The organism is Micromonospora sp. NPDC002389 (assembly GCF_040296095.1).
Taxonomy (GTDB): domain Bacteria; phylum Actinomycetota; class Actinomycetes; order Mycobacteriales; family Micromonosporaceae; genus Micromonospora.
In genome coordinates, this window is record NZ_JBEOWP010000003.1 from 108209 (window position 1) to 222097 (window position 113889).

Consider the following 113889-nt stretch of genomic DNA (forward strand, 5'->3'; position numbering starts at 1 on the left):
CCGGCCGCCCCCCGCCGGGGGGGGGTGCTGCCTGTTGGCGGGCCCCCCCGCCCCCCCCCGCGCGGCGGCGTCCGCCCCCCCCCCGATTCCGCCCGTTCCGGCCGGGTCGCCAGGTTCCTCAGCGGACACCCACCGCCACCGGGACGTCGGGGGTCACGGTGGTCGGCCGCCCGGGCAGCAGGGCGCCGACGGCCAGCAGGAGGACGATCGCGGCGGCAAGGAACCAGTACACGCCGTGCAGACCGGTGAGCGGATCGCCTGCGGTGTCCAGGACGAACGCCACGACCGCGACGCCTACCGAGCCACCGAACTGGTTGAGCATGTACAGCACCGAACTGCCCTGCGGCACCAGTGGCGGCGGCAACGTGCGGTACAGCGCCCCCATCGCGGGTGGGCCGACGAATCCCAGCCCGACACCGATGGCCAGCCCGGCCAGGACGATCCAGACCTCGTGCGTACGTATGTCGACCCTGGTCAGCGCGAATGCCGGCAGGACGGCAAGGAATCCACCGGCCAGCGCGAGGTTGCGGGAACCGATGCGGTCGCTGACCCGTCCGGCCAGTGGCGCGGCGAGTGCGCCGCCGATACCGAGCGGGGCGACCAGCAACCCGGCCGCGAGCGCGCCGTGCCCGCCCGCCTGCTGGAAGTACAGCGGGAGGACGACCAGCGACGCGTACATCGTGACCCCGCTCAGCGCCATCACCGTGACGCTCGCCGCGAACCCACCTCTCGTGAACAACCGCAGGTCGACGAGAGGGTGATCGCGACGCAGCGCATGGACCACGTAGCCGCCCACCAACAGGACACCGGCGGTCAGCGGCACCAGTGCCGCCCAGGTGACGAAGTCGGCGCGGTCGGCTGCCTGGGAGAGCGTCAGGAGTAGACCGGCGAAGCCCGGGCCGAGCAGCATCACGCCGACGACGTCGAGTCGGGTCGCCGTGCCCTGCGGTGGGTCGGTGGGCATCACGGCGCGGGCGAGCGCGATCGCGAGCACGCCGACGGGCACGCTGAGCAGGAACATCCACTGCCAGCCGAGGCCCTGCACCACGACGCCGCCGAGCACCGGGCCGAGCACCGGGCCGAGCGAGAGCACTGCGGCCATCAGACCCATCACCCGTCCGGCGCGCCGCGGGCCGGCGGTGCGGGCGAGCAGGGTCAGCACGAGCGGGTCGAGGATCCCCGCGCCGACGCCCTGTAGCACCCGGAAGGCGATCAGGCTTCCCGCGTTCCAGGCCAGCCCGCAGGCGAGCGACGCGAGCACGAACAGGCCGAGACCGGCGAGCCACATGCGTCTCCCGCCGAACCGGTCACCGGCCCAACCGGTCACCGGGATGGTCACCGTGACGGCGAGCAGAAACCCGGTGGACACCCACCCGATCACGCCCAGTGAGGTGTCGAATTCCCTGGCCAGCCGGTCGATTCCGACGGCCACCATGGTGCTGTTGAGGATGCCCAGCGCTCCGCCGAGCAGGATCACTCCGACCAGCCGCCGCTGCGCGGCGTCCAGCCGATCATCCCCCGTCGTCATACTCATGAGGCTGTTCTACCAGACTCAGAAGTCTAGTTCGATAGCCGCGCGGGTATGCTCTCGACGTGAGTGGAGCCGTCGCGGCGCGTGGCCGCATCGACAAGCGGCAGGCGATCCTGGACGCGGCGTTCCTCGTGTTCGCCAGGGAGGGCTACGCCAGGGCCGGGGTGGACGTGATCGCGGCCGAGGCCGGCGTGGCCAAGGCGACGGTCTACAGCCACTTCGGTGACAAGGAGACGCTGCTGCGCGAGGCCATCGCCGCCTCCGCCGACCAGGCCCTGACCCAGAACCTCGCTGTCGTCGACCGGCTCACCGTACGCGGCGACGACCTGCGCGACACTCTGGAGGACGTGGGCTTCCGGCTGCTCCAGTGTTACTGCGCCGATCGATCCTGGGCCCTGCGCCGACTGCTCTCCGCCGAGATCAACCAGTTCCCCGACCTGCTCGACATCGTGCACTCCCGGGCGGCGGGCCGGGTCACCGAAGCCCTGGCCGACCGACTCGCCCGGCTGTCCGTCGCCGGTCACCTGCACACGCCGGATCCCGTGCTGGCCGCCGAACAGTTCGTCGCGCTGCTCACGGGCTCGATGGACGCACGGGCCGGCCTCGGCACCCGGCGGATTCCCCACGCCGAGCTGCGCGCCGTGTCGAGGGCGGCGGTGGACACCTTCCTCAAGGCGTTCGCGCCGACTCCGAGGCAGTAGACCGGGGGAGACCACCGGCCGTCGCGGCCTGTTCTCCGCCGGACGGTGCCGTTTGTGCCTGGGCAATGGCGCCTCCCGCGGCCGCCTACGCCTAACGGGTTCGGGCGCTGTCGAGCTGACGGCACGGACGGATCGGGCGACCGGCGGGTCCGTGCAATCCACGCAGGGTTTGCACATCGTGCAAACCCTGCGTTTTGTGCGGTCCTGGCGGCTCGTGAGGGGCCTGCTGCGGTGCCGAAGGCATCCCTGCTGTCCCCTGGTCTTCCTGTTGTCACTGGTCGTCCCTGCTGTCGCTTTCGTCGCTGCTCGGCGCGGTGCTGCGTCGTCGGCTGGCGCGGCGAGCGCGGGGCGGCCTGTCGTCCCCGACGCCGGTCCGCGCGGCGGGATGCTGGCCCGGGCCATCCACGACCCGGTGCAGGCACCGGGACAGGAGGTCCCAGCAGAGAAGGTCCGGCGACAGCAGGGACGGTTCAGCTCGACAGCGGCTCGCAGGGCAGGCAGGGAGCCCACCGAGGTGGGCGCGACCAGCGAAAATCATCACACCTAGCTTCCTAGGATGCCCTAGCGGATGTGCACGGCACCACCGCTTCGCGAACCGTTTCAGATCATCGGGTGAGGGGACACGACCGTGAGGAGCGCAGCGGATCGCTGCGCCGCCGAGGCAGGCAGGGAGGCGACATGAGCTTCACCGACAAGGCGAAGAACAAGGTCGAGGAACTGAGCGGCGCCGCCAAGGAGCGCGTCGGCGACATGACCGACAACGAGCGCATGCGTGCCGAGGGCGCCAGCGAGCGGTCCGAGGCCCGTACCCGTCAGGCCGGTGAGAAGGTCAAGGACGCCGGCCGCGACGCCAAGGACGCATTCACCAAGAAGTGACCGTACGTACGCCGAAGCGGGCCGCCGGATTGTTCCGGTGGCCCGCTTCGCGGCGTGGCGTGGGTCGGTGGAGGAGGTACCGACCGGGCTACGCCGGGTCCGGTCAGTCGTCGCGGTGGGTCTGCCACCACTGCTGGCCGGCCTCCGGCAGGGTGTCGATCGGGTCGTAGTACGCGTACCGCTTGTTGAGGGCCTCCAGGTCGGCGGACTCGATGGAGGTGCGGTAGTTCTTCGTCCAGTAGGAGATGCCGCGTTCGCGGTCGTACTCGGTGACCATGTGCACCCAGCGCTTGCCGACGAAGGGCACGTCGCAGACGATCCGGGGGGTGGCGTAGCCGGGCAGGTAGCCCATGATGTCGTGCTGGAGCTGCTGGGCGTGCCAGACCGGGACCCGCCAGTGCTCGGCGTTGGGGATCATGTCGCACATGTAGAAGTAGTACGGCAGGATGCCCGCCTCGCCCTGGAGCGCGAAGCAGAGGTCGAGCAGGTCGGTGGTGCTGGCGTTGACGCCGCGCATCAGCACGCCCTGGTTGCGCACGTCGCGTACGCCGACGTCGAGGGCGGTCTGGGTGGCCTTGGCGACCAGTGGGGTGAGCGACTGGGCGTGGTTGACGTGGGTGTGGATGGCCAGGTTGACGCCCCGTCGGGCGGCGGTGCGGGCGACCCGCTCCAGCCCCTCCACGACGTCGGGCTGCAACCAGTGCTGGGGCAGGCCCATGAGCGCCTTGGTGGCGAGCCGGATGTCGCGGATGGTCTCGATCTCCAGCAGGCGCATCAGGTACGACTCGAGGTTGCGCCACGGGACGTTGGCCACGTCGCCGCCGGAGACCACGACGTCGCGTACGCCGGGGTGGGCCTTGAGGTAGGTGATGTGGGCGTCGTACCGGTCGACGGGCTTGAGGGTGAGTTTGAGCTTGTCGACGGCGGGGGTGGAGTTGCCGACCAGGTCCATGCGGGTGCAGTGCCCGCAGTACTGGGGGCAGGTGGAGAGCAGTTCGGCGAGGACCTTGGTGGGGTAGCGGTGGGTGAGGCCCTCGGCGACCCACATGTCGTGTTCGTGCAGTGAGTCGCGGGTGGCGTACGGGTGGGAGGGCCAGTCGGTGCGGCGGTCCGAGGCGACGGGGATCATGTATCGCCGGATCGGGTCGGCCAGCAGCGTCTCGGTGGTGGGTGGGGCGTCCGGCACCATGGTGTTGATCATTTGGGGTGGTACGAGCATGGACATGGTGGCCAGGGCGCGTTGGTCGGCTTCGAGGTCGGCGTAGAAGTGCTCGTCGACGGTGTCGCCGAGCAGGGTGCGGAGTTGCTTGATGTTCTTGACGCAGTTGACGCGCTGCCACTGGGCGCTTTCCCACTGGTCGCGGGTGACGTGACGCCAGCCGGGGAAGCGGGTCCAGTCGGGTTCGACGAGGCGGTGGCGGCGGTATTCGTAGGGCTGGCCGGTCAGTGCGGTGGTGGGGGCCGGCTCGGGTGTTGCCGGGGTGGAGTGCACCGGCGGTTGGGTCTGGGTCACGGCCCCTCCTGCGGGTGTGTCGGTGGTCGTCCGACCTGGGTGTCGGTCGGTCCGGGTTCGTCAGCGGACCGAAGGTTACTGGAAAATATTCGGTACAGGAATTATTCTGCCGGAAGTTTTCCCGTCATGCGAGTTGATGTCGGGGCTTCGGGCGGTCGGACAGGGAGGTTGGCGTGACGTCACCAGTAGGTCTGCACCGGGTCGTGGAACCGGCGGGGGTGCTGCCGCAGGCGGCCTGGCGGTTGGACGCGCGGTCGGAGATCGGCCCGAACGAGGTGCGGATCTCGGTCGAGCGGCTGAACCTGGACGCGGCGAGTTTCCGCCAGCTGCGGGACAAGCACGGTGGTGACGGGGACGCGGTACGCGCCGAGGTGCTGGACATCATCGCGACGCGCGGCAAGATGCAGAACCCGGTGACCGGGTCGGGCGGGATGTTGATCGGCACGGTGGCGCAGGCGGGTCGGCGTTCGCCGTTGGGGTTCAAGGCCGGCGAGCGGGTGGCGACCCTGGTGTCGTTGACGCTGACGCCGCTGGTGATCACCGACGGGTTGGCGCGGTGGGACGGGCTCAGCGAGCAGGTGCCGTGTGAGGGGTGGGCGATCCTGTTCGCCCGGTCGATCGCGGCGGTGCTGCCGGAGGACCTTGATCCGCAGTTGTCGTTGGCGGTGCTGGACGTGTGTGGGGCTCCGGCGTTGACCGAGCGGGTGGTGCGGCGGTACGTGGCGGAGCGGCCGGCGGGCTTCGGGCCGGTCACCGTGGCGGTGGTCGGTGGTGCGGGCAAGAGCGGTTCGTTGTCGTTGGCGGCGGCGCGGCGGGCGGGTGCGGGTCGTACGGTCGGGGTGGTGCCGGTGGTCGCGGAGCGCGACGCGTTGGTGGCGGCGGGCCTGGCCGACGAGGTGGTGGTGGCCGACGCGCGGGATCCGGTGGGGTTGTCGGTGGCGGTGACGTCGGCGTTGGGGGTGCCGGCGGACGTGACGGTGGTCTGCGTGGACGTGCCGGGGTGTGAGCACGGTGCGGTGTTGGCGACCGCGGACGGTGGCACGGTGGTGTTCTTCTCGATGGCGACGAGTTTCGCGGCGGCGGCGTTGGGCGCGGAGGGTCTGGCGGCGGACGTGACGATGCTGGTGGGTAACGGGTACGTGCCGGGGCACGCGGAGTTGGCGTTGGGGCTGCTGCGTGACGTGCCGGGGGTGCGTGGGCTCTTCGAGGCCCGGCTGGCGGCAGACTGAGGTCATGACGATGAACCCCTCGACGTTGTATCGGGCCGGCGTGTTGCACTGCCCGGCGGATCCCTCCGCGACGGCCCTGTTGGTGCGGGACGGGCGGATCGTCTGGTTGGGGGCCGGGGCGGACGCGCCGGCTGCGGACCGGGTGGTGGATCTGGGTGGGGCGTTGGTGACGCCGGCGTTCGTGGACGCGCACGTGCACGTGAGTGACACCGGGTTGGCGTTGTCGGGGCTGGATCTGTCCGGGGTGCGCTCGGCGGAGGAGTTGCTGGCGGCGGTGGCGGCGTTCGCGGCGGGGTTGCCGGCGGACGCGGTGGTGTTGGGGCACGGGTGGGACGAGTCGACGTGGTCGGTGCCGGTGCCGCCGGATGCGGTGGAGGTGGATCGGGCGGCCGGTGGGCGGCGGGTGTACCTGTCGCAGGCGTCGATCCATTCGGCGCTGGTGTCGTCGGCGTTGTTGGCGGCGTGTCCGGAGGCGGTGGCGGCGCCGGGGTTCGACGCGTCGGGGTGGTTGCGGCGGGACGCGCATCACGTGGTGCGGGCGGTGGCGAGGGGGTCGGTGTCGCGGGCGCAGCGGGTGGCGGCGCAGCGGGTGGCGTTGCGGCATGCGGCGTCGTTGGGGATCGCGGCGGTGCACGAGTGCGGTGGGCCGGAGATCTCGGACGAGGAGGACTTCACGGGCCTGTTGGCGCTGTCGGGTGCGGGGGTGCCGGAGGTGTACGGGTACTGGGGTGAGTTGGGTGGTGCGGTGCGGGCGCGGGAGTTGGGTGCGGTGGGTGCGGGTGGGGATCTGTTCGCGGACGGGGCGTTGGGGTCGCGGACGGCGCACGTGTCGGCGGCGTACGTGGACGGGGAGGGGTGTGGTCACGGGTATCTGACGGCGGAGCAGGTTCGTGATCATTTGTTGGACTGTGCGGCGCAGGGGATGCAGGGCGGGTTCCATGCGATCGGGGATGCGGCGATCGCGACGGTGTTGGCGGGGTTCGCGGGGGCGGCGGAGAAGTTGGGGACGGAGCGGGTGCGTGCGGCGCGGCATCGGATCGAGCACGCGGAGATCGTGGATCGGCGGTTGATCGCGGGGTTCGTGGAGTTCGGGGTGGTGGCGTCGATGCAGCCGGCGTTCGACCGGTTGTGGGGTGGCGCGGGTCGGATGTACGAGGCGCGGTTGGGGTTGGCGCGGTCGTTGGCGTCGAATCCGATGGGGGCGATGCACGGGGTGGGGGTGGCGTTGGCGTTCGGGTCGGATTCGCCGGTGACGCCGTTGGATCCGTGGGGGTCGGTGCGGGCGGCGGTGGCGCATCACAACCCGGTGCAGCGGATGAGTGTGCGGGCGGCGTTCGCGGCGCATACGCGGGGTGGTTGGCGGGCGGTGCATCGGGACAGTGAGGGGGTGTTGGCGTTGGGGGCGCCGGCGACGTTCGCGGTGTGGTCGTCGCCGGCGGGGGTGGCGCGGGGGTTGCCGGTGTTGGAGGCCGAGGATCCGCAGGTGCGGGGGGTGCAGGATCCGACGCCGTTGCCGGTGTGCCGGGCGACGGTGTTGCGCGGTGAGGTGATCTACGAGGAAGGGTCGTCGTGACGCAGGTGAGTGGGTTCTCGGGCGGGAAGCTGGATCTGGATCCGGTGGTGGTGGCGCGGGCGCGGGAGTTGGCGCGGCGGGTCGGGCAGCCGGTGGTGGAGTTGGCGCGGGGGCACACCACGGTGTCGGTGGAGCGTGCGGTGTTGCGGTTGGCCGGGGTGGCGGGTGCCGATCCGGACGGTATTCCGTGGGTGAACCGGTTGGTGGATGCGGTGGTGGCGGATGTGGGGTTGGGGCACGGGGTGGCGGTGCCGGTGTTCGAGGCGTTGGCGCGCGAGGAGATCTCGGATGTGACGTTGCTGGCGCAGAAGGCGGCTGCGGGTGCGGTGCGGTTCGTGGTGCCGTCGGGGAAGTCGGCGTCGGTGGCGCGGCGGGCGGCGCGGCGGGCGGTGGCGGCGGGGGTGCGGCGTATCGATCGGCGTCGGGCGGAGCGGGATCGGTTGGTGCGGCGGTTCGGGGATCCGGTGCGGCGGCCGTGGGTGTATCTGATCGTGGCGACGGGGGACATCTACGAGGACATTCCGCAGGCGCAGGCGGCGGCGCGGGCGGGTGCGGATGTGATCGCGGTGATCCGGTCGACGGGGCAGTCGTTGTTGGACTACGTGCCGGAGGGGGCGACCCGGGAGGGGTTCGCGGGGACGTACGCGACGCAGGAGAACTTCCGGTTGATGCGGGCGGCGTTGGACGAGTCGTCGCGGGAGTTGGGCCGGTATGTGCGGTTGACGAATTACGCGTCGGGGTTGTGCATGCCGGAGATGGCGACGCTTGCGGGTCTGGAGCGGCTGGACATGATGCTCAACGATTCGATGTACGGGATTCTGTTCCGGGATATCAATCCGATCCGGACGTTCGTGGACCAGCGGTTCTCGCGGCAGGTGCACGCGCGGGCGGGGATCATCATCAACACCGGTGAGGACAACTACCTGACCACGGCGGATGCGGTGGACGAGGCGCACACGGTGACGGTGTCGCAGTTGCTGAACGAGTACTTCGCGCACGAGGCGGGGTTGGCGGACTGGCAGTTGGGGCTGGGGCACGCGTTCGAGATCAATCCGGAGGTGCCGGAGTCGTTCCGGTTGGAGTTGGCGCACGCGTTGTTGGCGCGGGAGTTGTTCCCGGATGCGCCGTTGAAGTGGATGCCGCCGACGAAGCACATGACCGGTGACGTGTTCCGGGGCAATCTGCTGGACGGGTTCTTCAACCTCGTGGGTGCCATGACGGGGCAGGGGATCCTGCTGGTGGGGATGATGACGGAGGCGGTGGTGACGCCGTGGTTGTCGGACCGGGACATCGCCCTGCAGAACGTGCGGTACGTGTTGGGTGCCGCCGGTGGGTTGCACGAGGACTTCGTGCCGGCGCCGGGTGGGTTCATCCAGCAGCGGGCGCACCACGTGCTGGGTGAGGCGGTGGCGTTGTTGGAGCGCATCGGTGAGCGGTCGTTGTTGACGGCGATCGCCGAGGGCACGTTCGGGATCATGAAGCGGCCGGCGGATCGGGGTAAGGGGCTGGAGGGGGTGGCGGCGCACGAGGCCGACTACTACAACCCGGCGACGGAGATCCTGGAGGCGGTGGCGTGAGCGGGGCGCAGGGTCCGGTGGTGCGGCCGTACGGGGACACCACGGGTGACGGCATGGTGCAGGTGTCGTTCACGTTGCCGGTGCCGCACGACAAGCGGGCCGAGGGTGCGGCGATCCAGTTGGCGAACCGGATGGGGATGGATCCGGCGCTGTTGGTGCACGCGAAGCAGATGGGTGACGGGTTCACGTTCTTCGTGGTGTACGGGCGGGTGAACCATCTGGTGGACCTGTCGGCGGTGCAGGTGGTGGAGCGGGACTTTCCGCTGCTGTCGGCCAAGGAGGTCAACGCGGTGGTGAAGCGGCGGTTGCGGCGGAAGTTGTCGGTGGTGGGGGCGTGTATCGGCACGGACGCGCACACGGTGGGCATCGACGCGATCCTGAACGTGAAGGGGATCGCGGGGGAGAAGGGCCTGGAGTACTACCGGGAGTTGTCGGTGACGAACCTGGGTGCGCAGGTGAGTGTGCCGGAGTTGGTGGAGGCGGCGCGGGCGGCGCGGGCGGATGCGGTGTTGGTGTCGCAGGTGGTGACGCAGCGGGACGCGCATCTGCACAACACGCGGGAGATGTCGGCGGCGTTCCGGGAGGCGATGCCGGCGGGGCGGCGGCCGTTGCTGATCGTGGGTGGGCCGCGGTTCGACGAGTCGCAGGCCGCCGAGTTGGGCGTGGATCGGATCTTCGGTCGCGGCACCACGCCGGGTGAGGTGGCGTCGTTTCTGGTGCACGCGTTGGTGACGGGTCGGAAGGTGGGGGCGGCATGACGGATCCTCGGGTGGGGTTGACGGTGACGCATCGGCGGTATGTGCCGTACGCGCACGCGCATTACGCGGGGAACCTGGTCGACGGGGCGTACGCGTTGGGGTTGTTCGGTGACGTGGCCACGGAGGTGTGTATCCGCACGGACGGGGACGAGGGGTTGTTCGCGTCGTACTCGGATGTGCAGTTCCGGGCGCCGATGAAGGCCGGTGACGTGCTGGAGGTGGTGGCGACGGTGACGCGGGTGGGTACCCGTAGCCGCACGTTGGACTTCGAGGCGCGGGTGGTGTGTCGGGGGCGGCCGGATCGGGGTGAGTCGGCGGCGGAGGTGTTGGAGGTGCCGGTGGTGGCGGTGTCGGCGACCGGCACGGTGGTCGTGCCCGCGCCGGTATGAGTGTCGCGGTCTGCGCCGACGTCGGGTCGACGTTCACGAAGGTGGCGGTGGTCGACCTGGCCGGCGGCGGGTTGGTCGCGGCGGCGTCGGTGCCGACGACGGTGGGTACGGACGTGGTGCACGGCTTGGACGCGGCGGTGGCGGCGGCCGGGGTGGGTGCGCGGCGGGAGGTGCCGTGGTTCGTGTGTTCGTCGGCCGGTGGTGGGCTGCGGTTGGCGGTGGTGGGGTACGAGCCGTTGGTGACCGCGCAGGCGGGCCGGCGGGTGGGGTTGTCGGCGGGGGCCGATGTGGTGCACGTGTCCGCCGGCCGGTTGGGGCGGGCGGAGCTGGCCGGGTTGCGGGCGGCGCGGCCGGACGTGGTGTTGCTGGTGGGTGGCACTGACGGTGGGGACGCCGAGACGCTGACCCACAACGCGACGCGGTTGGCGCGGGCGCGGTGGCGGGTGCCGGTGGTATTGGCGGGCAACGTCGACGTGCGCGAGGAGTTGGCGGCGGTGTTGGCCGGGGCGGGGGTGCCGGTGACGGTGGCCGACAACGTGTTGCCGCGTATCGGGGTGTTGTCGCCGGTGTCGGCGCGGTCGGCGATCCGGCAGGTGTTCCTGCGGCACGTGATCGGCGGTAAGCGGTTGTCGCGGGGGTCGCGGTTCGCGCGGCTGGTGCGGGCGGCGACGCCGGACGCGGTGCTGACCGGGGTGGAGGTGTTGGCGGAGGCGGCCGGTGGCGATCTGGTGGTGGTGGACGTGGGGGGTGCCACCACGGACGTGTACTCGGTGTTGACTCCGGACGAGCGGGCCGACGGGCCGGGTCGGGAGGTGGCCGGGGCGTTGTGGCGGGCGCGGACGGTGGAGGGGGATCTGGGGATGCGGTGGAGCGCGCCGGGGGTGGTGCGGGCCGCCGTGGAGGAGCGGCTGGTGGCCGACGGCGAGCGGGACGCGTTGGTGGCTGCGGCGGCGGTGCGGGCCGCCGATCCGGGTTTCCTGCCGGTGGACGCGGCGGGGCGGGTGTGGGACGGCCGGTTGGCGGCGTTGGCGGCGACGGTGGCGGTGCGGCGGCACGCCCGGGGTGTGGGGACCGGTGAGCGGGCCGGTCGGGACCTGCGGGACGTGCGGTTGCTGGTGGGTTCGGGTGGGGTGTTGCGGCATGCCCGCGACGGTGAGGTGACGCCGGTGTGGCAGGCGGTGTTGGGGGATCACGCGGGTGGGTGGGCGGTGCCGAGGGCGGCGCGGGCGGTGGTGGACTCGGACTACGTGTTGGCGGCGGCGGGGTTGTTGGCGGCGGAGCATCCGGGGGCGGCGCGGGCCCTGGTGGGGCCGCTGACCTCGGCGTGACCGGTGTCGGGTCGGTTTCGGACGGTGACGGTGAGCGCGACACGCCGTGCCGGTGCGGCGACTCGTCGGGGGTGGGTTGACAAGGCCGGGGGTGCGCCACGTACCGTCTTTGAGTCCTACCACGGGAAGCGGCTGTTGTTCGCTTCGTCCCTTCGTCCGCTGGCCGAGCGACGGTTTGTCGCGGCGGCCAGGTCCAGCGGGCGGGGGTCGGCGGGGCGGCGCGAACCGGCCGCGGTTACCGGTGTACGGGCAGGGTGGGGTGCACGGCCAGTAGACAACGGCCCGACGGGGACAGCCAGTCACCGTCCGGTCGGTCCGAAGGTCGGGGTGCCTCATTCCCGCCGCACCGGCTGGGAAGGGCCTGGGAGCATCGGGGCGCGGCGTATGCCGCGCCCCGATTTCGTGTGCTCAGTCGGCGGCGGGTCGGGCCCGCACGTGCAGTCGTTCGCCCTGCGGGCCGTAGAGGTTGAGGACTTCGGCGGGGGTCGGGTCGGGGTTGGCGACGGAGTGCGGCACCCGGGTGTCGAACTCGGCGACCTCTCCGGGGTGCAGGATCAGGTCGTTGTCGCCCAGGCGCAGCCGGATGCGGCCGGAGAGCACGTACAGCCATTCGTAGCCCTCGTGGGACGCCGGTTGCGGGTCGGTGGGGGTGTGCGGCGGCAGGATCTGCTTGAACGCCTGGACGCCGCCGGGGCGGCGGGTCAGCGGCAGGAACGTCATGCCGTGGCGGACGATCGGTCGGGGACGCACCCGGGGGTCGCCGACGGCGGGTGCGCCGACGAGTTCGTCCAGGGGCACCTGGTGGGCGCGGGCCAGCGGCAGGAGCAGTTCCAGGGTGGGGCGGCGGTGGCCGGATTCGAGTCGGGACAGGGTGCTGACGGAGATGCCGGTGGTGTCGGCGAGTTCGCTCAGGGTGGTGCCGCGGTGTTTGCGCAGGGCCCGGAGCCGGGGGCCGACCTCCGCGAGCACCGTCGCCTCGTCGTTTGCCATAACAGCAACATTACTTGTCGTTTCGACGGGTGGGGTGCAGCGTGGGTGCCGGAGCAGGTCACGAGGGGGTACGCATGGACGACGGATACGACGTGGTGGTGGTCGGCGGCGGCGCGGCCGGGCTGGCCGGGGCGCTGGCCCTGGCGCGGGCGCGCCGCTCGGTGCTGGTGGTGGACGCCGGAGCGCCCCGCAACGCCCCCGCCGACCGGGTGCACAACTATCTGGGTCGGGAGGGTACGCCGCCGGCGGAGTTGACGGCGACCGGTCGTGCCGAGGTCACCGGGCACGGAGGGCACGTCGTGGACGGGCGGGTCGAGGCGGTGACCCGCGACCGGGACGACTTCGTGGTGACCGTCGACGGCGACCGGCGGGTCCGGGCGCGGCGGCTGCTGGTCACCACCGGCCTGGTCGACGAGTTGCCGCCGGTGCCGGGGTTGGCGCAGCGGTGGGGCCGGGACGTGCTGCACTGCCCGTACTGCCACGGGTGGGAGGTGCGGGACCGGCGCATCGGGGTGTTGGCGACCGGGCCGCTGGCGGTGCACCAGGCGCTGCTGTGGCGGCAGTGGAGCCCGCACGTGCTGGTGCTGACGCACGAGGGGCCGACGCCGGACGCCGAGCAGGCCGAGCGGTTGGCCGCCCGCGACGTCGGGGTGGTGCCGGGTGAGGTGACGGGCGTGACGGTGACCGATGACCGGCTCACCGGAGTACGGCTGGCCTCCGGGGAGGTCGTGGCGCTGGACGCGCTGGTGGTGGCGACGGGGATGACCGCCCGGTCGGCGCTGCTGACCTCGCTCGGTCTGGTCCCGGAGGACGTGGAGATGTCCGGGCACGTGATCGGCCGGCGCATCGCGGCCGACGCGACCGGCGCCACCGCCGTGCCGGGGGTGTGGGTGGCCGGCAACGTCACCGACGTGGCCGCGCAGGTGATCCGGGCCGCCGGGGCGGGCCTGACGGCCGGGGCGGCGATCAACGCCGACCTGGTCGAGGAGGACACCCGGCGTGCCGTGGACGCGCGTCGCCGGCAGCGGGAGGAGATGTTCACCGAGGCGGCCTGGGAGGAGCGGTACCGGTCCCGGACGTCGATGTGGAGCGGCCGACCCAACCCGCAGCTCGTCGCCGAGGTGGCGGGCACCACGCCGGGCCGGGCGCTGGACGTGGGCAGCGGCGAGGGCGCCGACGCGGTGTGGCTGGCCGAACAGGGCTGGCAGGTGACCGGCGTGGACATCTCCGCGACCGCCTTGGAGCGGGCCGCCGGGCACGCGCGGGACGCCGGTGACCAGGTGGCCGCCCGCATCGAGTTCACGCACGCGGACCTGCTGAGCTGGTCGCCGCCGCCGGGCGCGTACGACCTGGTGTCGGCGCAGTTCATGCAGCTTCCGCCGGAAGCGCGGCGGGAGATGTTCGCGCGGCTGGCCGAGGCGGTGGCCCCGGGCGGGCGGCTGCTGATCGTCGGACACGATCCGGGTGACACGCACGTCGGCGGTCACCGCGCCCGCTACCCGGAGATGATGTTCACCGCCGAGCAGGTCGCCGCGGACCTGGACCCGCAGCGGTTCGAGGTGCTGGTGACGCAGAGCCGCCCCCGGTCGGCGGTGCACGACGGCCGGGACGTGGTCATTCACGACGCGGTGCTGGTGGCCCGTCGCCGCTGAGGCACCCCTCGCGGCCGCCGCAGCGGCGGGAGCAGGGCGCGCGGTCATCGGCGGCGACGAGGCCGGTGACCGCGTCGGCGTCGGGGGCCGCCGGGCGGGTAGCCTTCGGCGCGTGACCCCGCCTGACGCCCCCGTGACGACTGCGGACCGCGCCGACACCGTCCGGCCCACCGCCTTCCGGCCCGACGGTACGCCCCAGCCGCTGCCTCTGCCGGTGGCGGTGGTGATGGCGGTGGCCGCCGGGTTGGCGCTGCTGGTGGCGTTCCCGCCGTACGGGTGGTGGCCGTTGGCGCCGGTCGGGGTGGCGCTGCTGGCCGCCGCGACGCACCGGCGGCGGCTGCGGGCCGGCGCGGGTCTGGGTTTCCTGACCGGGCTGGCGCTGTTCGCGCCGCTGCTGTCCTGGACGAACCTGCACACCGGCTACCTGCCGTGGGTGCTGCTGTCGCTGTTGCAGGCCGGCTACCTGGCGCTGCTGGGCCTGGGCACCGCGTGGGTGTCGCCGCTGGCCGACCGGTACCCGACGGGGTGGCCGGCGCTGACCGGTGTGCTGTGGGTGGGGCAGGAGGCGCTGCGGGACCGCACCCCGTTCGGGGGGTTCCCGTGGGGGCGGCTGGCGTTCGGCCAGGACGGCTCCCCGCTGCTGGGGTTGGCCGCCGTCGGCGGTGCCCCGCTGGTGACGTTCGCCGTCGCCACGGCCGGTGGGCTGCTGGTGGCCGGCGTGTGGTGGACGGTGCGGGCCTGGCGCGACGCCACCGGCACCGGTCGGTGGCGTCCGGCCGCCGGATGCGCGGCGGCGCTGGTGCTGCTGTTCGGTGGGGGGCTGCTGGTGCCGGTGAGCACCGTGGCCACCGGTGACACGGTGACCGTGGCGATCGTGCAGGGCAACGTGCCGCGTCTCGGGTTGGACTTCAACGCCCAACGGCAGGCGGTGCTGAACAACCACGTGAACGCCACCGTCGCCCTGGCCGGTGAGGTGGCCGCCGGTACCCGGGCCCGACCGGACCTGGTGGTGTGGCCGGAGAACTCCAGCGACATCGACCCGCTGCGCAACCAGTCGGCCAACATCCGCATCTCCGAGGCCGCCGACGCGATCGGCGTACCGATCCTGGTCGGCGCAGTGCTGACCGGCCCCGAGCAGGGGCAGGTGCGCAACGCGGGGCTGCTGTGGCGTCCGGGCAGCGGCCCCGACCTGGAGCAGCTCTACATCAAGCGGCATCCGGTGCCGTTCGCCGAGTACGTGCCGCTGCGCCGTATCGCCCGGATGGTCAGCGACCAGGTCGACCGGGTCCGCGCCGACTTCGTGGCCGGCACCGAACCGGGGTTGGTGCGGACCCCGGCGGCCGTGCTCGGCGACGTGATCTGCTTCGAGGTGGCCTACGACGGGCTGGTGCGCGACACCGTGGTCGGTGGGGCGCAGCTGCTGGTCGTGCAGACCAACAACGCCACCTTCGACGAGGCCGAGGCCCGCCAGCAGTTGGCGATGGTCCGGTTGCGGGCGGTCGAGCACGGTCGGCCCGCGTTGATGGCCTCCACGGTCGGAGTGTCCGGGTTCGTCTCCCCGGACGGGCGGGTAAGCGACGCCACCGGGTTCAACACCCAGGCGGTCGTGGTGCGTGAGCTGCGGCTGACCGAGGGGCGCACCCCCGCCACCCGGGTCGGGGTGCTGCCCGAGGTGGTGCTGGCCGGGCTGTCCGTGGCCGCGTTGGTCGGGGCGGCCCTGGTGCGGCGCCGGTGGGGCGGCCGAACCGGATGACCGGCGGCTGCCCGGAGAGGGGCAGCGGTGATGCGCAGGACAGACATCCGCCCGGCCGCGACCGGGGTACCCGGCGTGGGTCGGGTGCTGGTGGTCATCCCGACCTACAACGAGGCCGACAACGTCGGCGCGATCGTGCGGCGGGTCCGTGACGCCGCGCCGCAGGTGGAGATCCTCGTCGCCGACGACAACAGCCCCGACGGCACCGGCCGCATCGCCGACGGTCTGGCCCGCGGCGATGCGCACGTGCACGTGCTGCACCGGGAGGGTAAGCAGGGCCTCGGTGCGGCGTACCTGGCGGGTTTCGCGTGGGCGCGCCAGCGCGGCTACGACGCGGTGGTGGAGATGGACGCCGACGGCTCGCACGCCCCGGAGGACCTGCCGGCGCTGCTGGCCGCCGCCCGCCACGCCGACGTGGTGATCGGGTCGCGGTGGACCCGGGGCGCCCGGGTGCTGAACTGGCCGCTGCGGCGGCTGCTGCTGTCGCGGTGCGGCAACCTGTACGCGCGGCTGGCGCTGGGCATGCCGGTGGCCGACGCCACCGGCGGCTACCGGGTGTACCGGGCGGGTGTGCTCGACGCGGTGGACCTGGAGTCGGTGTGTTCGCAGGGGTACTCGTTCCAGGTGGAGCTGTCCCGGTTGGCGCACCGCGCCGGGGCGCGCATCGTCGAGGTGCCGATCACGTTCGCCGAGCGGGAACGCGGCGACAGCAAGATGAGTCCGCTGATCGTGGCCGAGGCGCTGTGGCGCATCACCGGCTGGGCGGTACGCGACCGGCGTAGCGCGGTGCGGCAGGGTTGGCAGGCGGCGACGGTGGGGCGGGCCCGCTGGCCATGAGCCGGAGCGTGTCATGCTTGACGGACGGGACGGCTGCGCCCCGCCGGGCGCGCCGTCCGAAGACGAGCGCCGTGAGGCGGATGGGGTGAGATGCGCCGGACAGTGAAGTTCGTACCGTTGGCCCTGCTGGTGTCCCTGGCAGCGGAACTGGCCGTGTTCGTGGTGGTGGGCCGGGCGATCGGCTTCGGCGCGGCGACGCTGCTGGTGTTCGCGGCCTCGCTGCTGGGACTGGTCCTGCTACGCCGCGAGGGGATCCGGGCCTGGCGGGGCTTCCGGGACGCGGCGCAGTCCGGCCGGCCCCCCGGCGGCCAGGTCACCGACGGGCTGATCGGGCTGCTCGGCGCGCTGCTGCTGGCCACCCCGGGCCTGGTCAGCGGCGTGGTGGGGGTAGTGCTACTGGTGCCGCCGGTGCGCCGGATCGCCCGTGGCGGCATCCAACGTTCCGCCGAGCGCCGGGTGTCGTCGATGACCGCCGGTGACCTGTTCGGGCCACGCCGGGTGCATGTCTACCGGGGTGCACCGCAGCAGCCGGCCGGCGAGCAGCCCGCCCCCGCGCCGCAGACCCCGCCGCAACAGCAGCAGCCGGTGACGCCGGTGGTCGACGACGGCCGCGCCATCGAGGGCGAGATCGTCGAGCCGCGCTGAGCGCGACCCGCACGCACGACGGCGCCCCGGGAGATCATCTCCCGGGGCGCCGGTGGTGACTGCTCAGGCGCGACCGCGGCGGGTGCGGACCTCCTGGAGCCGCTCGGCGAGGATGTCCTCCAGCTCGGCGATCGAGCGCCGCTCCAGCAGCATGTCCCAGTGCGTACGCGGCGGCTTGGCCTTCTTCTGCTCCGGCTCGCTGCCGTCGACCAGCCGGGCCACGCTGCCGTCGAACTTGCACTCCCAGGTGGTGGGCACCTCGGCGTCGACGGCGAACGGCACCTCGAACTGGTGACCCTTGGCGCACAGGTACTCGCGGGTCTGCCGCGGCGCGAGCTCCGTGTTGCGATCGGATTCGTAGCTGACCGCGCCCAGTCGGCTACCGCGCAGCATACGCTCGCCCATGATCGACTTCCCCTCTGTGGTGGTGCTGGTCCTATCGGTGTAACGGTCCGCCGTCGCCGCGCCATTCCCCGTGGCCGCGTCGTGACGTCCCGCAGCACGGCGGGTACGGGTCAAGGGTAGCGGGCCGCAGCGCGTACCCGGTCGGGTCCGCCCGCCGGGTCGTCTCGGCGGACCGTCGCCGCCAGCGGGAATCGTAGCCGTCGCGCGCACCAGGCCGGGGCCGGTGGGCAGCGGCGCGCCGTGATCAACCGGCCCGGGGCGTGGGCGGCAGGGGCAGCGGCAGCCCGGGCAGGCCGTCGATGCTGGTGGCGACGTCGTCCTTGCCCGCGAAGTAGGCGTCCAACGACGCGTCGTCCTCCCGGGCGAACCGGCGGCCGTGCAGGTCCCGGTCGGCGTCGTAGGTCATCAGCGGCACCGCGAACCCGCAGGTGTCGCGGATCAGCCGGGCGTGCACCACGATGATCGCCCGCAGCCCGTGGTCGGCGCTGTCGATGTCCGGGAAGCGGGCCAGCAGCCCCGGGAAGCGGGGGTCGTCGCGGAACACCGGCTCGCCCCGCCCGTGGACCCGCACGATCGACGGCGGACCGGAGAAGGCACACCACATCAGCGTGATCCGGCCGTTCTCCCGCAGGTGGGCGATGGTCTCGGCGTTGCTGCCGGCGAAGTCGAGGTAGGCCACGGTCAGCTCGTCGAGCACCACCAGGCACCCGCGCAGGCCCTTCGGCGACAGGTTGACCGTGCCGTCGCCGGCCAGCGGCGCGGTCGCGGTGAAGAACATCGGCTGGGCCTCGATGAAGTCCCGCAGCCGGCCGTCGATGCGCGCGTACGTCTTCCCCATGCGCCCATCATCGGCGAGTCCCCGCCCACCCCGCCGCCCCCGTCCCAGCCCTCGACACCACACCCCCACGCGCACCACACCCCCACGCGCGACAGCACACCCGGGTCAGCTCGACAGGCGTCGAGGACGGCACCGACAGCAGGAGGTTCCACCTGCCCCGCCGCCCCGCCGAGCGGCAACGGCCCCGGGACCGGCGTGTTGATCAAGAGGTTTCGGCGGGGATCTCCTCGGCATCCGCGCCCAAACCTCTTGATCAACAGGGGAGGTGCGGGCGGCGGGAGGGGTCAGCGTGAGTGGGGGTCAGGAGGTGGCGCGGCGGGTCAGGGCGGTGGCCAGGTCCGCCACTTGGGCGGCCAACTGGGCCACCCGCTGCCGGGCGTCGTCCCGGTCGGTCTCGGCGGCGCGCAGCCGTACCGTCACATCGTCGAGCCCCCGCTCGGCGGTGCTCGCGGCGGTGCGGGCGGCGGCCAGGTCGGCGCGCAGCGTGCTGACGTCGGCGAGCGCGGCGGCCAGGTCCCCGGCCGCCTGCCGGGCCACCGCCTGGGCCCGGTCCCGGTCGGCGGCGGCCTGGGTGCGGGTCCGCTCGATCTCGGACTGCACCGCCGCCACCTCCGCCTGGGCCGCCGCCACCTGGGCCCGGTCCCGGTCGGCGCTCGCGCGGGCCTGTGCCGCCTCGGTGCGGGCCTGGTCGGCGTCGGCGCGGGCCTGGACGAGGTGGGTCTGGGCCTGATCAGCGGCGGCCCGCGCCCGATCGGCCTCGGTCCGCAGCCGCTCGGCCTCGGCGCCGGCCTCGCCGAGGGCGCGGGCGGCGCGTTCGGCATCGGCGCGGGCGGTGTCCCGCTCGGCGGTGAGGTCGGTGACCCGGCGGTGGGCGGTGTCCAGGTCGGCCCGCAGGGTGACCGCCTGCGCGCGGGCGGCGTCCCGGTCCGCCTCGGCCTGCGCCCGCAGCGCCTCGGCGGCCACCGCCGCGCGCTGTGCCTCGTCGCGGGCCGACTCGGCGGCGGTGGCCCGCTGGTCGGCGGCGGTGGCCCGGGCGGCGGACTCGGTGGCCTCGACGCGGGCGGTCTCCCGGTCGGCGGCGGCGGACTCGGCCGCCCGGCGGTCCCGTTCGGCGCGGGCGGCGGCGTGCTCGGCGGCCCGCACCGCCTCGTCCCGCTCCGCCTGCGCCGCCGCCACCTCGCCGGCGGTCTCCGCGCGGACCTGCGCCACCTGGCGCTGCACCCCGGACGGGGACAACTCGGCGTGCAGGGCCTCGGTCAACGTCTCGACGATCTGGTCGAGCCGGTCCACCGCCTCCCAGGTGCGGGCCACCTGCCCGGGCAGGCCCGGGGCGTTGCGGTGACGCATCCGGCTGTTGCGGGAGGCCCGCTGGCAGGCGCCGTCGTTGTCCCGGCAGTACCGGAACGGGCGGCCCGCGCCGACGCGCTGCGGCACGTCGCGGCCGCAGTGGGCGCAGGGGCGGGTGTCGGCGGTGGGGGCGGGCTGGACGTCCATCGAACGGGCAGTCTAGTGAGCCGCGCCCGACCGCCCCGCCGGACCGTCACCGCACCGACGCCGGACCGCCGTAGGACGCCGTGTCGACCACCGGAGGGGCGGTGCTGTCCCGCACCGTCAGCCGGGGCTCCAGCAGCGTCGTCTCCGGCACCGGCTCCTCGGCCAGCTTGCGCATCAGCAGCGCCACCGCCTGCCGGCCGATCTCCTCGGCGGGCACCGGCACCGAGGTGAGCCGGGGACCGGCGTGCTCGGCGAACTGGTCCGGGCAGACCGCCACCATCGACACGTCGTGCGGCACCCGTCGCCCCAACCCGGCCAGCGCCGCCTGCACCGCACCGACGGCCGCCTCGTTCTGCACCACCAGGCCGGACAGGTCGGGATACCGGGCGAACAGCTCCACCACCCGGCGGCGGACGTCGGTCGCGTTCTCCTCGCACGGCATCGTCACCGCCTCGACGCCGTGCCGGGCCGCCGCCTCCGCCACACCCGCCCGGGTGCGGTGCGCGAACCCGGTGCCCCGGTCGTAGACGGCGGCTGGCGCGCCCAGCAGCGCCACCCGCCGGTGCCCGAGACCGGCCAGGTGCTCCACGCACACCTGGCCGGCCCGGTGGAAGTCCAGGTCCACACAGCTCAGACCGGCGGTGTCGGCGGGTACGCCGATCAGGACGCTGGGCCGACCCAGTCCCCGCAGCAGCGGCACCCGTACGTCGTGCAGCTCCACGTCCATCACCAGCACCCCGTCGACCAGCGCCCCGGCGGCGACCCGACGCAGCCCCTCCGGGCCCTCGTCGGAGGTCACCAGCAGCACGTCGTGGTCGTGGCGGCGGGCCGAGGTCACCACCGCCGTGGCGAACTGCATCACCACCGGCACCTGGATGCCCGAGCGCAGCGGCAGCACCAGGGCGATCACGTTGGAGCGGCGGCTGGCCAGGGCCCGCGCCCCGGCGTTCGGGTGGTAGCCGAGCACCCGGATGCTGGCCAGCACCCGGTTACGGGTCAGCTCCGAGATGGCCCGTTTGCCGCTGAGCACGTACGACACGGTGCTCACCGCGACACCCGCGTGCCGGGCCACGTCGGCGATGGTGGGCTGACCCGACGCGACCCGACCGCGCCGGCTCACCGGGCCCCGCTCGCGCTGTGCAGCCGCGCCGCCCGGGCCGCCGTGTCACCGCGTACCGCCAGCGCGCCGATCAGCCGGACGTCGGTGGCGGAGCGGCCGACCAGCACGCTGTGGGTGGCGTCCTCCACCACGAGAGCGCCGCGATCGGCGTCCCACCAGCCCAGCTCGCCGGTGTGCAGGCGCAGCGTGACGGTCCGGCTCTCCCCGGGGGCCAGGGTGATCCGGGCGAAGTCGCGCAGTTGTCGCAACGGCTGCTTGACCCGGGAACGGCGCTGCCGCGTGTAGAGCTGCACCACCTCCACGCCGGGCCGCGAGCCGCTGTTGGTGACGTCCACGCTCACCTCGACGGTGTCGCCGACCGTCGCGGTGTCGGTGCTCAGCCGCAGGTCGGCGTAGTCGAAGTCGGCGTAGGACAGGCCGTGCCCGAACGGGTACAGCGGCTCGCCCCGGAAGTACAGGTAGGTGGCGTCGGCGCCGATCACGTCGTAGTCGAGCAGGTCCGGCAGGTCGGCGGTGTCGGCGTACCAGGTCTGGGTGAGCCGGCCGGCCGGGTCGGCGTCGCCGAGCAGCACGTCGGCCAGGGCCCGGCCGTGTTCCTGACCGCCGTGGGCGGACCAGAGCACCGCCGGCAGGTGCTGCTGCGCCCACCCGATCGCGTACGGGTAGCTGCTGGTCACCACCAGCACCGTCCGCGGATTGGCGGCGTGCACGGCACGCAGCATGGCCTCCTGCCGCGCGGGCAGGGCCAGGTCCACCCGGTCCTCGGTCTCGCGGCCGTTGACCATCGGGTGGTTGCCCAACGCCACCACCGCCACGTCGGCGTCGGCGGCCAGCGCGGCGGCCTCGGCCGCGCCGTCGATCACCAGGTCGATGCCGAAGGCGGTGGCGGCCTGCCGGTCGTCGCCGTCGACCCGCAGCCGCCCCTGGTCGTCGACGGTGACGTACCGGTCGGTGGCCAGGTGCCGCAGCAGCACGGTGCCGGCGGGCAGCGGGTCGAACTGGAACGTCTCGCGCACCACCCAGCCGCCCGGGCCGGGCCGGTCGTTGCGCAGGGCGCCGTCGTCGTCGACGCCGACGTGCCGGCCGTTGCCGACGGCCCGCAGCGCCACCGTGTCGCGCCCCCAGTCGAACACGTCGAACCGGGTGGCGTCGGCGCTGACGGTCAGCGGACCGCCGTCGGCGGTGTCCGGGCAGCCCACGTACCGATCCCCGACCCGCAGCACGACGCGGTCGGTGCCCGGGTGCGTGGTGACCTGCGGCAGCCGCCCGGTCAGCCCCTGGTAGGTGGTGACCGCGTACGGCAGGGTGCCGCTGTACCAGTCCTCGTGGACGGCGTCGGCCAGCGGACCGAGCACGGCGACCCGGGTACCGGCGGGCAGCGGCAGCAGGCCGGTGTTGCGCAGCAGCACCACGGAGTCGCGGGCGGCCTGCCGGGCCAGGTCGCGGTGGGCCGGGCAGTCGACGACGTCGGCGGGAGTCGCGGCGTACGGGTCGTCGTGTGGCGGGTCCAGGTCACCCAGGCGCAGCCGCACGGACAGGATGCGCCGTACCGCCCGGTCCACGTCGGACGCGGAGATCAGGCCCCGGTCGAGTGCCTCGGTCAACCACCGTCGGGTGGGGGCGCTGTCGGTGTGGTTCTCGGTGAAGCTGTCGATTCCGGCGCGCAGCGCGGCGGCGAACCCGTGGACGTGGTCGGGTGTCTGGCCCTGCACCTCGGTGAGGTTGCCGATTGCGCCCGCGTCACCGACCACCAGCAGCTCGTCCGACGCCCACCCGCGCAGTTCGCCGTCGATCAGTGGGCTCAGGTGCGCCGGCACCCCGTCGACCAGGTTGTACGACGCCATCGCGCCGAAGGCCGCACCGGCGGCGATCGGGGCGCGGAAGGCGGGCAGCTCGTACTCGTGCAGCACCCGGGGCGGCAGGTCGCTGGAGGTGGCGGCCCGGTCGGTCTCGTTGTTGTAGCCGAGGAAGTGCTTGACCGTGGGGGCGGTCCGCAGCCGCTCGGGATGGTCGCCGCACAGCCCCTGCGCGTACGCGGTGGCGAGTCGGCCGGTCAGCCACGGGTCCTCCGACCAGCCCTCCTCGTTGCGGCCCCAGCGCGGGTCGCGCAGCGGGTTGACCACGGGGGCCCAGACGTTGAGGCCGACGCGGTCCGGGTCGGCGTGGTTCTTGGCGCGTACCTCGGTGCCGACGGCCGCGCCGACGGCCCGGATCAGATCCGGGTCCCAACTGCTGGCCAGGCCGATGACCTGGGGAAACACGGTGGCCGGGCCGAGCCAGGCGACGCCGTGCAGCGCTTCGGTGCCGGTCTTGAACGCGGGCAGGCCGAGCCGGGGGACGGGGGCCTGCCACTGGTGCAGCAGGCCGATCTTCTCCGGCAGGGTGAGCCGGGCCAACAGGTCATCGATCCGGTCCCGGGATGCGGGCAGGGTGCGGTCGGTCATGGTGGATCGCCTTCCAGTGCCCGGCGCGCCGGAGGTCGAAGCGCTTCGACGGCGGATGGCCGAGCGGCATCGCAGGTGACGGTGGGGTAACGGTCGTCGGCCCCGGACGCAGGTGAAGCGCTTCGACGAACCGCGGAAAGCAAGCCGCCCCGGGTGCCCGAGCGGAGCGGCTCGCTTCGAGGTTGGCACCATCGACCGATCCGGTCAAGACTCGGGACACGGTGCCCAGGTCAGCGGGTCGGCAAGCGTCCCGCCTCGACGGCGGCCAGGGCCGCGGTGGCGCCGCCGAGCGCCGCGGCGGTGTCCAGGGTGGAGGCGTCGAGTCGTACGCCGCCGGCGCCGGGGGCGTGGGCCCGCGCGGCGAGCTCGGAGCGGGCCGCCGGCAGCAGCCAGGGCGCCAGGGTGGCGAAGTGGTCGCCGAGCACCACCGCCTCCGGGTTGAGCAGGTCGGCCAGGACGGCCACGCCACGGCCGAGGTGCCGGCCGGTCTCGGCCAGGCCGTTGCAGACCGTGGGGTCGTCCTGGCGAGCCAGCGCCACGATCCGGGTCAGCTCGGGCAGATAGTCGGTGACCGGGCCGTCGGCCTCGGCGTCGGGCAGCAGCCGGCGGACCACGGCGGGCAGCCCCACCAGTGTGGTCAGGCAGCCCCGGCCGCCGCAGTCGCAGGGCGGCCCGGCCGGGTCCACGGGCAGGTGGCCGATGCCGCCGGCGAAGCCGCGTCCGCCGCGCAGCAGCCGGCCGGCGGCGATGATGCCGGCGCCGACGGTGATGCCGCCGGCCAGGTGCACCAGGTCGGCGGTGCCCGCGTACGCGCCGTGGCGCTGCTCGGCCAGGGCCGCGAGGTTGGCGACGGTCTCCACGCCGACGGTGAAGGCCGGTTCGCGCAGGGCGGCGCGCAGGTCGGCGGCGACCGGCACGTCCCGCCAGCCGAGGGCGTCGGCCAACGGGACCGCCCCGGCGGGGTCGACCAGCCCGGGCACCCCGACGGTGAGGCCGAGCATGGTGCGGCCCTGCGCGGTGACCCGCCCGATCGCGCGGCGGGCCAGGGCGGTCAGCGCGCGCAGGGTCTCGGCGGGGGAGACCGTGTCGGCGGCGAAGGCCCGCCGCCAGGTGAGCAGCCGGTTGCCGCCGAGGTCGATGGCGACCGCGACCAGTTCGTCGGCGCCGAGTTGCAGGCCGAGGGCGGCGTACGGTTCGCCGTCGAGCACCAGCATGGTGGCGGGGCGACCGACCCGGTTCTCGGTGAGGCCGGTCTCGCGGACCAGCCGCTGGTCGATCAGCTCGGCGACGAGGCTGGAGACGGTGGCCTTGTTCAGGCCGGTGCGGGCGGCGATGTCGGCGCGGGAGCAGGGGGCGTGCAGGCGGACGTGCCGCAGGACCACCGCGCGGTTGGCGACCCGCACGTCACCGAGGTCGGTCGGCTGCGGTTCGTTCTGGATGCTGATCACGATCTGCCCGCTCCCTGCGCCGGTGTCGTGGCGCGCGCGTCCATCATCGCGTACCGCGGTGGCGGGACCGACCACGCCGTCCGGGCCGCCGGCACGCCCTGTCTTGTGGGACGGGATAGCCGTCGATTAGTTTGTTCGGCTAGAACCCCAACTAATCCTAGCCGGAGTCCTCCGCTCCGCAAACCGTTATCGACGACGAAGGGAGTGCGCCGTGACACCTTCCCCGCGCACATCCACCGACCGCCGCACCATGCTGCGGCTGATCGGCCTCGGCGCCGCCGCGACCGTGGGCGGCGGCGCCCTGGCCGGTTGCAGCAAGGAGGCCGGCAGCCAGGGCAGCGCCACCAGCGCCGACGCCATCAAGGCGGTGCTGCCCACCTACCAGCGGGTCGAGCTGCTCAAGCCGGACATCCCCGGCGAGGGCCCGATCCCGGACGGCTACCTCAGCTACCCCCGCGAACTCGTCGACGCGGTCACCGAGCAGCCCGGCCGGGGCGGCCCGCCGATCCAGACGATGAGCCCGTGGTGGGGCCCGACGCCGCCGCCGCTGGGCCGCAACTCCTACCTCGCCGCGGTCAACGGCAAGCTCGGCGTCGAGGTCAACCCCAGCCTGCAGGACGGCCTGACCTACGCCGACAAACTCAACGCCATGCTCGGCGCCCGCGACGTGCCGGAGCTGCTGTCCGCGCCGAACTGGGAGGTGGACAAGGTCGCCCGGTTCTCCGACGCGGTCAAGGCGTTGTTCACCGACCTGACCGACCACCTGCAGGGCGACAACGCGGCGAAGTACCCGTACCTGGCGGCGCTGCCCAGCGGCGCCTGGGAGTACTCGGTCTGGGGCGGGCGGCTCTACGCCGTGCCGTTCCCCACCGACGGGCCGTTCGCGTGGGCCATGTTCTACCGCAAGGATCTGCTCGACGCCGCGGGGCTGGCCGCCCCGGCCAGCCCCGACGAGCTGTACGAGTTCGGCAAGAAGGCCACCGACCCGGCCAAGGGCGTGTGGGCCTTCGGCAGCGTCTTCGAGATGGTGCAGCAGTACTTCGGCTGCCACGAGCGCTGGCGCAAGATGCCCGACGGCGGCCTGCAACACAAGTTCGAGGACCCGGCCTTCGAGGCGGCGCTGGAGTTCACCGCCCGGCTGTTCGCCGAGGGCCTGGTGCACCCGGACACGGTGGCCAGCAAGGGCGCCGACGAGAAGCAGCTCTTCAACTCCGGCAAGATCCTGATGTACCGCGACGGCCTCGGCGCCTGGCAGGGCATGCAGAGCGAACGGGTCAAGGAACTGCCCACCTTCAACATGCAGCCGCTGCCGGTCTTCGGCGCGCCGGGCGCCCAACCGGTCATCTGGGGCAGCGAGAAGCCGATCTTCTACACCTTCCTCAAGAAGGACCTGCCCGCCGAGCGCGTCGACGAGCTGCTGCGGGTGCTCAACTGGTGTGCCGCCCCGTTCGGTAGCCGGGAGTTCGAGCTGCGCGAGTACGGCGTGGAGGGACAGCACTTCACCCGGGGCTCCGACGGCACGCCGACGCTGACCGAGCGGGGACGTACCGAGCTGGGCGCGCAGTACACCCACATCGGCGGTCGGGTGCCGGTCAAGGTACGCAGCGGCGACACGCCCAACTTCGTGCAGGACTACCTGGGCTACTACCGCAACAACATCGCCTCGATCGAGAAGGACCTGTTCGCCGGGATCAAACTGGAACTGCCGGCGAACTGGTCGAAGATCATCCAGCCGACCGACGACAAGATCCGCGACATCCTGCGCGGCCGACGCCCGGTCAGCGACCTGGCCCAGGTACGCAAGGAGTTCCTCGACACCGGCGGCGAGGAGGGCCGCGCGTTCCACGAGAAGGCGCTCGCCGACAACGGCCGATGAACGCCCCCGGCACCGTCGAGGAGCGACCACCCGCCGGGCGTACGCCGCGGCGTCCCCGGCGCGGTGGGCGGCGCAGCCTGCGGGCCCGGCTGCGCCGCGACTGGCCGCTGCTGGCGATGGCCGCTCCGGCGGCCCTGCTGCTGCTGGTCTTCCACTACCTGCCCACGCTGGGCAACGTCATCGCCTTCCAGGACTACAACCCGTTCGTCGGCGACGACCCGCTGGACGCGTTCCTCAACAGCGAGTGGATCGGCTTCGGCAACTTCGAGGCCCTCTTCCGCGACCCGCTGTTCTGGGACGCGGTCCGCAACACGCTGAGCATCACCGCCTTCCAGTTGGTGTTCTTCTTCCCGCTGCCGATCCTGCTGGCGCTCATCCTCAACAGCGTGGTCTCCGGGCGGCTGCGCGGCTTCGTGCAGAGCGTCGTCTATCTGCCGCACTTCTTCAGCTGGGTGCTGGTGGTGACGTTCTTCGTGCAGATGTTCGGCGGTGCCGGACTGCTGGCCCAGGAGATGCGCCAGGCCGGTATGCAGCCCTGGGAGATCATGACCAACCCGGACACGTTCATCGTGCTGGTCACCGCCGAGGCGGTCTGGAAGGACCTCGGGTGGGGCGCGATCGTCTTCCTGGCCGCGCTCTCCGCGATCGACCAGAACCTGTACGAGGCGGCGGCCGCCGACGGGGCCGGGCGGTGGCGGCGGCTGTGGCACATCACCCTGCCCGGCCTGCGTCCGGTGATCGTGCTGCTGCTCATCATGCGGCTCGGCGACGCGCTCTCGGTCGGCTTCGAGCAGTTCATCCTGCAACGTGAGGCGGTCGGCCGGGAGGCCGCCGAAGTGCTCGACACCTTCGTCTACTACCAGGCGATCAGTACCCAGCAGTGGGGACTCGGCGCCGCGGCGGGCCTGTTCAAGGCGGTGGTCGGCCTGGCGCTGATCATCACCGCGAACAAGGTCGCGCACCGGCTCGGCGAGCAGGGGGTGTACGCGAAATCATGACCGCGCAGCTCAGTGGTGCCGGGCCGGTGCCCGCGGCACCGAGAACGGCGGGCCCACCCGCGCCACCGCCTCGGCGACGTCCCGCCGGTCGTCCGGTGTGGGCGGGCCGCCCCTCGACGTCCCTGACCATCGGCAAGGGGGTCGTGCTCACGCTGCTGGTCGCGGCGGTGCTGGTGCCGCTCTGGGCGGTGCTGGTCACCAGCCTCGCCTCGCGCGGCACCATCGACGACGCCGGCGGCATGGTGATCATCCCCCGGGAGATCGACCCGTCGGCGTACATCACCATCTTCAGCGGCGGCGACGTCACCCAGGCGGTGTGGATCAGCACCCTGGTCACCGTGCTCGGCACCACGGTCAGCCTGCTGCTCACCGTCCTGGCCGCGTACGGGCTGTCCCGGCCGGGCTCGGTGGGCCACCGTGGGCTGCTGTTCTACTTCCTGCTGACGTTCCTGATCTTCCCGGGGCTGGTGCCGAGCTATCTGGTGGTGACCGGGCTGGGCCTCAAGGACAGCATCTGGTCGCTGATCCTGCCCAGCGCGATCAGCGTGTTCAACCTGGTGGTGATCCGCGCGTTCTTCATGAACGTACCGGCCGAACTGCTCGACAGCGCCCGCATCGACGGCGCGGGGGAGCTGCGCATCCTCACCCGGATCGTGCTGCCGCTGTCCAAGGCGGTGATCGCCGTGGTCGGTCTCTTCTACGCGGTCGGCTACTGGAACGCGTACTTCAACGCGGTGCTCTACATCGACTCCAACGACAAGTTCCCGATCCAGCGGGTGTTGCAGAGCTACATCCTGGCCGGACAGTCACCGAACGTCTCCGGTGCGTCGGTGAGCCTGCCCGGCGTGACGGCGTACCCGCCGACGCTCGCCGTCAAGATGGCCGTGGTGATCGTGACGGTCATCCCCGCCGTGATCATCTATCCGTTCGTGCAGCGGCACTTCACCAAGGGTGTCATCACCGGTGCGGTGAAGGGCTGACCGGGCGCGGTGCGGCGTCGCCCGGCAGGGGCCGGACCCACCCGGGTCCGGCCCCGTCCCGCGTGACGCCCGACTCCGTCCAGCCGGGCGCCACGCGCGACGGTCGGCCCTAGGCGGGGAACAACCCCGCGAAGGGCACGACGGTCACCGCCGCACCGTTGAGCAGTGACCGGGCCGGCAGGTCGGACTCGCCGACCCCGGCGAACGCCAACTGCCCCACCAGCAGCGGCCCTCGCGTCCTGATCCGCAACTCGTCGCCGTCGCGGAACGCCTCGATGACGGTGTCGCCGTCGACGTCGTGCACCACCGTCCGCCCCTCGACGGCACCCCAGCTGACCAGCGTGACGTCGCGGAACGGCCGGTCGCCGACGGTCGGGTGCGGCGCGACCAGCGGCAGCAGCGTGCCGTACCGCACGAACAGCGGGGTGCGCGACAGCGGCACGGTGACCCGCAGGTGCCGCCCGCCCGGGTGCCGCTCGCCGGTGGCCGCGTCGATCCAGTCGTCCCCGAGCGGCAGGTAGACGTCACGCTGCCCGGTCGGGTCCAGCACCGGCGCCACCAGCAGGTCGGTGCCGAGGCGGTACTGCAGGTCGGTGGTCCAGGCCGTCGGGTCCTGCGGCGTGTCGACCAGCAGGGCGCGCATCATCGGCGCGCCGGTACGGGCGGCCTGCACCGCCGCCGACCACAGGTACGGCATGAGCCGGTACCGCAGCCGCAGCGCCTGCACCGCGAGCCGTTCGGTCTCGGCCGGGAAGTCCCAGGGCAACCGGCTGGTGGTGCCGTGCAGCCGCAGCAGCGGCGACAACGCCCCGAACTGCGACCAGCGGACGTACAGATCCGGTTCCGGGGTGCCGTGAAAGCCGCCGGTGTCGTGGCTCCAGAACGGCACCCCGGACAGGCCGTGCGACAACCCGCCGCGCAGCGTGCTGGCCAGCGCCGGCCAGGTCGCGTTGACGTCGCCGCTCCACTGCGCGCTGTGCCGCTGCCCACCCAGGTACGACGAGCGCGCCCACACCGCCCGGTGACCGGCCACCTCCTGGGTGACCTGGGCGACCACGTCGTTGAAGAGCAGGCTGTAGACGTTGTGCAGCTCGACGCCGGTCATCCCGTTGTGGGCCACCGCGTCGGCCGGCACCCCCTCGGCGAAGTCGGTCTTGAACACCGCCACGCCCTGCTTCAGCAGCGGCCGCAGCAGGCCGGTGAACCAGTCGACGGCGGCCGGGTTGGTCAGGTCCACGATGGCGCTGACCGGATAGCTGCCGTGCCACACGTCCGCCACGTACGTGCCGCCGTCCGGGCGGCGCAGGAAGTAGCCGGCGCGTTCCGCCTCGGCGTACAGCGGGCTGCCGGTCATCAGGTACGGGTTCATCCAGAGGCAGACCCGGAAGCCCTGCTCGCCGAGGGTCCGCAGCATGCCGGCCGGGTCGGGGAACGCCTCGACGTCCCAGCGCAGGTCCGACCAGTTCCCGGCGACCTGCCAGTAGCAGTCCAGGTGCAGCACGTCGCAGGGGATGTCGCGCTCGCGGATGCGCCGAGCCCGCTCCAGCACCTTCTCCTGGCTGTCCGGATAGAAGCCGGAGGAGATCCAGGCGCCGAACGCCCAGCGGGGCGGCAGGTACGGCCGACCGGTGAGCAGGTCGAGACGGTCCAGCACCTCGGCGGGGGTCGGCCCGGCCAGCACGTAGTAGTCCAGCAGGTCGTCGGGGGCCAGGATCTGGACAGTGCTGTGGGTGGACTGGCAGACGTCGAACTGCACCGGCAGGCCGCTGTCGACGAGCAGCCCGTAGCCCCGGTTGGACAGATAGAACGGCACGTTCTTGTGCGACCGGTCGGATTCGCTGCCGAAGGCGTCGAAGTTCCACATCAGCGCCCGCTGGCCGCGCTTGTCCAGCGGGGTGAACTTCTCCCCGAAGCCGACGAAGCGTTCGTCGCCGGGCGCGACGAAGCTCTCGTGCCAGGCGACGTGGACCCCGTCGACCGTGGAGCGGCCGAAGGGCAGCGTGCGCCGCCGGCCGCTGATGTCGACCGTGCCGGGGTCCTGTTCCAGCAGGACGGTGCCGTCGGGACGCAGGAACCGGATCCGCCACGGGTCGAGCCGGATCTCGGCGACGACCGCTCCGGCGTCGACGCGTACCCACCGGTCGTCGGCGGTCACGGTGGCCGGCCGCGCCTGCGGGCGGACCAGCGTCACCGCGCGCGCGGACCGGGTTCGGGCCTGGGGGTCCTCGGCGAGCCGGACCCGGATCACGCCGTCACCGGCGGCCTCCACCCGGACCACCGCCGTCACCCCGTCGGCCAGCGCCGCCTTGAAGGTGGCCCCGGAGGTGTCGCCGCCGACGAACTCGGCCCGTCCCACCACCGCGGTCCCACCCTCGCCGGGGGAGCGGGTGGGCAGGTCGGGCGGGTCAGCCACGAACGTCTCGTACGGCACCAACGGCGGTCGGTACGGCATCGGCTCTCCTCGACGAGGGTACGGCGGTGCGGATAGTTTCTTTAATTACCCAACGAACTGTCAACGAGGATCATCGATGCCGAAACTATCGGCGCCGTTGACATGGGCAAACCGCCTCCATAGTTTGGACGGATCATCAACTAATCCGACGGATGGTGGGCGATGTGGCACGACGGTCGGCTCTGCTACGGCGGTGACTACAACCCGGAGCAGTGGTCGGCGGAGGTCTGGGCCGAGGACGTCGCGCTGATGCGCCGGGCTCGGGTCAACCTGGTCACCGTCGGCGTGTTCGCCTGGTCCCGCCTCGAGCCGGCCCCCGGCCGGTACACCTTCGACTGGCTCGACCAGGTCCTCGACCTGCTGCACGACGGCGGCGTCCGGGTCGCCCTGGCCACCCCCACCGCCTCCCCGCCACCCTGGTTCTCCCTCGCCCACCCGGGCGCGCTGCCGGTCACCGCCGACGGGGTCCGCCTGCACCACGGCAGCCGCGACACCTACTGCGCCGCCGCCCCCGCCTACCGCTCCGCCGCCCGCCGCATCACCGCCGCCCTCGCCGACCGCTACGCCCAGCACCCGGCCGTGACGATGTGGCGGGTGCACAACGAGTACGGCACCACCTGCCACTGCGAGCACACCGCCCGGGCCTTCCGGCGCTGGCTGGCCGGGCGCTACGGCGACCTGGCCGCCCTCAACGACGCCTGGGTCACCGGCTTCTGGAGCCAGCACTACTCCGACTGGGCGCAGATCAGCACCCCCCGCGCCACCCAGTACCTGGGCAACCCCGGCCACCTTCTTGACTTCCGCCGCTTCTGGTCGGACACGCTGCTCGCCGCGTACGCCGAACAGCGGGACCTGCTGCGCGCCGCCGCCCCGCAGACCCCGGTCACCACCAACTACGTGCTCGGCGACTGGGTGCCGGTCGACCACGCCCGCTGGGCCCGCGAGGTGGACCTGGTCGCCGTCGACCACTACCCGTCGGCTGTCGACGGCGGCGCCGAGGAGCAGACGGCGCTCGTCGGCGACCTGGCCCGAGGCTGGGCCCGACACGCCGCCGCCGACCGTGGTGCCCCGACCCCGCCCTGGTTGTTGATGGAGAGCGCCGCCCAGCAGATCCACACCACCGGGCGGTCGCACACCAAGGAGCCGGGACGGATGCTGCGGCACAGCCTCGCCCACGTGGCCCGTGGCTCGCAGGGCGCGATGTTCTTCCAGTGGCGGGCCTCCGCAGGCGGCGCCGAACGCTTCCACTCCGCCCTGGTGCCGCATGCCGGCCCGGACAGTCGGGCGTTCCGCGAGGCGGTCGACCTCGGCGCGGCGCTGGAGCGGCTCACCGAGGTACGCGGCCGGGTCGAGGCGTCCGTGGCGTTGGCCGTCGACGCCCCGAGCGCCTGGGCGCTGCGCCACCCGGGCCTGCCCTCCACCCGGCTGGACCACCAGCAGGAACTCGCCGCCGCACACCGGGCCCTGTGGCAGGCCGGCCACGGCTGCGACACGGTCGTGCCCGGTGACCCCCTCGACGGGTACCGGCTGCTCGTCCTGCCCGCGCTCTATCTGATCGACGACGCCACCGCCGAGTGGATCGGCGAGTACGTCCACCGGGGTGGTCATCTGCTGGCCACGTACCTCAGCGGCACCGCCGACGAGTACGCACGGGTCCGGCTCGGCGGCTATCCGGGCGCCCTGCGCGACGTGCTCGGCGTACGGGTGGAGGAGTTCCACCCGTACGCCGACGGCGACCACGTACGCCTCGGCGACGGCGGCGCCGGTCGGCTCTGGGCCGAGACGGTCCACCTGACCGGGGCGGAGACGGTCACCGCGTACGTCGGTGGGGTGCTCGACGGGTCACCGGCGATCACCCGGCACCGCCACGGCACCGGCACCGCCTGGTACGTCTCCACCCGCCCCGACGACGCCACCTACCGCCGGTTGCTCGACACCGCCGCCCGCGCCGCCGGAGTCACCCCGGTCTGCCCGGGCGCACCCGCCGGGGTCGAGGCGGTCCGTCGCCTCGGTGACGGGGTGAGCTGGCTGTTCCTGCTCAACCACACCGACCGCGCGCAGCGCGTACCGGCACGCGGCCGGGACCTCCTCACCGACGCCGAGGTCGACGAGGCGGTGACCCTGCCGCCCGGCGGGGTGGCCGTGCTACGCGAGAGCTGAGGTCACCACGGCGTGATCGTCGTCGGCCCGGTCGGTCGCGTTACCGTGGTGGGACGGGGAGGGGGAACGGGTGGACCGGATGTGGGAGGCGTCGGTCGAGGCGCAGATCCGCTCGGCGCAGGAACGCGGGGAGTTCGACGACCTGCCCGGCGCGGGCAGGCCGATCCCGGGCCGGGGACTGCCCTACGACGAGTCCTGGTGGATCAAGAGCTTCATGGAGCGCGAGAAGCTCCCCACCGACCTGCTGCTGCCCACTCCGCTGCTGCTGCGCCGCCGCATCGAACGCCTACCGGACGAGGTCCGCGACCTGCCGACCGAGCAGGCCGTACGCTCCTGCGTCGCCGACCTGAACGCCGAGGTGATGGCCTGGCTGCGTAACCCGTCCGGCCCTCGGGTCGTGGTGCGCCCGGTCGACGCCGACGCCGTGGTGTCGACGTGGCGTGCCGCGCGTCGGGCCGCCGCCACCCCGGCGGCACCCGCCGTCGCCCCGAGGCCGCCCGCGCCCCGGTGGTCCTGGTTCCCGTTCCGCCGACGCCGCGCCGCCTGACCGGTCCGGGTCGACCGGGAATGTCGTAGCCGGACAGTACGGTCGGGTCTCCGTCGGTATCCGGGAGGCAGCGATCGTGTTCGGTTACATCGGCTCCATGAGGACCAGGCCCGGCCACCGGGACGAGGTCGTGGCGATCCTGCTCGACGGCGTCGAGGGTCTGCAGGCGGCGGGGTGCCACCTCTACGTCGTCGGCGTCTCCGACACCGATCCGGACCTCGTGGTCGTCACCGAGGTCTGGCAGAGTCGCGAACACCACGCCCGCTCGCTCCAACTCCCGGAGACCAAGGCGGCGATCGCGCAAGCCATGCCCCTGCTCACCGGAGAGTTCACCGGCCAGGAGACGACCGTCCGGGGCGGTCTCGGTCTCTGACCCGTGACCCGTGACCCGTGCCGGTGCCCCGATGTGGGTTGCGGCCCGCGCCACCACCCGGGCAGGCTTCCCGGATGTCCGCAGCCCACGCGTATCACGACCAGGCCGGTGACGTCTTAGCGGCGCACGCCGCTGACAGTCCGCACAATGCCTACACGGACCGGCCGGCCATGCTGACGCTCGCCGGCGACGTCGCCGGTCTCCGGGTCCTGGACGCAGGCTGCGGTGGCGGCCACTATGCGGCCGAGTTGGTCGGCCGGGGAGCCGAGGTGGTGGCGGTGGACGGGATCACCATGCGCTTGCAGCGGATGACCCTTGAGTCTCTGGTGACCGAGGTGCTCGACGCCGGGTTCGTGCTGGAGCGGCTGGTCGAGCCGAGGGCGGTCGAGACGCTGCGCGCTGTCGACCCGGAGCGCTACGAGCGGCTGACCGAGCGCCCGAGCTTCGTAGCCCTGCGTCTGCGCCGCCCCTGACCACGCTCACGGTCAAGCCCTCGGGGCGCAGATTCCGGCGGCGCAGCGGGAGACCGTGCCGGGCATGGGTCACCATCCGTTCTTCTGGCCGGGGCTCACCGAGCGGATCGCAGGACTGATCATCCGCCACACGACCTGATTCCAGGCCGCCCGCGTCCAGGCCACCTCAAACAACGGGGTGCCGTAGCCGATCACGCCGTTGCTCCCCGGCCCGCCCTGGGCCGTCTTCATCTGACCCAGGGCGGACCGGCGAGTATTTACTGGATTACCGGTAACGCCAATCCAGTAAATACTCGCCACAAAACGGACAAAGCGGTGACACATCATAATGACTGTTAATATGCGTAAGGACTTACGCTGGTGTCGTCCACGGACCGTGCCGCCTGGTCAGGGCTCTCGGGGCGTCAGGAGGGCGTCGGCCGGTACGTCGCGCGGGCTGCGGCGACCTCGGCGGCCTGGCGTTCGCGCCAGCGCTTCTGCGCCTCGCGGTTGCAGGTCCGGCAGACTCGTCGGAGGCGGCCGGTCGCCGGCTCGATCTCCCGCTCGTGCCCGTTGCGGCACAGCGGGGCCTGGCGGCGTTCTCGGCAGTTGTCCGCGTGGCTGAGTTGGCGCAGGTGCGTCGGCTCGATGCAGTCCGGCACTGCACAGTCGTGGTGGATCTCGAGAGTGGGGTCGTAATCGCCGACGAAGACCACGTAGGCCGCAATGTGTGCCCAGGCCCGGCCCGCCAGCTTCTGGTACACGCCCCGCCGGGTGCCGTAGCCGCGGACGACGAGGCATCCGTTGTCGGTGCGGGTCGAGCGGCTCAGCAGGTACGCCCGCAGCGAGTCCTCGGTGAAATGTCGGGACAGGCCGGTGATCTGGGACAGCACGACGTCAGGTTACGATGCGACTACGACATCGCCGGTCGGACGGCCGGCGCTCCGGGTCTGTCGCGAATGTTGGCGGCCAAGCGGTTCATGGCACGCAGTAGACGTCGCCGGAGTTGGCCTCGTGCGGCAGCGCGGTCAGGTACGCCGCCATCTCCTCGGCGGTGGTCCAGCGGCCGAGCTTCATCTCCTTGTGGTCGCCGAGCGCGACGTCGAAGCCGCCGAAGCCGAGTGCGGTCAGCCGGTCCAGGCAGCGCAGCGCCACGTCGCGTTCGATCGTGGTGAACTCGAACGACAGCGCGGGCAGCGTCGCGCTCAGTCCGGCCAGCACGGCGTCCTCGAAGCCCTCCACATCGATCTTGGCGAAGGCCGGTGTGCCGTGCTCGGCGATGAGGGCGTCCACGGTGGTGACCGGGACCTCGATCCGGCCGTCCCAGGTCTGCCCCTCCCAGCCGCCGGCCCCGGCCGCCGCACTGACGAAGTCGGTGGAGGCGGTGGAGACGGTCGGGTTGGCGGAGTTGACCAGGAAACCGATCCGGCCCGGTTGCGCCCCGCAGGCCGCCTCGACCAGGGTGACCTGGTCGTCGTCGGCGTAGATGGTGCGCAGCGCCCGCAGGCACAACGGCTGTGGCTCGACCGCGACGACCCGGGCGCCGAGACGGCGGAAGCTGCCGATGTGGTCGCCGACGTGGGAGCCGATGTCGAAGACCAGGTCGCCGGGGCGGACGAAGCGGGCGTAGAAGTCGTCCATCGCCGCGTCCCGTCCGGGGTCGCCGTAGTAGACCTCCAGCGACCGGCGCAGCCCGGCGGTCGCCGGGTCGGCCTTGAGCGCCTCGACCGCAGCGGTGTGTGTACCCATCGCAGCACCCTAACCCGCCCTACCGCCCGGGGTGGCTCGGCTCGACGACGCCCGTCACCCGGCGTGATCTCGGGCGCGCAGACCGGGCGGCGTGCGAATCACCACCGGATGCTTGCACCCACGGACTGAGGTCAACTGGCGAAGAACGTGCTGAGGACGGGGCCGAGCACCGGCCGTGTGCCGCGACAGTCCGGGACGGCGGTGTGCGATCATGACGCGTCGGCGCGCCTGTTCGTCAACCTGAAACACGACTGAGAACATTTTTCACATGCGTTCGTCCGACACCCCGGCGTTGTACCGCCCACCGGCCCATCCTGCGCTGCCCGGGGGGCCGATGGCCGTCACCGACGCGTGGCTGCGCAACCGGCGGTTGAGTGAGCACACCCGGGACGCGTACCGGCGGGACGTCGCCGGGTGGCTGAGCTGGTGCGACGCCCGCCACCTGGACCCGCTGCGGGCGAACTTCCTGCACGTCAACGAGTACGCGCGGACACTGGAGAACACCCTGGCCGCGCGTACCGGGAAGCCGCTGACCCCGGCGACCGTGGCCCGCAAGCTCTCCGCCATGTCCAGCTGGTACGACTTCCTGGTCAAGCTCCAGGCGGTGCACGCCAACCCGGTCTCCGACGCCGACCGGCCCCGGATCGACCGCGACCACTCGGGCACCGTGGGTCTGGCCCCCGACGAGGTGGACGCGCTGCTCGCCGCCGCCGAGACCGACACCGGGCCGACCGCGGCCCGCAACCGCGCCGCCGTCACCCTCCTGGCCGACCTGGGCCTGCGGGTCGGGGAACTGGTCTCCCTGGACGTCGCCGACCTCGGCGCCGAACGGGGACACCGCAGCGTGCGCTTCACCGGCAAGGGCGGCAAGTCCCGCCGCCGGGCCCTCACCCCCTCGACCGCGTACGCGGTGGACGCCTACCTGACCCAGCGCGCCGCCGAGCAGGGCGTGGCGGCGCACCAGCTCACCGGGGCACTGCTGGTCACCGCCAGCGGCGCCCGACTGGACCGGCACTCGGTGTTCCGGCTGATCCGGCGACTCGCCCGGGACGCGGGCATCCCGGCCTGGGCGCGACTGTCACCGCACTCGCTGCGGCACGCGTTCGCCACCACCGCCCGCGCCGAGGGCGTACCACTGGAGGACGTGCAGGACGCGATGGGGCACGCCGACCCGCGTACCACCCGACGCTACGACCGCGACCGGCACAACCTCGACCGCGACCCCGCGTACGCCATCTGGGCCGCCCGGGCCCGCCGCCGCAACTGACCCGGCACCGGACGGCTTTCCGCCCGCCGACGCGCCCGATTCTCTACGGTCGGATGGTGTGGGCGAGGCGCAGCCGTGGAGCAGGCCGGCCCGGCGACGCCACCCGATGCGGGTCGGGCTCGTCTTCGCCGGCGCCGGCGTGGCCCTGTGCTGCATCGGCGTCGCCGGTCTCGGCGCCTGGAACGTGCAGGTCGTGACCCAGGCCGCCGGCCCGGTGCGGGAGACCGCCGAGGGGTTCCTGCGCGAGGTGACCACGGGCGACACCGACAGCGCGTACGAGCGGCTCTGCGCCGACTCGCGCAGCCGGTGGAGCGAGCTGGGCTTCACCAGTTGGGTCCGCACCCCGCCGATCGTGCGCGACTACGAGATCGTCGACGTGTCGGTGGCCACCGACCGGGGCAAGCCCCACGGCACGGTCACCGTCCGGCTGACCCGCGACAGCGGCGCCACCGAGCAGCGTGAGTTGTCGGTGGTGCGGGAGGACGGGTGGCGGGTCTGCGGCGACCCGTACTGATCACACGCCGACCGGATCGGCCGACTCGACCAGCCGGCCGTCGCGCAGCACCAGCACCCGGTCGGCCATCTCCACCAGCGTCGGGTCGTGCGTGGCCACCAGCGCGGTCATCCCGCGCGCGTGCACCAGCGCCCGCAACAGGTCCATCACCGCCCGGCCGGTCTCCGAGTCCAACTGGCCGGTGGGTTCGTCGGCGATCAGCAGCTCGGGATCGTTGGCCAACGCGCGGGCGATCGCCACCCGCTGCTGCTGCCCACCGGACATCTCGTACGGGCGCTGCGCGGCCTGCCCGCCCAGCCCGACCAGTTCCAGCAGCACCGACACCCGTTCCTCGCGCTGCACGGCCGGCGTCTTCGCCAGCCGCATCGGCACCCCGACGTTCTCGGCGGCGGAGAGGATCGGGATCAGCCCGAAGGACTGGAAGACGAAACCGACGGTGTCCCGGCGCAACCGCAGCAACTCCTGCTCACCGGCGGCGGTCACCTCCCGACCGGCCACCCACACCCGGCCCGCCGTGGGCCGGTCCAGCCCGCCGATCAGATTCAGCAACGTGGTCTTGCCGGCACCCGAGCGGCCCCGCACCGCGACCAGCTCACCGCGACCGGCCCGCAACGACACGTCCCGTACCGCGTGCACGACCCGGTCGCCGTTGCCGTAGTCGCGGCACAGCCCCTCGACCCGTACCAGGTCCTCGCTCACGTCGCGTCCCTCCCGTCGCCTGCGCGGACCTGCACGTGGTCCGGTTCCAGGGTCAGCTTCACCCGGTCCTTGAGCGCCAACGCGTCGACGAACCCGGCGGGCAACTGCATCCGCCCGGCCCGGTCCAGCACCGCGTACTCCTCGGTGACCAGTTCCTCGACGCCGTCGGCGCCGATGCGCGCGGTGCGGTGCACCTCCGAGGCGGTGCGTCCGTCGCGGATCGCGACGGTCCGGCGGACCTGCGTGGCGACCTGCGGGTCGTGCGTGACCACCACCACCGTGACGCCCAGCTCGGCGTTGATGGTGCGCAGCGCCCCGAACACCTCCGCCGCCGTCGCCTCGTCCAGCTCACCGGTCGGCTCGTCGGCGAAGAGGACCTCCGGGTCGTTGGCGACCGCCACCGCGACCGCGCACCGCTGCTGCTCACCACCGCTCATCTGCCCCGGCCGGCGGTCCGCGCAGTACCCGACGCCGACCATGTCCAGCAGCTCCGCCGCGCGGCGCCGACCGGCCCGGCCGCCCCGACCGGCCAGCCGCATCGGCAGCGCGACGTTCTCCCGCGCCGACAGGTACGGCAGCAGGTTGCGGCTGGTCTGCTGCCACACGAACCCGACGGTGTGCCGCCGGTAGCGCAGCCGTTTGCGGGCCGACATGGTCAACAGGTCGTAGCCGGCGACCCGGGCGATCCCGGCGGTCGGCGTGTCCAGCCCGGACAGGATGTTGAGCACCGTGGACTTGCCGGACCCGGAGGCGCCCACGATCGCCACCAGCTCGCCCCGGTCCACGACCAGGTCGAGCCCCTGCAACGCGACGACCTCCACCCCCTCGCTGGTGAAGATCCGCACCAGGCCGTCGCAGACGATGTGGCCACGCAACCGCTCGGCGCCACCGGCGCGGGCGGCGGCACGCTCCGCCGCCCGCTGCTGCAACGTCGCCAGATCCGGTACGTCCTCCATCAGGGTCATGCCGGCTCTCCGCTCCGCTGCGCGCCGCCATGAGACATCGGTCCATGATCCGCTCGCTGACGCTCGCTCATGGGTTCTCCTCTCCCAGGCGCAGCACCTCGCCGAGGCGCATCCGCCGGTTCACCAGGTTCTCCACCACCAGACCGGCCAGCAGGCCGAGCACCACCAGTGCCAGCACCCCGCCCACGACCAGCGGATCCAGGTGGTCGCGGATGGGGACCCCGGGAGCGAACGCGGCCAGCCCCAGGGTCGGACCGAGCAGTCGGGGCAGGGCCACCCCCACCGCCGCGCCGGTCAGCGCCGCGACCACCACCAGCGGCACCAGCTCGTACACCAGCAGCCGCCGACCGCCCGCCGCCGACAGACCCAGGGTGCGCAGCCGCGACAGCGTCCGTCCCCGGCCGGCGGCGTCGGCGACCACCGCGAACCCGACGGCGAGGACCGCCAGCGCGGTGCCACCGGCCGCGCCCACGGTGAACGCCAGGGTCAACACCTCGTTGGCCCCGGTCCGCTCCAACCCGTCCCGGTACGCCTGCCGCGTCTGCAGGGCCGCCGGCACCTGGGCCCGGGTCACCTCCCTGCCGAGCACGTCGGCCTGTCGCCGCCGCTGTTCCTCGTCGGCCACCGCCAGCAACCGCGTCTCGTCGACGCCGTCGGTGGCGAGCAGGTACCGGTTGGGCACGATCGGGGTGTACTCGTACTCGGGTAGCGCCTGCCACGGCAGCACCACGAACCGCTCCACGCCCAACCCCACCCCGGGGAAGGCGTCGGCGACCCCGGCGACCTGGAAGGCGTACCGCCGACTCTGCACGTCGGCCACCGCACCGTCGCCGACCTCCGCCGCCACCCGGGGCGACACCACCGCCGGCACCGGCCCGTCGCCACGGGCCGCGTCACGCAACGCGGCCGGCACGTCGACGTCCACACCGCTGCGCGCCACCACCTCGGCGAACGCCGGAGCATCCACCACCAGCACCCGGGCCTGGCCGAGCTGACGTGCTGCCGGACCGCTGTCGGAGAACAGCCGCCGGTTCGACTCCACCCACACCCGGGCCAGCGCCTGCACCCCGGGCACCGCGCCGAGCGCGTCGGCGGCGTCCGGGGCGAAGGTGTACCCGGTCAGCCAGGCGTCGGCCGGGATGCTCAGCGTGGCGGCCCGGTCCCGGGCGTCGGCCACCGTGGTCGTCACCACGCCACCGAACACGCCGGTGCTGACCGCGACGATCAGCACCGCCAGCGGCCCCCACGCCACCGGCGTGCCCCGGCCGACGCGGGCCGCGCCGAGGAACAGCATCGCGCCCCGGGCCCGGGTGGCGAACCGGCCGACCAGCCGCAGCGGCCATGGCAGCAACCGGATCGCCACCAGCGCGGCGGCGACCGCGACCAGCACCGGCACCGCACTCAGGTACGCGTCGACGCCGCCGGCCGCGTCCAGGCCCCGGCGGCGTAGCAGCACCACACCGAGACCGGCGAGCACCAGCACGCCCGCCTCGAGCGTGAGCCGACGCGCGCTCGGACGCTGCGCCACCACGTCCACGCGGCCGGCGACCACACCGACCCGCCGGTGGGCGAGCACCGCCAGCACCGGCACCACGACGGTGGTGAGCACCGCCAGCACCGGCACCGGCCAGGGCACCCCGGTCGAGCGGCCCGGCACCGCCGCCCCGGCCAGAGCGCCCAGCAGCACCGCGAGCGGCTGCACGGGCACCGCCTCGACGAGCAACCGGCGACCGATCGTGCCCAGCGAGGCCCCCCGGGCCCGCAGCAGCGTGAGTTCCGCCCGTCGACGTCGTACCGCGAGCCGGGCCGCCAGCACGATCAGCCCGAGCAGGCTGGCCAGCAAGCCGGTCTGCACGACGGCCAGCAGCGCCCGGACCGACCGCAGTTCGTCGGCGAAGCGCACCAGCGCGGCGTCCAGCGAGGTCTGCACCAGCGCACCCGGGACCGTCTCGGCGCGGCGGGTCTCGGCCACCGCCGCGGTGACCGCGTCGAGCACGGCGGTGTCCAGCCGCCGCTCGTCGAGCCGGTACCGCCAGCCGCTCACCGCCGGCACCCCGGCACCGGCCGAGATCCGGTCCATGCCGGCCCAGTCGGTCACGCCCGCCACCACGTACGGGTCCCCGTCGAGCAGCGGCACGGTCGGGTTCAGCGCCGACCGCAGGTCGTCCCAGACCGGGTCGGTGGCGTCCCGTGGTGTGAACACCCCGACGACGCGTACCGACGCCTGCCGGTTCCCGCCCCCGAACCGCAGGTCGGTGCCGGGTCGCAGGGACAGCGTCTCGGCCACCTCCACCGACACCGCCAGCTCGGCCGGACCGCCCGCCTGCGTACGCGGCCACCGTCCGGCGGTCACCTCGGCCGCCTCCTCGACGCCGGTCTGGGCGCGTACCCCGAACTCCTTGCGCGCGCCGCCGTCCATGGGTGGCTCGTCGCCGCTGGCCAGCAGCACCGCCGGAGCGATCGAGGAGGCGTACCACCGGTGGTCCACCAGGGCGGGCAGCGGCTGCGGCAGCGCGGCGGCGTACCGGTCCAGCTCGGCCCGTCCGGCCTCGGCCGGTGCGGGACGCGCCACGCCGAAGGAGATGTCGCGGACCAGGTGCGGAAGGTCCACGACGTCGGCCCGCAGCCCCCGGTCGGCGTACCCGTCGGCGAGTCTCGGCGCGGCGGTCACCAGCAGCGCCGCGACCAACCCCAGCAACGCCAGCAGACCCACCTGACCCGCGTACACCCTGATCCGGCCGATCATCGGGTCTCTCCATCTGTGACGGTCAGACGACGGCGCATGCCGGTGGAGGCGGCGGCGCTGAACGCCAGGGCCAGGGCCAGCAGGCCCACGCCGGTGGCGAGCACCGGGGGCCAGTCGACGCTCAGCAGCGGTGGCGGGTGCGGGCGTTCGGCGGACGGCGTCAGGATCACCAGCGGTGCCATCGTCGCGGCCACCCCGACACCCACCAGCAGGCCGACCAGTACGCCCATCCCGGCGAGGAACGACTGCTCGGCCAGCAACGACCGGGCCACCAGGCGTTGACCGGCGCCGAGGGTGTGCAGCACCGCCAGCTCGCTGGCCCGGCGTCGCGCGGTGGCGCTGACGTCCACGGCCACGCCCACGGCGGCCAGCAGCACCGCAGCCAGCGCGGCGGCGAACAGCGCACCTCGCGCACCCACCCCGAACGGGTCCCGGGCCAGCTCGGCGGCGACGTCCTCGCGGGCCAACACGGTCAGGCCGCCGAGCGCGCCGGCCGCCTCGGCCACGCGCTCCGCCTCGCCGGGCCGCACGGCCAGCCACCACTCCTGCGGCGACCGGACGAGCCCGTGGTCGTGGAAGAGCCGGGCACCCAACGAGGGCAGGTCGACCAGCAGCGCGGCGTCCTCGGCGTCACCGGGCAACGCGGCCACGACGTCGACCACCACCACGTCGACCTCGGCCCCGCCCAGGAACAGCCGGGTCTGCGCGCCCACGTCCAGGCGCAGCGCGTCGAGGGCCGCCGTGGTGGCCACCACCGGCACCCGGGTCGGGTCGGCGATGCGGGTCACGGCCAGTTGCAGCGGGGTACTGCGGGCGAACCAGCCGCCCGGCACGTCCCGCGAGTAGCGGGCGGTCAGCCCCGCGTCGGAGGCGGTCGCACCGGCGGCTGCACCGGTGCGGTCGACCAGGTGCCACGCGCCGTCCCCGGTCAGCGCGACCGGGGTGCCGACCGAGTCGTCCGGGCTGGCCCGCAGGTTCGACAACCGCCAGTCGAGGCCCGTCCGTGGTGCCCCGAGGGTCTCCGTGGCGAAGCCGGCCAACCGCCACGGGCCGGGGCCGGTCGGCAGGTCGACGGCGAACCGCAGCGGTGTGCCGTCCCGGTCGCCGGTGCCCAACGCCAGCCTGCGGTGCGTGCCGTGCGGGTCGAGCAGCACCACGTGGTGGCGTACCGGGGAGTTCGTCTCGGTGTCCTCGATCCGGGTACTCACCTGCCCGGTGAGCCGCCGGGTGCCCTCCGGCAGCACCGTGCCGGGCGCCTCGACCCGGCCGGCGGTGAGCGTGTCGAGCAGGTCGGTGGTCGAGCCGCCGGCCAGGTCGGCCCGCAGTCGCACCACCGGGCCGGCGGCGTCGGCGTCGACCGCCAGCATGGTGGCCGGTGCGGCGGCCGGACCGAGTCGTACCGTGTCGCGCCAGGCCGGCAGCGGCACCTGCACGCCCGGCAGCCCGGCGAGCTGGTCGGCCCGGTCGGCGGCGGCGGAGCCGTTGACCTCGGTGAGGCGCAGGTCCGCGCCGACCAGATGCGCGGCCTGGTCGTCCAGCGAGCGCCGGGAGGTGCCGGCCAGGGACCAGGCGAGGGTGCCGACCGCCACGGCGAGGGCCAGCAGCAGCACCGGTCCGGCGTGCGGTCGTCGCCCGGCCTGCCAGGTGCCGAGCATGACGGCCGTCCACGGCTTGCGGTCCACCCACCGTTCGGCGAGCCGGACCAGCGGCGGCAGCAGCCGCAGCGCCAGCACCGCGCCGGCCAGGACCCCGAGCGTGGGTGCGGCGGCCAGCAGCGGATCGACCCCCAGGTCACCACCCCGGGACCGGGACAGCGGGGACGAGTAGCGGCTGAGCTGGTACCAGGCGAGCAGGGCCAGCCCGACCAGCAGCACGTCCAGGCCGGCGCGCTGCACCATGCCGCGACGGCTGGGCCGGGAGCGGCTGGCCAGGTCGGCGACGTAGCTGTCACCTCGGCGCAGGCTCGGCCCGATCATCGCCAGCGCGCAACCGGCCGCCGCCGCCCCGGCGACCAGCCAGACCGTCGCGTCGGGCACCACGTCCGGTCGCAGCGACACCGCGGTGAGCCCCGGCAGGCGGCCGGCGAGCCCGAGCACCTGCCCGGCGAGCAGCGGGGCGAGCACCGCGGCGGGCAGCACGACCAGGGTGGCCTCCCGGGCGGTCAGCCCGGCCAACTGCCGACGGGCGGCACCCCGGGCCCGCAGCAACGCGGTCTCACCCCGGCGGTGCTCGGTGAGCAGCACGGCGACGAGCAGCAACGCGTACCCGCCGAGCACCACCACCAGCAGCATCGGGGTGACCAACGCCGACCGGCCGACGAGGGTGGCCTGTTGCAGCCGGCGGACCAGGGTGGCCAGGTCGCTGGTGGCCATCGCCGACTCGCCGAGCCCGGCCTCGGCCGGGGTGCTGGTGGTGATCCGGCCGGCGGCCTCGGCCAACCGGTCCAGTGCGGTGGGGCCGACCGCGGTCAGGTCGGGTTCGACGAGCCAGCCGGCGGACGCGTTGGGCAGGAAGTGGGTGAGGAAGTCCTCGCGGGCCACCGTCATCGGCCCGTACGTGGCCGACTGCGGCAGCGCGCCGGTGGCCGTCTCCGGTGCCAGCCGCCAGTACGCGTCGTCCGGGTCCAGCGGCGTGAACAGCCCGGTGACGGTCACCTCGGTGATCCGCCCGGTGAGCCCGTCGGTGATCGGGACGCGGTCACCGACGTCGACCCGCAGCGTCCGGGCCGCCGCCTCGGCGAGCGCGGTCTGCACCGGCTCCGCGCCTGCCTGCGGCCAGGTGCCGGCGGCCAGCCGGGCGTGCGCGGGCAGGTCGTCGAGGAACATCACCGACGCGTACGTGGTGCCGGTGCGGTCGGCGACGGCGTCACCGGTGTCGCCGCGCAACTGCCGTCCGGCCGCGTACCCGGCGGCGGTGACCTGCGCGGGCAACCCGCCCAGGTCGGTGTCGACCTGGGCGCGGAGCGCGGTGTCGCGGTCCCGCAGCGCGTCGGCGGTCCGCCCGGCGGAGGCCCGCACCAGCAGCGACCGTTCCGCCGCGGTGGCCTCGGCGAGCACGTTGCGGGTGCCGGAGTCGACCACGTCCCGGTTGTAGGCGGCCAGGCCGGTCAGCGCGACCGTCGCCACCAGTGCCGCTCCGGCCGCGGCGAGCAGCAGGCCCTTCGTGCCCCGGGCACGCCGCCACGCGAACCTCATCCGTCCTGTACCCCCGCCGGTCCGCGGGCCGGTGCGGCCCGTGTGCGCAACTCGTCACGCACCAGAAGCGGCGGGCCCCCGGGAAAGGTTCGCAGCAGTGATCGTTTCGTTATCCGACATGGCGACGCAGGTGGTTCAGGCTTCGGTCCAGGCGGTGGCGCGCGGACCGAGGTCGCCGCTGCGGTGGTGGCGTCGGCACAGCACCTGGTAGCGCACGTCGGCGTCGTCGACGGTGTCGCCGATGACCACCTGCTCGCCCTCGCGGACGATCCGCCCGCCGGCGACCCGGGCGTTGAGCAGGCCCTCCCGGCCGCACCAGCAGAGCACCTCGACCTGGATCCGGGCCACCGAGTCGGCCAGCTCGAACAGCCGCTGGGCGGCCGGGAACAGACAGGACCGGAAGTCGGTGGCCAGCCCGAAGGCGTACACGTCGACGTCGTAGCTGTCGACCAGGTCGGCCATCTGCTCGACGTGCTCGACGGAGTAGAAGCTGGCCTCGTCGCAGATCAGGTAGTCCACCCGTACCCCGTCGGCCCAGGCGTCGCGGACCAGGGCGCGCAGGTCGAGCCCGTCGGTCACCTCGATCGCCTCGTGCGCCAGACCGATGCGGGTGGTGACCTGCGGGCCGAGGGACCGGTCGATGCGGGTGGTGACCAGTCCACGGCGGCCCTGCCGGGAGTGGTTGTAGTTCATCTGCAACGCCATCGTGGACTTGCCGCAGTCCATCGGGCCCCAGTAGAAGCGCAGCGCGGCGGCGTGCGCGGGCCGCCCGTCGACGCCACGGGCGGCCACGCACCCACCCGAGGGGTCGCCCGGACCCGCCATCCGGGGGCGGGCCAGGCAGGTGGGTACGGGGTCTGCGGCGCTCGTCACGGACCGGCAGCCTAGCCGATCGACGGCGCCCACCGGTCCACCGACGGCCCGCCGGTGTGCCTCACAGCACCCGTGGCGGTGTGTTGCCGGCGGCCACGATCGCGCGCCGGATCGGCACCGCCAGCAGCAACAGGAACCCGACCACGAAGAAGATCAGCAGGGAGACCAGACCCACCCGGTAGGAGTTGGTGAGCTGGAACACCAGACCGAACGCGAGCGGCCCCAACCAACTGGTGCCCTTGTCGCTGATCTCGTAGAAGCCGTAGTACTCGCCTTCCTTGCCGGCGGGGATGAGCTGGCTGAACAGCGACCGGCTCAACGCCTGGCTGCCGCCGAGGACCAGGCCGATGGCGGCGCCGAGCACCATGAACGGCAGCGGGGCCTCGGCCGGCAGGCGGAACGCGCCGAGGATCACCGCGGTCCACAGCACCAGGCTCAGCAGGATGGTCTTCCACGCGCCGATCCGTCCGGCCAGCCAACCGAGGCCGAGTGCGCCGCCGAAGGCCAGGAACTGCACCAGCAGGATCGTCACGATCAGGGTGCTCTGGTCCAGCCGCAGTTCCTCGGTGCCGTACTGACTGGCCAGGGTGATGACGGTCTGGATGCCGTCGTTGTAGACCAGGAACGCCAGCAGGAAGAACAGCGTCAACGGGTACGCCTTGATCTCCCGCAGGGTGCGGCCGAGTTGCCGGAAGCCGTCGGTGAGCACGTTGCCGCCGGGACCGGCGGCGACCGCGGCGGCGGTGGGACGCTCGCGCAGCCAGCGCAGCGGCACCAGGGTGAACACCGCCCACCACACGCCCGCCGAGACGATGGACCAGCGGGCCAGGTCGAGGGTGCGTTCCGGGGTGCCGTTGTCGAACGACTGCACCGCGACCAGGTTGAACGCCAGCAGCAGGCCACCGCCGAGGTAGCCCAGCGCCCAGCCGCGACTGGAGATGCCATCACGCTCGTCGGGCCCGCCCAACTGCGGCAGGAACGAGTTGTAGACCACGATCGCCGCACCGAAGCTGATGTTGGCGATCATGAACAGCGCGCCGCCGAGCAGGTACCGGTCACCGGTGACGAAGAGCATCCCGATCGTCGCGCCGGCGCCGGTGAACGCGGTGGCGGCCAGCAGCCGCTTCTTGTGCAGCGAGCGGTCGGCGATCGCGCCGATCACCGGCAGCACGAAGACGGTCAGCAGCACCGACAGCGAGATCAGGTACGGGTAGTACGAGCCGGCGGCCACCTTGATGCCCAGCGGGTAGACGTACCCGCTGCAGTCGTCGGCGCCGAGCTGGCAGCCGGCCGCCATCTTGGCCACGCTGGTCAGGAACGGCCCGAGGAACACCGTGATGACGGTGGTCTGGAAGGCCGAGTTGGCCCAGTCGTAGAAGTACCAACCGGTGCGTTCGCGGCGCGTACTGGCGGGTTGCGGGGTGTCGTCCTGCGCGGCAGGGGTCGCCGTCTCGGCCATGTGGGGGTCCTTTGCCCGGGGTGTTCAGGCGGCCCAGTGGCCGCGGCTGCGGTAGACGTCGCGCAGCACGCCGACGTGGTCGGTCATGATGCCATCCACACCGAGATCAAGTAACTCGTGCATCTCGGCAGGTTCGTCGATCGTCCAGACGTGCACCTGCAACCCGAGTCGATGGGCGGTGCGCAGCAGGCGGCGGTCCACCACTGGTATCCGGCCGAACCGCACCGGCACCTGCGCGGCCACCACCGACGGCGGCAGCCGCAGCGGCCGACCGGTCAGCGAGGCCCAACGCAACCGGGCCACTCCGCGTACGCCGAGGCTGGTGGCGACCCGCCCGTGGGTGAGGGCGCGCAGCCGGGTCAGCCGGGCGTCGCTGAAGGAGGCGAGCAACACCCGGTCACCGGCGCCGGCCCGCGCCACGGTGGACACCGTCGGTGCCACGCCGGGGTCGGACTTCACGTCGATGTTGAAGCGCACCTGCGGCCAGGCGTCGAGGACCTCGTCCAGGCGGGGCACGGCGGCGGCCCCGCCGACGCGTACCGTGGCGAGGTCGGCCCAGCGCAGCGCGGACAGCCGCCCCCGCTGCCCGGTGAGCCGTTCGAGGGTGTGGTCGTGGAAGACCACGGCGACGCCGTCGGCGGTGCCGTGCACGTCGGTCTCCACGTACCGGAAACCCAGCTCGACGGCGCGGGCGAAGGCCGCCGTGGTGTTCTCGTCGCCGTCGGCGGCACCACCCCGGTGCGCGAAGGCCAGCGGCGTCGGGGCGTCGAGGTACGGGTGACCGGATGGCACGCAGCGCAGTATGCCCGGCGCCGGTGGCCGGCGGACGACCGACCGGTGACCGGCGCGTACCCGCCTGCGGTGCCGGATTCCGGACAGTGACCGCGTGGATCCGGTGTGCAACGGTCACCATGTGGCGGTGATGCCGTGGCAGCCGTTCGCGCAGCCCGGGTCGCCGACGGCGCCCCGGTCGACACTGACCGCGCATCCGGTCGACCCGTTGCCGCCCCGGATGACCCCGCCGCATGAGTCGCCACGGCCGCGTCCGGTGCCGGGCGGCGTCTGGTTGTTCGTGGTGGCGGTGCTGGCCGCCGGCAGCCGGTGGGGAGCCGAACTGCTCCGGGGGTGGGCGGCCGACCTGCCCACCGGCGAGGGCCTGGCGGGGCTGACCGCGGAGCTGTTGCGGGCCCTGCTCTACGGCGTGACCTGGGCCCGGTGGGACCTGGAACCGGAACGCTCCAGCATGGTCGGGTACTGGCTGGCGGAGAACCTGCGCACGCTGCTGTTCGTCGCCGGCACGGTGTGGTTGCTGCGCCGGATGGGGGACCGGCCGACGGCGTCGGCGACCTTTCGGGCGTGCGCGGTGCTCGGCGCGGTCACCGTGACGGCGGTGCTCGCCGCGTTCGCCGGGGGCCTCGTCGGCCTGCTGCTCGTCCCGGACGACCTGGTGTTGCACGGCGACCCGCACTGGTGGGTGAACACCACGATCGTCGGCGCGCCGCTCGCCGGTCTGGTCTACGGCTCGGTGCTGGCCGTGGCCACGATGCGATCCGGCGCGAGCCCGCGTCGGGTGGACGGGGGATGGCCGAGATGACCGCACGGACGGATCCGCCGACGGTGCCCGGGCAACGCCCGGCGTCCCCGCCGGTGACCAGCGAGGCGACCCGCTACCTGTGCGTGGCCGCGCACACCGACGAGCGGTTCGCCGAGCGGGTGCTCGACGAGGTGCTCGGCGACGAGTTGCGGGCGGTGGCACCCTCGGTGGGCTTCGACGTCTCGCCGGTGCTGCGCCACTGCCTGGTGGCCCGCCACCGGCGTCGTCGCCGGGACCTGCGGCTGTTGGTCTTCGGTGGCCTGGCGGTGCTGCTCGCCCCGCTGTGGACCCTGTTGGTGATCGGCGCGATGCGGGTCGGCACCTCCCTGACCCCGTTCCGCCCGGCCCGGGAGCGGATGCTCGGTCCGCTGCTGGGCATGATCGTCGTCGCGCTGAGCGCCCTGGTCCTGCTGATCCGGTTCCAGCTGGTCACCGTCGTGGGGTCCAGCCCGGCCGGGTGGCTGATCGGGCGGCCATGGCTGGCGTTGCCGGCCGGGATCGCCGCGTTCCTGGCACTCGCGATCCACCTGCACGGCACCCGCTGGCTGCTGGTGACCCGATTGCGCCGGGACCGGTTCCTGGCGACGGCGCCCGACGAGGTGTCCCTGCCGTCCCGGTACGCCGACCGGCTGGCCGCTGTGGACGAGGCGCAGCACGGCAACGTCACCGTCTACGGCGGATACGTGCCGTTCGTCGGGCACGGCACACCGGTGGCCGGGTGGTCGTTCGCCCTGCCGATCCGCCCGGCCGAGCACGTCACCGGGCTGAGCCGACCGGAGCGGCCGGAGCCGGCCCCGTTCACCGTGCTGGAGCTGATCGACCACGTACGCGGGCGGCTGGCCTCGCTCGACGCCGGCCTGGGGGCGGACCGGCTGGCCGGGCTGACGCTGGAGGACCGGGTCTTCGTCGGCGGCCACCTGCTGACCGGCGACCCTCGGCTGCTGCCGGACCAGGAACGGGCGCCGCGTCAGCGCTTCACCGCCGAGGAGGTCCGCCAGGTCGCCGCGAACCCGCAGGGTGCGGCCCGGCACTACCTGTGCGCGCTGGTGCCGTCCTGGGGCGCGGAGGTGGTGGCGGGCACGTTCCTGCACTTCTCCACCGACGGCAAGCTGCTCTATCTGGAGTGCGCCCGCACGGTGCTGGAGCCGCCCCGGTGGGCATACCACGAGGTGGACCGGCTGACCGACTGGATGTCGGCGCGGCAGTTGGTGCAGATGCTCGCGGTCGCCACCGACCGGCTGGTGCCCACCGCCGTCGGCGCCGCCGGCCGGTTGCTGACCGACCTGGGTCACGCGCTGCGGCACCGGGCGCGACAGGCGCGACTACGGCGGTTGGCCCGCGAGGACCTCGGGTACGACCACGGCGCCCGGGTCGGCGTGCGGGAGTTGGCGACCGGCACCGACTACCACAACTACTTCCAGGTGCTCGACGCGGCGAAGCACCTGAAGGTGGTGGAGCGGCACGTCCTCGCCGCGATCGTGGACTTCCTCGACGAGCGGGGCCTGGACACCGCCGAGTTCCGCAGCCGCCAGATGACGATCCTCAACCAGGGCATCGTCCAGACCGGCGGCCTCAGCGTGGTCGGCAACCAGGCGGTCGGGTCCGGTGCCCGGGCCGAGCAGCAGGGACCGCCGGCACCGGCCGGTGGCGGTGAGCGGCCACGGCCGGCATGAGACACAGGGGGAGAGGCGCATGTCGGAGACGTCGGCGAACTACGGCATCCAGCAGTCCGGCGGGGTCAGTCAGGTCGGTAACCAGGCCGTCGGCCCGGGCGCGTCGGCGGTCGGCGGCGCGCTCTGGGCCACGGCGCCCGGCGTGGACGTCCCGGCGCTGGTGACCCGGCTCGTGGAGGTGCTCGACCGGCACCGGGACGAGTTGGACGACCCGGCCCGCGCGGTGGCCACGGAGCTGCGGGCGCAGCTGGCCCGGCCGCATCCGGAACCGGCGCGGGTGACGGCGTTGTTGCAGCGCCTGGCGGCTCTGGCGACGCCGGTCGCGCCGGTGGCGTCGGCGGTCACCGAGGTGCTGCGCGCGATCCAGCAGGCCGGCTGATCCGCACCCGACAGGCCGACGGCGCGCACCGTGCCCGGGCGGGTCAGCCGGTGGCGGGGCGGCGCCGGTGGGAGCGGCTGGTGTCCACCGGTCGGCCCGGGTCGACGTGCCGGGGCCGGTCGGGTTCGTCCGGGCGCAGCGGCACGAGGGTGTCGGTGAGGGCGTCGATGATCCGGTCGGTGGCCTGGCGGGCGACGCCGGGCGTACCCGCACGCAGGTCGGCCAGGTCGACCGGGTCGCCGAAGTGCACCCGCACGGTGGGGCGGCGGAGCAGCGCGCGGGCGACGCCGCCGAGCAGGCCCTTGGGCGCACGGTACGGCAGCACCTCGTGCGAACCCCACTGCGCCACCGGCACGACGGGGGCGCCGCAGGTCAGGGCGAGCCGGGCGGTGCCGGTCTTGCCGCGTTCGGGCCACAGGCCCGGGTCGAGGCCGATCCGTCCCTCGGGATAGACCAGGATCGGCGCGCCCCCGGCGACCGCGGCGGCGGCGTCGTCCAGGGCCCGGTGTACGCCGGTGGTGCCCCGGTCGACCCGGATGTGCCCGGCGCGCCGCATGGCGGTGCCGATCACCGGGGCGCGGAACAGTCCGCCGGTGGCCATGATCCGGGGTGCCACCCGGCGGCTGCGGCAGGCGGCGGCGAGCACGATCGGGTCGAACGGGCTGATGTGGTTGGCGGCCAGGATCAGCGGCCCGTCGCGCAGGTGCGCGGGGATGTCGCCGGTGACCTCCAGCCGGGCCAGCGCGCCGACCACGACGCGGGCGAGCGTCTGGGCGGTACGCCAGATCAGCGGCGGCTGCCAGGGGGAGTGGGCGTGGTCCACAGCCGGTGATGGTCGCACGGCGGGACCCGCCTCCGCCGGACAGGGGGGCCGCCCGGCGGAGGTGAGCAGGGTCATTGGTCCCGGGGCGGTTCGGGTCCCCCGCCTCTGCCGATCGCCGTACGACGGGCTGTAGTATTTACTACGTCTTGTAGTATCAGCAGCCCTGGGGGTCGCAGGTGGACGCGTTGGACGTCGCCCGCTGGCAGTTCGGTGTCACCACCGTCTACCACTTTCTCTTCGTACCGCTGACCATCGGACTCTCCGTCCTGGTCGCCATCCTGCAGACCCTCTGGCACCGCACCGGGGACGAGAAGTACCTCAAGCTCACCAAGTTCTACGGCAAGCTGTTTCTGATCAACTTCGCGATGGGCGTGGTCACCGGCATCGTGCAGGAGTTCCAGTTCGGCATGAACTGGAGCGACTACTCCCGCTTCGTCGGCGACATCTTCGGCGCACCCCTCGCCATCGAGGCACTGGTCGCCTTCTTCCTCGAATCCACCTTCATCGGCCTGTGGATCTTCGGCTGGGACCGGCTGCCCAAGCGCCTGCACCTGGCCAGCATCTGGGCCGCCGCGATCGGCACGAACCTGTCGGCGTACTTCATCCTCGCCGCCAACTCGTTCATGCAGAACCCGGTCGGCTACTGGATCAACCCGGAGACCGGGCGCGCCGAGCTGACCGACTTCGTCGCCGTGCTCACCAACAAGGTCGCCCTGATCACCTTCCCGCACACCATCGCCGGTGCCTTCCTGGTCGCCGGGTCGCTGCTGGTGGCGGTCGCCCTGTGGCACCTGATCCGCCGCCCCGACAGCGAGGACACCCCGGCCTACCGGTTCGCGTCCCGCTTCGGCTCCTGGGTCACCCTGGTCGCCGCCGCCGTCGTGGTGATCACCGGCGACATCCAGGGCAAGATCATGACCGAGGTGCAGCCGATGAAGATGGCCGCCGCCGAGGGGTTGTACGACACCGAGAGCCCCGCCTCGTTCTCCGTACTCACCATCGGCAGCCTCGACGGCAGCCGGGAACTGTTCGCCATCAAGATCCCGTACCTGCTGTCGTACCTGGGCACCGGCGACCCCAACGGCACCGTGCACGGCATCAACGACCTCCAGGCCCTCTACACCGCCCAGTACGGCCCCGGCAGCTACACCCCGATCATCCCGGTCACCTACTGGAGCTTCCGCTTCATGATCGGCTTCGGGCTCGCCGCCGCCGCCATCGCCCTGCTGGTGCTCTGGTCGCAGCGCAGGGGCCGCACGCCGCGCGGCACGTGGCTGCTCCGCGCCGGCCTGGTCATGCCGGTCCTGCCGCTGCTGGCCAACTCCTTCGGCTGGATCTTCACCGAGATGGGCCGCCAGCCCTGGATCGTCTTCGGCGAGATGCTCACCCGCGACGGCGTGTCCCGCAGCGTCTCCCTGGGCGAGGTGCTCACCAGCTTCGCCGCCTTCACGATCATCTACGCCGTCCTCGCCGTGGTCGAGGTCAAACTGCTGATCCGGTACGCCAAGGCCGGCGTACCCGACGTCACGCCCGCGCCCGAACCCGACGACACCGACGACGACGCGGACCGCCCGCTCGCGTTCGCCTACTGACCCGGAGCCCCACCGTGGAACTGACCACCATCTGGTTTCTCCTCGTCGCCGTGCTGTTCACCGGCTACTTCATCCTGGAGGGCTTCGACTTCGGCGTCGGCATGCTGCTGCCCGTGCTCGGACGCGACGACCGCGAACGCCGCGTGATGATCAACACCATCGGGCCGGTCTGGGACGGCAACGAGGTCTGGCTGATCACCGCCGCAGGCGCGATGTTCGCCGCCTTCCCCGAGTGGTACGCCACCCTCTTCTCCGGTTTCTATCTGCCGCTGCTGCTCATCCTGCTGGCCCTGATCGCCCGGGGTGTCGCCTTCGAGTACCGCCACAAGCGCCCCGAGGCGTCCTGGAAGAGCCGCTGGGACAAGGCCATCTTCTTCGGCTCGCTCATCCCGGCGATCCTGTGGGGCGTGGCCTTCGCCAACATCCTGCGCGGCGTACCGCTCGACGCCGACCACGAGTTCGTCGGCGGACTGGTCGACCTGCTGCACCCGTACGCGCTGCTCGGTGGCGCGACCACCGCGGCGCTGTTCGGAACCCACGGCGCCGTCTTCATCGCCCTCAAGACCGTCGGCGACATCCGGGGCCGCGCCGCCACCCTCGCCGTACGCCTCGGCGTGGTCAGCGCCGTGCTCGCCGTCGCGTTCCTCACCTGGACCCTGACCATCCGCTCCAGCACCGCCGCCGTGGTGCTCGCCACCGGCGCCGCCCTGGCCCTGCTCGGCGGCCTCGCCGCCGCCCGGGTCCGGCGCGAGGGCTGGGCCTTCACCGGCACCGCGCTGGCCATCGGACTGGCCGTGGCGACCCTGTTCGCCGCGCTGTTCCCCACCGTGCTGCCCTCCACGCTGGACCCGGCCGGCACGCTGACCGCCACCAACGCCGCCTCCACCCCCTACACCCTGCGGATCATGACCTGGGTCGCGGTGTTCTTCACCCCGATCGTGCTGGCCTACCAGGGCTGGACGTACTGGGTGTTCCGCAAGCGCATCGGCGTCAAGCACATCCCGCAGCACTGACCGGATCGGCCCGGGACCCCACGTCCCGGGCCGATCCGGCACCATGACCTGATGCCTCACCAGCACACCTACCGCACCACCGTCACCTGGACCGGCAACCTCGGCACCGGCACCAGTGGCTACCGCGCCTACCGACGCGACCACGACGTCACCGCCGACGGCCCACCCCCGATCGCCGGCAGCTCCGACCCGACCTTCCGGGGCGACCGCACCCGCTGGAACCCCGAACAGCTCCTGCTGGCCGCGCTGTCGCAGTGCCACATGCTGGCCTACCTGCACCTCTGCGCCGACAACGGCATCGTCGTCACCGACTACGTCGACACCGCCACCGGCAGCATGACCACCGACAACAGGACGGGCAGCGGCCACTTCACCGAGGTCGTCCTGCAACCCCGGGTCACCCTCGCCGATCCCGCCGACACCGACACCGCGACCGCGCTGCACGACGACGCGCACCGGGTCTGCTTCATCGCCAACTCGGTGAACTTCCCGGTCCGGCACGAGCCGAGCACCGTCACCGCCTGACCCGGCGACGACATACGTAGGGCCCGGGACGGCTGCGTCCCGGGCCCTACGCTCACCTGCACCTGCCTCAGCTGGCCTCGCGCAGCTCCGCCAGCCGGGCCTCGATCTCGGCCAGCTCGGCCCGCAGCTTCTCGGCCTGCCGCTCGGCCTCGGACCGCTCCGACGCCAGGATCTGCTCCACCGCCTCGTGCACACCGGGCACGTCGACCAGCGCCACCATCCGCAGCGCCTCGGCCGGCTTGAGCACGTACGGCTTGGCCAGCACCTTGCCGCCCTGCTGCGCGGCCACCGTCCACTCGCCCTCGGCGTACGCCAGGGTGACCGTCAACCCGGCCGGTCCCTTCGGCTTGGCCGCCTTCACCGGCCGCCGCGCAGCGGGCTTGGCCTCGACCGTCTCCACCTTCGGCTCCTCCTGTCGCACCGGTTCCTCCCGCCGGGGCTGCGGCACCCGGTCCAGCACGAACTCCGGCTCCGCCACCGGCGGCTCGACCGGTGCCGGCTCCACCTTCGTCTCGGCCGGTTTACGGCCGACGCCCCGGGGCGCCACCGCCACGTCGGCGGGGGAGAACGGCAGCTCGTCGCGGCCGAAGCGCACCACCACGTACTCGTCGGACACCGCCGGGTCGGTCAGCTCGACCACCTGGCCGATCTGCCCGGCGATCTGACCGGCCGAGGCCGTGAACACCACCTTCGGCTTGCGTCCCGCGGCCAACGCCTCCCGGATGCCGCGCACCTCGTCATCGGACAAACCCTGGCCAGCGGCACCCATCGCGCTCCCTCATCCGTCGTACACGTGTTCAGTCGCCTGCCTTGATACCAGCACCCGGCGACACCGTGAAGATCAGCCCCCCAACGCTTTCAGCGCCCGGTCCGCGTGCCGGTTCATGTCCAGTTCACTGTGCACCACCTCGACGACACGTCGATCGACGCCGATCACGAAGGTCATCCGCCGGGTGCTCAACGCGCCCAGCGGCAGCCGCCGCCGTACCCCGAAGCGGTCCGCCACCGCGCCGTCCGGGTCGGACAGCAGCGGGAAGTCGAAGTCGTTGCGGCGGGAGAACTCGGCCTGCCGTTGCACCGGGTCCCGGCTGATGCCCACCCGCTGCGCGCCCACCGCGGCGAACTCCGCCGCCAGGTCACGGAAGTGGCAGCTCTGCGCGGTGCAGCCGCGCGTCATCGCGGCCGGATAGAAGAACAGCACCACCGGCCCGTCCGTCAGGAACTCCGACAGCCGCCGCGGACGGCCGGTCTCGTCCGACAGCGCGAAGTCCTCGACCAGATCCCCGACACCCACACCCGCCATGCGCGCTCCTCACTCGACACCGTCGTCGCCCGAGCGTATGCCACGCCCGGTCACCGGCCGTGTCCTCGACCACACCCGGCTACCGAGGCCCGTGAGCGCCCCGGTAACGTCGCCGACACCGGCTCGGGGGCAGGGGAGACGATCAATGGCACAGGTCACCGTCATCACCGGCGGCGGGCGCGGCATCGGCGCGGCCACCGCCCGGCGGCTGGCCCACGCGGGCCACCACCTCGCCCTCGGCTACCGGCGCGACCACGCTGCCGCCGATGCCGTCGTGGCCGAGCTGCACGCCACCGGGGTACGCGCCGTGGCGGTGCCCGCCGACACCCGCGACCCCGACCAGGTGGCCGCCCTGTTCGACGCCGCCGAGGCCCTCGGCCCGCTGACCGGCCTGGTCAACAACGCCGGTGTCACCAGCCCGATCGGTCCCTTCACCGAGCTGCGCCTGGACGACCTGCGCGAGGTGGTCGACGTCAACCTGGTCGGCTACGTGCTCTGCGCGCAGCAGGCGGCCCGGCGGATGACGGCCGGCGGGGCGATCGTCAACATCTCCTCGGTCGCCGCCACCCTCGGCGGTCCCGGCGAGTACGTCCACTACGCCGCGGTCAAGGCCGGCACCGACGCGCTCACCGTCGGTCTGGCCAAGGAACTGGCCCCGCGTGGGATCCGGGTCAACGCGGTGGCCCCGGGCATCATCCGCACCGACATCCACGCCCTCTCCGGGCAGCCGGACCGGCCCGAGCGGGCCGCCGGGCGGATCCCGCTGGGTCGTCCCGGCGAACCCGACGAGGTCGCCGCCGCCATCGCCTGGCTGCTCGGCCCGGACGCCTCCTACACCAGCGGTGCGGTGCTGCGCGTCGGCGGCGGTCTCTGACCCGTTCCGCTCCTCATCCCTGCCCTGGCGTGCGCGGACGCGCCCGTCGGGTGGGTTGACCATGTCCCGCCGCAACCCCTATCGTTCCAGTACGTCGAACGGCGTACGGCTCAGTCGAACATTCTGATGGGGGTGTCGTGGTCGAGACCGCTCTGGGCGTCATCGTCCCGCCGGCCAACCCGACCGTCGAGCCCGAACTGCGCCGCCTGCTGCCACCACGACTGCGCTACCACGTGGCCCGCCTCCCGGTCGTCGACGGCTCCCTCGCCGACCGGCTGGACCGGTACGCCGACCTGCTCCCGGAGACCGCCGCCACGCTGCGCGGACTGGAACTGGGGGCCACCTACGTCGCCTGCACCGGCTGCTACTACCGGCGCCAGGACGCCGACCACGTCGACCGGGCCGCCGGCGATCGACTCGGCAGCCCCGTGGTCGGTGCCGCGAGCGCCGTACGGCAGATGCTCGACCGGCTCGGCGTACGGTCGCTGACCCTGGTGTCGCCGTACCCGCAGTGGCTCACCGCGCAGGCGGCGGCGTACTGGCAGGCGACCGGCCGCACCGTCACCGAGGTGGTGGCCGTGCCCGGCACGGGCGCCATCTACGACCTCACCTCGACCACCGTCGGCGACACCGTGCACCGCGTGCTGGACACCCTGGACGCGACCGCCGCCGACGGACACGCGGTGCTGCTCACCGGCACCGGCGCGCCGAGCCTGGACGTGCTCGACGAGGTCGTGCCGCGCTCGCCCGTGCCGCTGCTCTCCTCGAACCTGGCCGGCGCCTGGCAGGCGATGCGGACCGCCGGGGCCGCGCACCTGGCGGCGCAGTCACCGAGTCCGGCGCTGCGACACCTGGCCGACGTCCTGGCCGCCACCGACACGACGCAGATCGCCGGCGGGACCGCCGGCCGGAAGGAGTGAACGTGCCGCCAAGCCACCCGGTGGAGGCACCGGTCGTCGTCCTCGGCGGCGGACCGGTGGGCATGGTGACCGCCCTCGCGCTGGCCCGCTACGACATCGGTGTGGTCGTGCTGGAACAGGGCCACGACGAGGTGCGCTCGGAGTGGCGCGGCTCGACGGTGCACCCGCCCACGCTCGAACTGCTCGACGAGCTGGACCTGGCCGCGCCGGTGCTCGCCGAGGCCGTCCGGGTACGTCGGCTGGACTACCGCGACCTGGAGCTGACCGAGTCGGCCCAGTTCTCCTACGACCTGCTGGAGGGCGAGACCCGCTACCCGTTCCGGCTCCAGTACGAGCAGTACAAGCTGGTCCGGCAGTTGCGTCGGGCGGTCGCCGAGGCACCGAACGTGGACCTGCGGTTCGGCCACGAGGTGGTCGGGCTGCGCCAGGACGACACCCGCGTGGAGCTGGAGGTGGCCGTCGACGGCGAGCGGCGTACGGTGTCGTGTCGCTGGGCGGTGGCCGCCGACGGCGCGCACAGCATCGCCCGCAAGCTGCTCGACGTGCCGTTCCCCGGTTTCACGTACCCGTCGATGAGCCTGGTGGTGGCCACGCCGTTCCGGTTCGAGGACGCGGTGCCCGATCTCAGCGAGGTCGGCTACTGGTCCGGCCCGCGCGGCCGGTTCTCGCTGATCCGCACCCCGGACATCTGGCGCGCCGCGCTGTCCACGAACACCGGGGTCGACGACGAACCGCCGACCGGCACCCACCCGGACTTCCTGGCCGCCGTGGAACTGCTGCTGGGTTCCCCGACCCCGCCGGACGGGCTGCTGCCGCTGCACCAGCACCAGATGTACCGCAGCCACCAACGACTGGCCGACTCGTTCCGGATCGGCCGGGTCCTGCTGGCCGGCGACGCCGCCCACCTGAGCAGCACCACCGGGGGCATGGGCCTGAACTCCGGCATCCACGACGCGATGGCGGTGGCCGCGGCGCTGGCCGAGTCCGACCAGGACACCGCGACCACCGCGTACGCGCAACGACGCCGCTCGATCGCCGAACGCTTCGTGCAGCCGACCACCACCGAGAACCGCACCTCGGCGGACGCGGCGGACCTGGCGGGGCGCCGCGAGCGGCTGGTCCGGCTCCGGGCCGTGGCCGACAACGCCGAGGAGGCCCGAGCGTATCTACGGCGGGTCAGTATGCTCGGGATCCAGCACTAGGCGCCGCACGCCGGTGCCACCCGCGAAGTGCCGCCCGACGGCACGCACGAGAGGTCACGGTCGAATGGAGTCAGCGGTGCCGGTGAGTGAGCCAGCGGACGGCCACCGTTACACCGCGAGCGGCCTGGGTCGCGCGCTGGCCGTGATCGACCTGCTCGCCGAACGCAGCCCCGAGATGGTCGGGGTCTCCACCGTCGCGCGGGACCTGAGCCTGCCCAAGGCGGTGGCCCACCGCATCCTCAAGGAGCTCACGGCCAACCAGTTCGTGACCTTCGACGAGGCCACCCGGCGCTACCGGCTGGGGCCGGGCGCGCTGGCCGCCGGTCTGGCCGCGCTGCGCGCCGTCGACGTGCAGGCGACCACCAACCGGCACATGCGGCGGCTGGTGGAGATCACCGGCGAGACGGCCACGCTGTCGATGCGGCAGGGCTGGGTGCGGGTTTACACCGACCAGGTGCTCTCGCCGCACGAGATCCGGATGTCGGTCACGCTCGGTTCCCGGCACTCGCTGGTCGCCGGTTCGTCGTCCAAGGCGATCCTGGCGGCGCTGCCCGACGCCGAGGTCTCCGAATACCTGTCCACGCACGAGCTGGTGTCGATGACGCCGGCCACCATCACCTCGGTCGAGCAGCTCTGGGAGGACCTGCGGGCGGTACGCGGGCAGGGCTACGCGGTGAGCCGGGGCGAACGGCAGGCGGGGGCGGCGAGCGTGGCGGCGGCCATCCGGCTCGCCTCCGGCGAGGTCTACGGGTCGTTGTCGCTGTGCGGCCCGCAGGACCGTTTCTCCGCGCGCCTGCTGGCCGAGTACGGCGACCTGGTGGCCGACGCGGCCCGCCAGGTCAGCGCCGAGCTGGGCTACCAGCCCGCCCCGGAGCAGGCGGAGACGGCTCCGGCCGCGCCGGCGAAGCGTCGCAGCCCCCGTCGTCAGGTGGCGCGTGCCTCGGGCGACCAGGTCGACAGCAGCTCGGCCGAGGTCGTGGTCTCGCAGAAGTAGAAGCCGAGGTTGCGGATCGCCGGCTCGGCCAGGTCCGGGCGGGTCCAGCCGACCATGTCCGTCGGCAGGGTGACGGCCAGGTCGGCCATGTACGCCTCGCGCACGGTCGAGTCGACGCAGACGTTGGCCGCCGTGCCGACCACCACCACGTGGTCGCGTTCGTGTGCCCGCAGCAGGTTGTGCAGGGGCGTGCCGACGAAGGCGCTGTAGCGCGTCTTCTCCAGGTGGCAGTCGTCGGGCGCGGGGCGTAGCCCGTCGGCGAGTTCGGCGCCCCAGGAGCCGGCCGCGCAGACGCTGAGCGGGCTGCGGCCCATCGCCTCGGCGCGCGCCCGTCGGGCCGGCGACACGAGCTGGTCGTGGGCGGCCTGGCGGACCCAGACCACGAGGCAGCCGGCGGTCCGCGCCGGGTCCAGGAATTCCGGCAGTCGGCGGGCCAGGTCGGCGTTGACACCGACGTCGGCGCCGAGCGTCGCCATCGCTCCGGCGGGGGAGCAGAAGTCGTTCTGCATGTCGATGACCAGCACCGCAGTCCGCTGCGGGGGGTACTTCATGAGGTTTTCTCCCAAATCAGGGGATTGATCCGGATCGATGATGCCGAGTCGGGTCCTACAGGCCATTGACCTTGCCGCCGAACATAGCTTACGTTCGCACCAACAGAACGGCGTACTGCACAAGCGAACAATCTCGCGATCAAACGCGGGCCGGTCGGTGACAGGGGTAGCCCATGAGTGCGATCAAAGTGGAGGGCGTCAGCAAGGTCTTCGCCGGCGCCGGCGGGCAGTCGATGCTCGCCCTGAGCGACGTCTCGCTCGACATCGCCGACGGTGAGTTCGTCGTGCTGCTCGGGCCGTCCGGGTGCGGCAAGACCACCCTGCTGCGCATCATCGGTCAGTTGGAGAGCCCGACCGTCGGCCGGGTGAGCCTCGACCACGGCACGCGGTCCGATGGCGACCGCCCCCTGGGCTTCGTCTTCCAGGAGGCCACCCTGATGCCCTGGCGGACCGCCGCCGCCAACGTGGCCCTGCCGCTGGAGATGGCCGGCGTCGGCCGCCGGGAACGCACCACGCGGGTCCGCGAGATGCTCGAACTCGTCGGCCTGCCGGAGGCCGAGGGCAAGCACCCGCACCAGTTGTCGGGCGGCATGCGCCAGCGGGTCTCCATCGCCCGCGCGTTGGCGCACGACCCGCAGGTGCTGCTGATGGACGAACCGTTCGGCGCGCTCGACGCGCAGACCCGCGACATGATGAACTCCGAGCTGCAGCGCATCTGGCTGGAGAACCGCAAGACGGTCGTCTTCGTGACGCACTCCGTCTCCGAGGCGGTGTTCCTCGCCGACCGCATCGTGATGCTGGGGACCAAGCCCGGCCACATCCACTCCATCACCGAGGTGACGCTGCCCCGGCCGCGCACCATCGACATGACCGAGACCGCCGAGTTCCGCCATCTCGCCGCCGAGCTGCGTCGGCAGATCGGCGCGGTGCAGGACCCCGACAACCGATCCGCCGTCTCGGCCTGACCGCATACCGAGGTGCCGCACAGTGACTGCCACTAAAGAGCGCCAGACGGCGCCGACACCCTCCGCCGAAGAGTTGCTGAAGCCACCACCGCCGACCTGGAAAGAGCGGCTGCGCAACAACCGGTGGCTGTCCTTCTACACCAGCCCCCTGCTGATCGCGCTGTTCCTCGTGGCGTGGAAGATCTACGTCGAGGTCACCGACCTGTCCCGGTTCGTGCTGCCGCCGCCGGAGGCGGTGTTCAAGGCGTTCAGCGAGCAGATCGTCGACCCGTTCGTCTGGCGGACCCACATCTGGACGACCTTCTACGAGGTCATGATGGGTCTGGCGCTGGCGATCGTGCTGGGCGTCGGGCTCGGCCTGATGATCGGCAAGTCGCCGCTGTTCGACCGGATCGTCCGGCCGTTCATCGTCGCCACCCAGGTGGTGCCGAAGGTCGCGCTGGTGCCGCTGTTCATCCTCTGGCTCGGCTTCGGCCCCTCGTCCAAGGTGGTCATCGCCGCGCTGCTGGCCTTCTTCCCGCTGCTGATCAACACCTCGTTCGGTGTCCGCTCGGTGCCGGGCTCCATGCACGACCTGATGACGACGCTCAAGGCGTCGCGGTGGACACGGTTCTGGAAGGCCGACCTGCCGTACACGATGCCCTTCATCCTGGCCGGCATGGAGCTGGCGGTCGTCCAGGCGACCATCGGCGCGATCGTCGGCGAGTACCTCGGCGGTGACAAGGGCCTCGGCCGGTACGCGGTCAACCTGCAGAACAACCTCCAGGTCGACAAGCTGTTCGGCGCCATCCTGATCATGGCCCTGTTCGGCTTCACCCTCTACAGCATCGTCACCGGCGCCCGCCGGCTGCTGATCCCCTGGCACGAGTCCGTGCAGCCGCGCCGCCGCCCCTGACCGACGGCCCGGCCCTCACCTGACACACCACACGACCCGGTCGGCGCCGCGACGCGGCACTGGCGGACCTCTCCTTGCCCGAATCCGTCACCCATCCGTACCTTCCTCGCCCCGGGAGTCCTCCGTGACACATAACCCCTCCTTCGGCGCGCCGGTCTCCCGGCGCTCGCTCCTGCGGTTCGGCGCCTCCGCCGGGCTGCTGCTGCCCACCGCCGGCGGCATGACCCTGATGCTCAGCGGCTGCGGCGGCGACGACAACCAGGTCAACGCCGACGGCAGCCTGAACGGCTCGTACATGACCGCCTCCGGCCTGACGTTGAGCTTCGTGGAGACGATGGTCGCCAAGGAGCGCGGCTACTTCGCCGAGCACGGCCTCAACCTGGACATCAAGGGCGGGCAGGGCACCGCCACCGCCATCCAGGCCGTCCTCGGCGGCTCGGCCGACATGACCCGCGCCAACGGCATCAACGCGATCATCGCGGTGGCCAACGAGGACGCACCGTTCGTCAGCATCGCCAGCGTGCGGCAGAAGTCGCAGTTCGAGGTGGTGTCCCTGCCCGACGACCCGATCCGCAGCCCGGCCCAGCTCGCCGGACGCACCTGCGGCATCGTCTCCACCGGCGGCGCCACCGAGAACCTGCTCGACGTCATGCTGATCAACGCGGGCATCGACCCCGGGTCGGTGCAGCGTCCCGTCACCGGCGTCGGCACCGCCGCGTACGAGTTGGCGCGCCGGGGCGAGGTGGACGCCTGGATCTGCGTCAACACCGACCGGGCCACCATCCAGAAGGAGATCGGCGAGGTCGTCTTCTTCAGCACCGACGAGCACGCGCCGATGCCCTCGGACTCGTACAACACCAGCCTCAAGATGGTCGAGTCGGACAGCGACATGCCGGTGCGGTTCCTGGCCGGTGTGCTCAAGGCCATCGACTACGCCAGCAAGGAGGAGAACTGGGAGCAGGTCATCAACGACCTGCGCAAGTACAACCCGGAGGCGGACGCCGCCCAGGCCCGCGCCGAGCTGCCGCTGCTGGTGGAGAGCTGGCAGGCCGCCGGCCCGGAGAACACCCTGCAGATGAACCCGCAGACCTGGCTCACCGGCCAGGAGAGCCTGGTCAAGGCCAAGCTGGTCAACTCCGCCGCGCCGATCGAGAAGCTGATCTACCCGGACTACCTCGCCCGCGCGAGGGAGCTGTGACGGCCGACCCGGCCGCCGTCGGTGGCGCCGCCGCGGTCCTCGCGGCGGCGGCCGCCAGCGGCGTACGCCGGCTCTGGTTCAACAGCGGCTCCGAGCTGACCTCCTTCCAGGAGGCCGGCGCGCAGGCCCGCCAGAAGGGCGAGCCGAGCCCGGAGATCATCACCTGCCCGCACGAGCACGTCGCGCTGACCGCAGCGATGGGCGAGACCATGGTCTCCGGTGGACCCAGCATGACGGCCGCCCACGCCGACCTCGGTCTGCTGCACCACGGCGGCGCGATCCACAACGCCATGTGGGGCGACCACCCCATCATGATCATGTCGGGGTATCCGCCGACCACCGCGCAGTCGCGCACCTCGCCGGTGTTCTGGAAGCAGCAGCGCTGGGACCAGGGCGCGATCGTGCGCCAGTACGTCAAGTGGGACTACAAGCTCTCCGCCCTCGACGACGCCGCGCTGGTCGTGGCGCGGGGCCTGCAGGTCGCCCTGGCGCCCCGACGCGGACCGGTCTATCTGGCGATGCCGGAGGAGGTGGGACGTCACCCGGTGCCCGTCGGCGACCGCGTCCCCAGCGCCCAGGCGCTCGGTGTGCCGACGCTGGGCCCCGGCGACCCCGGCGTGGTCAGCGAGGTGGCCCGCCGCCTGCGGACCGCCCGCCGCCCGGTGGTGGTCACCGACCGGGTCGGCGAGAACCCCCGCGCGGTGCAGTTGCTCGCCGAACTGGCCCACACCCTGGGCGTGGAGGTACGCGCCTCCCGCTACCGGGTCAACCTGCCCGACGACAACCCGTGGCACACCAGCGCGCCGCTGGACCAGTTCGACGTCGTCGTCGTGCTGGACCACCCGGTGCCGTGGATGCCCGCGGTGGAACGGCCCGCCGACGACGCGTGGATCGGCTGGGTGGGACCCGACCCGATCGAGAGCCGGGTCCCGCTGTACGAGTTGCGGGCCGACGCCCGTACCACCGCCGACCCGGCGGCGTTCCTGGCCGCGGTGCTGGGCGAGGTCGCGTCGGGCGACGCCGACACCGTGCGGCAGCGCCGCGAGCGGCCACCGGGCGTCGGCACCAAGCGGCACACCGCCGGCACGGGAGCGGCCGGCGGTGTGCCCACCCCCGCGTTGATCGCGGCGGCGCTGGACGCGCACCTGCACCCCGACGACCTGCTCACCTGGGAGGTCTTCGACACCACGGCGGTGCGCCGCACGAAGCCGGGCACCCTGTTCGAGAAGGGCGGCTCCAGCCTCGGCTGGTCGGTGGCGGCGGCGACCGGCGCCAGCATCGCCGCCGGTGGCGCGCACGCGGTCGCGGTCACCGGGGACGGCTCCTACCTGTTCGGCTCGCCGGACTCGTGCCTGTGGTTGCAGCAGCAGCACGACGCCCCAGTGGTCACCGTCGTGGTCAACAACGGCGGGTACCGCACCGGCACCACCACGCTGGCCGCGCACTATCCGGACGGTCTGGCCGTCGCCGAGCCCACGGTCCTCGGCGGTCACCTCACCCCGTCGCCGGACTTCGCCGCGCACGCCCGCGCGCAGGGCTGCCACGGCGAGCGGGTGGTGCGCGCGGCCGACCTGGTCGCCGCCCTGGACCGGGCCCGCGCCGCCGTGCAGCGCGACCGGGTGCCGGCGGTGCTGGACGTCTGGGTGCCCGAACACCTAACCGGGTCGATGGACCCGGGTCGCCGGGCGCGTACCCCGGCCGCTGACGAAGGGACCAGTGATGGCTGAGGTCGTCTCCCCGATCGACGCCCGGGTCCTGGCCCGGGTGGCACCCGCCTCGCCCGACGAGGTGCACGCCGCGGTCCGCGCGGCGCGGGCCGCGCAACCGGCCTGGGCCCGCCGCACCGGCAGCGAACGTGGCCGGATCCTGCACGCCGTCGCCGACCTCATCGAGGCCGCCGTCGAGGAACTGGCCGAGATCGAGACCCGCAACACCGGCAAGATCCTCAGCGACACCCGGCGGGAGGTGCGCCGGGCGGCCGGCAGCTTCCGCTACTACGCCGGCTGGGCCGAGCAGGTACGCGGGGAGACCATCCCGGTCGGCGTCGAGTACCACACGTACACGGTGCCGGAGCCGCACGGCGTGGTCGCCGGGGTCATCCCGTGGAACGTGCCGTTCTTCTTCGCCGCCAAGAAGATCGCTCCGGCGTTGGCGTTCGGCAACGCCTGCCTACTCAAGCCGGCCGAGGAGACCCCGCTGACCGCGCTGCGGCTGGCCGGGCTGCTGGCCGAGGCCGGTGTGCCCGAGGAACTGGTGGCGGTGCTGCCGGGCGGTCGGGAGACCGGTGCGGCGCTGGTGTCGCATCCGGACGTGGACCTGATCGTGTTCACCGGGCACCACGACACCGGCAAGGCGATCGCCCGCGCGGCGGCTGCGCACCTGACCCCGGTCGCCCTCGAACTGGGCGGCAAGTCGCCGCAGGTCATCTTCGGCGACGCCGACCTGGACCGGGCGGTCGACGCGGTGGTGTTGGGCGTCTTCGCCTCCTGCGGACAGATGTGCATCGCCGGTTCCCGGCTGGTGGTGCACGAGTCCGTCTACGACGAGGTCCTCGACCGGGTCGCGGAGCGGGTCCGTGGGCTGCGCGTCGGTGACCCGTTCGACGACGACACCGACCTGGGTCCGCAGATCACCTCGGCGCAGCGGGACAAGACGGCGCAGTTCATCGCCGAGACCCGTGCCGCCGGGCGGCTGGTGGCGCAGGCCGCCCTGCCCGACGACGAGCGGCTGCGCGACGGTTTCTACGTGCCGCCGACGGTCTTCGACCGGTTGGACGCGCAGGCGCGGCTGCTGCGCGAGGAGGTCTTCGGCCCGGTCCTGGCGGTGTCGTCGTTCCGCGACGACGCCGAGGCGCTGCGGCTGGCCGACGACACCGACTTCGGGCTGGCCGCCGGGGTCTGGACCGCCGACATCGCCCGGGCGCACCGGTTCGCCGGGCAGGTCCGTGCCGGCACGGTGTGGATCAACACGTACCGGGTGCTGTCGGACCTGGTGCCCTTCGGCGGGGTGGGCCTGTCCGGGTACGGGCGGGAGAACGGCACCGAGGCGGCGCGGCTGTACCTGCGGCCGAAGTCGGTGTGGACCTCGCTGACGGCCGGCACACCGCAGGGGTACGGCCTGGGTGGCGCGGGTGCCGCAGGCTGACCGCCCGCCCGACGCGTCGGCCGAGGAGGTCGGTCGCGGCGCGCTCGCGTTGCTGCGGGACCGCCGCTTCGGCCCGTACTTCTTCGGGTCGCTGGCGTCCAACACCGGCACCTGGTTCCAGAACGTCGCGGCGATCCTGACCATCTTCGCGTTGACCCGCTCCGCCTTCATGGTGGGGCTGGTCACCGCGTTGCAGTTCGCGATGCAGTTGGTCCTCGCGCCGGTGATCGGGGCGGTGGCCGACCGGGTCGACCGGCGGCTGCTGATCATCGTCGGGCAGACGTTGGGCGGGACCGCCGCCGCGGTGCTCGCGGTGCTGGCGTTCCTGGACGCCCTCAACGCCCCGCTGCTGCTGACGTTCGTGGGACTGTCCGGAGTGGGGCAGGCGGTGACCGGGCCGGCGGCCCAGGCGCTGGTGCCCAACATCGTCGGACGCGCCGACGTCCCGCAGGCCATCGCGCTGCACTCGCTGACCTTCAACCTGTCCCGGGCGATCGGTCCGGTGGCCGGGGCGGCCACGTACGCGCTGGTCGGGGCCGGTGCCGCGTTCGCCGTCAACGCCGCCAGCTTCCTGGTGTTCGCGCTGGCGCTGACCGGCGTACGGCTGCCCCGGGCGCAACCCGGAACCGGCAAGCGTCGGCTGGGGGTGTTCGACGGCGTCGCCTACGTCCGCCACCGGCCGGAACTGGTGCGCTGCCTGGTGGCGGTGGCCCTGATCGGGTTGGCGATGGAGCCGATCAACACGCTGTCGCCGCTGTTCGCCGAGGGCTTCGGCGGCGGTGAGCTGATGGTGGGCATCTTCATCACCTGTTTCGGGCTCGGTTCGGCGCTGATCGCCGGCTGGGTGGGCCGGTTGCGGCGGGTGATGGGCAGTGGCCGTACCGGCGCGGTCGGGGTGGCCGCCCTGGGCGTCGGGATGGCGGTGCTGGCGGTCAGTCCGGGGCCGGTGATGGCCACGGTGGGCATCGCCGTGGGCGGCGCCGGTTACCTGCTGGCGGTCAGCGACGTCAACGCCACCATGCAGCACGGCCTGGCCGACGAGGTACGGGGCCGGGTGATGGCGCTGTGGTCGATGTGTTTCCTGGGCATCCGCCCGGCGGCGGCGATCCTGCACGGCTGGCTCGGCGACGCGTTCTCCGCACGTACCGGCGCGGTCGTGGCGGTGGTGGCCGCCCTCGCCGCCGCGGTGGTGCTGCGTGGTCGACGGGCGCTGCGCGCCGCCGGGCGGTGAGGGCGGTGCGTTGACCCCACACCTGACAACAAACTATTCTGCTGAGCGAAACACCGTTCGCTTGATGCGAACGACATGAAATGGGGGCTCCCGTGCACGACGGACCGCTGACCGGCCTGCGCGTCATCGACGCCTCGACGATCCTGGCCGGACCGCTGTGCTGCCAGATCCTCGGCGACTACGGCGCCGACGTCATCAAGGTCGAACACCCCGTCGCCGGGGACAGCATGCGCGGACACGGCCACGCCAAGGACGGCGTACCGCTGTGGTGGAAGGAGATCTCCCGCAACAAGCGCACCCTCGGACTCAAGCTGTCCACACCGGAAGGCGCCGACCTGCTGCGCCGCCTCGCCGCCACCGCCGACGTGCTGGTGGAGAACTTCCGGCCCGGCACCCTGGAACGGTGGGGGATCGGCCCCGACACCCTCCTGGAGATCAACCCGGCGCTGGTCGTCGTCCGCATCTCCGGCTTCGGCCAACGCGGCCCCTACGCCCACCGGCCCGGCTTCGGCACCCTCGCCGAGGCGATGAGCGGCTTCGCCCACCTCACCGGCGACGAGAACGGCCCGCCCACCCTGCCGGCGTTCGGCCTGGCCGACAGCATCTGCGGCATCGCCGCCTCCTCGGCCACCATGGTCGCGCTCTGGGCCCGCCACCAGAACGGCGGCAAGGGCCAGGTCGTCGACCTCAGCCTGCTCGAACCGATCATGATGGCCGTCGGTCCCGGACCCACCGTCTACGACCAGCTCGGCATCATCGGCCAACGGCACGGCAACCGCTCCACCAACAACGCGCCCCGCAACACCTACCGCACCCGCGACGGCTCCTGGGTGGCCATCTCCACCAGCGCCCAGACCATCGCCGAACGGGTCCTGCGCCTCGTCGGACACCCCGAGGTCGTCGACGAACCCTGGTTCGCCTCCGGACGCCAACGCGCCGAACACGCCGACCTGCTCGACTCCTACGTCGGCGGATGGATCGCCGAACGCACCCGCGACGAGGTGATGCGGGCCTTCGACGAGGCCGGCGCCGCCGTCGCCCCCGTCTACGACGCCCGCGACATCGTCACCGACGAGCACGTCCGCGCCGCCGAGATGGTCGTCGACGTCCCCGACCCCGACTTCGGTCAGGTCCTGATGCACAACGTCCTGTGGCGCATGTCCGAGACCCCCGGCCGGATCCGCTTCACCGGCCGACCCCTCGGCGCCGACACCGACGATCTCCTCGTCAACGAACTCGGCTGCACCCCCGACACCGTCGCCGACCTGCGCGACCGGGAGATCGTGGCCTGACGGCCGCCACCACGAAGGTAAGGAATGCCGTGACCACCATGAGCACCACCACCAGCCCGGCAAGCGGAACGCAGACACTGCTGGCCGCCGTGGCCACCGGAACCCGGGTCTACGACCTGGGCCGCCGCCTGAGCATCGGCATGCCCCAGTCGCCGAACCACCCGCCGTTCTGGCACGCCCTGCCGCGCCGGCACGGCGACGCGGTCCGCGTCGACGGCGGCTCCGCCGCCAACGACATCATCACCATGGGCACCCACGTCGGCACCCACATCGACGCCTTCTCCCACGTCTCCCAGGACGGACGGCTGTACGACGGCGCCGACGCCGCCGACGCCGGACGCGGCGGACGCTTCGCCGACCTGGGCGCCCACACCATCGCCCCGATGGTGCGCCGCGGTGTACTGCTCGACGTGCCCGCCGCGCTGGGCACCCCCGAGGGCTGCGTACCCGGCTACGAAATCACCCCGCAGGACCTGACCCGCACCGCCGAACAGCAGGGCACCCCGGTACGCCCCGGCGACGTGGTGCTGATCCGCAGCGGCTGGGGCCGACACTTCGACGACGCCGACCGCACCCGCTTCGTCGGCCACGACAGCGGCGTACCCGGCGTCGGTGAGGCCGGCGCCACCTGGCTCGCCGACCAGGGCGTCCACGCCGCCGGCGCGGACACCATCGCCTTCGAATGCCTACGCCCCGGCGCCGGACACAGCGTCCTGCCCGCACACCGGGTGCTGCTGGTCGAACGCGGCGTCTACATCATCGAGACGATGGCACTGGAGGAACTCGCCGCCGCCCGAGTGCACGAGTTCCTGTTCGTGCTCTCACCGCTGGCCATCTTCGGCGCCACCGGCTCGCCGGTGCGTCCGCTGGCGGTGGTCGTCGATGCCTGAGCAGACCCTCGCCCGGCAACTCGCCGCGTTCGCCGCCCACGCCCGCACCGCACCCCTGCCCGAACCGGTCGTCACCAGCGTGCGCCAACGGGTCCTGGACATCCTCGGCCTCTGCGTCGCCGCCCACCGGCTACCGACCAGCCACGCCGCCCTCGAACACGTCGCCGAGCAGGGCGGACGCGCCCAGGCGTACGTCGTCGGCCTACCCGACGCGGTACCCGCCGCGCAGGCCGCGTTCGGCAACGGCGTCCTGGCCCACTCGCTGGACTACGACGACACCCACCTGCCGTCGGTACTGCACCCCAGCGCCGCCGTGGTACCGGCCGCCCTCGCCGCCGCCCAGGCCGCCGGCGCCGACGGCACCGCCCTCACCACCGCCGTCGCCGTCGGCATCGAGGTCACCGTCCGCCTCGGCATGGCCGGCTACGACCCCGCGCTGAACAACTCGGTGTTCTTCGAACACGGCCAACACGCCACCTCCATCTGCGGAGCGATGGGCGCCGCCGTGGCCGCCGGCATGCTCGTCGGCCTCGACGAAGACGGCCTGCTGGACGTACTCGGCGTGACCGCCTCGATGGCCGCCGGAGTGATCGAGGCCAACCGCACCGGCGGCACCGTCAAACGGCTGCACTGCGGCTGGGCCGCACACAGCGCCGTCACCGCCGCCGACCTCGTCCGACGCGGCTTCACCGGACCACCCACCGTGCTGGAAGGCCGATTCGGCTTCTTCACCGCCTTCCTGCGCGGCGAAGCCGACCACGACCAGGTCACCGACGGACTCGGCGAACGCTGGGCAGTGCCGGACATCTTCTTCAAGCCCTACCCGGCCAACCACTTCACCCACGCCGCCATCGACGCCGGCCTGGCCCTGCGCGCCCAGGACGTACCGGTCGACCGTATCGACCACATCGAACTGCGGGTACCCGCCGCCGTCATCCGCACCATCGGCCAGCCCATCGACACCAAACGCACCCCGGACACCGGCTACCAGGCCCAGTTCAGCGGCCCGTACGCCGTCGTCGCCGGCCTACTCGGCGGCGGCGGACTCGGCCTCGGCCTCGGCGACTTCACCGACGAATTGGCCCGCGACCCAGCCCGCCGCGCGTTGATGGCCCGCGTCGACGTGGTCGCCGACGACGAATGCACCAAGATCTTCCCCTACCAGTTCCCCGCCATCGTGACCGTCCGCACCGACGACGGCCGGACCTGGCGCGAAGAGGTCCTCACCAACCGGGGCGGCCCGCAACGACCACTGTCCGACACGGAACTGGCCATGAAGTTCCACGACAACGTCGCCGGTCGCCTCGACCCGGACACCGCCGAGAAGGTGGTGGCCGCCGTCGCCGACCTCGCCGCCGTCACCGACGTGGCCGACCTGCTGCGCCCACTGACCCGGCTGCGCACCGTCACCGACTGACCCGCCCGCGACCCGTCGCCCGCCGACCATCAGGAGCACAACATGCAACCCTTCGATCTCGTAGTGCGCAACGTCCGCGTGGTGCGACACGACCAGGCGCAGCCGGCGGCGCTGGACATCGGCGTACGCGACGGCCGGGTCGCCCACCTCGCCCCGAACATCGACGCCACCGAGGCGACCACCGTCGTCGACGGCGGCGGCAAGCTCGCCTTCCCCGGCGTCGTCGACGCCCACCAGCACTGGGGCATCTACCACCCACTGGCCGAGGACACCGGCACCGAGAGCCGCGCCTGCGCCCAGGGCGGCGTCACCTCCGCCATCAACTACATCCGCACCGGCCAGTACTACCTCAACCGGGGCGGACCGTACGGCGAGTTCTTCCCCGAAGTCCGCGCCGCCACCGACCACCGCTCCTGGGTCGACTACGCCTTCCACGTAGCGCCGATGACCGCCGAACACATCGACGAGATCCCCGACCTCGTCAGCGAACACGGAATCACCTCGTTCAAGATCTTCATGTTCTACGGCGGCCACGGCCTACACGGACGCTCCGCCGACCAGAGCTCGTTCCTGATGATCCCGCCCGACGCCCGCTACGACTACGCCCACTTCGAGTTCGTCATGCGCGGCGTGCAGGCCGCCCGCGAACGCTTCCCCGAACTCGCCGACGAGATCTCCCTGTCGCTGCACTGCGAGACCGCCGAGATCATGTCCGCGTACACCCGCATGGTCGAGCAGGAGGGCACCCTCACCGGCCTGGCCGCGTACAGCGCCTCCCGCCCACCGCACTCCGAGGGCCTGGCGGTCAGCATCGCCGCGTACCTCGCCCACGAGACCGGCCTGCCCACCATCAACCTGCTGCACCTGTCCTCGGCCAAGGCCGTCGACGCGGCGATCCGCATGGCACAGGCGTTCCCGCACGTCGACTTCCGCCGCGAGGTCACCATCGGCCACCTGCTGGCCGACATCGACACCGCCTACGGCCTCGGCGGCAAGGTCAACCCGCCGCTGCGTCCCCGCGAGGACGTCGAGGCGCTCTGGGCGCACCTGCTCGACGGCCAACTCGACTGGGTCGTCAGCGACCACGCCTGCTGCCGCGCCGAAGTCAAGTTCGGTGAACCCGACGACGACATCTTCGTCGCCAAGTCCGGCTTCGGCGGCGCCGAATACCTGCTGCCCGGCCTGATCAGCGAAGGCACCAAACGCGGCCTGTCCTACGCCCGCGTCGCCGAACTGACCTCGTGGGCACCGGCCCGCCGCTTCGGCCTGGCCACCAAGGGCGCCATCGCCGAGGGCCTGGACGCCGACTTCTGCCTCGTCGACGCCGACCACACCTGGACCGTGCGCGCCGACGAGTCGCTCTCCGCGCAGGAGTACACGCCGTTCGAGGGCATGGAACTGACCGCCCGGGTCACCGACACGTTCCTGCGCGGCGAGCAGATCCTGCGCGACGGCACCGTGGTCGGGCAGCCACGCGGCCGATACCTGTCCCGCCCGACCCGCCCATGACCGCCGTCGGCACGTCCCCGCCCATCGCCCGCAGCTACCTCTACGTGCCGGGGGACCAGCCGGACAAGCTGGCCCGCGCCGCGACCCGCGGCGCCGACGCCTGCATCCTCGACCTGGAGGACGCCGTCGCACCCGCGCACAAGAGCGCCGCCCGCGACACCGTCGCGACGTTCCTCGCCGACGCGCCCGCCGGCCCCCAATGGTGGGTACGCGTCAACGCCGACACCCCGGCGGCCGACATCACCGCGATCGCCGGACCGCGCCTCACCGGCGTGGTAGTGCCCAAAGCCGACGTCGACCTGCTCGCCGAGGTGGACCGGCAGCTCGGCGACGCCGAACACGCCCACCGCCTACCGACCGGCTCCCTGGTGGTCTTCGCCCTCCTGGAGACCGCCGGGGGAGTATGGCGGGCCGACGCGGTGGCCGCCGCCCGCCGAGTGGTCCGACTCGGCCTCGGCGAAGCGGACCTGGCCGCCGAACTGCGCCTGCAACCAGGCCCGGACAAAACCGAACTGTGGCCCATGCGCTCCCGCGTGGTGCTGGCCGGCGCCACCGCCGGCCTCGCCCCACCGGTCGGCCCCACCGAAACGGCCCTACGCGACCCGGACCGCCTCGAACAGACCAGCCGGCTCCTGCTGCGGCAGGGCTTCCGAGGCCGCACCGCCATCCACCCCGCCCAGGTGCCGGTGGTCAACCGGGTCTTCACACCGACCGACGAGGAGGTGGCCGCCGCCCGCGACGTCGTCGACCGGCTGACCGCCGCCGAACGCGACGGCTCCGGCGTGACCGTCACCGCCGACGGACGGCTCATCGACGCGGCCGTGGCGCGCAGCGCCCACGAGATCCTCGACCGCGCCACCGCAGGCCGATAACCCTGCGACCGACCCCGCACCCCTCACCGCACCGACTCCCGCAACGCCACCAGACCCGACGCCAACCGCCACACCACACCCGCGTCCGGCACCGCCACCAACCCACTCCACGGCAACTCCGCCCGCACCGCCTCCGCCGACGACCCCCCACCCAACAGCCCACCCACCAACGCCGCCACCGTGTCCGTGTCCCCACCACACCGCACCGCCGCCACCAACCCGTCCCGCACCGAACCCGCGCTCCGCACACAGTGCAGCACCGCCGCGACCGTCTCCGCCGCATCCAGACCCACACCCGACGGCGGGGGAGACCACCCACCCGCCACCACCGCACCCACCAACCCGGCCAACCGCGGCGCGTCCCCACACACCGGACGCGCCACCTCCACCAATTCCACCGCCCGCGCCACCACCACCGCCACCGGCGCGCCCGACACCGACCACGACGCACACCCCGCCATCACCACCGCCGCCACCAACGCCTCCGGCGCCCGATGCGTCGCCCGCGTCAACTCCACAGTCCGCGCCACCAGCAGATCCACCCGCTCCGGAGGCACCGACCACCCCACCGGCAACGCCCGCATCGGCGCGCCGTTCGTGCCACCCTCCCGATCGTCGGGCACCGCCCCAGTGGCCCGGAACGCCGCCAACGCCGCCCGCGTCGACGGACCCGCACCCGGCACCGGAGGATCCTGCGCCGCCACCCGCGACAGGAACGTCACCGCGTCCACCTCACCGCCACCGTCCACCAGACACCGCGCCACCAGCAGCGTCAACGCCGTGTCGTCCGACGTGGCCCCGGCCGCCCACCGGTCACTGGCCCGAGGCGTCTCGATCACCTCGGCACCGTCCTCCGTCGGCGGGCGCCCCTCGTACGGCACCCCCAACGCGTCCCCACAGGCGTACGCGGTCAGCGCCCCCGCCACCCGCCGCACCGTCACCGACTCATCCACGACACTCGACACACCTGCAGCCTAGGCGGCCGAACGAGGGGAGTGGTCGACTACTCTGCGTGACCGGACCGGGCGAGGCGGAAACCCACGTCGTCGATCGCGTAGCTCGGATGACTGCGCCGCCGCACCGACGCCCGGCAACTCCACTGCTCGTCGAACCAGCCGCCGCCACGCAACACCCGGTAGGTGCCGTACACCTCGGGGTCGTACACGTCCCAGCACCAGTCCCAGACGTTGCCCAGCATGTCGTACAGACCCCAGGCGTTGGGCCGCTTGCCGCCCACGTCGTGCAGCCGCTCACCGGAGTTGCCGCGATACCAGGCGATCTCGTCCAGCGGCCCGTAGCGCGGACCCTCGGTGCCGGCCCGGCAGGCGTGCTCCCACTCGGCCTCGGTGGGCAGCCGGTACCCGTCGGCACCGAGGTCCCACTCGACGTCCTCACCGTCGATCCGGTACGCCGGCCGCAGCCCGTCGGCCTCGGACAGGGCGTTACAGAACCGCACCGTGTCCCACCAGGACACCGTCTCCATCGGACGGCGGCGCTCGTCGGGCGCACAGGGGACACCGACGACCGAGGCGTACCGGGCCCGCGTCACCGGATGCGCGGCGAGCCGGTACGGCCCGACGTCGACCGGCCAACTGCGCTGCGTACGCCGGTCCGACAGCACCACGCGTCCCGCCGGAATGTTCACCATCACGCTGTCGGAGTCCACGAGGAGCAGATGCTACCGACCCGCCGCCACCGCCGAGCCCTCCCGGCCGGTCAGCCCATGTTCGATAATTGACATTATGTCAACTAGACCTGTTTCGGAGTCCCCTCGACGGGGTCTGTGCCGGGCGCGGTGAAGCCGACAGTCGCCGTCTCCGCCGTCTCGGCACGACGCCCGGGTGCGCTCTCGTGGCCCCAGTACAGGTTGGTGTGCGCGATGACCTGAGCCGGCGGCGGCGCGGCGTACGCGGTGCGGTCCACCGTGGTGTGCGCGTCGGCGACCAGGGTCGTGTCGTAGCCCCGGACCAGTGCGCCGTGCAGTGTCGAGCGGATGCAGCCGTCGGTCTGGGCGCCGGCGACGACGAGCCGCCCCACCCGGCGCTCGGCCAGCAGCACCTCCAGGTCGGTGCCCTCGAAGGAGTCGCCGTAGCGCTTGTGGACCACCGGCTCCGAGTCCCGGCGGGTCAACTCCGGGACGTACTGCCAGGCGTCGCTGCCGCGCGGGATCCCGTCCCCGGAGTGCTGCACCCAGATGACCGGTGCGTTCTCGGCTCGGGCCCGCTCCACCAGCGTGTTGATGTTGGCGATCACGCCGTCGCGGTCGTGGGCGTCGGCCACCAACCCGTTCTGGACGTCGATGACGAGCAGCGCGCCGTTGGGGCGCGCGGGCAGGCTTGCCATGGATCTCTCCTTCCCCCGTGTCGCCCCACCGTAGAACGACGCGCCGATCACTCTCCTCCCCTGGTCTACAAAGGACATGAAATTCATGCATAATATCCCTTATGCATGACAAAAGGGATGAAACGGTACAGGCACTGGTCGAGGAGTTCCTGACCTCGCGGGCGACGCGTAAGCCCTCCCCGCACACCCAGGCGGCGTACCGGCGGGACCTGATCGCGGTGGCCGCGCTCGCGGCGGAGCTGGCCACCCCTCCCCTCCCCCTCGACGCCCTGTCCATCGAGGTGCTCTCCCCCAGGCTGATGCGGGCGGCGTTCGCCCGTTTCGCCGCCGAGCGGGCCGCCGCCTCGGTCGGGCGTGCCTGGTCCACCTGGAACGGTTTCTTCTCGTTCCTGGTGGCCGAGCAGGTGGTGGCGGGTAATCCGATGCCGGCGGTGGGACGCCCCCGGGCGCCGCTGCCGGTGCCGAAGCCGTTGCGGGGCGAGGACACTCCCGAGCAACTGCTCGCGGCGGCGGCGCAGGCGCAGGGGCGGCAGCGGGATCCGTGGCCGGAGCGGGACGTGGCGGTGTTGGCGCTGGCGTTGTGTGCCGGGTTGCGGTTGTCGGAGTTGTTGGCGTTGCGGGTCGGCTCGCTGGCGGGTCGGCCGGGTGAGCGCCGGTTGGAGGTGGCCGGCAAGGGTGGGCGGCCTCGGGTGTTGCCGGTGGAGCCGGATCTGGACGCGTTGCTGGCGGACTATCTGGACAGCCGGGGGCGGCGGTTCGGTTCGCGGACGGTGCGGCCGGCCTCGCCGTTGCTGGTGGATCGGCAGGGTGAGGCGTTGCGGCGGGGTGGTCTGCAGTATCTGGTGGAGTCCTGTTACCGGCGTGCGGGGATCGGTGACCGGGTGCCGCGTGGGGCGCGGTTGCACGCGTTGCGGCACACGTTCGCGACGCGGCTGGCCGAGGACGGGGCGGGTGCGGCGGAGATCATGCGGTTGTTGGGGCATGCGTCGTTGGCGTCGTCGCAGACGTACATCGAGGTGACGTCGGGGCAGCAGCGGGAGGCGGCGCGGGTGAATCGCACGTACCGGGCGTTGGTGGGATTGGTGCGGCCGTCCTCGTGAGGTGTGGTCTCAGGCGGGGTGGGCGTCGAGGACGGCCGGGAGGATCGCGGCGATGGCAGCGGTGGGGTCGAAGTCGGGGTCGGGGTTGGCGAGTTGGTTGTTGAGGAGGCCGTCGACGAGGGCGAGCAGGAGTCGTAGGGCGGTGCCGGGGTGGCGGGCGCCGAGTGCGGCGAGCAGTGGTGTGGCCCAGGCGGCGAGGTCGTGTTGGCGTTGGGCGATCTGGTGTTGCAGGGCGGGGTGGTGGGCGGCTTCGGCGAAGATCGCGAGTCGGGCGAGGGTGAGGGCGCGGTGGGTGGTGCTGAGGTCGTGGACGAGGCGGCCGAGGGCGGTGGTGAAGGTGGCGGGGTCGATGCGGTCGAGGGTGCCGGCGAGGTGGTTCCAGCCGGTGGTTTCGAGGTCGAGGATGCGGGTGAGGACGCCGGCGATGAGGGCTTCGCGGGTGCGGTAGCGGTTGGAGGTGGAGCCGGTGGGGAGTTCGGCCTGGTCGTCGACGGCGCGGTGGGTGAGGTGGCGGGGGCCGCGGGTGCCGAGGACGGCGATGGCGGCGTCGAGGAGGCGTTGTTGGCGGGCGTCCACGTGAGGGAGACTACAGCAGTAGTGCAGGCAACTACAGTTGTAGTACGGTCGGGTGATGCGAGGATCAGCGGCCGTCATCGGAGGCGGCGTGGGTGGGCTGGCGGTGGCGGTGGGACTGCTGCGCGCCGGGTGGTCGGTGACGGTGTTCGAGCGGGCGGCGGGGCTGCCCGAGACGGGCACCGGGTTGGGGATCTGGCCGTCGGCGTTGCGGGCGTTGGATCGCCTCGGTGTGGGTGCGTCCGCGCGAGAACGGGGGCGGGCGCAGCCGGACGGGGCGATGCGTCGCCCGGACGGGACGGTGATCGCCCGGTTGGACGTGGGGCGGATCCGGCGGCGGCACGGTGAGGGGGTGCTGCTGCTGTCGCGGCCGGCGCTGCTGGGTCTGTTGGCGGAGGCGTTGCCGGCGGGCACGGTGCGTTTCGGCGCGCCGGTGGCGGGTCCGGCGGAGCTGGATGACGGGTACGACGTGGTGGTCGGCGCGGACGGGATCCGCAGCGCGACCCGGGCGGCGATGTTCGGTGACCGGTTTCCGCTGCGCTATTCGGGGGTGACGGCGTGGCGTGGCACGGTCCCGTTGGAGGTGGCCTCCGGTGGGGAGACGTGGGGTCCGGGGCGCAAGTTCGGGGTGACGCCGCAGGGTCCCGGGGTGGCCAACTGGTATGCGGCGGTGGCCGCGCCGGAGGGTTTCCGGCCTCCGGAGGGTGATCTGGCGGCGTTGCGGCGGTGGTTCGGTGACTGGCACGACCCGGTGCCGGCGGTGCTGGATCGCATCGACGCGGCCGGGGTGTTGCAGCACGACGTGCACTACCTGCCGCCGCTGCCGACGTATGTGCGGGGGCGCTGGGTGTTGCTGGGCGACGCGGCGCACGCGATGACGCCGGATCTGGGGCAGGGCGCCTGCCAGGCGTTGATCGACGCGGTGGCGTTGTCGGAGGCGTTGGCGGCGGAGGCGGACGTGTCGTCGGCGTTGGCCCGGTACGACCGGGCGCGGCGGGTGCCGACGCAGCGGATGGCGGCGATGGCGGTGCGGGCGGGCCGGTTGGCGCAGGTGCGGCGGTTCACCGGGGTGCGGGACGTGGCGTTGCGGTTGGCGTTGGCGTTCGGTCCCCCGGGCTGACGGTTCCCCGGGGTTCGACGGTGGTGGTGGCGGCGTCGGGTGTGCAAGGCTGCGGGTGACGCGACTGGCGGCACCGGGGATGGGATCGACCATCGGGAAGCTCGTCGTGGAGGTCGTCCGCCTGGGCCTCCACGGTCGAGGTGAGCTATGTCCACGATGATGGAGACGGCCCGGTTGTTGCCTGGCGCGCCGGTGGCGGAGCGGATTCTGGCCGAGGTGGCCGAGGATGTGGCGGCGCTGCGGGCGGCGGGGGTGACTCCGGCGTTGGCGACGGTGCTGGTCGGTGACGACGCGGCGAGCGCCCGCTACATCGGGATCAAGCAGCGGCAGGCGGCGGAGCTGGGTTTCGCGTCGCCGCACGTGCGGTTGCCGGCGTCGGCGTCGCAGGCGGATCTGCACGCGGTGCTGGCGGAGCTGAACGCGGACCGGGGTGTGCACGGGGTGTTGGTGCAGCATCCGGTGCCGGGTGGGTTGGACTTCGACCGGGCGGTGCAGGTGTTGGACCCGGACAAGGACGTGGACGGGATGCATCCGGTGAACGTGGGGCGGTTGGCGCTCGGGTTGCCGGGTCCGGTGCCGTGTACGCCGGCGGGGGTGGAGGCGTTGTTGGCGTTCCACGGGGTGCCGGTGTCGGGTCGGGAGGTGGTGGTGTTGGGGCGTGGGGCGACGTTGGGGCGGCCGTTGGCGATGGTGTTGGCGCAGAAGCGGCCGACGGCGAATGCGGCGGTGACGGTGGTGCACACCGGGGTGGCGGACTGGCCTCGCTATACGCGGCGGGCGGAGATCCTGGTGGCGGCGGCGGGGGTGCCGGGGATCGTGCGGCCGGAGCATGTGCGGCCGGGTGCGGTGGTGGTCGGTGGTGGGGTGCGGTATGCGGGGCGCCGGTTGTTGCCGGATGTGGATCCGGCGTGTGAGCGGGTGGCGGGGGCGATCACGCCGCGGGTCGGTGGGGTGGGTCCGGTGACGGTGGCGATGGTGTTCCGTAACGCGGTGCGGGCGGCCCGGTCGGCGGTGGCCTAGCCGAGGTCGACCAGCAGGGGCCGGTGGTCGGAGATGGTGGCCAGCGGGGTGTGCACGGCGGTGACCGGTGGCAGCCGGTGCAGGTCCTGCCGGTCGGCGAGGATGTGGTCGAGTTGGACGCGGGGTTGCCCGGCGGGGTAGGTGGGGCGGCGGCCCAGGGGTTGCCAGCGGGACACCAGGCGGGCGGCCCAGGTGGGCAGGTTGAGGTCGCCGAGCAGTATGCGCGGGGCGGGCAGGGTGCGGAGGGCGCGGACGGCCTGGCGGAGTTGGCGGATGTTCCAGCCGGGCACGAAGGACAGGTGTGTGGCGGCGACGGTGAGGGGTCCGTGGGGGGTGTCCAGGACGGCGGCGAGGACGACGCGGGGTTCGTCGTGCAGAAGGATGAGGCCGCCGCCGGGGCCGGGTACGTAGACCGGGGACCGTAGTGGTGCCGGGCGTAGGCGGGTGATGCGCCAGGTGGTGACCCGGTGGCGGGAGACGAGGCCGACGCCGTAGCAGGGTTCGCCGTGGCCGTCGTCGTCGTGGCGCAGGGGGCGGAACGCTTCGCCGGGGGTGCCGACGACGGCGGCGGCGAAGCGGTGTTCGGTGGCGCCGAGGGCCTGGGCGGCGATGGCGGTGAGGTCGTGGTTGCCGCTGCGGGACTGGTCGCGGTCGACTTCCTGCAGGGCGAGCACGTCGGCGTCGAGGGCGGTGACGGCGGCGGTGAGGCGGGCCGGGTCGACCAGGCCGTCGGTCAGGGACCGGCCGTGCAGCAGGTTGAACGTGGCCAGGCGCACGGTGTCACCTTATCGACGCCGTGGCACAGTTGCCCGATGCTGCGGGTGTTGTTCTGTTCGACGCTGGTGTTCGTGGCGGTGGGCGCGGTCGGGGTGTGGCTGCGGAGGCGTCGGGGCCGGTGAGGCTGGCCACAGGCGGCGGCGTCGGGTGCCTCGGGGTGGGAAGAATGCCGCCGTGGATCTGGACCCGTCGACTGTCGCGCTGCTGCTGACCGCTGCCGCCCTGGCCGGTTGGGTGGATGCGGTGGTGGGTGGCGGCGGGTTGTTGTTGCTGCCGGCGTTGTTGGTGGCGGCGCCGGGGATGCCGCCGGCGACGGCGTTGGGCACGAACAAGTTGGCGGCGATCGCGGGGACGTCGGCGGCGGCGGTGACGTACGCGCGGCGTACGCGTATCGACTGGGCGGTGGCGGGGCCTGCGGCGGGTCTGGCGGTGCTCTGCGCGGGTGTGGGTGCGGCGTTGGCGGGTGCGGTGCCGCCGTCGGCGTACCGGCCGGTGGTGCTGGTGGTGTTGCTGTCGGTGGCGCTGTTCGTGGTGTTGCGGCCGAGGTTGGGGGTGTCGTCGTTTCCGGGGCGGCGTACCCGGGGGCGGGTCGTGGTGGCGGTGCTGGTGGCGGGGGTGGGTATCGCCCTGTACGACGGGTTGATCGGTCCGGGTACCGGCACGTTCCTGGTGGTGGCGTTCACGGCGCTGGTGGGGGCGGATTTCCTGCACGGGTCGGCGATGGCGAAGGTGGTGAACGCGGGGACGAACGCGGGGGCGTTGGCGGTGTTCGCGGTGACGGGGCACGTGTGGTGGCTGTTGGGTGCGGCGATGGCGGTGTGCAACATCGTCGGGGCGATGGTGGGGGCGCGGATGGCGTTGCGGCGGGGTGCGGGGTTCGTGCGGGGGGTGTTGCTGCTGGTGGTGGTGGCGTTGGTGGCGAAGCTGGGCTATGACCAGTGGTTGGCGGGGTGAGCGGCGCGACGCGGCGCGTGTGATCATCGGCGGGTGTCGGTGCGCGCGGAACACGACCGGGCCGTCCTGGCGGGCCTGTTGGGGCGGGATCCTCGGCTGCACGCGTACGAGTTGGGTGATCTGGACGATTTCTTCTGGCCGTACACGTCGTGGTTTCGGCGTGGGGACGCGGTGGTGTTGCTGTATCACGGGGCGGTGTCGCCGACGCTGGTGGCGTTGACGCGGCCGGCCGGGGTGGCGGCGGTGTCGGCGTTGCTGGGTGAGGTGGTGCCGGTGTTGCCGGCCCGGTTGGAGGCGCACCTGTCCCCCGGTGTGGAGGTGGCGTTGGCGGGGGCGTTCGAGGTGACGTCGTCGGGGACGCATCTGAAGATGGCGTGGACGGATCCGGGACGCGCGGCGGGGGTGTCGCCGGCGGGGGTGGTGTTGGGGCGGGCGGATCTGCCTCGGCTGCGGGAGCTGTACGCGGTCGCGTATCCGGGGAACTGGTTCGATTCGCGGATGGTGGACACCGGCCGGTATGTGGGGATCAGTGACGGTGGCCTGTTGGTGGCGGTGGCGGGGGTGCATGTCTTCTCCCCCACGTATCGGGTGGCGGCGGTGGGGAACGTGACGACGCGGCCGGGGTGGCGGGGTCGGGGGTTGGCGGCGGCGGTGGTGACGCGGCTGTGTGAGGTGTTACGGGCCGACGTGGATCATGTGACGTTGAACGTGAAGGCCGACAACGGGGCGGCGGTGCGGTTGTACGAGCGGTTGGGGTTCACCCGGGTGGCCGAGTACGGCGAGTTCCGGCTCCGCGCCGGTGGTCGCTGATTGTCGGTGGCGGTGGCGGCCCGGTGGCCGCGATGATGACGCGCGTGTCTCAGGTGATTCTGCGTACCGCGCGGTTGGTGTTGGCGCCGTTGGCGGATGTGCATCTGCCGCACGAGGTGGCGTTGGACGCCGATGCGGAGGTGATGCGGTTCCTGGGGCCGGTGCGGTCGGCAGCGGAGGTGGCGCGGCGGCACCGGGAGCGGGTGGCGGTGGCGCGGCGGGCGCCGGGGTTGGGGTTCTGGGCCGGGTCGACCGACGGTGAGTTCGTCGGCTGGTGGTTGTTGGAGCCGCCGTCGCGGGCTGATCAGGGGCCGGTGGTGGGGCAGGCCGAGTTGGGGTACCGGTTGGCGCGCCGGTTCTGGCGGCGGGGTCTGGCGTCGGAGGGGGCCCGGGAGCTGATCCGGCACGGTTTCGCCGACCTGGGGTTGTCGCGGATCTTCGCCGAGACGATGGCGGTCAACGTGGCGTCGCGGGCGACGATGGCGGCGGTGGGGATGCGGTATGTGCGCACGTTCCATCTGCCGTGGGCGGATCCGTTGCCGGGGGCGCAGGCCGGTGAGGTGGAGTACGCGTTGACCCGGGACGAGTGGGCGGCGGGCGGGTCAGGCGCGGCGGGGTGAGTCGAAGCGGCCGGCGCGGATCTCCCGCAGGGCGCGGCGGCGCACGTCGCCGCGCAGCGTGTCGACGTAGAGGCGGCCGGCGAGGTGGTCGGTCTCGTGTTGCAGGGCGCGGGCGAGGAAGCCGCTGCCGGCGATGGTGAGGGGTTCGCCGTGCTGGTCGTAGCCGTGTGCGGTGGCGTGCAGGGCGCGGGGGGTCGGGAAGTACAGGCCGGGGATGGACAGGCAGCCCTCGTCGTCGTCGGAGAGTTCGTCGGACAGTTCGAGGGTGGGGTTGACCATGTGGCCGCGGTGGCCGTCGGCGTCGTAGACGAACACCTGGGCGTTGACGCCGATCTGGGGTGCGGCGACGCCGGCGCGGCCGGGTGCGCCGAGCAGGGTGTCCATCAGGTCGGTGACCAGGGCGCGTAGGTCGGCGTCGAAGCTGGTGACGGGTTCGCTGGGGGTGCGCAGCACCGGGTCGCCGATGATTCGGATGTCCCGCATGGTCATGTCGGCAAGGTTATCGGTCGGTGGGGCCGGCGGTGGGGCGGCCGGGTGGGGTCGGGTCGAGGGCGGCGCGGACCGGGGCGGTCTTGGCGGCGGCTTCGGCGACCTCGGCGTGCGGGTCGCTGTCCCAGGTGATGCCGCCGCCGGCCCAGACGTGGACGGCGTGGCGGTCGGTGGCGGCGGTGCGGATGGTCAGGCCGAGGTCGAGGTGGTCGGGGCCGATCCAGCCGAGGGCGCCCATGCCGGCGCCGCGGCCGACGGGTTCGAGGGCGGCGATGTGGTGCAGGGCGGCGAGTTTGGGGGCGCCGGTGACGGAGCCGCCGGGGCAGACGGCGCGCAGCAGGTCGGCCAGGCCGAGGCCGTCGGCGACGGCGGCGCGGACGGTGGATTCGGCCTGCCACAGGTCGCACCAGCGGCGTACGGCGAACAGGTCGTCGACGCGGACGCTGCCGGTGCGGGCGACGCGGGCCAGGTCGTTGCGTTCGAGGTCGACGATCATGATGTGTTCGGCGCGTTCCTTGGCGGAGGTGAGCAGGTCGGCGCGGCCGGCGGCGGTGGCGGGTCGGGTGCCTTTGATGGGGCGGGTGGTGAGGGTGCCGGCGCGGACCTCGACGAGGGTTTCGGGGCTGGCGCAGCCGATGGCCCAGCCGTCGCCGGTCAGGACGCCGCCGTAGCGGGCGCCGGGGAGCCGGCCGAGGCGGGCCAGGGCGGGGCGGGGGTCGCCGTGGTAGGGGGCGGCGGCGTGGCCGACGACGTTGACCTGGTAGACGTCGCCGTGGCCGATGGCGGTGCGGACGGCGCGGACGGCGTCGGCGTGTGCGGTGGGGGTCCAGCTCTCGGTCCACGGGCCGCGCCACCACGTGCCGGACGGGGTGCCGGTGGTGGGGGTGTCGGTGTGGCCGTAGACGACGACGGCGACCTCGGGCAGGTCGGCGGGGTTGGCGGCGCCGGGGTCGCCGCCGGCGAGCAGGGCGCCGGCGGCGGCGGAGACGTACAGGGCGGCGCCGCAGACGCGGTCGTCGTGGTGGTGGGGGCGGGCGGGGCGGGCCAGGTCGTGCCGGGGTAGGCCGTGGGCGGCGAGGAAGTCCTCGACGGCGGTGGCGGGGTCGCCGCCGGCGGTGGGGCGCCACTGCCAGCGGGCGAGTTCGACGCGGCGGCCTCGGCAGGGTGTGGGCGCGGCCGGCGGGTCGAGCGGTGACGGATCGACCACCGTCCGTGGGAGCGCTTCCACGACGTCTGGTTGGTTGTGGCTCATCCGTTCAGCGGATTTCCTACGGACCACGCACGCTTCTGCTCGATGCGCCATGCGTTTGCTTGGTACTGTGCGTCACTGGTCATGTGAACCATGACACAGTGCCCCCACAGTCCGGAGAACCCGATGTGCCAGCACCAACCCACCTGCCCCTCCGCCGAAGCCACCGACCGGGAAGCCGCCAAGGTCATCGCCTGCTTCCGTGAGCAGGGCTGGAGCCTGCTCTGCAACGGCGTCATCATTTTCGAGGACACCGGCGAACTGCTGCCCGACGGCAGCAGCATCGCACCGCACCGCGGCCCCGCCCGACACGCCCTCGCCGCCTGACCTGCTCACGATCCGTCACGACTCTTCCCGCGTCGACCCAGGCTAGTCCCCGCTGCGGGGACCGTCACGACCAGGTCGACGCGACGCCGGGGCGGCAGGGACCGCCCCGGCGCGGCTGCCGTCAGCTCTCGTACGCCTGCGGCGACGGACACGAACACACCAGGTTCCGGTCGCCGTACCCGCCGTCGACCCGACGCACCGGCGGCCAGTACTTCCCCGCCCGGTCCACGCCGCTCGGGTAGCCGGCCACCGACCTCGGGTACGGGTGCGGCCACTCGTCGCCGGCCACCATCGCCGCCGTGTGCGGCGCGTTGGCCAGGGGGTTGTCCCCGGCCGGCCAGCGTCGGGCCGCCACCTCGTCGATCTCCGCCCGAATGGCGATCATCGCGTCGCAGAACCGGTCCAGCTCGGCCAGGTCCTCGCTCTCGGTCGGCTCCACCATCAGCGTCCCCGCCACCGGGAACGACATCGTCGGCGCGTGGAACCCGTAGTCGATCAACCGCTTGGCCACGTCGTCGACGCTCACGCCGGTCGCCTTCGTCACCGGCCGCAGGTCCAGGATGCACTCGTGGGCCACCAGGCCCTTGTTGCCCGCGTACAGCACCGGGAAGTGTTCCCGCAGCCGCGCCGCCACGTAGTTGGCCGCCAGCACCGCCACCCCGGTGGCCCGGGCCAGCCCGTCGGCGCCCATCATCCGCAGGTACACCCACGGGATCGGCAGGATGCCCGCCGACCCGTACCGGGCCGCCGAGATCGCCGGCCGCCCGTCCACCGGCGCACCACCAGGGTCACCCGGCAGGAACGGCGCCAGGTGCGCGCGCACCGCCACCGGACCCACGCCAGGACCACCGCCGCCGTGCGGGATGCAGAACGTCTTGTGCAGGTTCAGGTGCGACACGTCCGCCCCGAACCGGCCCGGCTTGGCGAACCCGACCAGCGCGTTGAGGTTCGCGCCGTCGACGTACACCTGACCACCGGCGTCGTGCACCTTCGCACACAGCGACGCGATGCCCGTCTCGTACACGCCGTGCGTCGACGGGTACGTCACCATGATCGCCGCCAGGGCGTCCCGATGCCTGTCGATCTTGGCGTCCAGGTCGACCAGGTCGACGTTGCCGTCGTCGTCGCAGCCGACCACCACCACCCGCATCCCGGCCATCACCGCGCTGGCGGCGTTCGTGCCGTGCGCCGACGACGGGATCAGACACACGTCCCGGTGCCTCTCACCCCGGTCGCGGTGGTACGCGCGAATGGCCAGCAACCCGGCCAACTCCCCCTGCGACCCGGCGTTGGGCTGCACACTGACCGCGTCGTAGCCGGTCACCTCGGCCAGCCACCCCTCCAACTGGCCGATCATCTCCCGGTAGCCGGCGGTCTGCTCCGCCGGGGCGAACGGGTGGATGTGGGCGAACTCCGCCCAGCTCACCGGCTCCATTTCGGTGGTGGCGTTCAGTTTCATCGTGCACGACCCCAGCGGGATCATGCCCCGGTCCAGCGCGTAGTCGAAGTCGGCCAGCCGCCGCAGGTAGCGCAGCATCGCCGTCTCCGAGTGGTGCGACCGGAACACCGGGTGGGTGAGGACGTCGTCGGTACGCCGCAACGCCTCCGGCAGCGCCGCCGTCACCGCGCCGTCGACGCCGTCGACCCCGAACGCCGCCCACACCGCCGCCACGTGCTCGCCCGTGGTGGTCTCGTCGCAGGAGATCCCCACCCGGTCGTCGTCGACCAGCCGCAGGTTCACCCCGCGCGCCGCCGCGTCGGCCACCACCTGACCGGCCCGCCCCGGCACCGTCGCCGTGACCGTGTCGAAGAACGGCACGTCGGCCACCTGGACGCCACCGGCCCGCAGCCCGGCGGCCAACCGCACCGCCGTCTCGTGGGTGCGCGTCGCGATCGCCCGCAGTCCGTCCGGGCCGTGGTAGACGGCGTACATGCCGGCCATCACCGCCAGCAGCACCTGCGCGGTGCAGATGTTGCTGGTCGCCTTCTCCCGCCGGATGTGCTGCTCACGGGTCTGCAACGCCAACCGGTACGCCGAGTCGCCGGCCGTGTCGCGGGACACCCCGACCAGCCGGCCGGGCAGCATCCGCTCCAACCCGGCCCGCACCGCCAGGTAGCCGGCGTGCGGCCCACCGAAACCCATCGGCACCCCGAACCGCTGGGTGGTGCCGGCGGCGATGTCCGCGCCGATGTGCCCCGGCGCCCGCAGCAGCGTCAACGCCAGCAGGTCCGCCGCCACCGTCACCAACGCGCCGACCTCGTGCGCCGCCGCCACCAGCGCCGCCTGGTCACGGACCGCCCCGGACGCGCCCGGGTACTGCAGGTGCAGGCCGAAGAACTCCGCCGGCAACTCCTGCGCGGTCAGGTCCAGCACCCGCACCTCGATGCCGAGCGGCTCGGCCCGACCGGCGATCACCGCGATGGTCTGCGGCAGGGCGTCGGCGTCGACCACGTACACCGGGCTGCTGCTCTTCGACGCCCGCCGCGCCAACGTCATCGCCTCGGCCGCGGCGGTGCCCTCGTCGAGCATCGACGCGTTCGCCGTCGCCAGGCCGGTCAAATCCGACACCATGGTCTGGAAGTTCAGCAGCGCCTCCAACCGGCCCTGGCTGATCTCCGGCTGGTACGGCGTGTACGCCGTGTACCAGGCCGGGTTCTCCAGCACGTTACGGCGGATCACCGCCGGGGTGTACGTGCCGTGGTAGCCCAGACCGATCATCGACACGGCGACGGTGTTGCGGTCGGCGAGGGCCCGCAACTCGGTCAGGGTCTCGTGCTCACCGGTGGGCTCCGGCAGGTCCAGACGACCGTGCCAGCGGATCACCTCGGGGATCGCCGCGTCCATCAGCTCGTCGATCGAGGCGTACCCGACCGTCGCCAACATGCGGCGTTCGTCGTCGGGGCCGGGGCCGATGTGACGGTCGGCGAACTCTGTGGTCATGAGGGGCGCTCCTGCGGGGGCGGGGTCGACAGGTCGGCCCTCCCCCTCTGTCACACCCCACGGGCGCTCCACAGTGCCTGACCCACGCGGTCCTTTTGCCTGAGAGGTTCCGGGGAGGATTTGCCCCTTCGGCGCCGCCCCGGCTGCCGCCAGGCGGTCTCTCCCACGCGGGTGCTACCGGCGCGATCAACGCTACCAGCGTCCCCGCCGGCCCACACCGAAGCCCCGGGCCCCCTGCTCAGGAGGCGACGGACACCACGCGGTCCGCCCCGGCCGGGCAGAGCCGGTCGGCCACCGCCGGCAACAGGCGGCCCAGCGGGGCGTCGACGCACAACCGCGCATACCCGTCACCGCGCGTCGGCCCCTGGTTGACGATCACCACCGGTACGTCCTGCCGGGCCGCCGCCGACACGAACCGCCGCCCCGACATCACCGTCAGCGACGACCCGAGGACCAGCAGCAGCCGCGCCTGCCGCACCATCGTGAAACACCGCGCCACCCGGGGCGCCGGAACCGTCTCGCCGAAGAACACCACGTCCGGTTTGAGCATCCCGCCGCAGGCCCCGCAGTCCACGACCCGGAACCCGGCCACCTGCGCGTCGTCGAGATCCACGTCACCGTCCGGGTTGATCGCGGCGGCCCGCGCGTCGAAACCCGGATTGGCCCGCCGCAGCCGACCGTCCAGGTCCTCCCGGGTCGTGCGCGCCCCGCAGCCCAGACACACCACCTCGTCGAGGCGGCCGTGCAACTCCACCACCCCGGTGCTGCCGGCGGCGGTGTGCAGCCCGTCCACGTTCTGTGTGATGATCCCCGCCACCACGCCGGCCCGCTGCAACCGGGCCACCGCCCGATGCCCGTCGTTCGGGGCCGCCTGCGCGATCCACCGCCACCCCAGGTGGCTCCGCGCCCAGTAGCGGCGACGGGCCCCCGCGTCACCGGTGAACGTCTGGTACGTCATCGGGGTGTGCCGACGCGCCACCCCGCTGGGACCCCGATAGTCGGGAATACCCGACTCGGTGGACAGGCCGGCGCCGCTGAGCACCACCACCGCGCCACCGGCCGCCAGCCCCGCCACCTGCTCGATCACGTCCTCCACCCGTACCATGCTGCCCCACCCGGCGGCCCGTCGGCGAGCCGGCGGCGGCAGGAGCGCACCCGGGCGGATAGATTCGGCACATGCGTGTCGTCATCGCCGGAGGCCACGGCAAGATCGCCCGACTGCTGCACCGCGACCTCGCCGCCCGCGGCGACGTCCCGGTGGGCCTGGTCCGCAACCCCGACCACGCCGCCGCGCTGCGTGCCGACGGCGCCGTGCCCGTCCTGGCCGACCTGGAACACGTCACCGCAGGCGACCTCGCCGCACACCTCACCGACGCCGACGCGGTCGTCTTCGCCGCCGGCGCCGGACCGGGCAGCGGCGCCGCCCGCAAGGACACCGTCGACCGGGCCGCCGCCGCGCTGCTCGCCGACGCCGCCCACACCGCAGGGGTACGCCGCTACCTGCTGGTCTCCTCCGTGGGCGTGGACACCGACCCGCCTCCGGGCACCGACGAGGTGTTCGTCGCCTACCTGCGGGCCAAGAAGGCCGCCGAGGACGACCTGACCCGCCGGGACCTCGACTGGACCGTGCTGCGGCCCGGCCGCCTCACCGACGACCCGCCCACCGGCCACGTCACCCTCGACCGGCAGGCGCCCCGGGGCTCGATCAGCCGCGCCGACGTGGCCGCCGTCCTCGTCGCCCTGCTCGACGCCCCCGCCACCGCCGGACTGACCCTGGAGACCGTCGCCGGTCCCACCCCCGTCACCGCCGCGGTGACCGCCCACACCGGCGGCTGAGACCCCCGCCGGATCGCCGCCCGGACTCCGCCTCGACGCGACGACCGACCGCACCGACCAGGCGTCAGGGCTGCTGGTGGCGAGGCAACGAGCGGTCCGCTGACGCGGTCACCTCCGCCGGGGCGCCGATGCGCTCCATCGTGCGGGCCAACTGGGCGCTGCCGTCGTCCAAGTGCCGCGCCGCCGCCTGCATGTGCGAGATCATCATCTCGCCGTAGATGCGCAGCGCCTCCCGCGCGGCCACCCCGTCGTCGAACGTCGGCCCCGCCGACGCGCGATAGTCCTGCACCGCCCGTTCCGCCTGCTGCCGGGCCTCCTCCACCGCCGCCCGCACATAGCTCTCGTACTGGGTGCGGGCATACTCGGCGACCCGCCGCGCGTAGTCGTGCGCCTGCGCGATGATCTGCTCGGCCTCCCGCTGCGCCGCCGACAGCAGGTTCACCTCCTTGGCCGCTGGCGCCGCAGGCGACGGGCCCGCGCTCGGGATCACCCCGTGCCGGTGCAGCTCCAGGTGGCCGGTGAGCATCTCGTTCTCCGCCCGCAGGTCCGCCACCCGCGTCGTGAGCCGATCCACCTCGTCGGCCACCTGCATCCGGAACCGGTCCACCGCGCCCTGGTCGTAGCCGCGCCGGGTGAACGACGCCGACCCGAACTCCCACCGCCGCACCCGGTCGGCGGTCAACCGCACCTGCACACCCCCGGCCACCGGGGTGCCGTCATACCGGCCGATCGGGGCCGTACCCACCGAACCGGCCCGCCACTGGTCACTGCGGGGCTCACTCACCGGGCACCTCCGGAATCGTCAGGGGCGGACGGACTCTGCATCGCCGTACGCCACGCGGGGCCGTACCACTGCGCACCCGGACCCTCGTGATGCACCTGCCCGGGATGGAAACCGGCGCGGGTCAACGCCGTCACCGCGTACGCCACCACGTCGTCGGACCCGCACACGTACACGTGGCGGGACCGCCAGTCGCCGTCGGCCAGCGCCCGGTCCACCGGATGCACGAACTCCCCCGGCCGGTCCAGGTCCACCCCCACCACCTGGGTCACCCGCAACCACGGATACGAGGCGGCCAACTTGTCCAACAGGTCAGCGTCGTAGAACTCGGTCCGCGACCGCGCCCCCACGTACAGGTCGACCTGCTGGCCCGCCCCCTCCACCGACACCTGCTCCACCAACGCCTTCAACGGCGCCCAGCCGGTCCCGCCGGCCAGCAGCAGCAGATCCGCCGCCCCGGCCGCCCGCAACGTCAACGCCTCACCCACCGCCGCCGCCAGGTGCACCTGGTCACCCACCGCACACCCGTACACCAGACGCGACGACACCGCGCCACCCGGCGCCGCCCGCACATGCAACTCCAGGGTGCCGTCCTGACGGGGCGCGTTCGCCGGCGAGTAGTACCGCCACGCCCGCACCGCCGGATGCGACACCCCGATCGACTGGCCCGCCGTGAACGGCAGCAGATACTGCGGACGCACCGTCACCACCGCCACGTCGAAGCCGCGCCGCTCATGGCCGACGATCTCGGCCACCCACCACGGTGGATTCACCGCCTCGGCGGCCTGCGCCGCCTCGACCATCACCTTCGCCACCAACGCGTACGCCGCCGCCCAGTCCTGCGCCAGATCCTCGGTCCACTGGTCACCGAGGAAGTGCCGCAGTGTCGCCAGCAACGCCTCACCCACCGCCGGATAGTGCTCCGCCCGCACCGCGAACTTGCGGTGGTCGGCGCCCAGGTCCTGCAGGAAACCCACCAGCCGGTCCACCTGGTCCACCTGGGACACGATGTGACCCAGCGCGGTCACCAACCGGTCCCGCTGCCCCGCCATGTTCGTCGGGAACATCTGCCGGGTCTCGGGATGGGTCAGGAACAACGTCGAGTAGAAGTACAGCGGAACCTGGTCGCCGTGCCCGGTGACCAGCGCCCAGCTCCGCTTGAGACGAGAGACGTCCACGGCTCAGGCGTCCGCCCGGTCGCCGCCGGCCACCACCTGGTCCTGCACCTGCGCCAGCACCGCCTGCACGTCGGTGATGACGTCGTCGGGCACCCCCAACTGCGTCAACGTCGCCGTCAGGTGCTCACCCACCCGCACGTAGTGCGCCACCGGAATGTTCAACGGCCGGTGCGCGGTGGCCAGGTCCCGGCCCGCGTACTCGTTCGGGCCACCCAGCACCACGGTCAGCATCAACGCCATGTGCCGACGCTGGGCCACCATGTCCACCTCGGTGAAGTAGCCGGCCAACTCCGCGTCGGCCAACACCCGGTCGTAGAACAGCTCGACGGCGGCCCGCACCGCGCCGGCCCCGCCGATCCGCTCGAAGTGCGACATGGGGGTGGTCTCGTCGGTGACCGTCACAGGTCAGTCCTTCCGCCGGGGAGAGAGTGCACAGACGCGCGACATTCAGCGCGACGTCCGCCGCAGGCACCCCCGCCGTCGCGGCGCGGTGTCAGGCGGACCGTGTCGGACGATAGCGTGCCGCGCCGTCCCCGTCAGTCCCGAACAGCACACCACCGCCAACGCGCACACACGCAGCGTGACGAAATCCGGATAGGGAGACTGCGGGTCGTCACCTCACAGTCACTGATGGCGACGCCAACCGGCGATCGGGTCAAGCCGGGCAACCGTCACAGAACACCCCGCTGAGCAGGACCGACACGATCTCACCCGACGCGCTCACGCACCACCGGCCCCCGGTACGCCCACCGCCCGCCCCGAGACACAGCGTGATCGACGAATCGCGCGCAGAAAACCATCACCCGCACCGGCGGGCGGACGACCTGTCAGCCGGCCCGCCGCCGCGCCCGACGCGCCGCCAACTCGTCACCCACCAGATCCCCGTCCCCGGCAACCTCGGGCTCCGGATCCGCCACGCCCCCTACCGGCTCCGCCGGCAGATGCGACAACGACCCCTGGATCTCCTTGAACGCGCCACCGATCGCGATACCGAACACCCCCTGGCCGCCCTGCAACAGGTCGACCACCTCCTCCGGGGAACGACACTCGTACACCGTCGTCCCATCGGAGATCAACGTGATGCCCGCCAGATCCCCCACCCCACGCGACCGCAACGCCTCGATCGCCTTACGGATGTTCTGCAGCGACACCCCGGCGTCCAGCAGCCGCTTCACGACCTTCAACACCACCAGGTCCCGGAACGAGTACAACCGCTGCGTACCCGAACCCGAAGCGTCCCGCACACTCGGCACCACCAGCGCCGTCCGCGCCCAGTAGTCCAGCTGGCGGTAACTGATCCCCACCGCGTGGCAGGCCGTCACACCCCGGTACCCCACCGCACCGTCACTGTCAGTCGCCGAACCGGGCATCCCACCCGACTCGTCCCACTCCGCAACCGGATCGGAATCTCGCGGCTCGTGCATCCGGACAACCTCCCCGTCAGTGCGGTGACACGTCACTTCCGGGACGCGCACCCCTCGACACGGCAACCCTATAGCGACCGCCAGGAGTTACCACGGAGAAACCGCCGCGACACGCCGCGCATCGACAGCGACGATCATCACCATCACCGACCGTAACGCCACGATGGTGGTCACGCACATGGCCCGGGCGCACGACCCGGGCCACCGATCAACCGGCGAAGTCCTCCGGACGCACCTGCTCCAGGAACTCCCGGAACTTCTCCACCTCGTCCTCCTGCTCATCGGGAATCACGATCCCCGCCTCACTGAGGACCTCCTCGGCACAACGAATCGGCGCACCGACCCGCAACGCCAACGCGATCGAATCACTCGGCCGCGCCGAGACACGCACCCCGTCACCGATCAACAGATCAGCGAAGAACACGTTCTCCTTCAGCTCGGTGATCTCCACCGCCCGCAACGGCGCCTTCAACGCCGCCAACACATCCCGCAGAAGATCATGGGTCAACGGCCGGGCCGGCTTGACACCCTGCTGCTCGTAAGCGATCGCCGTCGCCTCGACCGCGCCGATCCAAATCGGCAGATAGCGGTCACCCTCGACCTCCCTGAGCAGGACGATCGGCTGGTTACTGGGCAACTCCACCCGAACCCCGACCACGCTCAGCTCGCGCACCGCCGCCTCCGTGTCGTTGTCACCTACGCCGCACCGCGCCCTTCCCTGCACGGTACACGGACCGCGACACGGCCATCTCACGCGCTCCGCGCACCACGCCCGTGCCCAGAAGAGGGGTTACCCCCGCAAGCCTACGCCACTCACCAACCCGCCGATCAGCGCGCACACGCACCTCACCGACCCAACGTCGACCGCAACCCCACCCGCACCAACGCCGCATGCAACTGCTGCGACAACGCCACCAACTCCCGCGCCGTCTCCGCCGCCCGCGCCCGCGCCGCCGGATCACTCTGCCGCGCCAACGGCGCCACCAACTGCGCGAACAGACCCACCTCCCGATCCGCCGCCGTCCGGTAACCCCGCAGATGCCGAGGCTGGAACCCGTACGCCGCCAAACCGGCCACCGCCTTCGCGATGATCAACGCATCCCCGTCGTACCACCCCGGCGGATCCGACACCACCAACCCGAGCCGCTCCAACTCCCCCAACGTCGACTCGTCCAGCCCACTACGCGCCACCAACTGCGTACGATCCAGCCGCACCTGACCCGACTCGACCGACGACACGGCGCCACGCCCCGGCACCTCACCGTCCGGCCCCACCGCCACCAACGCCGGCCGCGACCGCTCCGGCGCCGCACCATCGGCATCCCACTGCGCCAACTGCTCACGAATCACCCGCAACGGCAGATACTGATCCCGCTGCGCGGTCAACACGAACCGCAGCCGAGACACGTCGTCCCAGCTGTACTTCCGATAACCAGCCGCCGTGCGCTGCGGCTCCACCAGACCCTCGGCCTCGAGGAACCGCAGCTTCGAAATCGTCACGTCAGGAAAATCCACCCGCAACTGGGCCAGCACCTCGCCGATACTCATCAACGGCTGGGCGCGACCCACCCCGGACGGCGGAGAAGCCGCAGGCTCGTTCACCCCCGGCCGGCCTCCCCCTCCGGGCGCGGACCGGCGATGAACACGACCCGGAACTTGCCGATCTGCACCTCGTCACCATTGCTCAACGTGGCCGCCTCGACCCGCTCCCGATTCACGTACGTGCCGTTCAAACTGCCCACGTCCCGCACCGTGAACGTCCCACCGTCCCGGTGGAACTCCGCGTGCCGACGCGACACCGTCACGTCATCGAGGAAGATGTCACTGTCCGGATGCCGCCCACTGGTTGTCACGTCGTGATCCAGCAGGAACCGCGCACCCGCGTTCGGACCCCGACGAACCACCAGCAGCGCCATCCCCGGCGGCAGCGAACCGGACATCCGGCTCGGCACCACATCGGTGTCCGGCCCCTCCAGCGCTTCCTCGAGCGAACCCAGATTGAGCGTCGACGTGACGTCGAGCGGGGGGAACTCGTCGCCTGGGCGAGTCATGGGGACCACCTCACGGATCTGTTTCGGTCGGCGTCGGGAGACGGCGGGTCTGGCCGCCGGGCTACACACCACCCGGCGGCTGGCTCTCCGTGCCCGGAAAGGCTGTCCGCGACGCACAACTAATTGGGTTCTCGGTCGACTGGGCGAGCCTAGCCAGCGCCGAAAAACAGGGCAACCGGACGCGCGGCACACACACCGACCGCCGCCCGGGAAACCGAATCAGCTCTCGGTCAACTCGCGATACGCGTCCGCCGACAGCAGACCCTCCACCGCCGCCGGATCCGCCGGAGAGATCTCCACCAACCAACCCGCACCGTACGGATCAGTGTTGATCACCTCAGGCGTGTCGACCAGCGCCTCGTTGCGCGCCGACACCGTACCGCCCACCGGGGCGTAGATCTCCGACACACTCTTGGTCGACTCGATCTCACCCAACGACTCACCAGCCGCCACCACCGCACCGGACTCCGGCAACTGCACATACACGATGTCGCCCAACGCGTCCTGCGCGAAATGAGTGATGCCCACCCGCACGGCACCGCCGTCCACGGTCGCCACCCACTCGTGCTCAGCGGAGTAACGCAGTTCCTCAGGAATCACCAGCAGCGTCCTCATCCATCGGTGGCACCGGACCGACCGGCGCCGGCCCCACCCGGCCTCACGAGACCGGACGGGCGTGTTCCAGCGTGCTCGGCACGTGCAGCGCCGAAACCTCGGCAACCTCACGATCCTCAACGATCACGTTACCGCCGTCGCGCGCCACCACCGCCACCACCCCGCCAGGAATGTTGAGCGCCGTACGCATCGTCGACGGATCCCCGATCACCGTGATCGTGAACGGACCCGTCAACCGACGCCCGTCCACGATCAACGACCCGTTCTCCCCGTCCAGGAAATACGTCGACGCCACGATCCGCACCGACGCGCGGTCACCACCGGAGATCTGCATCGCCTCCGCACCGGCACCCCGCAACTCCTGCACCGCGTCCAACACCCCACTCGCCGAGATCGGCTTCGACGGCCCCGCCTGGAACAGCACCGCCAACCCCGGACCCCGCGCCGGCAACGTACCCGCCAGGATGCCCAACTCGTCCGCCCGCCGGGTCGCCTCCTCCAACGCCGCCTGACGCCCCTGCTCACCCGAGCGCAACTGACGCTGGCTCTCCTCCAACGTCGTGATGTCCTGCCGCAGACGCATCTCCCGCGCCTCCAGGTCGTACAGGATCCGGACCAGGTCCTCCTGCCGCGCCGCCGCCAACGACGAGTCCGTCGACGTCGTCTTCAACTGCACCGCCAGCGTGAACCCCAACAACACCAGCAGCACACCGATCATCACCGCCGCCGAACTGAACCGCCGCAACGGACCAGCCGCACCCGCCGCAGCCGCACCGCCCGCCGCCTCGTCCCGCTCGACGGCCTCGTCCCGCTCGACGGCCTCATCGCGCTCGACGGAATCCCGCTCGACAGGCTCGGCAGGCGCAACCGGCGACTCGCCGTCATCACCGTCACCCGGCTCCGGCCGCCCCTGCGGCGACAACGGACTCAACTCGTCAGGATCCGGCGCGTCCGGACGCGGATCCGGCTCCCCCGCCGGCCCACCCGGCCGGGCCGGACCCGCCGGCTGCGGCCACCCCGTACCCGTCTCGGTGTGCTCGTCAGTCACGACACCAACCTACGCCCGGAACAGGTGCCGACGGATCGCCGCCACATTGCCGAAGATACGAACCCCCAACACGACCACCACACCGGTGGACAACTGACCACCCACGCCCAACTGGTCACCCAGATACACGATCAACGCCGCCACCAGCACGTTCGAGATGAACGACACCACGAACTGCTTGTCGTCGAAGATCCGGTCCAACTTGGCCCGCACACCACCGAACACCGCGTCCAACGCCGCCACCACCGCGATCGGCAGATACGGCTGCAACGCCGCCGGCACCGTCGGATCCAGCCACAACCCGAGCACCACACCGGCCAGCAGAGCCAGCACCGCGATCATCGACCACCTCCGGAAGGGCTGGGTGACGTACCCGAGTCGGACGACTCGTCACCACCCGACGGCGACGCACTCGGACTCACCGCGGGCTCCGCGTAGCGTAGCCGCGGCTCCGGCGCCGCCGGCAACGTGAGCCGGTCCGCGTCCCGCACCTCGAACGACAACCCGTTCGCCTGCGACACCCGACGCATCGTCAACGCACTCCGACTACCCTCGTACGCCTTGCGCATCGACCCCGGACCGATCGCCGACACCTCGTACGGCCCGGTCACCGGCCGGAAGTCCACCAGGATCGCCTCACCCGCCGACCGGATCGTCGACGTCGCCGTCAACCGCTGACCATTGATCGCGATCGCCTCCGCCCCGGCGCCCCACAGATCGTTGGCCACCCCCTGCAGGTCGCTGTAGAGCACCCGCGACGGACCCACCTTCGCCCCGCTCAACGACTCCCCACCGTCCGGCCCGTCGGCCAACCGCACCACCACACCGTCACCGCGCACCCGACCCAGGCCCGCCCGCGCCTCCAGGTCCCGCAGCCGCGCCGCCTGCGAACCACCCAGCGCCGCCTCCCGCTGCCGGGTCACCTCCTCGCGCAACTCGTCAGCCCGCATGGACAGGTTGTCCGTCTCACCCTGCCGCTGCTTGATCTGCCCGACCAACCCCGACCGCGCCTGCGCGCGCCCCGGCTCCTCCGCCATCGTCTGCCGGTACGCCACCGCGCACAGGAAACCCAGCAGCAGCACGACCACCAGCGTGATCGGGCCCACCGACCACCCCGGACGCGCCGGCTTCCCGGTCTTCGCCCGGCGGGCCGCAGCGTCGGCGTACCCGGGATCCAGCGGGTTCTGGAACAGCTCGGTGAGGAAGTCCGGGCTGAACCCCCGGTTGCGCTCGCTCATACCGAAGCTCCGCTACGCTCCGCGCCGGCATGAGGCTCCACCGCGCTGCGCCAGATGACTCGCTCGCTGCGCTCGCTCATGCCGTCTCTCCTCGACCGACCGCCCGGACCAGCTGGCGCGCCTGGATCACGTACAACGCACCAGCCGCCCAGTAGAGCACCAGACCCCACCAGGCCAGCGCCCAGCCCACCGCACCGGCCACCGCCGACGCGGCCGGCACCGCTGCCGCCAGCAACAGCGTCGGGAAGGCCGCCAGCAGCAGGAACGTCGCGGTCTTGCCGACGTAGTGCACCGGCGGCGGACCGTAGCCGTAGCGGCGCAACACCACCAGCGAACCGGCCAGCAGCAGTTCCCGGGCCAGCAGCGCGGCGGTGAACTGCCACGGCACCACCTCGCGCGCGGTGAACGCCACCAGCGTGGCGAGGATGTAGAGCCGGTCGGCGAGCGGGTCGAGCAGCTCGCCGAGGCGACTGACCTGACGCAGTCGGCGGGCGATCCACCCGTCCACCCAGTCGCTGGTCCCGCCGACCGCCAGCACCACGATCGCGGCCACGTCGGCGCGGGCCACCAGGAAGAGGTACAGGAAGACCGGGACGCCCAGCAGACGGACGAAGCTGATCAGGTTCGGCAGGGTGAGGACCCGGTCGGTGGACCGTCCCGCGTCAGCCTCGAGGGCCTGCGGTTGCTCTGCCCGAGCCGGTCGACGCGCCACCGAACCTCCTCCGCGGCACGCGACCCCACCTCGGCCTCTGGGTCCGCCATGGAACGCCGTGCGCGCTGTCGGGCCGGCTGGTGCCGGCACCCCCCTGCGATCCCGATCCGGGATCTGCCCTGGCCCGCCGCCCACCGTTGGTGATCACCGGTCGGTCGGATGCGCTGCCACTATAGCGGGCTGCCGTGCCGCCTCGACCCGCTCGGCTCGCGCCTGTCGGTGATGTTCCTCCGGTGGCGGTGTGAGCACCGCCACCACCTCTAGGGCATCCTAGGATAATAGGTGGACCGGGAGCGTCAGGCGCTGCGGGCCGAGGAGTCCGGCGGCTCCGCGGTCGCCGCCTGGCCGAAGGCCTTGAGGGCCCGTAGCAGGTCCTGCTGCACCCGCGCCGGCATCCGCTCCAGGACCGCCCGCACGGCGTCGTGGCGGCGCGACCGCACCTCTCCCAGCAGGACCTCCGCCGCGGCGGTGGGCGTCAGGCGGACCTCACGCCGGTCCCGGGGGTCGGCCTCCCGGCGCACCAGGCCGATCGCCTCCAACCGGTCACAGAGCCGACTGGCCGAGGAGGGTACGACGTCCAGCAGCTCCGCCAGACCGTTGATGTTGGTCTCCGGTCGGCTACTGAGCAGCGACAGCACCCGCAACTGGGTCGGTGACACGGCCATCCGGTGCCGGGTGACGGCGGAGTCGAGCACACCCACCAACGACTCAGCGGCTGCGTCGATCGCCGCGGCGAGATTCGGTCGCTCCACCCGATGTCCCCTGCGATTGTCCCGCTCGTACCACCCGAGGCCCGTCAGTCCTGCGTCCGACCGTCGGCACCGTGCCAGTCCAGGCAGACCACCACGGCGTCGTCACGCAGGTCGGCGTCCGCGTGGAATGCCTGCAACTCACGCATCACCGTACCAACCGCCTCCGGCGGCGGCTGCAACCGCGTGGCCCGCATGGACCGCGCCATCGCCCGTTCCCCGTACGTCTCACGGCCACTGGGATCCGCGCCCCACACCCCGTCGGAGACCACGAACAACCGGTCCCCCGGGTCCAGCTCGAACTCCTGGAGCGCGTACCGGGTCTCGGCGAACATGCCCAACGGCAGTTGCTGCTCCAACGGGACCCGGGACACGGTGCCGCCGCGCAGCCGCAACAGGTGCGGCGAACCGGCGTCCACCGCCTGCACCCGGCCGGTGGCGCAGTCCAGTTCAAGCAGGACGGTGGCCACGTGCCGGTGACCCCGGTGCTGGTAGTAGACCGTGTCGGAGGCCAGTTCGGCCTGCTCCACCAGGCCGCCGTCGGACCGGCGGGCGTTGCGCATCGCGTTCACCGTCACCGCGGTCAGCAGGGCGGCGGTCAGCCCGATCCCGTCGCCGTTGAGCACGGTGACGGTGAGCCGGCCGTCGTCCAACGACCAGTCGAAGTGGTCACCGCCCACCGTGTACGCCGGTTCGAGCTGACCGGCCAACTGGAACGAACCGTGACTGACGCTGCGCCCCGGCAGCAGTTCCCACTGCAACTCGGCGGCCATGCTCAGGCGCTCCTGCCGACGTGCCCGCCGGTAGCGGTCGGTCTCCCGGTCGGCGGCGTGCATCGCCAACGCGACCTCACCGGCGATGTCCGCGGCCCGGCGCACCACGCTCTCCGGCGGCTCCTCGGGCATCTCCACCATCAGCACGCCGAGCCGCTCGCCCCACACCGACAGCGGCAGATAGAGCTGGCACCGGCCGTCGGTCCCGCCCGCCCGGACCGGCTGCTGACTGCTGAAGCAGCGTTGCAGCGGCCCCTGGAGGGCGTGGGCGGCGGCATCCGGCTGCCGCGAGTCGAGCACCGGCCACAGGCCGCTGATCCGGTAGTCGGCGACGAACACGACGGTGCCCGAGGCCCCCAGGACCGACCGGATGGCCCGGTCGGCGGCCTCGACCACGCGATCGGGCGGAGCCTCGCGCAGGGCGCGCGAAACCCCCGTGGGCGCATCCGGCATGTCGTTCCTCCGAAGATACTTGCTCTGGGGCAAGCATCATACGGAGGCGGTTCCATCCATGGTCACCCGGCCGACCGCACCGCCACCGCGCCGTGGAACGCGTCCGGCACCGCCTCCGGCGGGCCCTGCGGTCGCCAGTCGGTCACCGGCACGATGCCGTCCTCGGTCGGCGTCCACCGGCCCAACAGCGGCCGGAACGCCGCCGGTGCCCGCATCCGGAACGCCGTGCCCATCATGGCCAGCGCCTCCGGATGACCGGCGAGTTCCTCGGTGTCGAAGTCGATCGCCAGGTGGCTGCCGGGCGCGGCGGCCGTGTAGAGCTCGTCGAGGGTCCGGGCGAGCGTCTCGTCGTCGAGGAAGGCGGCGAGCCCGAGGAACACCACCCCCACCGGCCGCCGGCCCCAGCCCGGCACGAACCGGTGCAGCGACGCCGGGTCGATCGTGCCGACGTCGGTGGCGTCACCGAAGCCGTAACCGGCCCGGTCGCTGCCGGCCAGGATCTGCTGCCCCAGCCGGATGGTCACCGGGTCCACATCGGTGTAGAGCACGGTGGCGTCGGGCGCGGCCTCGTGCACGTTGCCCATCGTCGGCACCCCGGCACCGAAGACCAGGAAACCGTCCACACCGCTGGCGGCGATCGCCCGGACCGCCCGGCCGAGGAAGGCGCGCAACGCCCGGAACACCGGGGCGCAGGGCCCGTACGCCTGCTCGAAGGCGCGGGACGCCGCCACGTCGACCGGGTAGTGGTGCTCCCCGCCGAGCCAGAAATCGATCATCCGTGCGGTGCTCGGCTGGTCGGGCTCCACCATCGACGACGCTCCCTCCCCGGGCAGTCGCCGTCAGCGTACCGACCCGGTGCCGCTGCGCGGTATCGCCCCGCCGGGCCCCCACGGGCCGCGATACTGGCCGCAACGACGACCGGCGGCGGGAAGGTGCTCGTGGACCCGATCAACGGCGCGACGGTGGTGGTCGGTGTGGACGGCTCCGAGCCGTCCCGCGCCGCCATCCGGCTCGCCGCCACCGAGGCGGCCCGACAGGACCTGCCGCTGCGGGTACGGCACGCCTTCATCTGGCCGCTGCTGCGTACCCCGGTCACCGCGGTCACCGACGACCGGCCCGGCACCGGACTGCGGGAGCAGGCCGAGCAGGTGGTGGCCGAGGCGGTCGACGAGGCCGCAGCGGTCGCGCCCGGCCTGCGGGTCACCGGCGAGATCGTCGACGGCGAGGCCGCTGCGACGCTGCTGGACGCGGCGCCCACCGCCGCGATGATCGTCCTCGGCCACCAGGGCCTGGGTGGGCTCGGCGCCCTGGTGGTGGGCTCGGTGACGGTGAAGGTGGCCGCGTCGGCCGGCTGCCCAGTGCTGGTGGCCCGGGGTGCCGAGCACGCCGACGGACCCGTCGTGGTCGGCGTGGACGGCACCGAGACGTCCCGGTACGCGATCGAGTTCGCGGTCCGCACCGCCGCCCTGCGCGGCGCCTCCGTGGTCGCGATCCACGCCTACCGGCACCCGGTCTCCACCGGCCCCGGCGACATGCAGCCGCTGGTGTACGACGAGTCCGAACTGCGCGCCGACGAGGACCGCCTGCTCGCCGAGTCGCTCGCCGGTCTGGCGCAGCGCTACCCGGAGGTGTCGGTCACCCGCGAGTCGGTACGCGGACGGGCCGGCACCGTGCTCACCGACGCCTCCCGCCGTGCCCAGCTCCTGGTGGTCGGCGGCGCCGGTCACGGTCCGGTCGGCGGCCTGTTGCGCGGCTCGGTGAGCCAGGCGGCCCTGCGCCACAGCCACTGCCCGGTCGCGGTGGTCCCCGCGCCCGGGGTTGCCGGCGGTCCAGGCGGGTAGACGGGCACGTCCGTCACCGCGACGACCGGAGGAGACAGCGATGCCAGGACCGCGTCCGGGTAGCAACGCCTACGACAAGCAGCGCGCCCGCATCCGCAACGCCATCGACGACTCGGGTCGGCACACCTCGGACCAGAAGGCCGACGAGACCGCCAACCGGATCCTCCAGGAGGATCGGGGACAACGCGGCATGGCGCGGGGCGAGCGCACCTACGGCCCGAAGGGCAACCGCGAACCGGGCGACCCGAAGAAGTGAGGGGCGGGCACCTGGCCGACGGGCTCATCGCCGGGGCGGTGGGCACCCTGGCCCTGAACACGGTGACCTACCTGGACATCGTGGTGCGGGCCCGCGCGGCCAGCCAGACCCCGGAGGAGAGCGCCGGCCGGGTGGCCGACGCGGCCCACCTGCACCTGGGCGCGCCGCCGCAGGCCGCCAACCGGCGCTCCGGGCTCGGCGCGCTGATGGGGTACGGCCTCGGGGTGGCCGCCGCCGTCGGTTTCGCCGTCCTGACCCGGGGCCGGCGGCAGCCGATGCTGCGCGCCGCCGCGCTGCTCGGCGGCGGGGCGATGACGCTCTCCGACGGGTCGTTGACGCTGCTCGGCGTCACCGACCCGAGGACCTGGCGGCGCGTCGACTGGCTCGCCGACCTCGTCCCGCACCTCGCGTACGGGGTGACGGCCGCAGCCACCTGGAACCGGCTGCGGCCGTCGGGGCACCGGTAGCACGCACGCCGTACCGGTGCCGTGGGTCAACGTCGGTCGCTGTCGTCGTCGGCGACCGGCTGCTCGGTCGGGCCGTACCGGGACACCTGGCCCCGCGGCACGGGACGGCCGGCGTCACCCGACGAGGAGCCCCGGTGGGCCGGATGACCGGATGCCTGCGGCGCCTTGTTGTACTGGCTGGTGCCGCCGCGCTCGTTGCGGCGGAACTCCTCCTGCTGCGGGTTCGTCACGGTGTTCTCCCTTCCCTCGCCGACCGCATACCCGCCGCCGCGCACCGCATTCCGCGTCCCGGCCTGGGCACAGGGCTACTCCGGGCCACAACGGGTACTCCCGCGAGATGGGCGATCACCGCGAGATGGCACAGGCCCTGCTCACCCGCCGCACGTACGCCGAGGAGGCGGGGATCACCCTCGCCGACCGGCCCGCGCCGCTGTACCAACTGCTGGTGCTCGTCACGCTGCTGAGTACCCGGATCCGGGCCGGTGTGGCGGTGGCGGCGGCCCGGGAACTGTTCGCCGCCGGCTACCGCACCCCGCAGGCGATGGAGGCGGCTCACTGGCAGCAGCGCGTCGACGCGCTCGGACGCGGCCACTACCGCCGCTACGACGAGCGGACCGCCACGATGCTCGGCACCGGCGCCCGACTGTGCCTGGACCGATGGCACGGCGACCTGCGGCGGCTGCACCGGGAGGCGGGCGGCGACCGCACCGCTCTGCGCCGGCTGCTCACCGAGTTCCCCGGCATCGGGCCCACCGGGGCGGACATCTTCCTGCGCGAGGTGCAGAGCGTCTGGCCGGAGCTGCGCCCGTACGCCGACCGGCGGGCGGTCGCCGGCGCCAAGCGGCTCGGGCTGCCGGCCGCCCCGGACCGACTGGCCGGGTTGGTCGACGACGACGACTTCGGCCGGTTCGCCTCGGCGCTGGTGCGGGTGGCGCTCGGCGAGGAGTCGGCGGGGCAGCTCAACCGTCGTGTCGCGGCCCGCTGACCGGCGTCGTCAGGCGTCGCCGGGTTTGGTCAGGTGCCACACCAGCAGCGCGGCGAGCAGGGCCAGCACCACCAGACCCCCGGAGATCCCGCTGCCCTCGGTCTCCGACCGGCCGGTGGTGCCGAAGTAGATCACCGCGAGGCCGGCCAACACCGCGACGACCTTGCGGATACCTCGGTCCTTCATCCGTCGCACGATAGGGTCGACCGACCCCGGGATGCCGGTTTTAGCCCGCTCTGTCCCCCGACTGGGCGATCAGTCGGTCTCCAGGTCGTCCAGCGAGATCCTGTGGCTCATCAGCCAACGGGCCAGCGCCGACATCCCGAACAGCCACAGCGGCGCCGACTCGGTGGTGCCGTTGGTGGCGAAGATGGCGAACCTCAGGTCCGGCGCCCGGTACGCCTCGATCCGCCAGCGGTGCTGCCGGTCCCGCCAGACCGCGGAGGGGTCCATGGCGTCACGGTAGGCGTCCCGGACTCCCACCGGTCGGCGGATCGGCGCAATCCGCGTCGACCACCACCCGGGCGTCGTCCGGCAACCGGCGGGTGCGGCCCTGCCGGTCCAGCAGCTCCAGCAGCGGCACCGCCACCCGGCGGGTGGTGTCCAGCGCCTGCCGGGCGGCGCTGAGCGTGAACGGCTGTGGCAACCCGGCGAGCACCCGCACCGCCTGCTGCGGCGCGCCGGGCAGCAGCAGCACGTTGCCGGTCAGGCGCAGCAGCGCGCCGGCGCGTACCGCCGCGCCGATCTCGCGGACCCCGAGACCGACGGCGGCCAGTCGGTCGGCGTCCGGGGCCCGGAACGGGTACGTCACGAAGTCGTCGCGGACCATCGCCACCGCGCGGGCCACCGGTTCCGGCAGCGGATCCGCCCCGGCCACGCCGACCCGACCGGCGGCCAGCCGCAGCGGCGCCCGCACCAACGCCTCGACCAGCACCCGGTCGGGCAGGTCGAGCTGCCGGCGCAGCACCTCCACCGGGGCGCCCGGCTCCAGCGGATGCTCCCGGGCGTAGCGGGCCACCGCGTCGGCGAGCCGCCCGGCCAGCCGCGCCCAGTGGTCCGGATCGGCCAACCAGTCCCCCGCCACCGGGGCCACGTGCACCGGCACGCCCGCGCGAACCAGGTCCCCGGCCCGGACCAGGCCGCGTCGCCGCAGTTCACCGGCGAGATCCGGCCGACCGTCCAGGGTCGCCAGCACGGCCGCCCGGGCCGCGGCCGCACCCCGGCGACGCAACGGCGGCGGCAGCACGTCCAGCACGGTCACCCCACCGGCGACGTGGTGACGACCCGGGTCGCGCAGCAACGCCCGGTCGCCGACGAGCAGCGGCACCGGACGCCCCAACCGCAACCGGAGGGTGTCGCCGCCCAGCGGACGCACCCGCGCCGGCACGGCCGCCGCGCCCACGTGCAGGGTCAGCGTGGCCGGCAACTCGGCCACCGCGTCACCAGCCAGCCGCACGTCGACCAGGTCGGTCGACCGGAACCGGCCCGGGGTGAGCAGCGCGTCGCCGCGCCCGATCCGGTCCCGGGACACCCCGCGCAGGTTGACCGCCACCCGGGCGACCGGGTCGACGGTGTCGCGGGCCTCACCCAGGCGGTGCAGGCCACGCACCCGCACCGTCTCGCCGGTGCCGGCCAGTTCCAGCTCGTCCCCGACGCGCAGCCGGCCCGCGCCGAGGGTGCCGGTGACCACCGTGCCGCTGCCGCGCACCGTGAAGCTGCGGTCGACCCAGAGCCGCACCGGGGCCGCCCGGTCGGCGGACGGCATCCGGACGGCCAGCCGGTCCAGCGCGGCACGCAGCTCGGGCAGGCCGACGCCGGTGACCCCGCTGACCACCACCGCCTCCACCGCGCCCACCGTGGTCGACGCCAGTTCCGCCCGGGCCCGCGCCAACGCCGGCCCCGGATCGGCCAGGTCCGCGCGGGTCACCACGAGCAGGCCGTGCCGGACGCCGAGCGCGTCCAGGGCGGCCAGGTGCTCGGCGGACTGCGGCATCCAGCCCTCGTCGGCGGCGACGACCACCGCCACGGCGGGCACCGGACCCACTCCGGCCAGCATGTTCGGTACGAACCGTTCGTGGCCGGGTACGTCCACGAAGGCGACGGTGGCCCCGGAGGGCAACGTGGTCCAGGCGAAACCCAGGTCGATGGTCATGCCCCGGCGGCGTTCCTCCGCCCACCGGTCCGGTTCCATCCCGGTCAGCGCCCGCACCAGCGTCGACTTGCCGTGGTCGACGTGCCCGGCGGTGGCCACCACCAGCATGGTCAGTCGCCGTCCGCCACGGCCAGCACGCTGGCGCGGACGGTCGCGTCGGCGTGCTCCGGCACGCACCGCAGGTCCAGCAGCAGCCGGCCCCGCGCCACCCGGCCGAGCACCGGCGGGTCACCGGTGCGCAGCGGTCCGGCGTAGCGCTCCGGCAGGCTCAACGCCCAGGAGTCCAGCTCCACGCCGGGAGCACCGCCACCGCCCACCACGGCCACCGACGGCACCACGTCGGCCTTGCGGCCCTCGGCGGCCAGGGCGTCCCGCAGCCGCTCGGTGCGGGCCCGCAACACCGCCGCGTCGGCGTGCAGAGCGGTGCGGGTGGGGGTGGTGGCCGGGTCGCCGAGGGTCGCGGCGAGCGCGGCCAGGGTCAGCTTGTCCACCCGCAGCGCCCGGGCCAGCGGAGACCGCCGCAGCCGCTCCACCAGCGCGGCCGAGCCCAGCAGCAGCCCGGCCTGCGGGCCACCCAGCAACTTGTCGCCGCTGGCGGTGACCAGGTCCGCCCCGGCACGCAGGGTGGTCGCCGCGTCCGGCTCGTCGGGCAGCAGCGGATCGGGCGCGAGCAGACCCGACCCGATGTCCACCACCACCGGTACGCCGAGCCCGGCCAACCGCCGTACCGGCACCGCCGACGTGAAACCGGTGACCCGGAAGTTCGACGGATGCACCTTGAGCACGAAACCGGTCTCGGGACCGATCGCGGCGGCGTAGTCGGCCACCGTGGTGCGGTTGGTGGTGCCGACCTCCCGCAGCCGCGCCCCGGTGCTGGTCAGCAGGTCCGGCAGGCGGAACCCGTCCCCGATCTCGACCAGCTCGCCCCGGCTGACCACGATCTCGGCGTCGGCGGCCAGCGCGGTGGCGGCCAGCACCAGGGCGGCGGCACCGTTGTTCACCACGTGCACCGCCTCGGCCTCCGGCACGGCGGCGGCGAGCGCGTCGACGGCGTCGCGGCCCCGCCGGGCGCGTCGGCCGGTGCCCAGGTCAAGTTCGACGTCGGTGTGCCCGGCGGCGGCGACCACGGCGGCCACCGCCGCGTCGGAGAGCGCGGCCCGCCCGAGGTTGGTGTGCAGCAGGACACCGGTGGCGTTGAGCACCGCACGCGGGGCCGCCGACGGCAACGCGGCCAGCGCCTCGACGGGTACCGCCTCGGGGGTGATCTCGCCGCGCCGGGCCCGGTCCTGCGCCTGCCGGACGGCGGCCTTCACCCGGTCCCGGCCGAGGGCGGCGGCGGCCGCGACCAGCCGGGGATCGGCCAGCAGCGCGTCGGTACGCGGCACCCGGCGTCGCGGGTCGACGCCGCCGTCGCGCATCGCGTCATCTCCTCACCGTGTGGCGGAGACGGACGGGAATCGAACCCGCCTGGCCCGGATCCCGGACCACACCGGTGTTGAAGACCGGGAGGGGCACCAGCCGCCTGAACGCCTCCACCCAGCATTGGATCACAGCACGCGCCCGGCCGTACCGCCGAGTCACTGCTCGGTCGTCGACGCCTCACCGGCGCGCCGCGCCAGACGCTCCCGCTGCGGCAGCACCGTGTACTTCGGATCCCGGGCCGAGGCCACGCCCGCGTGGAACACCCCGAAGCGGGTCGCCACCGACGCGGCCAGCAACGCCGCGCCGGAGACCGCCGACAACACCCGGCTGCGGGCACCCAGCAGCGCCCCGGCCACCCCGGCCACGGTCAACGCCCGGCCGGCCCGCAACAACCGGCCGCCGCGACCGGTGCGGTACGGCTCACCGAGCAACCCCAGCCGGGTCTCCACCCGATGCGCGCCGAGCAGCTCCAGACCGGCACCGGCCACCGCCATCCGCCGCGCCGGACCGGCCTGCGCGGGCGGCACCGCGATCAGTCCCACCCCGGCGCCGCTGGCCAGGGCGCTGCCGGCGAAGACGAACGGCAGGTGCGGGTGCGCCTCGTGCCACGACGGCACGGCCGTGTCCGCCAGCAGCACCGCCGTGTACGTGCCCAGGGCCGGGGCGGTCACCGCGGCGGCCAGCCCGGCGGCGTGCCCCACCGGCGGCAACGCCCGACGGACCAGCCCCAGCGGACCCCGCTCGGGCAGCAGCGGCGCCGCCTCGGCGATCGCGGCCAACCCGGCCGCCGGCCCGTACGCGCTCAGGATCCACGTCCCCACCGACATCGGCGACGTCGGCTTCGCCACCCGCAGCATGTGGTGGAACCGCTCCGGCCGACCCAGGTCCTTGACCAGCAGGCCCGCACTGGCGGTGACCGCGACCAGCGCGGCGACCCGACCGACGCGGCGCAGCGCCGGACGGCCGGTCACCTGCCCACCCGCCGCCAGCAGCGACGAGCCGGCCGCCAGCCCACCGGTGAACAGGTACGCGGCGATCTCCCAGGTCCACACCGGCGGTTTCAGGATCGGCCGCCCGTAGTAGGAACGGAACTCCGCCCGGGGCACCGCCAACTCCTCGCCGCCGCGCCCACCACGCCCGCCGCGCCCACCACGCCCGTCGCGCCGACCGCCGGACCCGCCGCCGGACGCCTGGTCGCGGAAGCGGCGGAACCGGTCACCCACCTCCGGGTGCTGCGGGTTCACCGCCGGCCACCGAGGAACGCGCCGACCGCCACCGCCGCCATGGCCAGCGCGGCGACCCCGGCCCGCTGCCACATCCTCGGCAGGTCCCGGGTGGTGACCTGCGGGTCCGGTGGCAGGCCGTACACCTCCGGTTCGTCGAGCAGCAGGAAGAACGCGCCGTCGCCGCCGACCCCGTCGGCCGGGTCGTGACCGTAGAGCCGCGCCTCCGGCGCCCCCCGCTCGTGCAGCGTGGCGACCCGGGCGGCGGCGCGTTCCCGCAACTCGTCGAGCGGGCCGTACTGGATCGACTCGGTCGGGCACGCCTGCGCGCAGGCCGGCGTCATACCGGCGCCGATCCGGTCGTAGCACAGCGTGCACTTCCACACCCGGCCGTCGTCGACCCGCCGGTCGATGACGCCGTACGGGCAGGCCGAGACGCAGTAGCCGCAGCCGTTGCAGATGTCCTCCTGCACCACCACCGTGCCGAACTCGGTGCGGAACAGCGAACCGGTCGGGCAGACGTCCAGGCAGGCGGCGTGGGTGCAGTGCTTGCAGACGTCCGACATCATCAGCCAGCGGAAGTCCGACCGGCCCTGCGCGCTGCCGGTACGCCCCGGCGGGCCGGCGGCCGGCATCCCCAGGAACTCGGTCATCCGGGCGGCCGCCGCCGGATCACCCGGCGGCAGGCCGGGATCGGTGCCGGTCGGACTGCCGGTGCCGGTCGGGTTGCTCGTGCCGGTCGCGTTGCCGGTGCCGGCGGCGGTCGCCGCCGAGGCGGCGCTGACCGGGTCGCCGGTGGGCGTGCCAGCGAAAGGTGCGTCGCGGTGACCGGAGGGACGGGGCTGCTCCACGAAGGCCACGTGCCGCCAGGAGTTCGCGGTCAACGCGCCGGTGTTGTCGTACGACATGCCGAGCAGGTCCAGGCCGGAGGCCGGCACCCCGTTCCACTCCTTGCAGGCCACCTCGCACGCCTTGCAGCCGATACAGACGCTGGTGTCGGTGAAGAAACCCATCCGTGGGGGCGCGTCGACCCACCCGGACGCCGACGCCGGCTGGTACGCCGGGCTCGGCGTCGCGGGCAGGCCCGACCGGTGCTGCGGGTCGACCATCAGTGCTTCCCCTCCTCGTCGCCGGTCCCGGTCGGCGTGGTCGGCACACCGGGAGTGACCGCCGGCGGGGTGCTGCCCGGCACGATGCCGGCCCGGTCACCGTAGTCGCGGACCAGCTCGCGCAGGGCCACTCCGGTGGGACGCCGCCCCGGACGCACGTCACACGTGCCGATCTTGCTCTCCTGGATCAGCACGTTCGGGTCCAGGGTGATGCCGAACAGGTCGTTGGCCGAGTCGCCGGTGACCAGCCCCTCGTACCCGAAGTGGTACGGCAGCCAGAGCTGGTGGATCACCCGCCCATCCACCCGCAACGGCACGATCCGATCGGTGACCAGCACCTTCGCCTCGATCACCGCACGGGAGGTGACCAGGTGCGCCCAGCCCAGATGGGTCAGCCCGACCAGGCCGGCCAACTCCGGGGACACCTCCACGAACATCTCCGGCTGCAACTCCGCAAGCGGCCGTACGGTGCGGCTCATCCCGCCCGCCGTGTGGTGCTCGGTGAGCCGGCTGACCGTGAACACGTACGGGAAGACCTGACTGTGCGGCGCGGGCGGACTGGGGTTCGTCGGGTTGACCGGGTGCGCGTACATCTTGCGGGTCGGGTTGGCCTGTTGCGCGTAGAGCGGGTTGCGCACCGGGGACTCGGCCGGCTCGTAGTGGGTCGGCAACGGCCCGTCCAGCACACCGCTCGGCGCGTACAACCAGCCCTTCCCGTCGGACTGCATGACGAACGGGTCGTCCCCGGCCAGTGCCGCCGGACCGGTGGCACCCTCCGGCGGCCGGTACGACGGCGGTTTCGTCACCTCGAAGTCCGGCACGTCACGCCCGGTCCACCGGCCCGCCTCGTCGTCCCACCACACGTAGCGCTTCCGCTCGCTCCACGGCCGCCCCTGCGGATCCGCCGACGCCCGGTTGTAGAGCAGACGCCGGTTCGCCGGCCACGCCCACCCCCACTCGGCGGCCACCCAGTCCTGCTCGTGGCCGGGCCGCCGCCGGGCCGCCTGGTTCACCCCGTCGGCGTACACGCCGGTGTAGATCCAGCAGCCCACCGCGGTCGTACCGTCGTCACGGGCCTCGGCGAACGCGGACAGCGGGCGGCCGGTGGTGGTGTCGTACCCGTTGATCTCCCGCAGCACCGCCTCGGCGTCCGGCTCGTCGCGCGGGCCGTGCGTGGGGTAGTCCCACGCCAGGTCCAGCAGCGCCCGGTCGCGCGGCAGCGACGAACCCGCCAGCTTCTCCCGCAGCCGACGCCCCAGGTGATAGAAGAACCACAGCTCGGAGCGGGCGTCGCCGGGCGGCTCGACCGCCTTCTCCCGCCACTGCACCAGCCGCTGGGTCTGGGTGAACGTGCCCTCCTTCTCCACGTGCGAGGCGGCGGGCAGGAAGAACACCTCGGTGCGGCACTCCTGCGGCACGATCTCACCGGTGGCGACCTCGGGACCGCGCTGCCAGAAGGTCGCACTCTCGATCATGAACAGGTCGCGGACCACCAGCCAGTCCAGGTTGGCCATGCCGAGCCGCTGCGCCCGCCCGTGCGCCGACCCGACCGCCGGGTTCTGGCCGAGCAGGAAGTACCCCTTGATCTTGCCCGCCATCATGTCCAGCACCTGCTGGTACGTGCCGTGATCGCCGGTCAGCCGAGGCAGGTAGCCGTAACAGAAGTCGTTCTCCGGCGTCGCCGCGTCCCCCCAGTACGCCTTGAGCAGACTCGCCGCGTACGCGCGGGCGTGGCCCCAGAAACCCTTCTGCCCCGGATGCCGGATGCCGTCCACCCAGTCGTCGAACGTCACGTGCTTGGCGTGGTGCGGCATCGGCAGGTAGCCCGGCAGCAGGTTGAACAACGTCGGGATGTCCGTCGATCCCTGGATGCTGGCGTGCCCGCGCAGCGCCAACACCCCGCCACCCGGACGACCCACGTTGCCCAGCAGCAACTGGATGATCGCCCCGGTGCGGATGTACTGCACGCCCACGGTGTGCTGGGTCCACCCC

The 113889-nt window shown here is 72.9% G+C and carries 109 protein-coding genes, 1 tRNA gene, 1 pseudogene and 2 riboswitches (1 of these 113 running past the window's edge); of the genes and pseudogenes, 54 read left to right on the forward strand and 57 right to left on the reverse strand.

The features are described 5' to 3' along the window. Window positions 1-118: 118 nt before the first annotated feature. The gene (locus ABT008_RS06650; protein ID WP_350694252.1) at window positions 119-1534 is read right to left on the reverse strand and encodes a DHA2 family efflux MFS transporter permease subunit; all 1416 of its coding nucleotides are present in this window, start codon (window positions 1532-1534) and stop codon (window positions 119-121) included. A 59-nt stretch (window positions 1535-1593) separates the two neighbouring features. On the opposite strand from ABT008_RS06650, the gene ABT008_RS06655 reads away from it, so the two are divergent. Continuing rightward, the gene (locus ABT008_RS06655; RefSeq protein ID WP_350694253.1) at window positions 1594-2232 is read left to right on the forward strand and encodes a TetR/AcrR family transcriptional regulator; all 639 of its coding nucleotides are present in this window, start codon (window positions 1594-1596) and stop codon (window positions 2230-2232) included. A gap of 678 nt (window positions 2233-2910) precedes the next feature. After that, window positions 2911-3108 (forward strand): CsbD family protein, encoded by a 198-nt coding sequence (locus ABT008_RS06660; protein ID WP_350694255.1) that lies wholly within the window; start codon window positions 2911-2913, stop codon window positions 3106-3108. 103 nt (window positions 3109-3211) lie between these two features. Here the strand turns inward: ABT008_RS06660 and ABT008_RS06665 are convergent, their stop codons facing one another. Then, window positions 3212-4621, reverse strand: a complete 1410-nt coding sequence (locus ABT008_RS06665) for a KamA family radical SAM protein (RefSeq protein WP_502890362.1) — start codon at window positions 4619-4621, stop codon at window positions 3212-3214. 173 nt (window positions 4622-4794) lie between these two features. Here ABT008_RS06665 and kdd point away from each other — a divergent pair, with 173 nt between their 5' ends. From kdd to ABT008_RS06695, 6 genes are read left to right on the forward strand one after another with little or no spacing between them, the layout of a single operon-like run. Next, window positions 4795-5850, forward strand: coding sequence for an L-erythro-3,5-diaminohexanoate dehydrogenase (gene kdd / locus ABT008_RS06670; protein ID WP_350694257.1), 1056 nt, complete (start codon window positions 4795-4797; stop codon window positions 5848-5850). Window positions 5851-5860: 10 nt separating this feature from the next. Next, window positions 5861-7423 (forward strand): amidohydrolase, encoded by a 1563-nt coding sequence (locus ABT008_RS06675; protein WP_502890371.1) that lies wholly within the window; start codon window positions 5861-5863, stop codon window positions 7421-7423. Window positions 7424-7428: 5 nt separating this feature from the next. Then, entirely contained in the window at window positions 7429-9000 is a 1572-nt protein-coding gene (gene kamD, locus ABT008_RS06680) for a lysine 5,6-aminomutase subunit alpha (RefSeq protein WP_350694922.1), read from the forward strand. Next, on the forward strand, window positions 8997-9758 hold the full coding sequence (gene kamE / locus ABT008_RS06685; protein WP_350694260.1) for a lysine 5,6-aminomutase subunit beta: 762 nt from the start codon (window positions 8997-8999) through the stop codon (window positions 9756-9758). Before kamD ends, kamE begins: the two co-directional genes overlap by 4 nt. Next, window positions 9755-10147 carry a 3-aminobutyryl-CoA ammonia lyase gene (kal, locus tag ABT008_RS06690; RefSeq protein ID WP_350694262.1) on the forward strand — a complete coding sequence of 131 codons (393 nt, stop codon included), beginning with the start codon at window positions 9755-9757 and terminating at the stop codon, window positions 10145-10147. Before kamE ends, kal begins: the two co-directional genes overlap by 4 nt. Next, window positions 10144-11475: a glutamate mutase L gene (locus ABT008_RS06695; protein WP_350694263.1), complete on the forward strand. Its 1332-nt coding sequence runs from the start codon at window positions 10144-10146 to the stop codon at window positions 11473-11475. The genes kal and ABT008_RS06695 overlap by 4 nt, the downstream gene beginning before the upstream one ends. Before the next feature lie 408 nt (window positions 11476-11883). Here the strand turns inward: ABT008_RS06695 and ABT008_RS06700 are convergent, their stop codons facing one another. After that, complete coding sequence (locus ABT008_RS06700) at window positions 11884-12465, reverse strand: helix-turn-helix domain-containing protein (RefSeq protein ID WP_350694265.1); 582 nt, start codon at window positions 12463-12465, stop codon at window positions 11884-11886. Between the two features lie 74 nt (window positions 12466-12539). Between ABT008_RS06700 and ABT008_RS06705 the strand changes: the two genes are divergently transcribed. The 4 genes from ABT008_RS06705 (at window position 12540) to ABT008_RS06720 (ending at window position 17352) form a co-directional block, all read left to right on the forward strand. Then, window positions 12540-14117, forward strand: coding sequence for an FAD-dependent oxidoreductase (locus ABT008_RS06705; RefSeq protein WP_350694266.1), 1578 nt, complete (start codon window positions 12540-12542; stop codon window positions 14115-14117). A gap of 46 nt (window positions 14118-14163) precedes the next feature. Next, entirely contained in the window at window positions 14164-15870 is a 1707-nt protein-coding gene (gene lnt, locus ABT008_RS06710) for an apolipoprotein N-acyltransferase (RefSeq protein ID WP_502890372.1), read from the forward strand. Window positions 15871-15900: 30 nt separating this feature from the next. Continuing rightward, window positions 15901-16707 carry a polyprenol monophosphomannose synthase gene (locus ABT008_RS06715; RefSeq protein ID WP_350694268.1) on the forward strand — a complete coding sequence of 269 codons (807 nt, stop codon included), beginning with the start codon at window positions 15901-15903 and terminating at the stop codon, window positions 16705-16707. Between the two features lie 90 nt (window positions 16708-16797). After that, window positions 16798-17352, forward strand: a complete 555-nt coding sequence (locus ABT008_RS06720) for an FxsA family protein (RefSeq protein WP_350694270.1) — start codon at window positions 16798-16800, stop codon at window positions 17350-17352. Window positions 17353-17415: 63 nt separating this feature from the next. Here ABT008_RS06720 and ABT008_RS06725 read toward each other — a convergent pair whose 3' ends face one another. From ABT008_RS06725 to ABT008_RS06750, 6 genes are all read right to left on the reverse strand, one after another. Further along, window positions 17416-17757, reverse strand: coding sequence for an RNA polymerase-binding protein RbpA (locus tag ABT008_RS06725; RefSeq protein ID WP_046564157.1), 342 nt, complete (start codon window positions 17755-17757; stop codon window positions 17416-17418). A gap of 244 nt (window positions 17758-18001) precedes the next feature. Continuing rightward, window positions 18002-18595 (reverse strand): pyridoxamine 5'-phosphate oxidase family protein, encoded by a 594-nt coding sequence (locus ABT008_RS06730; RefSeq protein WP_350694271.1) that lies wholly within the window; start codon window positions 18593-18595, stop codon window positions 18002-18004. Between the two features lie 300 nt (window positions 18596-18895). Further along, window positions 18896-20089, reverse strand: coding sequence for a coiled-coil domain-containing protein (locus ABT008_RS06735; RefSeq protein WP_350694273.1), 1194 nt, complete (start codon window positions 20087-20089; stop codon window positions 18896-18898). Window positions 20090-20135: 46 nt separating this feature from the next. Beyond that, the gene (locus tag ABT008_RS06740; RefSeq protein ID WP_350694274.1) at window positions 20136-21209 is read right to left on the reverse strand and encodes a LacI family DNA-binding transcriptional regulator; all 1074 of its coding nucleotides are present in this window, start codon (window positions 21207-21209) and stop codon (window positions 20136-20138) included. After that, on the reverse strand, window positions 21206-23653 hold the full coding sequence (locus ABT008_RS06745) for a glycoside hydrolase family 3 C-terminal domain-containing protein (RefSeq protein WP_350694276.1): 2448 nt from the start codon (window positions 23651-23653) through the stop codon (window positions 21206-21208). The genes ABT008_RS06740 and ABT008_RS06745 overlap by 4 nt, the downstream gene beginning before the upstream one ends. Window positions 23654-23883: 230 nt before the next feature. Next, window positions 23884-25101: an ROK family transcriptional regulator gene (locus ABT008_RS06750; RefSeq protein ID WP_350694278.1), complete on the reverse strand. Its 1218-nt coding sequence runs from the start codon at window positions 25099-25101 to the stop codon at window positions 23884-23886. Between the two features lie 211 nt (window positions 25102-25312). Between ABT008_RS06750 and ABT008_RS06755 the strand changes: the two genes are divergently transcribed. From ABT008_RS06755 to ABT008_RS06765, 3 genes are read left to right on the forward strand one after another with little or no spacing between them, the layout of a single operon-like run. Next, the gene (locus ABT008_RS06755; protein ID WP_350694280.1) at window positions 25313-26977 is read left to right on the forward strand and encodes an extracellular solute-binding protein; all 1665 of its coding nucleotides are present in this window, start codon (window positions 25313-25315) and stop codon (window positions 26975-26977) included. Next, a complete protein-coding gene (locus tag ABT008_RS06760) occupies window positions 26974-27975 on the forward strand; it encodes an ABC transporter permease (RefSeq protein ID WP_350694282.1) in 1002 nt (333 codons plus the stop codon). The genes ABT008_RS06755 and ABT008_RS06760 overlap by 4 nt, the downstream gene beginning before the upstream one ends. Continuing rightward, window positions 27972-28955 (forward strand): carbohydrate ABC transporter permease, encoded by a 984-nt coding sequence (locus ABT008_RS06765; protein ID WP_350694283.1) that lies wholly within the window; start codon window positions 27972-27974, stop codon window positions 28953-28955. The genes ABT008_RS06760 and ABT008_RS06765 overlap by 4 nt, the downstream gene beginning before the upstream one ends. A 109-nt stretch (window positions 28956-29064) precedes the next feature. On the opposite strand, the gene ABT008_RS06770 is transcribed toward ABT008_RS06765, so the two are convergent. After that, window positions 29065-31407 carry a TIM-barrel domain-containing protein gene (locus tag ABT008_RS06770; protein WP_350694285.1) on the reverse strand — a complete coding sequence of 781 codons (2343 nt, stop codon included), beginning with the start codon at window positions 31405-31407 and terminating at the stop codon, window positions 29065-29067. A gap of 162 nt (window positions 31408-31569) precedes the next feature. On the opposite strand from ABT008_RS06770, the gene ABT008_RS06775 reads away from it, so the two are divergent. The 4 genes from ABT008_RS06775 to ABT008_RS06790 all read left to right on the forward strand — a co-directional run bounded on the left by ABT008_RS06775 (window position 31570) and on the right by ABT008_RS06790 (window position 34960). Then, window positions 31570-33567 (forward strand): beta-galactosidase, encoded by a 1998-nt coding sequence (locus ABT008_RS06775; protein WP_350694286.1) that lies wholly within the window; start codon window positions 31570-31572, stop codon window positions 33565-33567. Between the two features lie 79 nt (window positions 33568-33646). Continuing rightward, window positions 33647-34114, forward strand: a complete 468-nt coding sequence (locus ABT008_RS06780) for a DnaJ family domain-containing protein (protein WP_350694926.1) — start codon at window positions 33647-33649, stop codon at window positions 34112-34114. Window positions 34115-34211: 97 nt separating this feature from the next. Continuing rightward, window positions 34212-34487 (forward strand): putative quinol monooxygenase, encoded by a 276-nt coding sequence (locus ABT008_RS06785; RefSeq protein WP_350694288.1) that lies wholly within the window; start codon window positions 34212-34214, stop codon window positions 34485-34487. A 74-nt stretch (window positions 34488-34561) separates the two neighbouring features. Beyond that, on the forward strand, window positions 34562-34960 hold the full coding sequence (locus ABT008_RS06790; protein WP_350694290.1) for a class I SAM-dependent methyltransferase: 399 nt from the start codon (window positions 34562-34564) through the stop codon (window positions 34958-34960). 69 nt (window positions 34961-35029) lie between these two features. On the opposite strand, the gene ABT008_RS06795 is transcribed toward ABT008_RS06790, so the two are convergent. The 3 genes from ABT008_RS06795 to ABT008_RS06805 all read right to left on the reverse strand — a co-directional run bounded on the left by ABT008_RS06795 (window position 35030) and on the right by ABT008_RS06805 (window position 36688). Continuing rightward, window positions 35030-35191 carry a hypothetical protein gene (locus tag ABT008_RS06795; protein WP_350694292.1) on the reverse strand — a complete coding sequence of 54 codons (162 nt, stop codon included), beginning with the start codon at window positions 35189-35191 and terminating at the stop codon, window positions 35030-35032. A 173-nt stretch (window positions 35192-35364) separates the two neighbouring features. Then, window positions 35365-35832 carry an HNH endonuclease gene (locus tag ABT008_RS06800; protein WP_350694294.1) on the reverse strand — a complete coding sequence of 156 codons (468 nt, stop codon included), beginning with the start codon at window positions 35830-35832 and terminating at the stop codon, window positions 35365-35367. An 85-nt stretch (window positions 35833-35917) separates the two neighbouring features. Beyond that, window positions 35918-36688 carry an FkbM family methyltransferase gene (locus tag ABT008_RS06805; RefSeq protein WP_350694296.1) on the reverse strand — a complete coding sequence of 257 codons (771 nt, stop codon included), beginning with the start codon at window positions 36686-36688 and terminating at the stop codon, window positions 35918-35920. Between the two features lie 268 nt (window positions 36689-36956). Here ABT008_RS06805 and ABT008_RS06810 point away from each other — a divergent pair, with 268 nt between their 5' ends. Both ABT008_RS06810 and ABT008_RS06815 read left to right on the forward strand, forming a co-directional pair. Further along, window positions 36957-37955, forward strand: coding sequence for a tyrosine-type recombinase/integrase (locus tag ABT008_RS06810; protein WP_350694297.1), 999 nt, complete (start codon window positions 36957-36959; stop codon window positions 37953-37955). Window positions 37956-38061: 106 nt separating this feature from the next. Then, window positions 38062-38469: an Rv0361 family membrane protein gene (locus ABT008_RS06815; RefSeq protein WP_350694927.1), complete on the forward strand. Its 408-nt coding sequence runs from the start codon at window positions 38062-38064 to the stop codon at window positions 38467-38469. Here ABT008_RS06815 and ABT008_RS06820 read toward each other — a convergent pair whose 3' ends face one another. From ABT008_RS06820 to ABT008_RS06850, 7 genes are all read right to left on the reverse strand, one after another. Next, the gene (locus ABT008_RS06820; RefSeq protein ID WP_350694298.1) at window positions 38470-39168 is read right to left on the reverse strand and encodes an ABC transporter ATP-binding protein; all 699 of its coding nucleotides are present in this window, start codon (window positions 39166-39168) and stop codon (window positions 38470-38472) included. Then, entirely contained in the window at window positions 39165-40133 is a 969-nt protein-coding gene (locus tag ABT008_RS06825) for an ABC transporter ATP-binding protein (protein ID WP_350694300.1), read from the reverse strand. Before ABT008_RS06825 ends, ABT008_RS06820 begins: the two co-directional genes overlap by 4 nt. Before the next feature lie 67 nt (window positions 40134-40200). Continuing rightward, window positions 40201-42879: an ABC transporter permease gene (locus ABT008_RS06830; RefSeq protein WP_350694302.1), complete on the reverse strand. Its 2679-nt coding sequence runs from the start codon at window positions 42877-42879 to the stop codon at window positions 40201-40203. Continuing rightward, a complete protein-coding gene (locus ABT008_RS06835; RefSeq protein WP_350694303.1) occupies window positions 42876-46073 on the reverse strand; it encodes an FtsX-like permease family protein in 3198 nt (1065 codons plus the stop codon). The genes ABT008_RS06830 and ABT008_RS06835 overlap by 4 nt, the downstream gene beginning before the upstream one ends. Before the next feature lie 135 nt (window positions 46074-46208). Beyond that, the gene (locus ABT008_RS06840; protein ID WP_350694929.1) at window positions 46209-46898 is read right to left on the reverse strand and encodes a thymidine kinase; all 690 of its coding nucleotides are present in this window, start codon (window positions 46896-46898) and stop codon (window positions 46209-46211) included. A gap of 109 nt (window positions 46899-47007) precedes the next feature. Next, window positions 47008-48405: an MFS transporter gene (locus ABT008_RS06845; RefSeq protein WP_350694305.1), complete on the reverse strand. Its 1398-nt coding sequence runs from the start codon at window positions 48403-48405 to the stop codon at window positions 47008-47010. A 24-nt stretch (window positions 48406-48429) separates the two neighbouring features. Then, window positions 48430-49197: a glycerophosphodiester phosphodiesterase family protein gene (locus tag ABT008_RS06850; protein ID WP_350694306.1), complete on the reverse strand. Its 768-nt coding sequence runs from the start codon at window positions 49195-49197 to the stop codon at window positions 48430-48432. Window positions 49198-49324: 127 nt separating this feature from the next. On the opposite strand from ABT008_RS06850, the gene ABT008_RS06855 reads away from it, so the two are divergent. The 3 genes from ABT008_RS06855 to ABT008_RS06865 are packed head-to-tail and all read left to right on the forward strand — an operon-like array spanning window position 49325 to window position 52051. After that, window positions 49325-49999, forward strand: a complete 675-nt coding sequence (locus tag ABT008_RS06855; RefSeq protein WP_350694307.1) for a hypothetical protein — start codon at window positions 49325-49327, stop codon at window positions 49997-49999. Beyond that, window positions 49996-51672: an AbeC-like domain-containing protein gene (locus ABT008_RS06860; RefSeq protein WP_350694308.1), complete on the forward strand. Its 1677-nt coding sequence runs from the start codon at window positions 49996-49998 to the stop codon at window positions 51670-51672. The genes ABT008_RS06855 and ABT008_RS06860 overlap by 4 nt, the downstream gene beginning before the upstream one ends. 19 nt (window positions 51673-51691) lie before the next feature. After that, complete coding sequence (locus ABT008_RS06865) at window positions 51692-52051, forward strand: hypothetical protein (protein ID WP_131052273.1); 360 nt, start codon at window positions 51692-51694, stop codon at window positions 52049-52051. 43 nt (window positions 52052-52094) lie between these two features. Here the strand turns inward: ABT008_RS06865 and ABT008_RS06870 are convergent, their stop codons facing one another. Next, window positions 52095-52874: a lysophospholipid acyltransferase family protein gene (locus ABT008_RS06870; RefSeq protein ID WP_350694309.1), complete on the reverse strand. Its 780-nt coding sequence runs from the start codon at window positions 52872-52874 to the stop codon at window positions 52095-52097. Window positions 52875-53050: 176 nt separating this feature from the next. On the opposite strand from ABT008_RS06870, the gene ABT008_RS06875 reads away from it, so the two are divergent. From ABT008_RS06875 to ABT008_RS06885, 3 genes are read left to right on the forward strand one after another with little or no spacing between them, the layout of a single operon-like run. After that, a complete protein-coding gene (locus ABT008_RS06875; RefSeq protein WP_350694311.1) occupies window positions 53051-54466 on the forward strand; it encodes a cytochrome ubiquinol oxidase subunit I in 1416 nt (471 codons plus the stop codon). Between the two features lie 14 nt (window positions 54467-54480). Next, the gene (cydB, locus tag ABT008_RS06880) at window positions 54481-55479 is read left to right on the forward strand and encodes a cytochrome d ubiquinol oxidase subunit II (protein WP_350694312.1); all 999 of its coding nucleotides are present in this window, start codon (window positions 54481-54483) and stop codon (window positions 55477-55479) included. 51 nt (window positions 55480-55530) lie between these two features. Then, complete coding sequence (locus ABT008_RS06885) at window positions 55531-56004, forward strand: OsmC family protein (RefSeq protein WP_350694314.1); 474 nt, start codon at window positions 55531-55533, stop codon at window positions 56002-56004. Between the two features lie 67 nt (window positions 56005-56071). On the opposite strand, the gene ABT008_RS06890 is transcribed toward ABT008_RS06885, so the two are convergent. Next, window positions 56072-56773 (reverse strand): hypothetical protein, encoded by a 702-nt coding sequence (locus ABT008_RS06890; protein ID WP_350694316.1) that lies wholly within the window; start codon window positions 56771-56773, stop codon window positions 56072-56074. Between the two features lie 72 nt (window positions 56774-56845). Then, window positions 56846-57307, reverse strand: a complete 462-nt coding sequence (locus ABT008_RS06895) for a peroxiredoxin (protein ID WP_350694318.1) — start codon at window positions 57305-57307, stop codon at window positions 56846-56848. A gap of 145 nt (window positions 57308-57452) precedes the next feature. Between ABT008_RS06895 and ABT008_RS06900 the strand changes: the two genes are divergently transcribed. The 4 genes from ABT008_RS06900 (at window position 57453) to ABT008_RS06915 (ending at window position 61297) form a co-directional block, all read left to right on the forward strand. Beyond that, window positions 57453-58181: an SDR family NAD(P)-dependent oxidoreductase gene (locus ABT008_RS06900; protein WP_350694320.1), complete on the forward strand. Its 729-nt coding sequence runs from the start codon at window positions 57453-57455 to the stop codon at window positions 58179-58181. Between the two features lie 137 nt (window positions 58182-58318). Then, window positions 58319-59101, forward strand: coding sequence for an aspartate racemase/maleate isomerase family protein (locus tag ABT008_RS06905; RefSeq protein ID WP_350694322.1), 783 nt, complete (start codon window positions 58319-58321; stop codon window positions 59099-59101). Window positions 59102-59103: 2 nt separating this feature from the next. Beyond that, window positions 59104-60303, forward strand: coding sequence for an FAD-dependent oxidoreductase (locus tag ABT008_RS06910; protein WP_350694324.1), 1200 nt, complete (start codon window positions 59104-59106; stop codon window positions 60301-60303). Window positions 60304-60385: 82 nt separating this feature from the next. Continuing rightward, window positions 60386-61297: an IclR family transcriptional regulator gene (locus tag ABT008_RS06915; protein WP_350694326.1), complete on the forward strand. Its 912-nt coding sequence runs from the start codon at window positions 60386-60388 to the stop codon at window positions 61295-61297. Here the strand turns inward: ABT008_RS06915 and ABT008_RS06920 are convergent. Further along, window positions 61228-61848: a cysteine hydrolase family protein gene (locus ABT008_RS06920; RefSeq protein WP_350694328.1), complete on the reverse strand. Its 621-nt coding sequence runs from the start codon at window positions 61846-61848 to the stop codon at window positions 61228-61230. The genes ABT008_RS06915 and ABT008_RS06920 overlap by 70 nt on opposite strands. Window positions 61849-62021: 173 nt before the next feature. Here ABT008_RS06920 and ABT008_RS06925 point away from each other — a divergent pair, with 173 nt between their 5' ends. From ABT008_RS06925 to ABT008_RS06975, 11 genes are all read left to right on the forward strand, one after another. Then, window positions 62022-62813 carry an ABC transporter ATP-binding protein gene (locus ABT008_RS06925; protein WP_350694330.1) on the forward strand — a complete coding sequence of 264 codons (792 nt, stop codon included), beginning with the start codon at window positions 62022-62024 and terminating at the stop codon, window positions 62811-62813. 22 nt (window positions 62814-62835) lie between these two features. Further along, entirely contained in the window at window positions 62836-63708 is an 873-nt protein-coding gene (locus ABT008_RS06930; protein ID WP_350694331.1) for an ABC transporter permease, read from the forward strand. 124 nt (window positions 63709-63832) lie between these two features. Further along, window positions 63833-64906 (forward strand): ABC transporter substrate-binding protein, encoded by a 1074-nt coding sequence (locus ABT008_RS06935; protein ID WP_176094144.1) that lies wholly within the window; start codon window positions 63833-63835, stop codon window positions 64904-64906. After that, a complete protein-coding gene (locus ABT008_RS06940; RefSeq protein WP_350694334.1) occupies window positions 64903-66633 on the forward strand; it encodes a thiamine pyrophosphate-dependent enzyme in 1731 nt (576 codons plus the stop codon). Before ABT008_RS06935 ends, ABT008_RS06940 begins: the two co-directional genes overlap by 4 nt. Further along, complete coding sequence (locus ABT008_RS06945) at window positions 66626-68050, forward strand: aldehyde dehydrogenase family protein (protein WP_350694336.1); 1425 nt, start codon at window positions 66626-66628, stop codon at window positions 68048-68050. Before ABT008_RS06940 ends, ABT008_RS06945 begins: the two co-directional genes overlap by 8 nt. Continuing rightward, window positions 68037-69281, forward strand: a complete 1245-nt coding sequence (locus ABT008_RS06950) for an MFS transporter (protein WP_350694338.1) — start codon at window positions 68037-68039, stop codon at window positions 69279-69281. Before ABT008_RS06945 ends, ABT008_RS06950 begins: the two co-directional genes overlap by 14 nt. A gap of 80 nt (window positions 69282-69361) precedes the next feature. Further along, window positions 69362-70573, forward strand: coding sequence for a CaiB/BaiF CoA transferase family protein (locus ABT008_RS06955; protein ID WP_350694339.1), 1212 nt, complete (start codon window positions 69362-69364; stop codon window positions 70571-70573). Window positions 70574-70611: 38 nt separating this feature from the next. Beyond that, window positions 70612-71463, forward strand: a complete 852-nt coding sequence (locus tag ABT008_RS06960; RefSeq protein ID WP_350694931.1) for a cyclase family protein — start codon at window positions 70612-70614, stop codon at window positions 71461-71463. After that, window positions 71456-72880, forward strand: a complete 1425-nt coding sequence (locus tag ABT008_RS06965) for an MmgE/PrpD family protein (protein WP_350694341.1) — start codon at window positions 71456-71458, stop codon at window positions 72878-72880. Before ABT008_RS06960 ends, ABT008_RS06965 begins: the two co-directional genes overlap by 8 nt. A 42-nt stretch (window positions 72881-72922) precedes the next feature. After that, complete coding sequence (locus ABT008_RS06970) at window positions 72923-74389, forward strand: dihydroorotase (RefSeq protein WP_350694343.1); 1467 nt, start codon at window positions 72923-72925, stop codon at window positions 74387-74389. Next, complete coding sequence (locus tag ABT008_RS06975) at window positions 74386-75261, forward strand: HpcH/HpaI aldolase/citrate lyase family protein (protein ID WP_350694345.1); 876 nt, start codon at window positions 74386-74388, stop codon at window positions 75259-75261. The genes ABT008_RS06970 and ABT008_RS06975 overlap by 4 nt, the downstream gene beginning before the upstream one ends. A gap of 23 nt (window positions 75262-75284) precedes the next feature. Here the strand turns inward: ABT008_RS06975 and ABT008_RS06980 are convergent, their stop codons facing one another. From ABT008_RS06980 to ABT008_RS06990, 3 genes are all read right to left on the reverse strand, one after another. Then, the gene (locus tag ABT008_RS06980; RefSeq protein WP_350694347.1) at window positions 75285-76226 is read right to left on the reverse strand and encodes an ADP-ribosylglycohydrolase family protein; all 942 of its coding nucleotides are present in this window, start codon (window positions 76224-76226) and stop codon (window positions 75285-75287) included. Between the two features lie 38 nt (window positions 76227-76264). After that, window positions 76265-76909: a formylglycine-generating enzyme family protein gene (locus ABT008_RS06985; RefSeq protein ID WP_350694932.1), complete on the reverse strand. Its 645-nt coding sequence runs from the start codon at window positions 76907-76909 to the stop codon at window positions 76265-76267. A 101-nt stretch (window positions 76910-77010) separates the two neighbouring features. Beyond that, window positions 77011-77604, reverse strand: coding sequence for a cysteine hydrolase family protein (locus ABT008_RS06990; RefSeq protein ID WP_350694349.1), 594 nt, complete (start codon window positions 77602-77604; stop codon window positions 77011-77013). A gap of 101 nt (window positions 77605-77705) precedes the next feature. Between ABT008_RS06990 and ABT008_RS06995 the strand changes: the two genes are divergently transcribed. Then, on the forward strand, window positions 77706-78704 hold the full coding sequence (locus ABT008_RS06995; protein ID WP_350694350.1) for a tyrosine-type recombinase/integrase: 999 nt from the start codon (window positions 77706-77708) through the stop codon (window positions 78702-78704). A 9-nt stretch (window positions 78705-78713) separates the two neighbouring features. Here the strand turns inward: ABT008_RS06995 and ABT008_RS07000 are convergent, their stop codons facing one another. Further along, window positions 78714-79280 (reverse strand): TetR/AcrR family transcriptional regulator, encoded by a 567-nt coding sequence (locus tag ABT008_RS07000; RefSeq protein WP_350694352.1) that lies wholly within the window; start codon window positions 79278-79280, stop codon window positions 78714-78716. Between the two features lie 55 nt (window positions 79281-79335). Between ABT008_RS07000 and ABT008_RS07005 the strand changes: the two genes are divergently transcribed. Next, a complete protein-coding gene (locus tag ABT008_RS07005; RefSeq protein ID WP_350694353.1) occupies window positions 79336-80397 on the forward strand; it encodes an FAD-dependent monooxygenase in 1062 nt (353 codons plus the stop codon). 50 nt (window positions 80398-80447) lie between these two features. After that, window positions 80448-80531, forward strand: a riboswitch (ZMP/ZTP riboswitch). 25 nt (window positions 80532-80556) lie between these two features. Beyond that, window positions 80557-81417, forward strand: a complete 861-nt coding sequence (locus tag ABT008_RS07010; RefSeq protein ID WP_502890373.1) for a bifunctional 5,10-methylenetetrahydrofolate dehydrogenase/5,10-methenyltetrahydrofolate cyclohydrolase — start codon at window positions 80557-80559, stop codon at window positions 81415-81417. Here the strand turns inward: ABT008_RS07010 and ABT008_RS07015 are convergent. Then, complete coding sequence (locus ABT008_RS07015) at window positions 81414-82193, reverse strand: endonuclease/exonuclease/phosphatase family protein (protein ID WP_350694356.1); 780 nt, start codon at window positions 82191-82193, stop codon at window positions 81414-81416. The genes ABT008_RS07010 and ABT008_RS07015 overlap by 4 nt on opposite strands. Window positions 82194-82368: 175 nt before the next feature. Here ABT008_RS07015 and ABT008_RS07020 point away from each other — a divergent pair, with 175 nt between their 5' ends. From ABT008_RS07020 to ABT008_RS07030, 3 genes are read left to right on the forward strand one after another with little or no spacing between them, the layout of a single operon-like run. After that, the gene (locus ABT008_RS07020; protein ID WP_350694358.1) at window positions 82369-83148 is read left to right on the forward strand and encodes a sulfite exporter TauE/SafE family protein; all 780 of its coding nucleotides are present in this window, start codon (window positions 82369-82371) and stop codon (window positions 83146-83148) included. 33 nt (window positions 83149-83181) lie between these two features. Further along, entirely contained in the window at window positions 83182-83958 is a 777-nt protein-coding gene (locus tag ABT008_RS07025) for a GNAT family N-acetyltransferase (protein WP_350694360.1), read from the forward strand. A gap of 35 nt (window positions 83959-83993) precedes the next feature. Then, window positions 83994-84578, forward strand: a complete 585-nt coding sequence (locus tag ABT008_RS07030; protein ID WP_350694934.1) for a GNAT family N-acetyltransferase — start codon at window positions 83994-83996, stop codon at window positions 84576-84578. On the opposite strand, the gene def is transcribed toward ABT008_RS07030, so the two are convergent. Further along, window positions 84561-85067 (reverse strand): peptide deformylase, encoded by a 507-nt coding sequence (gene def, locus ABT008_RS07035; protein ID WP_350694362.1) that lies wholly within the window; start codon window positions 85065-85067, stop codon window positions 84561-84563. The two genes, ABT008_RS07030 and def, sit on opposite strands and share 18 nt — an antisense overlap. A 10-nt stretch (window positions 85068-85077) precedes the next feature. Next, window positions 85078-86346: a chorismate-binding protein gene (locus ABT008_RS07040; protein WP_350694363.1), complete on the reverse strand. Its 1269-nt coding sequence runs from the start codon at window positions 86344-86346 to the stop codon at window positions 85078-85080. A gap of 96 nt (window positions 86347-86442) precedes the next feature. Between ABT008_RS07040 and ABT008_RS07045 the strand changes: the two genes are divergently transcribed. Next, window positions 86443-86643 carry a DUF5999 family protein gene (locus tag ABT008_RS07045; RefSeq protein WP_350694365.1) on the forward strand — a complete coding sequence of 67 codons (201 nt, stop codon included), beginning with the start codon at window positions 86443-86445 and terminating at the stop codon, window positions 86641-86643. 121 nt (window positions 86644-86764) lie between these two features. On the opposite strand, the gene gcvP is transcribed toward ABT008_RS07045, so the two are convergent. After that, a complete protein-coding gene (gene gcvP / locus ABT008_RS07050) occupies window positions 86765-89584 on the reverse strand; it encodes an aminomethyl-transferring glycine dehydrogenase (RefSeq protein WP_350694367.1) in 2820 nt (939 codons plus the stop codon). 77 nt (window positions 89585-89661) lie between these two features. Continuing rightward, window positions 89662-89760: riboswitch (glycine riboswitch) on the reverse strand. Between the two features lie 62 nt (window positions 89761-89822). Continuing rightward, window positions 89823-90689 (reverse strand): NAD-dependent protein deacetylase, encoded by an 867-nt coding sequence (locus tag ABT008_RS07055; protein WP_350694368.1) that lies wholly within the window; start codon window positions 90687-90689, stop codon window positions 89823-89825. Window positions 90690-90760: 71 nt separating this feature from the next. Between ABT008_RS07055 and ABT008_RS07060 the strand changes: the two genes are divergently transcribed. Next, on the forward strand, window positions 90761-91420 hold the full coding sequence (locus ABT008_RS07060) for an NAD(P)H-binding protein (protein ID WP_350694370.1): 660 nt from the start codon (window positions 90761-90763) through the stop codon (window positions 91418-91420). A gap of 64 nt (window positions 91421-91484) precedes the next feature. On the opposite strand, the gene ABT008_RS07065 is transcribed toward ABT008_RS07060, so the two are convergent. The 15 genes from ABT008_RS07065 to ABT008_RS07135 form a co-directional block, all read right to left on the reverse strand. Beyond that, complete coding sequence (locus tag ABT008_RS07065) at window positions 91485-92204, reverse strand: DivIVA domain-containing protein (RefSeq protein ID WP_350694371.1); 720 nt, start codon at window positions 92202-92204, stop codon at window positions 91485-91487. After that, window positions 92201-93379 (reverse strand): globin domain-containing protein, encoded by a 1179-nt coding sequence (locus ABT008_RS07070; RefSeq protein WP_350694373.1) that lies wholly within the window; start codon window positions 93377-93379, stop codon window positions 92201-92203. Before ABT008_RS07070 ends, ABT008_RS07065 begins: the two co-directional genes overlap by 4 nt. A gap of 3 nt (window positions 93380-93382) precedes the next feature. After that, window positions 93383-93781 (reverse strand): group I truncated hemoglobin, encoded by a 399-nt coding sequence (locus tag ABT008_RS07075; RefSeq protein ID WP_350694375.1) that lies wholly within the window; start codon window positions 93779-93781, stop codon window positions 93383-93385. Between the two features lie 425 nt (window positions 93782-94206). Then, on the reverse strand, window positions 94207-94803 hold the full coding sequence (locus ABT008_RS07080) for a MerR family transcriptional regulator (RefSeq protein ID WP_396746066.1): 597 nt from the start codon (window positions 94801-94803) through the stop codon (window positions 94207-94209). 208 nt (window positions 94804-95011) lie between these two features. Continuing rightward, window positions 95012-95476, reverse strand: coding sequence for a bifunctional nuclease family protein (locus ABT008_RS07085; protein ID WP_131299495.1), 465 nt, complete (start codon window positions 95474-95476; stop codon window positions 95012-95014). Between the two features lie 173 nt (window positions 95477-95649). Next, the gene (gene ftsR / locus ABT008_RS07090; RefSeq protein WP_350694937.1) at window positions 95650-96351 is read right to left on the reverse strand and encodes a transcriptional regulator FtsR; all 702 of its coding nucleotides are present in this window, start codon (window positions 96349-96351) and stop codon (window positions 95650-95652) included. Between the two features lie 50 nt (window positions 96352-96401). Further along, the gene (gene odhI / locus ABT008_RS07095) at window positions 96402-96854 is read right to left on the reverse strand and encodes an oxoglutarate dehydrogenase inhibitor Odhl (RefSeq protein ID WP_093402417.1); all 453 of its coding nucleotides are present in this window, start codon (window positions 96852-96854) and stop codon (window positions 96402-96404) included. A gap of 219 nt (window positions 96855-97073) precedes the next feature. After that, the gene (gene gcvH / locus ABT008_RS07100; RefSeq protein WP_350694377.1) at window positions 97074-97454 is read right to left on the reverse strand and encodes a glycine cleavage system protein GcvH; all 381 of its coding nucleotides are present in this window, start codon (window positions 97452-97454) and stop codon (window positions 97074-97076) included. A 58-nt stretch (window positions 97455-97512) separates the two neighbouring features. Further along, on the reverse strand, window positions 97513-98517 hold the full coding sequence (locus ABT008_RS07105) for a DUF881 domain-containing protein (protein WP_350694379.1): 1005 nt from the start codon (window positions 98515-98517) through the stop codon (window positions 97513-97515). A 9-nt stretch (window positions 98518-98526) separates the two neighbouring features. Continuing rightward, entirely contained in the window at window positions 98527-98859 is a 333-nt protein-coding gene (locus ABT008_RS07110) for a small basic family protein (protein ID WP_013733919.1), read from the reverse strand. Beyond that, entirely contained in the window at window positions 98856-99755 is a 900-nt protein-coding gene (locus tag ABT008_RS07115) for a DUF881 domain-containing protein (protein ID WP_350694380.1), read from the reverse strand. The genes ABT008_RS07110 and ABT008_RS07115 overlap by 4 nt, the downstream gene beginning before the upstream one ends. Before the next feature lie 76 nt (window positions 99756-99831). Continuing rightward, window positions 99832-100467, reverse strand: a complete 636-nt coding sequence (gene clsA, locus ABT008_RS07120; RefSeq protein ID WP_350694381.1) for a cardiolipin synthase ClsA — start codon at window positions 100465-100467, stop codon at window positions 99832-99834. 296 nt (window positions 100468-100763) lie between these two features. After that, window positions 100764-101219, reverse strand: a complete 456-nt coding sequence (locus tag ABT008_RS07125) for a MarR family winged helix-turn-helix transcriptional regulator (protein WP_350694383.1) — start codon at window positions 101217-101219, stop codon at window positions 100764-100766. A gap of 44 nt (window positions 101220-101263) precedes the next feature. Continuing rightward, window positions 101264-102442, reverse strand: coding sequence for a PP2C family protein-serine/threonine phosphatase (locus ABT008_RS07130; RefSeq protein ID WP_350694385.1), 1179 nt, complete (start codon window positions 102440-102442; stop codon window positions 101264-101266). Window positions 102443-102504: 62 nt separating this feature from the next. Next, window positions 102505-103251 (reverse strand): SAM-dependent methyltransferase, encoded by a 747-nt coding sequence (locus ABT008_RS07135; protein ID WP_350694387.1) that lies wholly within the window; start codon window positions 103249-103251, stop codon window positions 102505-102507. Between the two features lie 129 nt (window positions 103252-103380). Between ABT008_RS07135 and ABT008_RS07140 the strand changes: the two genes are divergently transcribed. The 3 genes from ABT008_RS07140 to ABT008_RS07150 are packed head-to-tail and all read left to right on the forward strand — an operon-like array spanning window position 103381 to window position 105006. Continuing rightward, window positions 103381-104283: a universal stress protein gene (locus ABT008_RS07140; protein ID WP_350694389.1), complete on the forward strand. Its 903-nt coding sequence runs from the start codon at window positions 103381-103383 to the stop codon at window positions 104281-104283. Window positions 104284-104323: 40 nt separating this feature from the next. Further along, the gene (locus tag ABT008_RS07145; RefSeq protein ID WP_350694391.1) at window positions 104324-104539 is read left to right on the forward strand and encodes a phosphatidylethanolamine-binding protein; all 216 of its coding nucleotides are present in this window, start codon (window positions 104324-104326) and stop codon (window positions 104537-104539) included. After that, window positions 104536-105006 (forward strand): hypothetical protein, encoded by a 471-nt coding sequence (locus ABT008_RS07150; RefSeq protein WP_350694393.1) that lies wholly within the window; start codon window positions 104536-104538, stop codon window positions 105004-105006. Before ABT008_RS07145 ends, ABT008_RS07150 begins: the two co-directional genes overlap by 4 nt. A gap of 26 nt (window positions 105007-105032) precedes the next feature. Here the strand turns inward: ABT008_RS07150 and ABT008_RS07155 are convergent, their stop codons facing one another. Beyond that, window positions 105033-105236: a hypothetical protein gene (locus tag ABT008_RS07155; RefSeq protein ID WP_350694395.1), complete on the reverse strand. Its 204-nt coding sequence runs from the start codon at window positions 105234-105236 to the stop codon at window positions 105033-105035. Window positions 105237-105343: 107 nt separating this feature from the next. On the opposite strand from ABT008_RS07155, the gene ABT008_RS07160 reads away from it, so the two are divergent. Beyond that, window positions 105344-105991, forward strand: a complete 648-nt coding sequence (locus ABT008_RS07160; RefSeq protein WP_350694397.1) for a hypothetical protein — start codon at window positions 105344-105346, stop codon at window positions 105989-105991. A 9-nt stretch (window positions 105992-106000) separates the two neighbouring features. Here the strand turns inward: ABT008_RS07160 and ABT008_RS07165 are convergent, their stop codons facing one another. From ABT008_RS07165 to fdh, 8 genes and pseudogenes are all read right to left on the reverse strand, one after another. After that, window positions 106001-106177, reverse strand: coding sequence for a hypothetical protein (locus ABT008_RS07165; RefSeq protein ID WP_162854401.1), 177 nt, complete (start codon window positions 106175-106177; stop codon window positions 106001-106003). A gap of 69 nt (window positions 106178-106246) precedes the next feature. Then, window positions 106247-106444: a hypothetical protein gene (locus ABT008_RS07170; RefSeq protein ID WP_350694399.1), complete on the reverse strand. Its 198-nt coding sequence runs from the start codon at window positions 106442-106444 to the stop codon at window positions 106247-106249. Window positions 106445-106448: 4 nt separating this feature from the next. Beyond that, window positions 106449-108251, reverse strand: a complete 1803-nt coding sequence (gene selB / locus ABT008_RS07175) for a selenocysteine-specific translation elongation factor (protein WP_350694401.1) — start codon at window positions 108249-108251, stop codon at window positions 106449-106451. Between the two features lie 2 nt (window positions 108252-108253). Beyond that, entirely contained in the window at window positions 108254-109561 is a 1308-nt protein-coding gene (selA, locus tag ABT008_RS07180; RefSeq protein WP_350694402.1) for an L-seryl-tRNA(Sec) selenium transferase, read from the reverse strand. A 20-nt stretch (window positions 109562-109581) separates the two neighbouring features. Continuing rightward, window positions 109582-109677 (reverse strand) — tRNA-Sec (locus ABT008_RS07185). A 43-nt stretch (window positions 109678-109720) separates the two neighbouring features. Continuing rightward, on the reverse strand, window positions 109721-110809 hold the full coding sequence (gene nrfD / locus ABT008_RS07190) for an NrfD/PsrC family molybdoenzyme membrane anchor subunit (protein ID WP_350694404.1): 1089 nt from the start codon (window positions 110807-110809) through the stop codon (window positions 109721-109723). After that, the gene (locus ABT008_RS07195) at window positions 110806-111897 is read right to left on the reverse strand and encodes a 4Fe-4S dicluster domain-containing protein (protein ID WP_502890363.1); all 1092 of its coding nucleotides are present in this window, start codon (window positions 111895-111897) and stop codon (window positions 110806-110808) included. The genes nrfD and ABT008_RS07195 overlap by 4 nt, the downstream gene beginning before the upstream one ends. After that, a pseudogene (fdh, locus tag ABT008_RS07200) lies at window positions 111881-113889 on the reverse strand (formate dehydrogenase) (its annotated part continues 1298 nt past the right edge of the window); the annotation flags it as partial. The pseudogene fdh and the gene ABT008_RS07195, both read right to left, overlap by 17 nt.

Bases quoted from the DNA above. Each gene is read 5' to 3' on its own strand.
- ABT008_RS07010 (WP_502890373.1), top strand. From the start codon at position 80,557: ATGGAGACGGCCCGGTTGTTGCCTGGCGCGCCGGTGGCGGAGCGGATT.
- ABT008_RS06985 (WP_350694932.1), bottom strand. From the start codon at position 76,909: ATGGTGAACATTCCGGCGGGACGCGTGGTGCTGTCGGACCGGCGTACG.
- ABT008_RS06770 (WP_350694285.1), bottom strand. From the start codon at position 31,407: ATGCCGTACCGACCGCCGTTGGTGCCGTACGAGACGTTCGTGGCTGAC.
- ABT008_RS07060 (WP_350694370.1), top strand. From the start codon at position 90,761: ATGCGTGTCGTCATCGCCGGAGGCCACGGCAAGATCGCCCGACTGCTG.
- ABT008_RS07165 (WP_162854401.1), bottom strand. From the start codon at position 106,177: ATGAAGGACCGAGGTATCCGCAAGGTCGTCGCGGTGTTGGCCGGCCTC.
- ABT008_RS06890 (WP_350694316.1), bottom strand. From the start codon at position 56,773: ATGGGTGCCGCTGGCCAGGGTTTGTCCGATGACGAGGTGCGCGGCATC.
- odhI (WP_093402417.1), bottom strand. From the start codon at position 96,854: ATGACTCGCCCAGGCGACGAGTTCCCCCCGCTCGACGTCACGTCGACG.
- ABT008_RS06735 (WP_350694273.1), bottom strand. From the start codon at position 20,089: ATGGACGTCCAGCCCGCCCCCACCGCCGACACCCGCCCCTGCGCCCAC.
- ABT008_RS07055 (WP_350694368.1), bottom strand. From the start codon at position 90,689: ATGGTACGGGTGGAGGACGTGATCGAGCAGGTGGCGGGGCTGGCGGCC.
- ABT008_RS06700 (WP_350694265.1), bottom strand. From the start codon at position 12,465: ATGGCAAACGACGAGGCGACGGTGCTCGCGGAGGTCGGCCCCCGGCTC.
- ABT008_RS06730 (WP_350694271.1), bottom strand. From the start codon at position 18,595: ATGGGGAAGACGTACGCGCGCATCGACGGCCGGCTGCGGGACTTCATC.
- ABT008_RS06965 (WP_350694341.1), top strand. From the start codon at position 71,456: ATGCCTGAGCAGACCCTCGCCCGGCAACTCGCCGCGTTCGCCGCCCAC.
- ABT008_RS07110 (WP_013733919.1), bottom strand. From the start codon at position 98,859: ATGATCGCGGTGCTGGCTCTGCTGGCCGGTGTGGTGCTCGGGTTGTGG.
- ABT008_RS06810 (WP_350694297.1), top strand. From the start codon at position 36,957: ATGCGTTCGTCCGACACCCCGGCGTTGTACCGCCCACCGGCCCATCCT.
- ABT008_RS06960 (WP_350694931.1), top strand. From the start codon at position 70,612: ATGAGCACCACCACCAGCCCGGCAAGCGGAACGCAGACACTGCTGGCC.
- ABT008_RS07045 (WP_350694365.1), top strand. From the start codon at position 86,443: ATGTGCCAGCACCAACCCACCTGCCCCTCCGCCGAAGCCACCGACCGG.
- ABT008_RS06795 (WP_350694292.1), bottom strand. From the start codon at position 35,191: ATGAAGACGGCCCAGGGCGGGCCGGGGAGCAACGGCGTGATCGGCTAC.
- kal (WP_350694262.1), top strand. From the start codon at position 9,755: ATGACGGATCCTCGGGTGGGGTTGACGGTGACGCATCGGCGGTATGTG.
- ABT008_RS06925 (WP_350694330.1), top strand. From the start codon at position 62,022: ATGAGTGCGATCAAAGTGGAGGGCGTCAGCAAGGTCTTCGCCGGCGCC.
- ABT008_RS06695 (WP_350694263.1), top strand. From the start codon at position 10,144: ATGAGTGTCGCGGTCTGCGCCGACGTCGGGTCGACGTTCACGAAGGTG.
- ABT008_RS06995 (WP_350694350.1), top strand. From the start codon at position 77,706: ATGCATGACAAAAGGGATGAAACGGTACAGGCACTGGTCGAGGAGTTC.
- ABT008_RS06760 (WP_350694282.1), top strand. From the start codon at position 26,974: ATGAACGCCCCCGGCACCGTCGAGGAGCGACCACCCGCCGGGCGTACG.
- ABT008_RS06650 (WP_350694252.1), bottom strand. From the start codon at position 1,534: ATGAGTATGACGACGGGGGATGATCGGCTGGACGCCGCGCAGCGGCGG.
- ABT008_RS06775 (WP_350694286.1), top strand. From the start codon at position 31,570: ATGTGGCACGACGGTCGGCTCTGCTACGGCGGTGACTACAACCCGGAG.
- ABT008_RS06845 (WP_350694305.1), bottom strand. From the start codon at position 48,405: ATGGCCGAGACGGCGACCCCTGCCGCGCAGGACGACACCCCGCAACCC.
- ABT008_RS07115 (WP_350694380.1), bottom strand. From the start codon at position 99,755: ATGAGCGAGCGCAACCGGGGGTTCAGCCCGGACTTCCTCACCGAGCTG.
- selA (WP_350694402.1), bottom strand. From the start codon at position 109,561: ATGCGCGACGGCGGCGTCGACCCGCGACGCCGGGTGCCGCGTACCGAC.
- ABT008_RS06790 (WP_350694290.1), top strand. From the start codon at position 34,562: ATGTCCGCAGCCCACGCGTATCACGACCAGGCCGGTGACGTCTTAGCG.
- ABT008_RS07170 (WP_350694399.1), bottom strand. From the start codon at position 106,444: ATGGACCCCTCCGCGGTCTGGCGGGACCGGCAGCACCGCTGGCGGATC.
- def (WP_350694362.1), bottom strand. From the start codon at position 85,067: ATGACCATGCGGGACATCCGAATCATCGGCGACCCGGTGCTGCGCACC.
- ABT008_RS06725 (WP_046564157.1), bottom strand. From the start codon at position 17,757: ATGGGCGAGCGTATGCTGCGCGGTAGCCGACTGGGCGCGGTCAGCTAC.
- ABT008_RS06705 (WP_350694266.1), top strand. From the start codon at position 12,540: ATGGACGACGGATACGACGTGGTGGTGGTCGGCGGCGGCGCGGCCGGG.
- ABT008_RS06660 (WP_350694255.1), top strand. From the start codon at position 2,911: ATGAGCTTCACCGACAAGGCGAAGAACAAGGTCGAGGAACTGAGCGGC.
- ABT008_RS07160 (WP_350694397.1), top strand. From the start codon at position 105,344: ATGGGCGATCACCGCGAGATGGCACAGGCCCTGCTCACCCGCCGCACG.
- ABT008_RS06785 (WP_350694288.1), top strand. From the start codon at position 34,212: ATGAGGACCAGGCCCGGCCACCGGGACGAGGTCGTGGCGATCCTGCTC.
- ABT008_RS06830 (WP_350694302.1), bottom strand. From the start codon at position 42,879: ATGATCGGCCGGATCAGGGTGTACGCGGGTCAGGTGGGTCTGCTGGCG.
- ABT008_RS06865 (WP_131052273.1), top strand. From the start codon at position 51,692: ATGTCGGAGACGTCGGCGAACTACGGCATCCAGCAGTCCGGCGGGGTC.
- ftsR (WP_350694937.1), bottom strand. From the start codon at position 96,351: ATGAGTATCGGCGAGGTGCTGGCCCAGTTGCGGGTGGATTTTCCTGAC.
- ABT008_RS06945 (WP_350694336.1), top strand. From the start codon at position 66,626: ATGGCTGAGGTCGTCTCCCCGATCGACGCCCGGGTCCTGGCCCGGGTG.
- ABT008_RS06815 (WP_350694927.1), top strand. From the start codon at position 38,062: ATGCGGGTCGGGCTCGTCTTCGCCGGCGCCGGCGTGGCCCTGTGCTGC.
- ABT008_RS06835 (WP_350694303.1), bottom strand. From the start codon at position 46,073: ATGAGGTTCGCGTGGCGGCGTGCCCGGGGCACGAAGGGCCTGCTGCTC.
- ABT008_RS06825 (WP_350694300.1), bottom strand. From the start codon at position 40,133: ATGACCCTGATGGAGGACGTACCGGATCTGGCGACGTTGCAGCAGCGG.
- ABT008_RS06675 (WP_502890371.1), top strand. From the start codon at position 5,861: ATGAACCCCTCGACGTTGTATCGGGCCGGCGTGTTGCACTGCCCGGCG.
- ABT008_RS06970 (WP_350694343.1), top strand. From the start codon at position 72,923: ATGCAACCCTTCGATCTCGTAGTGCGCAACGTCCGCGTGGTGCGACAC.
- ABT008_RS07005 (WP_350694353.1), top strand. From the start codon at position 79,336: ATGCGAGGATCAGCGGCCGTCATCGGAGGCGGCGTGGGTGGGCTGGCG.
- ABT008_RS06780 (WP_350694926.1), top strand. From the start codon at position 33,647: ATGTGGGAGGCGTCGGTCGAGGCGCAGATCCGCTCGGCGCAGGAACGC.
- ABT008_RS06860 (WP_350694308.1), top strand. From the start codon at position 49,996: ATGACCGCACGGACGGATCCGCCGACGGTGCCCGGGCAACGCCCGGCG.
- ABT008_RS06895 (WP_350694318.1), bottom strand. From the start codon at position 57,307: ATGGCGGGTGTGGGTGTCGGGGATCTGGTCGAGGACTTCGCGCTGTCG.
- gcvP (WP_350694367.1), bottom strand. From the start codon at position 89,584: ATGACCACAGAGTTCGCCGACCGTCACATCGGCCCCGGCCCCGACGAC.
- selB (WP_350694401.1), bottom strand. From the start codon at position 108,251: ATGCTGGTGGTGGCCACCGCCGGGCACGTCGACCACGGCAAGTCGACG.
- ABT008_RS06900 (WP_350694320.1), top strand. From the start codon at position 57,453: ATGGCACAGGTCACCGTCATCACCGGCGGCGGGCGCGGCATCGGCGCG.
- ABT008_RS06975 (WP_350694345.1), top strand. From the start codon at position 74,386: ATGACCGCCGTCGGCACGTCCCCGCCCATCGCCCGCAGCTACCTCTAC.
- ABT008_RS07135 (WP_350694387.1), bottom strand. From the start codon at position 103,251: ATGGTGGAGCCCGACCAGCCGAGCACCGCACGGATGATCGATTTCTGG.
- ABT008_RS07195 (WP_502890363.1), bottom strand. From the start codon at position 111,897: ATGGTCGACCCGCAGCACCGGTCGGGCCTGCCCGCGACGCCGAGCCCG.
- ABT008_RS06885 (WP_350694314.1), top strand. From the start codon at position 55,531: ATGCCTCACCAGCACACCTACCGCACCACCGTCACCTGGACCGGCAAC.
- ABT008_RS06715 (WP_350694268.1), top strand. From the start codon at position 15,901: ATGCGCAGGACAGACATCCGCCCGGCCGCGACCGGGGTACCCGGCGTG.
- ABT008_RS07080 (WP_396746066.1), bottom strand. From the start codon at position 94,803: ATGCACGAGCCGCGAGATTCCGATCCGGTTGCGGAGTGGGACGAGTCG.
- ABT008_RS07030 (WP_350694934.1), top strand. From the start codon at position 83,994: ATGACGCGCGTGTCTCAGGTGATTCTGCGTACCGCGCGGTTGGTGTTG.
- ABT008_RS06765 (WP_350694283.1), top strand. From the start codon at position 27,972: ATGACCGCGCAGCTCAGTGGTGCCGGGCCGGTGCCCGCGGCACCGAGA.
- ABT008_RS06840 (WP_350694929.1), bottom strand. From the start codon at position 46,898: ATGGCGGGTCCGGGCGACCCCTCGGGTGGGTGCGTGGCCGCCCGTGGC.
- ABT008_RS06920 (WP_350694328.1), bottom strand. From the start codon at position 61,848: ATGAAGTACCCCCCGCAGCGGACTGCGGTGCTGGTCATCGACATGCAG.
- ABT008_RS06805 (WP_350694296.1), bottom strand. From the start codon at position 36,688: ATGGGTACACACACCGCTGCGGTCGAGGCGCTCAAGGCCGACCCGGCG.
- ABT008_RS06990 (WP_350694349.1), bottom strand. From the start codon at position 77,604: ATGGCAAGCCTGCCCGCGCGCCCCAACGGCGCGCTGCTCGTCATCGAC.
- ABT008_RS07130 (WP_350694385.1), bottom strand. From the start codon at position 102,442: ATGCCGGATGCGCCCACGGGGGTTTCGCGCGCCCTGCGCGAGGCTCCG.
- ABT008_RS06720 (WP_350694270.1), top strand. From the start codon at position 16,798: ATGCGCCGGACAGTGAAGTTCGTACCGTTGGCCCTGCTGGTGTCCCTG.
- ABT008_RS06955 (WP_350694339.1), top strand. From the start codon at position 69,362: ATGGGGGCTCCCGTGCACGACGGACCGCTGACCGGCCTGCGCGTCATC.
- ABT008_RS06745 (WP_350694276.1), bottom strand. From the start codon at position 23,653: ATGACCGACCGCACCCTGCCCGCATCCCGGGACCGGATCGATGACCTG.
- ABT008_RS07145 (WP_350694391.1), top strand. From the start codon at position 104,324: ATGCCAGGACCGCGTCCGGGTAGCAACGCCTACGACAAGCAGCGCGCC.